The 115,343-nt window shown below is 55.0% G+C and carries 98 protein-coding genes and 2 tRNA genes (2 of these 100 only partly in view); 45 read left to right on the forward strand and 55 right to left on the reverse strand.

From position 1 onward, the window contains the following. From R1T41_RS06410 to R1T41_RS06435, 6 genes are all read right to left on the reverse strand, one after another. On the reverse strand, positions 1–1,188 hold the 5' portion of the coding sequence (locus R1T41_RS06410) for a hypothetical protein (protein ID WP_317340709.1). Its footprint begins 390 nt before the window's first position; only the first 1,188 of its 1,578 coding nucleotides appear in the window; it begins with the start codon at positions 1,186–1,188; the stop codon falls past the left edge of the window. Positions 1,189–1,376: 188 nt separating this feature from the next. Further along, positions 1,377–2,318, reverse strand: a complete 942-nt coding sequence (gene htpX, locus R1T41_RS06415; RefSeq protein WP_062950958.1) for a zinc metalloprotease HtpX — start codon at positions 2,316–2,318, stop codon at positions 1,377–1,379. A 168-nt stretch (positions 2,319–2,486) separates the two neighbouring features. Then, positions 2,487–5,666, reverse strand: coding sequence for a multidrug efflux RND transporter permease subunit (locus tag R1T41_RS06420; RefSeq protein ID WP_317340712.1), 3,180 nt, complete (start codon positions 5,664–5,666; stop codon positions 2,487–2,489). Positions 5,667–5,704: 38 nt separating this feature from the next. Further along, positions 5,705–6,871 carry an efflux RND transporter periplasmic adaptor subunit gene (locus R1T41_RS06425; RefSeq protein ID WP_062950953.1) on the reverse strand — a complete coding sequence of 389 codons (1,167 nt, stop codon included), beginning with the start codon at positions 6,869–6,871 and terminating at the stop codon, positions 5,705–5,707. Positions 6,872–6,994: 123 nt separating this feature from the next. Further along, positions 6,995–7,648 carry a TetR/AcrR family transcriptional regulator gene (locus R1T41_RS06430; RefSeq protein WP_062951351.1) on the reverse strand — a complete coding sequence of 218 codons (654 nt, stop codon included), beginning with the start codon at positions 7,646–7,648 and terminating at the stop codon, positions 6,995–6,997. Between the two features lie 285 nt (positions 7,649–7,933). After that, positions 7,934–12,769 (reverse strand): NAD-glutamate dehydrogenase, encoded by a 4,836-nt coding sequence (locus tag R1T41_RS06435; protein WP_317340714.1) that lies wholly within the window; start codon positions 12,767–12,769, stop codon positions 7,934–7,936. A 371-nt stretch (positions 12,770–13,140) separates the two neighbouring features. Here R1T41_RS06435 and fabI point away from each other — a divergent pair, with 371 nt between their 5' ends. Continuing rightward, positions 13,141–13,899, forward strand: a complete 759-nt coding sequence (gene fabI, locus R1T41_RS06440; RefSeq protein ID WP_317340716.1) for an enoyl-ACP reductase FabI — start codon at positions 13,141–13,143, stop codon at positions 13,897–13,899. Between the two features lie 18 nt (positions 13,900–13,917). Here the strand turns inward: fabI and R1T41_RS06445 are convergent, their stop codons facing one another. From R1T41_RS06445 to R1T41_RS06455, 3 genes are all read right to left on the reverse strand, one after another. After that, positions 13,918–15,075 carry a calcium-binding protein gene (locus tag R1T41_RS06445; RefSeq protein ID WP_317340718.1) on the reverse strand — a complete coding sequence of 386 codons (1,158 nt, stop codon included), beginning with the start codon at positions 15,073–15,075 and terminating at the stop codon, positions 13,918–13,920. A 154-nt stretch (positions 15,076–15,229) separates the two neighbouring features. Continuing rightward, a complete protein-coding gene (locus R1T41_RS06450; RefSeq protein WP_062960544.1) occupies positions 15,230–15,889 on the reverse strand; it encodes a DUF488 family protein in 660 nt (219 codons plus the stop codon). Between the two features lie 102 nt (positions 15,890–15,991). Further along, positions 15,992–16,777, reverse strand: coding sequence for an SDR family NAD(P)-dependent oxidoreductase (locus R1T41_RS06455; RefSeq protein WP_297013599.1), 786 nt, complete (start codon positions 16,775–16,777; stop codon positions 15,992–15,994). Positions 16,778–16,909: 132 nt separating this feature from the next. Here R1T41_RS06455 and R1T41_RS06460 point away from each other — a divergent pair, with 132 nt between their 5' ends. Beyond that, positions 16,910–17,476, forward strand: coding sequence for a TetR/AcrR family transcriptional regulator (locus R1T41_RS06460; RefSeq protein ID WP_317340720.1), 567 nt, complete (start codon positions 16,910–16,912; stop codon positions 17,474–17,476). Between the two features lie 78 nt (positions 17,477–17,554). Here R1T41_RS06460 and R1T41_RS06465 read toward each other — a convergent pair. Both R1T41_RS06465 and R1T41_RS06470 read right to left on the reverse strand, forming a co-directional pair. Then, positions 17,555–17,629: transfer RNA gene (locus R1T41_RS06465), tRNA-Gly, on the reverse strand. A gap of 34 nt (positions 17,630–17,663) precedes the next feature. Then, positions 17,664–17,738, reverse strand: a tRNA-Gly gene (locus tag R1T41_RS06470). Positions 17,739–17,955: 217 nt separating this feature from the next. Here R1T41_RS06470 and R1T41_RS06475 point away from each other — a divergent pair. The 5 genes from R1T41_RS06475 (at position 17,956) to R1T41_RS06495 (ending at position 20,822) form a co-directional block, all read left to right on the forward strand. Beyond that, positions 17,956–18,465, forward strand: coding sequence for a prolyl-tRNA synthetase associated domain-containing protein (locus tag R1T41_RS06475; protein ID WP_297013595.1), 510 nt, complete (start codon positions 17,956–17,958; stop codon positions 18,463–18,465). 134 nt (positions 18,466–18,599) lie between these two features. After that, positions 18,600–19,526, forward strand: a complete 927-nt coding sequence (gene trxA, locus R1T41_RS06480) for a thioredoxin (RefSeq protein WP_082832798.1) — start codon at positions 18,600–18,602, stop codon at positions 19,524–19,526. Further along, the gene (locus R1T41_RS06485; protein ID WP_317340722.1) at positions 19,523–20,209 is read left to right on the forward strand and encodes an LON peptidase substrate-binding domain-containing protein; all 687 of its coding nucleotides are present in this window, start codon (positions 19,523–19,525) and stop codon (positions 20,207–20,209) included. Before trxA (R1T41_RS06480) ends, R1T41_RS06485 begins: the two co-directional genes overlap by 4 nt. Positions 20,210–20,232: 23 nt before the next feature. Then, the gene (locus R1T41_RS06490; protein WP_062950936.1) at positions 20,233–20,421 is read left to right on the forward strand and encodes a Trm112 family protein; all 189 of its coding nucleotides are present in this window, start codon (positions 20,233–20,235) and stop codon (positions 20,419–20,421) included. Between the two features lie 14 nt (positions 20,422–20,435). After that, complete coding sequence (locus R1T41_RS06495; protein ID WP_062950933.1) at positions 20,436–20,822, forward strand: gamma-butyrobetaine hydroxylase-like domain-containing protein; 387 nt, start codon at positions 20,436–20,438, stop codon at positions 20,820–20,822. A 108-nt stretch (positions 20,823–20,930) separates the two neighbouring features. On the opposite strand, the gene R1T41_RS06500 is transcribed toward R1T41_RS06495, so the two are convergent. Further along, positions 20,931–21,596 (reverse strand): OmpW family protein, encoded by a 666-nt coding sequence (locus tag R1T41_RS06500; protein ID WP_317340725.1) that lies wholly within the window; start codon positions 21,594–21,596, stop codon positions 20,931–20,933. A gap of 205 nt (positions 21,597–21,801) precedes the next feature. Next, positions 21,802–23,028 carry a UbiH/UbiF/VisC/COQ6 family ubiquinone biosynthesis hydroxylase gene (locus R1T41_RS06505; protein ID WP_317340726.1) on the reverse strand — a complete coding sequence of 409 codons (1,227 nt, stop codon included), beginning with the start codon at positions 23,026–23,028 and terminating at the stop codon, positions 21,802–21,804. Positions 23,029–23,556: 528 nt separating this feature from the next. On the opposite strand from R1T41_RS06505, the gene R1T41_RS06510 reads away from it, so the two are divergent. From R1T41_RS06510 to R1T41_RS06535, 6 genes are all read left to right on the forward strand, one after another. Next, complete coding sequence (locus R1T41_RS06510) at positions 23,557–23,895, forward strand: P-II family nitrogen regulator (RefSeq protein ID WP_007088725.1); 339 nt, start codon at positions 23,557–23,559, stop codon at positions 23,893–23,895. Between the two features lie 23 nt (positions 23,896–23,918). Continuing rightward, positions 23,919–25,247 (forward strand): ammonium transporter, encoded by a 1,329-nt coding sequence (locus R1T41_RS06515; protein ID WP_062950926.1) that lies wholly within the window; start codon positions 23,919–23,921, stop codon positions 25,245–25,247. Between the two features lie 345 nt (positions 25,248–25,592). Beyond that, complete coding sequence (locus R1T41_RS06520; protein WP_062950484.1) at positions 25,593–26,831, forward strand: ammonium transporter; 1,239 nt, start codon at positions 25,593–25,595, stop codon at positions 26,829–26,831. A gap of 191 nt (positions 26,832–27,022) precedes the next feature. Continuing rightward, positions 27,023–28,231, forward strand: a complete 1,209-nt coding sequence (locus R1T41_RS06525; protein WP_317340731.1) for an aminotransferase class I/II-fold pyridoxal phosphate-dependent enzyme — start codon at positions 27,023–27,025, stop codon at positions 28,229–28,231. 45 nt (positions 28,232–28,276) lie between these two features. Then, a complete protein-coding gene (locus R1T41_RS06530) occupies positions 28,277–30,757 on the forward strand; it encodes a DNA translocase FtsK (protein ID WP_317340733.1) in 2,481 nt (826 codons plus the stop codon). 264 nt (positions 30,758–31,021) lie between these two features. Then, a complete protein-coding gene (locus R1T41_RS06535) occupies positions 31,022–32,707 on the forward strand; it encodes a methyl-accepting chemotaxis protein (RefSeq protein ID WP_317340735.1) in 1,686 nt (561 codons plus the stop codon). An 84-nt stretch (positions 32,708–32,791) separates the two neighbouring features. Here the strand turns inward: R1T41_RS06535 and trxA (R1T41_RS06540) are convergent, their stop codons facing one another. The 6 genes from trxA (R1T41_RS06540) to tsaE form a co-directional block, all read right to left on the reverse strand. Continuing rightward, entirely contained in the window at positions 32,792–33,112 is a 321-nt protein-coding gene (gene trxA, locus R1T41_RS06540; protein WP_007088718.1) for a thioredoxin TrxA, read from the reverse strand. A gap of 105 nt (positions 33,113–33,217) precedes the next feature. Continuing rightward, positions 33,218–36,679 (reverse strand): double-strand break repair helicase AddA, encoded by a 3,462-nt coding sequence (gene addA, locus R1T41_RS06545; protein ID WP_317340738.1) that lies wholly within the window; start codon positions 36,677–36,679, stop codon positions 33,218–33,220. Further along, a complete protein-coding gene (addB, locus tag R1T41_RS06550; RefSeq protein WP_317340740.1) occupies positions 36,676–39,810 on the reverse strand; it encodes a double-strand break repair protein AddB in 3,135 nt (1,044 codons plus the stop codon). Before addB ends, addA begins: the two co-directional genes overlap by 4 nt. Continuing rightward, positions 39,810–40,583, reverse strand: coding sequence for a nucleotidyltransferase family protein (locus R1T41_RS06555; RefSeq protein ID WP_317340742.1), 774 nt, complete (start codon positions 40,581–40,583; stop codon positions 39,810–39,812). Before R1T41_RS06555 ends, addB begins: the two co-directional genes overlap by 1 nt. Beyond that, the gene (locus R1T41_RS06560) at positions 40,583–41,680 is read right to left on the reverse strand and encodes an aminoglycoside phosphotransferase family protein (protein WP_317340744.1); all 1,098 of its coding nucleotides are present in this window, start codon (positions 41,678–41,680) and stop codon (positions 40,583–40,585) included. The genes R1T41_RS06555 and R1T41_RS06560 overlap by 1 nt, the downstream gene beginning before the upstream one ends. Beyond that, positions 41,677–42,153: a tRNA (adenosine(37)-N6)-threonylcarbamoyltransferase complex ATPase subunit type 1 TsaE gene (gene tsaE / locus R1T41_RS06565; RefSeq protein WP_209220619.1), complete on the reverse strand. Its 477-nt coding sequence runs from the start codon at positions 42,151–42,153 to the stop codon at positions 41,677–41,679. The genes R1T41_RS06560 and tsaE overlap by 4 nt, the downstream gene beginning before the upstream one ends. 230 nt (positions 42,154–42,383) lie before the next feature. On the opposite strand from tsaE, the gene R1T41_RS06570 reads away from it, so the two are divergent. Next, entirely contained in the window at positions 42,384–43,406 is a 1,023-nt protein-coding gene (locus R1T41_RS06570; protein WP_181850494.1) for an NAD(P)/FAD-dependent oxidoreductase, read from the forward strand. Positions 43,407–43,433: 27 nt separating this feature from the next. Next, positions 43,434–43,847: a GFA family protein gene (locus R1T41_RS06575; protein ID WP_317340748.1), complete on the forward strand. Its 414-nt coding sequence runs from the start codon at positions 43,434–43,436 to the stop codon at positions 43,845–43,847. Positions 43,848–43,868: 21 nt separating this feature from the next. Here R1T41_RS06575 and R1T41_RS06580 read toward each other — a convergent pair whose 3' ends face one another. Together R1T41_RS06580 and R1T41_RS06585 are read right to left on the reverse strand one after the other, a co-directional pair. After that, positions 43,869–44,663 (reverse strand): SDR family oxidoreductase, encoded by a 795-nt coding sequence (locus tag R1T41_RS06580; RefSeq protein ID WP_317340750.1) that lies wholly within the window; start codon positions 44,661–44,663, stop codon positions 43,869–43,871. A gap of 50 nt (positions 44,664–44,713) precedes the next feature. Further along, entirely contained in the window at positions 44,714–45,031 is a 318-nt protein-coding gene (locus tag R1T41_RS06585) for a nuclear transport factor 2 family protein (protein ID WP_317340752.1), read from the reverse strand. Between the two features lie 103 nt (positions 45,032–45,134). On the opposite strand from R1T41_RS06585, the gene R1T41_RS06590 reads away from it, so the two are divergent. Continuing rightward, positions 45,135–45,491, forward strand: coding sequence for a winged helix-turn-helix transcriptional regulator (locus R1T41_RS06590; protein WP_209220624.1), 357 nt, complete (start codon positions 45,135–45,137; stop codon positions 45,489–45,491). Positions 45,492–45,517: 26 nt separating this feature from the next. On the opposite strand, the gene R1T41_RS06595 is transcribed toward R1T41_RS06590, so the two are convergent. Both R1T41_RS06595 and lepA read right to left on the reverse strand, forming a co-directional pair. Next, entirely contained in the window at positions 45,518–45,976 is a 459-nt protein-coding gene (locus tag R1T41_RS06595) for a heme-degrading domain-containing protein (RefSeq protein WP_317340756.1), read from the reverse strand. A gap of 130 nt (positions 45,977–46,106) precedes the next feature. Continuing rightward, complete coding sequence (lepA, locus tag R1T41_RS06600; RefSeq protein WP_007088706.1) at positions 46,107–47,912, reverse strand: translation elongation factor 4; 1,806 nt, start codon at positions 47,910–47,912, stop codon at positions 46,107–46,109. A 534-nt stretch (positions 47,913–48,446) separates the two neighbouring features. Here lepA and R1T41_RS06605 point away from each other — a divergent pair. Further along, the gene (locus tag R1T41_RS06605; protein ID WP_317340758.1) at positions 48,447–50,489 is read left to right on the forward strand and encodes a sensor histidine kinase; all 2,043 of its coding nucleotides are present in this window, start codon (positions 48,447–48,449) and stop codon (positions 50,487–50,489) included. A 121-nt stretch (positions 50,490–50,610) separates the two neighbouring features. Then, positions 50,611–51,066: a hypothetical protein gene (locus tag R1T41_RS06610; RefSeq protein WP_062960521.1), complete on the forward strand. Its 456-nt coding sequence runs from the start codon at positions 50,611–50,613 to the stop codon at positions 51,064–51,066. A gap of 81 nt (positions 51,067–51,147) precedes the next feature. Here the strand turns inward: R1T41_RS06610 and pheT are convergent, their stop codons facing one another. The 8 genes from pheT to R1T41_RS06650 all read right to left on the reverse strand — a co-directional run bounded on the left by pheT (position 51,148) and on the right by R1T41_RS06650 (position 59,100). Beyond that, complete coding sequence (gene pheT, locus R1T41_RS06615) at positions 51,148–53,556, reverse strand: phenylalanine--tRNA ligase subunit beta (RefSeq protein WP_317340761.1); 2,409 nt, start codon at positions 53,554–53,556, stop codon at positions 51,148–51,150. A 4-nt stretch (positions 53,557–53,560) separates the two neighbouring features. Further along, a complete protein-coding gene (gene pheS, locus R1T41_RS06620; protein ID WP_062950443.1) occupies positions 53,561–54,631 on the reverse strand; it encodes a phenylalanine--tRNA ligase subunit alpha in 1,071 nt (356 codons plus the stop codon). A gap of 117 nt (positions 54,632–54,748) precedes the next feature. Continuing rightward, entirely contained in the window at positions 54,749–55,105 is a 357-nt protein-coding gene (gene rplT / locus R1T41_RS06625) for a 50S ribosomal protein L20 (RefSeq protein WP_062950441.1), read from the reverse strand. Positions 55,106–55,121: 16 nt separating this feature from the next. Then, entirely contained in the window at positions 55,122–55,319 is a 198-nt protein-coding gene (rpmI, locus tag R1T41_RS06630; protein WP_007088699.1) for a 50S ribosomal protein L35, read from the reverse strand. A 329-nt stretch (positions 55,320–55,648) separates the two neighbouring features. After that, positions 55,649–56,053: a response regulator gene (locus tag R1T41_RS06635; protein ID WP_062950438.1), complete on the reverse strand. Its 405-nt coding sequence runs from the start codon at positions 56,051–56,053 to the stop codon at positions 55,649–55,651. A 38-nt stretch (positions 56,054–56,091) separates the two neighbouring features. Next, positions 56,092–56,607 carry a translation initiation factor IF-3 gene (infC, locus tag R1T41_RS06640; RefSeq protein ID WP_062950436.1) on the reverse strand — a complete coding sequence of 172 codons (516 nt, stop codon included), beginning with the start codon at positions 56,605–56,607 and terminating at the stop codon, positions 56,092–56,094. Between the two features lie 247 nt (positions 56,608–56,854). Then, positions 56,855–57,871: a glycosyltransferase family 9 protein gene (locus R1T41_RS06645; protein WP_097051715.1), complete on the reverse strand. Its 1,017-nt coding sequence runs from the start codon at positions 57,869–57,871 to the stop codon at positions 56,855–56,857. Further along, a complete protein-coding gene (locus tag R1T41_RS06650) occupies positions 57,868–59,100 on the reverse strand; it encodes a glycosyltransferase family 4 protein (protein WP_317340766.1) in 1,233 nt (410 codons plus the stop codon). Before R1T41_RS06650 ends, R1T41_RS06645 begins: the two co-directional genes overlap by 4 nt. 174 nt (positions 59,101–59,274) lie before the next feature. Between R1T41_RS06650 and R1T41_RS06655 the strand changes: the two genes are divergently transcribed. Then, positions 59,275–59,937: an alpha/beta hydrolase gene (locus R1T41_RS06655; RefSeq protein ID WP_317340767.1), complete on the forward strand. Its 663-nt coding sequence runs from the start codon at positions 59,275–59,277 to the stop codon at positions 59,935–59,937. 23 nt (positions 59,938–59,960) lie between these two features. Here R1T41_RS06655 and R1T41_RS06660 read toward each other — a convergent pair whose 3' ends face one another. The 5 genes from R1T41_RS06660 to tsaD form a co-directional block, all read right to left on the reverse strand. Continuing rightward, on the reverse strand, positions 59,961–60,311 hold the full coding sequence (locus tag R1T41_RS06660; protein WP_317340769.1) for a Rieske (2Fe-2S) protein: 351 nt from the start codon (positions 60,309–60,311) through the stop codon (positions 59,961–59,963). Next, a complete protein-coding gene (locus R1T41_RS06665; protein ID WP_317340771.1) occupies positions 60,308–60,721 on the reverse strand; it encodes an EVE domain-containing protein in 414 nt (137 codons plus the stop codon). Before R1T41_RS06665 ends, R1T41_RS06660 begins: the two co-directional genes overlap by 4 nt. 3 nt (positions 60,722–60,724) lie before the next feature. Continuing rightward, entirely contained in the window at positions 60,725–61,003 is a 279-nt protein-coding gene (locus R1T41_RS06670) for a YciI family protein (protein ID WP_097051719.1), read from the reverse strand. A gap of 101 nt (positions 61,004–61,104) precedes the next feature. Next, positions 61,105–62,112 carry an NAD(P)H-dependent glycerol-3-phosphate dehydrogenase gene (locus R1T41_RS06675; RefSeq protein WP_317340773.1) on the reverse strand — a complete coding sequence of 336 codons (1,008 nt, stop codon included), beginning with the start codon at positions 62,110–62,112 and terminating at the stop codon, positions 61,105–61,107. A gap of 54 nt (positions 62,113–62,166) precedes the next feature. Then, positions 62,167–63,225: a tRNA (adenosine(37)-N6)-threonylcarbamoyltransferase complex transferase subunit TsaD gene (tsaD, locus tag R1T41_RS06680; protein ID WP_317340775.1), complete on the reverse strand. Its 1,059-nt coding sequence runs from the start codon at positions 63,223–63,225 to the stop codon at positions 62,167–62,169. Between the two features lie 265 nt (positions 63,226–63,490). On the opposite strand from tsaD, the gene hemC reads away from it, so the two are divergent. From hemC to R1T41_RS06700, 4 genes are all read left to right on the forward strand, one after another. Then, positions 63,491–64,444 carry a hydroxymethylbilane synthase gene (hemC, locus tag R1T41_RS06685; RefSeq protein ID WP_062960514.1) on the forward strand — a complete coding sequence of 318 codons (954 nt, stop codon included), beginning with the start codon at positions 63,491–63,493 and terminating at the stop codon, positions 64,442–64,444. Between the two features lie 38 nt (positions 64,445–64,482). Then, entirely contained in the window at positions 64,483–65,205 is a 723-nt protein-coding gene (locus R1T41_RS06690; RefSeq protein WP_317340777.1) for a uroporphyrinogen-III synthase, read from the forward strand. Between the two features lie 323 nt (positions 65,206–65,528). Beyond that, positions 65,529–66,794: a COG4223 family protein gene (locus R1T41_RS06695; RefSeq protein WP_317340779.1), complete on the forward strand. Its 1,266-nt coding sequence runs from the start codon at positions 65,529–65,531 to the stop codon at positions 66,792–66,794. Next, complete coding sequence (locus R1T41_RS06700; protein ID WP_317340781.1) at positions 66,791–68,230, forward strand: heme biosynthesis protein HemY; 1,440 nt, start codon at positions 66,791–66,793, stop codon at positions 68,228–68,230. Before R1T41_RS06695 ends, R1T41_RS06700 begins: the two co-directional genes overlap by 4 nt. 239 nt (positions 68,231–68,469) lie before the next feature. Here R1T41_RS06700 and R1T41_RS06705 read toward each other — a convergent pair whose 3' ends face one another. From R1T41_RS06705 to R1T41_RS06720, 4 genes are all read right to left on the reverse strand, one after another. Then, a complete protein-coding gene (locus tag R1T41_RS06705; RefSeq protein ID WP_317340783.1) occupies positions 68,470–69,009 on the reverse strand; it encodes a hypothetical protein in 540 nt (179 codons plus the stop codon). A 472-nt stretch (positions 69,010–69,481) separates the two neighbouring features. Then, positions 69,482–71,059, reverse strand: a complete 1,578-nt coding sequence (gene purH / locus R1T41_RS06710) for a bifunctional phosphoribosylaminoimidazolecarboxamide formyltransferase/IMP cyclohydrolase (protein ID WP_317340785.1) — start codon at positions 71,057–71,059, stop codon at positions 69,482–69,484. Between the two features lie 288 nt (positions 71,060–71,347). Further along, positions 71,348–73,306 (reverse strand): nucleoside-diphosphate sugar epimerase/dehydratase, encoded by a 1,959-nt coding sequence (locus R1T41_RS06715; protein ID WP_317340787.1) that lies wholly within the window; start codon positions 73,304–73,306, stop codon positions 71,348–71,350. Positions 73,307–73,430: 124 nt separating this feature from the next. Then, complete coding sequence (locus R1T41_RS06720) at positions 73,431–74,444, reverse strand: glycosyltransferase family 4 protein (protein WP_317340789.1); 1,014 nt, start codon at positions 74,442–74,444, stop codon at positions 73,431–73,433. Between the two features lie 188 nt (positions 74,445–74,632). Here R1T41_RS06720 and R1T41_RS06725 point away from each other — a divergent pair, with 188 nt between their 5' ends. The 4 genes from R1T41_RS06725 (at position 74,633) to R1T41_RS06740 (ending at position 79,563) form a co-directional block, all read left to right on the forward strand. After that, a complete protein-coding gene (locus R1T41_RS06725; protein WP_317340791.1) occupies positions 74,633–75,970 on the forward strand; it encodes an RsmB/NOP family class I SAM-dependent RNA methyltransferase in 1,338 nt (445 codons plus the stop codon). A gap of 126 nt (positions 75,971–76,096) precedes the next feature. Continuing rightward, a complete protein-coding gene (rpe, locus tag R1T41_RS06730) occupies positions 76,097–76,765 on the forward strand; it encodes a ribulose-phosphate 3-epimerase (protein WP_317340793.1) in 669 nt (222 codons plus the stop codon). A 177-nt stretch (positions 76,766–76,942) separates the two neighbouring features. After that, positions 76,943–79,255, forward strand: coding sequence for an FdhF/YdeP family oxidoreductase (locus R1T41_RS06735; RefSeq protein ID WP_317340794.1), 2,313 nt, complete (start codon positions 76,943–76,945; stop codon positions 79,253–79,255). Next, entirely contained in the window at positions 79,252–79,563 is a 312-nt protein-coding gene (locus R1T41_RS06740; protein WP_317340796.1) for a hypothetical protein, read from the forward strand. Before R1T41_RS06735 ends, R1T41_RS06740 begins: the two co-directional genes overlap by 4 nt. 8 nt (positions 79,564–79,571) lie before the next feature. On the opposite strand, the gene R1T41_RS06745 is transcribed toward R1T41_RS06740, so the two are convergent. Both R1T41_RS06745 and R1T41_RS06750 read right to left on the reverse strand, forming a co-directional pair. Then, positions 79,572–79,832 carry a DUF1674 domain-containing protein gene (locus tag R1T41_RS06745; RefSeq protein ID WP_062950403.1) on the reverse strand — a complete coding sequence of 87 codons (261 nt, stop codon included), beginning with the start codon at positions 79,830–79,832 and terminating at the stop codon, positions 79,572–79,574. A gap of 77 nt (positions 79,833–79,909) precedes the next feature. Continuing rightward, the gene (locus R1T41_RS06750; RefSeq protein ID WP_317340798.1) at positions 79,910–80,083 is read right to left on the reverse strand and encodes a hypothetical protein; all 174 of its coding nucleotides are present in this window, start codon (positions 80,081–80,083) and stop codon (positions 79,910–79,912) included. Between R1T41_RS06750 and R1T41_RS06755 the strand changes: the two genes are divergently transcribed. From R1T41_RS06755 to R1T41_RS06765, 3 genes are all read left to right on the forward strand, one after another. Continuing rightward, positions 80,082–82,451: a Tex family protein gene (locus R1T41_RS06755; protein ID WP_317340799.1), complete on the forward strand. Its 2,370-nt coding sequence runs from the start codon at positions 80,082–80,084 to the stop codon at positions 82,449–82,451. The genes R1T41_RS06750 and R1T41_RS06755 overlap by 2 nt on opposite strands. A 187-nt stretch (positions 82,452–82,638) precedes the next feature. Further along, a complete protein-coding gene (locus R1T41_RS06760) occupies positions 82,639–82,944 on the forward strand; it encodes a hypothetical protein (RefSeq protein WP_062950398.1) in 306 nt (101 codons plus the stop codon). A 425-nt stretch (positions 82,945–83,369) separates the two neighbouring features. Continuing rightward, positions 83,370–83,975 (forward strand): superoxide dismutase, encoded by a 606-nt coding sequence (locus R1T41_RS06765; protein WP_007088675.1) that lies wholly within the window; start codon positions 83,370–83,372, stop codon positions 83,973–83,975. Between the two features lie 62 nt (positions 83,976–84,037). Here R1T41_RS06765 and R1T41_RS06770 read toward each other — a convergent pair whose 3' ends face one another. The 6 genes from R1T41_RS06770 to R1T41_RS06795 form a co-directional block, all read right to left on the reverse strand. Then, positions 84,038–84,322, reverse strand: a complete 285-nt coding sequence (locus R1T41_RS06770) for a type II toxin-antitoxin system RelE/ParE family toxin (RefSeq protein WP_097051733.1) — start codon at positions 84,320–84,322, stop codon at positions 84,038–84,040. 5 nt (positions 84,323–84,327) lie between these two features. Then, a complete protein-coding gene (locus R1T41_RS06775) occupies positions 84,328–84,576 on the reverse strand; it encodes a CopG family ribbon-helix-helix protein (RefSeq protein WP_114109352.1) in 249 nt (82 codons plus the stop codon). Positions 84,577–84,689: 113 nt separating this feature from the next. Further along, positions 84,690–86,189: an aldehyde dehydrogenase family protein gene (locus R1T41_RS06780; RefSeq protein WP_317340802.1), complete on the reverse strand. Its 1,500-nt coding sequence runs from the start codon at positions 86,187–86,189 to the stop codon at positions 84,690–84,692. A gap of 34 nt (positions 86,190–86,223) precedes the next feature. Continuing rightward, positions 86,224–87,567, reverse strand: a complete 1,344-nt coding sequence (locus R1T41_RS06785) for an aspartate aminotransferase family protein (RefSeq protein WP_317340804.1) — start codon at positions 87,565–87,567, stop codon at positions 86,224–86,226. Positions 87,568–87,629: 62 nt separating this feature from the next. Beyond that, positions 87,630–88,817 (reverse strand): FAD-binding oxidoreductase, encoded by a 1,188-nt coding sequence (locus R1T41_RS06790; protein WP_317340806.1) that lies wholly within the window; start codon positions 88,815–88,817, stop codon positions 87,630–87,632. A 77-nt stretch (positions 88,818–88,894) separates the two neighbouring features. Further along, positions 88,895–89,956 (reverse strand): DUF1338 domain-containing protein, encoded by a 1,062-nt coding sequence (locus tag R1T41_RS06795; RefSeq protein ID WP_062960675.1) that lies wholly within the window; start codon positions 89,954–89,956, stop codon positions 88,895–88,897. A gap of 179 nt (positions 89,957–90,135) precedes the next feature. On the opposite strand from R1T41_RS06795, the gene gcvA reads away from it, so the two are divergent. Further along, positions 90,136–91,053, forward strand: coding sequence for a transcriptional regulator GcvA (gcvA, locus tag R1T41_RS06800; RefSeq protein WP_062960499.1), 918 nt, complete (start codon positions 90,136–90,138; stop codon positions 91,051–91,053). Positions 91,054–91,180: 127 nt separating this feature from the next. Next, the gene (locus tag R1T41_RS06805; RefSeq protein WP_317340809.1) at positions 91,181–92,896 is read left to right on the forward strand and encodes a methyl-accepting chemotaxis protein; all 1,716 of its coding nucleotides are present in this window, start codon (positions 91,181–91,183) and stop codon (positions 92,894–92,896) included. A gap of 80 nt (positions 92,897–92,976) precedes the next feature. On the opposite strand, the gene R1T41_RS06810 is transcribed toward R1T41_RS06805, so the two are convergent. The 3 genes from R1T41_RS06810 to R1T41_RS06820 all read right to left on the reverse strand — a co-directional run bounded on the left by R1T41_RS06810 (position 92,977) and on the right by R1T41_RS06820 (position 95,635). Next, positions 92,977–94,251, reverse strand: a complete 1,275-nt coding sequence (locus R1T41_RS06810) for an MFS transporter (RefSeq protein ID WP_317340810.1) — start codon at positions 94,249–94,251, stop codon at positions 92,977–92,979. Positions 94,252–94,569: 318 nt separating this feature from the next. Further along, the gene (locus R1T41_RS06815) at positions 94,570–95,475 is read right to left on the reverse strand and encodes a PhzF family phenazine biosynthesis protein (protein ID WP_317340812.1); all 906 of its coding nucleotides are present in this window, start codon (positions 95,473–95,475) and stop codon (positions 94,570–94,572) included. Next, positions 95,429–95,635 carry a hypothetical protein gene (locus tag R1T41_RS06820; RefSeq protein WP_297204382.1) on the reverse strand — a complete coding sequence of 69 codons (207 nt, stop codon included), beginning with the start codon at positions 95,633–95,635 and terminating at the stop codon, positions 95,429–95,431. Before R1T41_RS06820 ends, R1T41_RS06815 begins: the two co-directional genes overlap by 47 nt. A gap of 137 nt (positions 95,636–95,772) precedes the next feature. Between R1T41_RS06820 and R1T41_RS06825 the strand changes: the two genes are divergently transcribed. After that, positions 95,773–96,669 (forward strand): LysR substrate-binding domain-containing protein, encoded by an 897-nt coding sequence (locus tag R1T41_RS06825; protein ID WP_317340814.1) that lies wholly within the window; start codon positions 95,773–95,775, stop codon positions 96,667–96,669. A gap of 24 nt (positions 96,670–96,693) precedes the next feature. On the opposite strand, the gene R1T41_RS06830 is transcribed toward R1T41_RS06825, so the two are convergent. Further along, the gene (locus R1T41_RS06830) at positions 96,694–97,326 is read right to left on the reverse strand and encodes a LysE family translocator (protein ID WP_062950376.1); all 633 of its coding nucleotides are present in this window, start codon (positions 97,324–97,326) and stop codon (positions 96,694–96,696) included. Positions 97,327–97,623: 297 nt separating this feature from the next. Between R1T41_RS06830 and R1T41_RS06835 the strand changes: the two genes are divergently transcribed. From R1T41_RS06835 to R1T41_RS06890, 12 genes are all read left to right on the forward strand, one after another. Further along, positions 97,624–97,857, forward strand: a complete 234-nt coding sequence (locus R1T41_RS06835; protein ID WP_062960494.1) for a hypothetical protein — start codon at positions 97,624–97,626, stop codon at positions 97,855–97,857. Between the two features lie 535 nt (positions 97,858–98,392). Beyond that, on the forward strand, positions 98,393–98,689 hold the full coding sequence (locus R1T41_RS06840; protein WP_062950372.1) for an SCP2 sterol-binding domain-containing protein: 297 nt from the start codon (positions 98,393–98,395) through the stop codon (positions 98,687–98,689). A 23-nt stretch (positions 98,690–98,712) separates the two neighbouring features. Beyond that, on the forward strand, positions 98,713–99,384 hold the full coding sequence (locus R1T41_RS06845; protein WP_062950370.1) for a DUF6134 family protein: 672 nt from the start codon (positions 98,713–98,715) through the stop codon (positions 99,382–99,384). A gap of 54 nt (positions 99,385–99,438) precedes the next feature. Beyond that, complete coding sequence (locus tag R1T41_RS06850; RefSeq protein ID WP_097051743.1) at positions 99,439–100,746, forward strand: OmpP1/FadL family transporter; 1,308 nt, start codon at positions 99,439–99,441, stop codon at positions 100,744–100,746. 98 nt (positions 100,747–100,844) lie between these two features. Further along, positions 100,845–102,536, forward strand: coding sequence for a long-chain fatty acid--CoA ligase (locus R1T41_RS06855; RefSeq protein ID WP_317340818.1), 1,692 nt, complete (start codon positions 100,845–100,847; stop codon positions 102,534–102,536). 104 nt (positions 102,537–102,640) lie between these two features. Further along, positions 102,641–103,045: a MerR family DNA-binding transcriptional regulator gene (locus R1T41_RS06860; protein ID WP_317340820.1), complete on the forward strand. Its 405-nt coding sequence runs from the start codon at positions 102,641–102,643 to the stop codon at positions 103,043–103,045. Positions 103,046–103,092: 47 nt separating this feature from the next. Then, a complete protein-coding gene (locus R1T41_RS06865; RefSeq protein ID WP_317340823.1) occupies positions 103,093–104,229 on the forward strand; it encodes a thiolase family protein in 1,137 nt (378 codons plus the stop codon). After that, the gene (locus R1T41_RS06870) at positions 104,229–106,553 is read left to right on the forward strand and encodes a 3-hydroxyacyl-CoA dehydrogenase/enoyl-CoA hydratase family protein (protein WP_317340825.1); all 2,325 of its coding nucleotides are present in this window, start codon (positions 104,229–104,231) and stop codon (positions 106,551–106,553) included. The genes R1T41_RS06865 and R1T41_RS06870 overlap by 1 nt, the downstream gene beginning before the upstream one ends. Before the next feature lie 18 nt (positions 106,554–106,571). After that, the gene (locus R1T41_RS06875) at positions 106,572–108,356 is read left to right on the forward strand and encodes an acyl-CoA dehydrogenase C-terminal domain-containing protein (RefSeq protein ID WP_062950359.1); all 1,785 of its coding nucleotides are present in this window, start codon (positions 106,572–106,574) and stop codon (positions 108,354–108,356) included. A gap of 55 nt (positions 108,357–108,411) precedes the next feature. Continuing rightward, positions 108,412–108,942, forward strand: coding sequence for a thioesterase family protein (locus tag R1T41_RS06880; protein ID WP_085642632.1), 531 nt, complete (start codon positions 108,412–108,414; stop codon positions 108,940–108,942). A 37-nt stretch (positions 108,943–108,979) separates the two neighbouring features. Beyond that, positions 108,980–109,786 carry an enoyl-CoA hydratase gene (locus R1T41_RS06885; protein WP_317340828.1) on the forward strand — a complete coding sequence of 269 codons (807 nt, stop codon included), beginning with the start codon at positions 108,980–108,982 and terminating at the stop codon, positions 109,784–109,786. Between the two features lie 25 nt (positions 109,787–109,811). Beyond that, positions 109,812–110,705 carry an NAD(P)-dependent oxidoreductase gene (locus R1T41_RS06890; RefSeq protein ID WP_317340830.1) on the forward strand — a complete coding sequence of 298 codons (894 nt, stop codon included), beginning with the start codon at positions 109,812–109,814 and terminating at the stop codon, positions 110,703–110,705. Positions 110,706–110,929: 224 nt separating this feature from the next. Here R1T41_RS06890 and R1T41_RS06895 read toward each other — a convergent pair whose 3' ends face one another. From R1T41_RS06895 to R1T41_RS06905, 3 genes are all read right to left on the reverse strand, one after another. Further along, the gene (locus R1T41_RS06895; protein WP_062950347.1) at positions 110,930–111,412 is read right to left on the reverse strand and encodes a hypothetical protein; all 483 of its coding nucleotides are present in this window, start codon (positions 111,410–111,412) and stop codon (positions 110,930–110,932) included. A gap of 139 nt (positions 111,413–111,551) precedes the next feature. Continuing rightward, positions 111,552–113,645: a glucans biosynthesis glucosyltransferase MdoH gene (gene mdoH, locus R1T41_RS06900; protein WP_247741955.1), complete on the reverse strand. Its 2,094-nt coding sequence runs from the start codon at positions 113,643–113,645 to the stop codon at positions 111,552–111,554. A gap of 112 nt (positions 113,646–113,757) precedes the next feature. Next, positions 113,758–115,343, reverse strand: the 3' portion of a protein-coding gene (locus tag R1T41_RS06905; RefSeq protein WP_317340833.1) for a glucan biosynthesis protein. Its footprint extends 157 nt past the window's final position; only the last 1,586 of its 1,743 coding nucleotides appear in the window; its start codon lies off the right edge, out of view; its stop codon occupies positions 113,758–113,760.

Consider the following 115,343-nt stretch of genomic DNA (forward strand, 5'->3'; position numbering starts at 1 on the left):
CGCATATAACACCGTGTGCGCCTTTGCATTTACCAGTCCCAGCGCCCGACGATAATGGCCGCTGGCGGTTTGCGCCATTTCGATATCTTCGGTTTCCTTGGCGTGGATCATCATGGCCTCGCCCAGTTTGCCAATGGCAATTGCGCGGGAAACGGGCGTACCGGCCATCAGTTCAAAGCGACGTTCCAGAAGCTTCCACAGGCCAATCGCCGTCGCACCCGAACGCGCGTTCATGTTGCTGACCATAGACCAGTTCAAAAGCGTGCCATACAGCGCCAGAACTGCTGAACGTTCAGGATTTATCAGGGACAGATCACCGATCCCGCGCAGCATGTCTTCGGTTTTGGCAACGGTTTCGACGGCCTGTTGCTGGGTGACGCGTTCATGCAAAAGACCGGCTGGCTGCTTGGCCTTTTTGACTTCTTTTGGCGGTTCTGCCGCCATGGTCAGGAATTCACGGACGATTGGTTCGATTGCGCGAATGGCGCTGACGCAATAGCTGCGTTCGCCGGTTTCAGCCAGCATGACGGCACCAAAGGCATAGGCGGTTGCCACCCCCTGCCCGACATCATCAAAGCTTTCGCCGTTATTGATCCGTTCCTGAAGGTCTGCGAGGTGGGATGTCAGACGTGCCACCTGCAGGGCGCGCTGATCATGGCCGCGCGCGCGCGCCAGCAATTCACAGGTCAGCAGGATATGCAGGGCAGCAGCCGTATCCTTGTGCTGCGGCTGACGAAAGGAATGAACAAGCGGCAGCAGCAATTCATAAAGCGGGGAGGCCAGCAAATCGTTGCTGAAATGAACATCAAGCCCGCCGGTATCCGGATTGGTCTGCCCCCAGAATACCGCCGTGGCATCCTGACGCCGGGCCAAGTTTAACACACCGGCATGGGCTTCGCGCACGGCCTGAAAGGCATCCGCAATATCGGTATTGATTGCGACATGCCGACCCAGCATCAATGCAGCGGTATCAGGAATATCGGAAAGGGTTCGTTTCAGCCAGTCACCGGCCTGATCGGGCAAAGGCGTTCCGGACGGATCTTCGGGAACAAAATGTGCAATGGCATACAGGCATGGCTCAACACGGTCCCCCGGCATATCGGCCGGAGCAGAACCGTCTTCAACCATTTCCCCGGTTGTAAAGATGGACTTGAAAACAAGCCCCACCATGGACCAGAAGCCCGCCATTTATCCCCTTCTCAAACGTCCTTCGTCATCCGTGGCCGGAGGTTGACTTAGATGATTGTGATATAATCACTTGTGGCGGCGGCGGCGTCAATAATACGCCGCCCCATTTCACACCATACAGAAGGATAAAGAGGCCCGTTACGTATAGGGACCGGTCGGAAAATGACCCCGGATTTTAGTAACTTAGATTAATTCCAGGGACGGCGACGTACCCGGCGTTCCTTTGCCGAGCCGGACCACGGGCCGGATTTTGTCGGCGCTGTCGTTCCCGATTGTGGCGCGCCGGCCATTTCGCGCAATTTGGCGATACGGTTGGACATGCTCGGATGGGTTGAAAACAGGTTGTCCACGCCTTTGCCCGAAAGCGGGTTGGCGATATACATATGCGCGGTCGCAGGATTGCGTTCGGCATCCATATTGGGAATGGTCCGAACACCCTTGTCGAGTTTGTTCAGCGCTGATGCCAGCCACATCGGATGGCGGCAGATTTCCGCCCCGATCTTGTCGGCCTCATATTCGCGGGTACGCGAGATTGCCATTTGCACCAGCATCGCGCCAAGCGGTGCCAGAATGGCAACAAGGATCATCCCCACCCCGCCCAGCGGATTGTTGTTGTCATTGCGACCACCACCGAACATCCCGGCAAACATGGCAAAGTTCGCCAAGGCAGAAATCGCCCCGGCGATGGTGGCGGTGATGGTCATGGTCAGGGTATCGCGGTTTTTGATATGGGCCAGTTCATGGGCCATCACACCGGCAATCTCGTTGCGATCGAGCAACTGCATCAGGCCGCTGGTGGCGGCGACGGCTGCATTTTCGGGATTGCGCCCGGTGGCGAATGCATTGGGCTGGGGATTATCGATCACATAGACCTTGGGCATCGGCAGCCCGGCATTCTGCGCCAGTTCGCGCACCATCGATACCAGTTCGGGTGCCGTGCGGTCATCCACCTGTTTTGCACCACGCATGCGCAAAAGCATGGAATCCGCATTCCAATAGGCAAACACATTCATCGCCGCGGCAAACAGCAATGCGATGATCATGCCCTGCTGTCCACCGATCATCATGCCAACCACACCAAACAGTGCAGTCAAACCGGCCAGCAGCAAACCTGTACGCACATAATTCATGGTCGACACTTCCTTTGACGAATACTCCGGCCAGAAGATAGGGAGAAGTTACGCCAAGGCAAGCACGACCGGAATTTGATGAGATCAACGTCACAGGAAAGAAAAGAAAACAGCCGGACCACGGGGTCGGGGGAACTTTATGGTCCGGCTGTTATGCAACGGTTTTCGTTACTCCGCGGGCTGCTGCGCGTCAGCCCCATCAAGTGAACGAACCTCGTTGCGTCGGCCCATCTTGCGCACCAGCACGTAGAACACCGGTGTCAGGATCAGACCGAAGATGGTCACACCCAGCATCCCCGAGAAGACGGCGATGCCGATGGCCTGGCGCATTTCGGAACCCGCACCGCTTGAAATCACCAGCGGGACAACGCCCATGATGAAAGCAAGCGACGTCATCAGGATCGGTCGCAGGCGCAGGCGGCTGGCTTCGATTGCCGCCTGAACGGTTGTCCGGCCCTGATGTTCAAGTTCGCGGGCAAACTCGACAATCAGGATGGCGTTCTTTGATGCCAGTCCGGCCAGAACGAACAGACTGATCTGGGTGAAGATGTTGTTGTCACCCCCAAACAGATAGACACCAAAGGCAGCCGAAAGCGTACTCATCGGGACGATCAGGATGACCGCCAGCGGCAAGGTCAGGCTTTCGTACTGGGCCGCCAGAACAAGGAAGACCAGCAGAATACAAATCGGGAAGATGAAGATTGCCGTGTTACCCGCCAGAATCTGCTGATAGGTCAGGTCGGTCCATTCATAGGATATTCCCGGTGGCAATGTTTCTTCCAGGATTTTTGTAATCGCGGCCTCGGCCTCGCCACTGGAATAACCCGGTGCGGCGTTGCCGTTCAGATCAGCCGAACGGAAGGCGTTGTAACGCATGGCGGTATCCGGACCGAATGTTTCGGATACGGAAAGAACACTGCCAAGCGGAACCATATCGCCATCCGCATTGCGCGTTTGCAGACGCAGGATGTCTTCCGGACTGGACCGATAGGGTTTGTCCGCCTGTGCGATCACCTGATAGGTACGACCGAACTGGTTGAAGTCGTTGACATACATCGAACCCAGATAGATCTGCATGGTCCGGAAGATTTCATCGACCGGAATGCCGAGCTGCTGAACCTTTGTACGGTCAAGATTGGCCTGCAATTGCGGGACGTTGATATTGTAGCTTGAGAACACACCGGTCAGTTCAGGTGCTGCCCATGCCTTGGCCAGTACCTGTTTCATGGCGTCATCAAGCGCACGATATCCCTGGTCGCTGCGATCCTGCACCTGCAGTTTGAAACCGCCCACCGTGCCAAGACCCTGAACCGGGGGTGGCGGGAAGATGGCAACGAAGGCCTCGTCAAGTGCGGCATATTTCTGTTGCAGCTTTCCGGCAATCGCCAGCCCCGACAGATCATCGGATTTGCGTTCGGCAAAGTCGGTCAAGGTCACGAAGACGATGCCGGCACTTGAGCTATTCACAAAGCCGTTGATCGACAGGCCGGGGAAGGACACGGCACTTTCGACACCGGGTTCCGCCAATGCGATTTCAGACATTTCGCGAATGACTTCTTCGGTACGGTCCAGTGTCGCGCCCTGCGGCAATTGTGCAAAGCTGACCAGATATTGTTTGTCCTGCAACGGAATGAAGCCGGATGGCAAAATCTGGAAACCCTGCCAGGTCAGAACCAGCAATCCGGCATAAACCGCCATCATGATGGTTTTCATCCCCAGCAACCGTTTGACACCCCCGCCATACAGTTCCGTACTGCGGTTGAAGAACCGGTTGAACCAGCGGAAGAACCAGCCAAAGACAAAGTCCATGGCGCGGGTCAGCCAGTCTTTCGGTGCGTCATGCCCTTTCAGCAGAAGTGCCGACAGAGCCGGGCTGAGCGTCAGGGAGTTGATGGTTGAAATGATCGTTGCAATGGCGATCGTCAGGGCGAACTGCTGATAGAACTGCCCGGTCAGGCCGCTGATGAAGGCAATCGGAACGAAGACGCCGGTGATCACAAGCGAGGTCGCAATGATCGGCCCGGTGACTTCGCGCATCGCGGCCACGGTCGCATCGCGCGGCGAAAGACCACGTTCGATATTACGTTCGACGTTTTCGACCACCACGATGGCATCATCGACCACGATCCCGATTGCCAGAATGAGCCCGAACAACGACAGCACGTTGATCGAGAATCCCAGCAACAGCATCAGGGCAAATGTCCCGATAATCGACACCGGCACGGCCAGCAGCGGAATAATCGAGGCACGCCATGTCTGCAGGAAGATTGTCACCACTACAACAACAAGGGCAACAGCTTCGAGCAGGGTTTTGATCACCGACTTGATCGAGCTTCGAACAAAGACGGTCGGATCGTAAACGATGCTGTATTCAAGACCTTCGGGGAAGTTTTCCTTAAGCTCCGCCATGGTTGCGCGAACGTTGCTTGAAATTTCAAGCGCGTTGGACCCCGGCGATGCAAAGATCGGAAGGGCGACGGCCGATTTGTTATCAAGCAGGGAACGCAGGGCGTATTGCTGTGCCTCCAGCTCGACCCGGGCGACATCGCCAAGACGGGTTACAGTGCCGTCTTCGTCACGATTGATGATGATTTCGGCAAATTCCTCGGGCGTTTCGAGGCGCCCGTGAACATTGATCGGCAACTGGAACTGCACACCAGTATCATACGGTGCGCCGCCAATCGTACCCGCCGCGACCTGCACGTTCTGGCTTTGAATGGCTGAAACAACATCGCCCGCGGTCAGGCCGCGTTCGGCAACCTTGTCCGGATTAAGCCAGATGCGCATCGCGTAGTCACCCGACCCGAACAGACCGACCTGCCCGACGCCCTTGATGCGGGCCAGCTGATCCTTGACATTCAGGGTCGCGTAGTTGCGCAGATAAAGCATGTCATAGCGGTCATTTGGCGAGAGCAGATGCACCACCATCGTCAGATCCGGGGACTGCTTTGACACCGTCACGCCAAGCTGACGGACGATATCAGGCAAACGCGGTTCGGCCTGCGATACCCTGTTCTGGACTTTTTGCTGTGCCAGATCGGGATCGGTCCCGATTTCAAAGGTCACGGTCAGGCTGAGACGGCCATCGGTCGTTGCCAGCGAGTTGACATACAGCATCCCCTCGACCCCGTTGATCTGTTCTTCAAGCGGGGAGGCGACGGTTTGCGCAATTTCAGCCGGGTTTGCACCGGGGAATTGCGCTTCGACCACGACGGTCGGCGGCACGACTTCCGGATATTCGGAAATCGGCAAATTCAGCATGGCAATTAAACCTGATAACAATATCAGGACGGATAGAACGCCAGCGAAAATCGGGCGATCCACAAAGAATCTGGATATATTCTGCATAACGGTCAGCCTAGTCTTTGCGCGCAGTCAAGCATCCGTCAGGATGCCGAGGCCTGCAGAATTTCAGGAGCAACAGGCATACCGGGTCGAACTTTCATGATCCCGTTCACAATCACCATGTCACCGGGTTCAAGCCCGGATGTCACGATGCGGCGCCCGTCAACTTCGGAACCCAACGTCACCTGACGATAGGCAACCGTGTTATCCGACTGGACCACGTAAACGAATTTACGGTCCTGATCGGTGCTGATTGCTTCTGGTGAAATCAGGATGACATCCTTTTGGCCCGGTGTACCAAGCTGCAGGCTGGCGAAGCTTCCGGGCAGCAAGGCGCCGTTGCTGTTTTCAAACAGGGCACGGGTGCGGATGGTACCGGTACGGGTATCAATCCGGTTATCAAAGCTGTGAACAAAGCCCGAAATGGTTTCGCCACCGGCGACAGTCATGCGAACCGGGATTTGCTGTGCTGCACCGCCGACCTTGTTGGCATCATAAATGCTGGCGAAATAGGTTTGTTCGTCCAGATCGAAATCGGCATAGATTTTCCCGGTCGAGACAATCGTGGTCAGTACCGGGGCGTTCGGCCCGGCATTCACCTGATTGCCGACGGTCAGTTCGACACGGCTGACGCGGCCATCAATCGGTGCCTTGACAAAGGCATGATCAAATTCGATTTCGGCAAGCTCAAGCTGCGCCAAGGCGCGATTGACCTGGCTTTGAGCGACCTGATGGGTGTTGACGCGTTCGTCAAAGACACGTTTGGAAACGGTGCCATTGGCCACCAGTTTCTCGGCACGTGCCTTTTCCTTGGCAGCAAGCGACAGGGTCTGGCGGGCAGCAGCCAGTTCGGCCTTGGCTTCGTCAACAGCGGCCTTGTAAGTGCGGGGATCGATGACTGCCAGAATATCGCCTTCCTTGACGATCTGGCCGTCTTCGAAGCGGATATCAACAATGGCACCACTGACCTGCGGGCGAAGCTGGACTTCCTCAACCGCGCTCAGACGGCCGGAGAAATTGTTCCACAGCCTTACGGACTGGCTATGGACGCCTTGGACGGTAACAGGGGTGATTTGCGGTTCGGCCTGTGCGACGGCTTCGTCGGCACCGGCGGAACCAATCATGCTAAGCCCGTAACCACCGGCAGCAATCGCAACGATTGCAGCTGTGGCTGGCAGCAACATTCTCAGTTTGGATCGTGATTGCATCTTTCCATTTCCCAATAGCGTTACCCGCGCATTCGCGGACAGAATAACGGGAAGATGCGTACCGATCGGTTTGTTCGCAAGAGCGAAATGAAAAAAAATTGCAGTCGTTCTAAATTTTACGGATTATTCGGCAGCCGACAACGGGGCCTCTTTGGCCTTCATATCCCTGAATTCACAGCGCAAATCAAGGATTCGGCAGATGCCGACACGCAAATCAGACCGAACAGTATCGGCACAGTTAAAAACCTTGCCATATGTCAGCGTGCCATGCACGAACTGGAAAACAAGACGCGCAAGAGTCGTGACGTCGGCATCGCCCGAAAGCATGCCTTCGCCCTTCAGGCCACGAATCATCGAGGCAAGATACTTGATCTGTTCCTCGGCCAGTTCGCGCGAACAGTCCTGAATTTCGATATCTTCGGGGCCGACCTGGCCACCGGCGGTAAAGATGGGGCAGACACAGACCTCTGTATCGCCCGGTACGCCCTGCGTTTTCTGCTTGTTCATGACCAGGTCGATATAGCGATTCAACTGATCAAGCGGGGCGATTTCAGGGGAAAAGATGGATCTGAGTTCATCCTTGCCCTTGTCCCAGTGATGACGGGCAGAGGCGGCAAACAGGGCGGCCTTGCTGTCAAAATGATGATAGAATGCGCCCTTGGTGACCCCTGCATGCTTGCAGACATCACTGACACCAATATCGTGATAACTGCTGGTCCATAGCAATTGTATGGCTGTCTCCAGCAGCTTTGTCCGGGTCTCGGCAGCGTTCCTCATTTTCACACCATTTTTTTCGTCTTCTGTATTCAATATACGTACCGGTTGGTATTTTTCAAGGCTTCCACGGCCTTTATTGTATTTTCATCATATAAAAACGGCAGGAGGATGACAGTAAATTAAATCGATTCAATTACTTCGCGGCCAGCACCCTCTTTAAAAAAGTTGCCAACCAACTGGCATCCGGGTGCTCCTGACATTTCGGGAGATATCCACACTCTGGCGAAGCCAAAAAAAAGAGGGCACCGAAGCGCCCCCTTTTTGCGAAAATCCGTGACGGGCCGATCAGCCGCCGACCATGGCCCTGATCTGACGGTTGGCCACCGTGATCATCGACAGGTCGATCTGCCCTGCGGCACGCAGTTCGTCGATCAATTGGTCACAACGTGCACAGCCGCGCTGATGATCATCAACCCATTTCCGGACCAGATCACCACCAACCGTGCCGTTCTTGCCGGAAGCAAGCACCACACGCGTCAGTTCGCGTTGATGACCAAACAGATCATCAATCGCGGCTGCACGGGCCAGTTTCTGCCAATGGGTTTCGGCTTCGATGGACTCGGCTGCTGCGCGCAGCAGGCCAAGCTGGAAGCGTGCGCCGATGGCAAAATAGGTTGCCCCGACATCGATGACATCACGCCCGGTTGCCTCGGCGATGCGGACGATATCGCAAACGGCGACCATCTGCTGCATCGCTGCCACCCGGCGCGCCAGATCTTCGGGCACACCCCGGTCGATCAGGGATTGCGATTTCTGATCCAGGGTCGTGCGGAAGGCCGCATCGGCAGGAACGATATCGTCAAACGCCTCGATCACCTTGGCAACCGCCGGACGGAACAGCGCAATCTTTGCCCCGACATTCAATTCCTCGCAATTGCGCAGGAACCACAGGGTCACATCTTCGACCATGCGATTGATGTAGGAGAACATCGCGATCTGGACCTTGGCATCGACCTTGTTATCGAGGGCCTCGATACCCGACCACAGTTTGCGCAGACCAAACACCGCACGGGTAATCAGATAACCGCGCGATACATCCACCGCCGAAAGCCCGGTTGCCTCCATCATGTCATGCACGAAGGTCCCGCCAACGCGGTTGACCAGACTGTTGGTCCCCACGGTTGCGATGATTTCGCGTTTCAGACGATGGTTGGAAATCGCCGCGCTGTATTTTTTACGAACTGCCGTCGGGAAATACCGCACCAGTTCCTCGACAAGGATCGGATCATCGGGCAGATCGGATTTAAGCACCTCGTCATACAGCCACAGCTTGGCATAAGGCATCAGAACCGAGATTTCCGGACGGGTAAGACCCTGATGGGCCGCCGTGCGACGTGCCAGTTCCTCGTCATCGGGAAGATATTCGATTTCCCGGTTCAGGCGACCTTCGCGTTCGAGCATCCGGATCAGGCGAACCTGCGCATCAAGCGCATCCCCGCCCCCGGCAAAGGCGTTCGAGATCGCCTGGCTTTGCAGATAGTTGTCACGCAGCACCAGATCGCCGACCTCGTCGGTCATTTCGACCAGCAGTTTGTTACGCTGCTTTTCGGTCATGTCGCCGGCGGCCACCACCTCGCCCACGAGGATCTTGATATTGACCTCGTGATCCGAGCAGTTGACCCCCGCGGCATTATCGATGGCGTCTGTATTCAACCGTCCGCCAGCATGGGCATACTCGATACGACCGCGCTGTGTGCAGCCAAGGTTGGCACCCTCGCCAATGACCTTTGCGCGGATATCCTTGCCATTGATGCGAATGGCATCGTTGGCGCGGTCCCCGGCATCGGCATTCGATTCCGTCGATGATTTGATATAGGTCCCGATCCCGCCGAACCACAGAAGTTCGACATCGGATTTCAGGATGGCTTTCATCATCTCGGCCGGTGTTACCTTGCCGGTGCCAAGATCAAGCAGCTTGCGGACCTCAGGCGAGGGATCAAGCGTCTTGGCCTTGCGGTCAAAGATTTCGCCGCCCTTTGACAGGACTTTGGTATCGTAATCGGCCCAGCTTGAACGCGGCATGTCAAACAGGCGCTGCCGTTCGGCAAAGCTTTTCGCGAGATCCGGGTTGGGATCGACGAAAATATGCATATGGTTGAAGGCGGCAACCAGCTTGATCTGTTCGGACAACAGCATGCCGTTGCCAAACACGTCACCCGACATATCGCCCACACCGGCAACGGTGAAGGGTTCTTTCTGGATGTCCTTGCCGATTTCGCGGAAATGACGTTTGACCGATTCCCACGCACCGCGTGCGGTAATGCCCATTTTCTTGTGGTCATAGCCCTGCGAACCGCCCGATGCGAAGGCATCGTCCAGCCAGAAGCCATAATCACGGGCAACACCATTGGCGATATCCGAGAAGGTTGCGGTACCTTTATCCGCCGCAACAACCAGATAGGGATCATCGTCATCAAGACGGCGCACACGTTCCGGCGGGATGATGTCGCCACCGACAATATTGTCGGTAATATCAAGCATCCCGGACATCAGCGTTTTGTAACAGGCAATGCCTTCTTCAAGGAATGCTTCGCGACCACCATCGACCGGGGGCCGTTTAACGACAAAGCCACCCTTGGAACCGACCGGCACGATGACCGCGTTCTTGACCATCTGGGCCTTGACCAGACCCAGAATTTCAGTGCGGAAATCTTCCTGACGGTCTGACCAGCGGATACCGCCACGGGCCACCGGGCCACCACGCAGATGGACGGCCTCGACCCGCGGCGAGTAGACAAATATTTCGCGCCAAGGACGCGGAAGCGGCAGATCTTCTACCATGCCGGAATTGAATTTTACCGACAGATAGGGTTTCGGATTGCCGTCCTTGCCATACTGGAAATAGTTGGTGCGAAGCGTTGATTGAACGAGGTTGAGGAAGGCGCGCAGAATGCGATCCTCGTCCGGGTTCATCACATCTTCAAGGCGGGTGATGATATCGCCTTCGATGGCTTCGGCTTCGACGGCCAGCCCCGGATCACGATCCGGATCAAAGCGCGCAATGAACAGATCAACAATCGTTGCCGCAAGACCCGCATTATTGGCGAGTGTTTTGGCCATGTAATCCTGCGAGAAGGCCGATCCCATCTGGCGCATGTATCGGGCATAGGTCCGCAGGATGACGACTTCGCGCCAATGCAGCCCGCCCAGCAGAACAAGACGGTTAAAGGCGTCGTTTTCGACTTCGCCATGCCACATGCGAATGAAAAGTTCCTGGAACTTGTCACGCACATCATGCAGGTGGAATTCGCCGTCAACCAGCACCCCGAAATCGTGAATGCGGACATTCACATCGGTATCGCGCGGTTCGACCTTGAAGGGGTTCTCGGTGATGACCTTGAGCCCCATGTTTTCCAGCATCGGCAAGACGTCGGAAAGCGGCACCGGTGCACCGGGGTTGTATATCTTGAAGCGCAGTTCATTCTCGGCCGCTTCGATCGGGCGATACAGGTTCACCCGCAGGTCCGATGATTTGATCACATCCTCGATACGGTCGATATCAAGAGCCGCGGTATCAACACCGAAACGATCACGATAGTCGCCCGTGAAACTTTCGCCGTAACGACGGTAAAGTGCCAGACCGCGTTCTTCGCCCATTTCACGCACCAGCACCTGACGCAGGGTATCGGCCCAGTCACGTGCGGTTTCAACAAGCTGGCGTTCGATATCGGCAACATTGTATTCCGGCAGTTCGCCCGGCGTGGTTTTGACTAGAAGGTGCAACCGCGCAAGGGGGCTATCGCCGATCAGGGTGTAATGTGCCGTGACCTTGCCATCAAAGGCGGCTTCGATCACCGACTGGAACTTCATACGAAGCTTGGTCGAGAACCGATCCCGCGGGCAGAAAACCTGACAGGAAACAAAGCGTTCAAAGGCATCACGACGCACGAACAGTGCGATCCGCTGGCGTTCCTGCAAATGCAGGATGCCCATGCAGATATGATACAGATCATCAAGTTCGATCTGGAACAGTTCATCGCGCGGGAAGGTTTCAAGGATATTGACCAGCGCCTTGGCATCGTGGCTGGCTGGCGGGAAGCCGGCGCGCTTGATGGTTTCGGCAAGCTTCATGCGCAGAAGCGGGATCAGACGCGGGCTGAGGTTATAGGCGACCGAGGTAAACAGACCGACAAACAGATGCTGGCCGATGACCTTGCCATCGTCATCAAACTGTTTGACCACAATGGTATCAAGATGCACCGGACGGTGCACGGTTGACTGTTTATTGGCCTTGGTCACCATCAGAAGGCTTGGCTGTGCCACAAAGGCCTGCACTTCGGACGACAGATTGCCGATCTGGCGCAGTTCGTCAAAGATGTGGGTGCCTTCGCGGCGCAGAATCCCGAGCTGGCTTTGGGGATTAACGTCCACCTTGGCTTTCTTGCCCGTACCGCTGAATTTATATTCGCGATAGCCAAGGAAGGTGAAATGGTCGTTATGAACCCAGCCCAGGAAGTCCTGGGCTTCTTTCTGGTCTTCTGCGGAAATACCGGTTGGTGCGGTTCTGATGCCTTCCAGAACTTCGGCGACTTTTGACAGCATTGCCTGCCAGTCTTCGACCGAAAGACTGACATCGGTCAGAACATCTTCCAGACGGTCACGGATTTTCTGCAGAACGGCTTCGTCGGTCTGTTCGTCAATTTCAAGATGCATCACGGATTCACGCGGTGCATCCGAGCTTTCGACAGCTTCGACCGACTGCAATTCACCACGATCATCACGCGCGATACGCATGATCGGGTGGATTACCAAATGAACCGTCAGGTCGAATTCGTGAAGGGCAGACGTCACGGAATCCACAAGGAACGGCATATCGGTGTTGATCATCTCGATCACGGTGTGATCGGATTTCCAGCCATGCTCTTCAAGATCGGGGTTATAGACCCGGATCTTGGCGGCATTGGCCGATGGGCGCTTTTGCGCGAATTTGTATAAAGTCAGTGCCGCGCCATAGAGCGAGTCGACGGATCGACCTGCCATGTCGTCAGGCGGTACATCCTTGTAAAAAAGGCGAACGAATGCTTCTGCATCCTTCGCCATCTTACCGGTCAAGCGTTGCTGGATCTGTTCGACAACCTTGTCGATGACTTCCCGTTTCGGGTCGTCGCTTCGGGCTTTCATGTCCAATTTCCCTTTTTATCGGTTCTGTTTGCCAGAACCGAAGTGCCGACCTTTGCGGGCGGCACTACACACCTCGGATGTCACATGTATTTGGGAAGACAACCTGAAGTTCCCCACACCCGGAAATGACGGAAAACTGCAGCTTCCTTCCAAGGCTACACATAGCGGATCATCTGCCTAAAAACTATGCTTCTGCACAAAAAAAAATCGTTCGCTCAATAGGTTCCGATCGACGGAACCCTGTATTCCAATTGGGGATTGTCACAGAATTTTACACTTTGCTGCGCTGCAAAATCATCTAAGCTTTATCTGGTGCGCGAATCAGAAGTCCGTTTCGCATCCGCAAAACACAATAAAGCAGGAGATGCCAAGTGCTGGTAGGAAAGAAGGGCCTTATCGTCGGAATTGCCAACGACAAATCGATTGCCTATGGCTGCGCCCGAATTTTCAACCGGGAGGGTGCAGAGCTTGCGATCACGTACCTGAATGACAAGGCCGAAAAGCATGTCCGACCTTTGGCAGAAGGACTCGGTGCCCCGATCATCACCCCGCTTGATGTTCAGAACGAAGATCAGATGGATCGGTTGTTTGACAGGATCGCTGATCAATGGGGGAAACTGGATTTTGTCCTGCATTCCATCGCATTTGCCCCCGGCGATGACCTGCATGGGCGGGTGATCGACTGTTCACGCGACGGCTTTCTGACCGCAATGGATATTTCGTGCCATTCGTTTCAGCGACTGGCAAAGCGTGCCGAACCATTGATGATTGATGGCGGGGCACTGTTGACCGTCACCTATATGGGGTCGGAACGGGTTATTGACCATTATGGGGTCATGGGCCCGGTCAAGGCCGCGCTTGAAAGTGCAACCCGATATATGGCCGCCGAACTTGGCCCGAAAAACATTCAGGTCCATGCGATTTCACCCGGCCCCCTTCTGACACGCGCGGCATCGGGCATTGCCGAGTTTAACACCCTGATGAACACGGCCCAAAGCCGATCACCGGGGCGCAGGCTTGTCACCATTGACGAGATTGGCGAACTGGCGGCGTTTCTTGCCAGCGACCGGTCACGCGGGATTACTGGCGACGTAATCCATGTCGATGGTGGCTATAACATCATGGGCTAGGACCGGAAAACGCCGCTGCTAACCGATGACACTGTCTTCGAAGACGATATTGTCCTCGGTGAAATCAGCAAGATCGGCATTTTCGATCAGCACGCCATAGTCATAGGGACGGCCATCGCTGAAATCGACATACAATCCGGCATCTGTTTCTTCGGCGTGGGCGATGAAGTCGGAAAAATCGTGGATGCCGCTTTTTTCCTGAAACTCGGTTCCAAGCTGAAGCCTGTCACCATCGGGGCCGGTTTCAAAATCGGCAATCCGGTCGCGTTCGGCACCGCCTTCGAACACCCGCCACAAAAACGTGTCGGGGCCATCATCCTGCGGATATCTGTCACTGTTGCCGCGCAGGAAATCGTTGCCATCGCCGCCCTCGATGATGTCATGACCATTTCCACCGTGCAGGACATCATGCCCGTCCCCACCACGCAGAATATCGTCGCCAAAATGCCCCTGCAGGACATTCCGACCAGCATCGCCGATCAACAGGTCATCATGGATTGTGCCGTAAAGATTTTCGATATCATGGACAACATCGCCTTCGGCTTCGCCGCCCTGAAAAACACCGGTTTCAAGGTTGATCGAAACGCCGCTGTCCCCATTGTAGCGCAGTGTGTCGCTTCCAGCGCCGCCGTCGACATAATCAGCATCGGCACCGGGGCTTAGCATATCATCCCCGTCACCCCCCAACAGGGTATCCTCGCCTTCGCGCCCGGTGATGGTATCGTCCCCTCTGCCCCCCAGAAGGGTGTCATTGCCGGGATCATTGCCAAGATAATCACCGTACAGGAAATCGTCCCCGTCACCGCCCAGCAGCAAATCGCTGCCGCCACGCCCCCAAAGCACATTACTTGCATCATCACCGATCAAGGTATCGTCGAATGGACTTCCTTCAACCACTTCGATACCAGCAAGCCGGTCACCTTGCGCCTTGCCGCCATGACCTGTTCCATCCTGAAGGTCAACAATGACGCCTTCTGTTGCGGTATCGGTATCGTAGTTGGCGCTATCGCGTCCGCCGGGGCCACCGTCAAGCAAATCCGCCCCCGGTCCGCCTGTCAGCTCGTCATCCCTGCCAGCACCATAAAGCTGATCATCGCCAGCCAAGCCATAAATCGTGTCATTATCACCTGATCCGACAAGGCTATCATTGCCTTCCGTTCCTGTAACGACCGCCATGGAATCCTCCTGCAGCTGACAACATCAACTGCAGATTTAAATACATATTCCTGCGCGTATCAATATTCGTAAAATAGAATGAAATATAAACTTGAATTATACAAAATGACCATTTTCAAAAAAATCGCCATAACGCGTTTTAATACATGAAATATTAGAAATTATTTTGCCGTTTTCCGGATTTTATTGCGTCATCTGCAAGCGGAGCCGCTTTTACAATTTGCTTCTGAAGCGCCAGAACCAGTTCTGCATCGGGATCCGGTGCGCTGGCAGCAAACAAATCTGCCGTATCGCCGCTATTGATCGCAATCATGCGCTTTTCCGTCTCGGCCTGGGTTTCAACACGCCCGTCGGAAACCAGATGCCGCAAATCGAACCCGGCACGTTTGAGCGCCGGTGCGATCAGCAATGTGCGATGGCAGTCCAGCGGATCCTTTTCCGCGCACATCAGGCAGATGCGGTATTTGCCCGCCCCCGATATCAGACGATCAATCCCGGCTTTGAATTCCGGGCGTGCTGCCATCAGGTCGTAGCTTAGCCGACCATCGGGATACAATGACGGGTCCTGCGGTTTTCCGCCCAGAACATCCCCCATGAAAACGTAAGCAATACCGTTCTCGCGCAGGAACGGGCCAAAGGTATCGGCATCAAACGCCTTCCAGTAATTCGATCCCCGGAAAGTCCGGATATCGGCCACGGCCGTAATGCCCTGCCCCTTTAGAAGGGCAAGCAAACTGTCCCGGTCATGCCCCGCATAACCGACGGTCCAGATAATGTTTCCGGTACTGGATGATGAAATGATCTGTCCGTTCATCGGATCAAGACACGGTAAATCTCAGCAGAACTCAAGCCCAAAAACACCCTGCAAACAAAAAGCCATCCCGAAGGATGGCTTTTACCGGAATGCTTCCGAATATCAGATGCGATAACGTTCCGCAGGTTGCCCATTCATGAATTGCGGCCCCATCGCCTGACGGGTGGCTTCAAGATTTTCCCAGACATCCGCCGCAGGCAGAGACGGAATTGTGATCATCTCTTTTCGATCAAAGCCCACCAAAGCGGCATCGACAAGATCAGCAACTTCCATCACACCGGGTACCTCATCGATATTTTTACCGGCATGGTCCCAGATTTCGGTGCGGGTCGCAGAAGGCAACACCGCCTGCACATAGATGCCGGTGCCCGCATACTGGTTTTGCAATCCCTGCGAGAATGACAAGACATAGGACTTTGTCGCACCATAAATCCCAAGACCAAATTCCGGCACAAGCGCCAGAACCGAAGTGATATTCACGATTGATCCCGCGTTCTGGGCAACGAATCGCCGGGCAGCAGCATGCGCAAGCCGGGTCACCGCGGTGACATTCAGGCGGATCAGCCAATCAACCTGATCCACATCCTGTTCCGCAAAGGCACCAGACAGGGTTGATCCAGCGTTATTGATCAAAAGATCTATTGCAGCGTCTTCTTGCAAGCGGTGCTCAACCCGCGCGAGGTCGGTACTGTTGGTCAGATCAGCAACCATCACGTCAACCGACACACCTGTTTCTGCCCGCAGCCGGGCAGCAAGCTGGTCAAGCCGCTCAGCATTACGGGCAACAAGAACAAGATCATGACCGCGTTTTGCAAGACGGTCAGCATAAACAGCACCAATGCCTGTCGAAGCACCGGTAATCATCGCAGTCGTTACTTTTTGAGCCATAGAAGCCTCCTATCAGGGACTACCGCCCCACACATATCTGATCGTGTAGAAAGGTGTAATCATTATGTTCATCATGAATAATATTTATGATAATGATCATGAATAGGCAAGCATGAAATTTGGGAGACCAAAGTGAAGGTCAGTCGCCAACAAGTCGCAGAAAACCGCAGCCAGATCCTTGATGCTGCTGCACGGATGATTCGGGAAGAAGGGCTGAATGGTATTTCGGTCGCCAAGGTCATGCAGGCCGCAGGCCTGACCCATGGGGGTTTTTATGGCTACTTCGGCTCAAAAGACGACCTTGTCACTGCAACACTGGACCATATCCATGGCGTGAATGGCACCAACAGCAGCGCCGATATTACAAACCTTGCTGATTATGCCACCGAGTACCTGAGCCGCACCCATCGCGACAACCCGGGTCAGGGCTGCGCATTTGCCGCGATTGGATGTGAAGTTGGTCGCAGTTCCGCTGACAGCCGTGCCGTCCTGACCGATGCAACCCGGCGTCAAATTGAAAAGCTGAGCACTATTACCGATAACAAGACCGCAGAACCTGCGGAACGGCGGCGTGAAGCAATAGGCAACTGGTCGGCGATGGTTGGTGCCGTGATGCTGGCCCGTCTGGTCGATGATACCGAACTGTCAGACGAAATCCTGAACGAAACACTTCATTGGATTACGAGCAAACCGAAATAGGGGATCAACCGGACATCCCAAGCCAAGGTTGCCAAAAGCAAAAGGCCGCCCCGAAGGACGGCCTTTGAACTTTCATCATGGAGCGGGCGAAGAGATTCGAACTCTCGACCCTAACCTTGGCAAGGTTATGCTCTACCCCTGAGCTACGCCCGCATCATCATGAAAGCATGATGAGGAAACCACCTGATGGAGCGGGCGAAGAGATTCGAACTCTCGACCCTAACCTTGGCAAGGTTATGCTCTACCCCTGAGCTACGCCCGCATTCATCAGTATTTCCTGCCCCTGTGGAGCGGCGCGGATAATAGCCCAACAAAACGTGATTGCAACCCTTTTTTCCATCAAATCGCCACCACATCCAAAATGGCGGTTTTCCTTGACTTTTTACCCTTAAAACAGGGAAATCACGCCAACATGCTGCAATTTGCGTCCTAATTGCAATCTGACCATCTTCGCGCGACCCAGCCAGAAGGAAAACAGGATGAGTGATCCATCAACCGCACTTTTCGATTATCTCGAAAATCTTGGGATCCAAACCCGCACGCACGAGCATGTGCCGCTGTTTACGGTCGAGGATTCGCAAAAGCTGCGCGGGGATCTGCCGGGCCTTCATTCCAAGAACCTTTTTGTCAAAGACAAGAAGGATGCCCTGTGGCTTGTCGTGGCTGAGGAAAATACCGAAATCCGGATGAACCACCTGCACAAGACACTGGGTTGCGCCCGTCTTTCGTTTGGCAAACCGGAACTGCTGCTTGAGACGCTTGGCGTCATTCCGGGATCGGTCACACCCTTTGCCCTGATCAACGATCATTCGCGAAAGATCAACTTCGCCCTGGATGCGAAGCTGGCCAACGGAGACATTCTTAACTTCCACCCCTTGCGGAATGACAGAACCACGACAATTCAGTCTGATGACCTGCTTCGATTTGTCACCAGTCTTGGCTACGAAATCAGAATTATCGATTTTGATGAAAAAATAGATTCGTTCTGATTCCGCACAAATGCTCATAAAGCCTTTTACCGCGAAACATTAAACTATAAGATTTTCCTAATGTTATGCAGAAGCCTCTTGTCGAACGGCGGTTGAGGCATCATCTAGAATTCAGAATTAGTGAGTAAACGATAATGTCTATCATTCTTGACGCCACCGCCCCGAATGCCGCCCCCACCGCTGGACAGGACAAAGACCTGATCAAGGACAGCGGCATTGAAACCTTTGTCCAGGACGTCATCGAACCCTCGATGGAAGTCCCGGTTGTCGTCGATTTCTGGGCCCCCTGGTGTGGCCCGTGCAAAAGCCTGACGCCAACCATCGAAAAGGTGACACGCGAGGCTGGCGGGCGCGTAAAGCTGGTCAAGGTCAATATCGATGAAAACCAGGAACTGGCGATGCAATTGCGCATCCAATCGGTTCCGACGGTCTATGCCTTCAAAGGCGGCCGCCCGGTTGACGGTTTTCAGGGTGCGCAGCCAGAAAGCGAAGTCCGTGCCTTTTACGAGCGTCTTGCAGGCGGCCCGATCGAAAGCCCGATTGCAGCAATTCTTGATCAGGCGGCTGGAGCACTTGCGGATGACGACCATGAAACAGCACATGGTCTTTATGTTGGCGTTCTTGAACGTGAACCTCAGAATGAAACAGCGATTGGCGGCATGATACGTTGCATGGTCGCAATGGGAGAAGTTGAAGAAACCCGCCATTTTGTCGACAACATGGCCGAAGCAGATCGACTGAAGGCACCGATTGCATCTGCGATCAGCGCGCTTGAACTGGCGGAAACCGGTTACAGCAAGGAAGACCTTGATGTCGCACGCGCCAAAGTCGCCGCCAATCCGGATGACCTGCAGGCGCAGTTTGATTTGGGCATGGCCTGCTTTGCCACCAACAAGCGCGAAGAAGCCGTCAACGCCATGATTGCGATCATTCGCAAAGATCGCAGCTGGAACGACGATGCCGGTCGCACCCAACTGATCAAGTTTTTCGAGGCATGGGGCCCAATGGACCCGGCCAGCGTTGCGGGGCGCCGCGCACTCTCGACGGTTTTATTTTCATGAGCATATGCGGTCCTTTCGATCCCAGTTTTTCGGATCTTCCAGATACATTGCCGGTCTTTCCGCTAAGTGGTGCGCTTCTGCTGCCGCGTGGCCATCTGCCGCTTAATATCTTTGAGCCGCGCTATCTGAGCATGATCACCGATGCCCTGGGGCAGGACCGCATGATCGGCATGGTTCAGCCACGCCCGGACGGGCGCAATACCTACTACATGGACCCGGACAATCCACCGGTCTTCCAGACCGGCTGTGCCGGCCGTATCACGGCGTTCAGCGAAACCGATGATGGTCGTTTCCTGATCACCCTGACGGGCGTCTGCCGGTTTAACATCGTCGAAGAACTTCCGATGCAGGGCGGCGGCTATCGCGCTGTTCGCGGTGATTTCACCCCGTGGAAGGATGATTTGCTGTTGCCATCGGCGGATTTGAAACCGATTGATCGTGACCGTCTCCGGCAGGCACTGGAAAGCTATTTCGCCCAGCATTCATTGCGATCCTGCTGGGATACACTTAGCGATACCGACGATGAAATGCTGGTAACGGCCATTGCAATGGGCTGCCGACTGAGCCCGCTTGAAAAACAGGCTTTGCTCGAATGCGCAAGCCTGTATGATCGCGGCGATATGCTGACAACCCTGCTGGAAATGGCAGCCCATCCACGGGCACCCCAAACCGCCAGCAACTAAACGTAATATGAAGGCCCAGAACAATGACCGCGACTCACAGCCCAGTAGACCCGAAACTGCTTGAAATCCTTGTTTGCCCGGTCACCAAAGAGACACTGGAATATAATCGCGAACAGAACGAGCTGATCAGCGTCAAGGCGGGCCTTGCATACCCCATCCGCGACGGTATTCCGATCATGCTGCCTGATGAAGCCCGTGTCATCGAAGACTGATTGTGACGGTTTTCATGTCGGAAGACAGCTTTACCCCGCGCTTCAGCCCGGTTGAAATCAACTATCTGCGTGACGACCATATTCTGGAAGTCGTCTGGGATGATGGGCTGACATCAAGATTCAGCGCCGAACTGCTGCGGGTCGAAAGCCCGTCTGCCGAGGTTCAGGGGCACCATCCGTCTGAAAAGAAAATCATCCCCGGCCGCCGCCATGTCGGCATCATCGACATCGTTCCGGTCGGGAACTATGCCGTGCGCATCACATTTGATGACCTGCATGATAGCGGCCTTTATAGCTGGCAGTATCTGCGCGACCTTCATGCCAATCAGGACCAGCTCTGGGCGGATTACCTTCGCGCCCTTGAAACACGCGGCCTGTCACGCGATCCCGTGCGTCGTTAAGGCAACAGGCTCCCTCTGATCCGGCCCATAAGCAAAAACGGCCCTGCCATGTGACAGGACCGTTCTTGGGATCAGACAACAAACCGGAAAGTTTGCCGTCGGCAGTGATCAGAAGCGGTAACCGACACCGATACCGAAGACCCACGGATCAAGATCCACATCAACCTTGGCCGGCGATGCCCCACCAAGGTCGGCAGTTACCGTTGTGTTCAGGAAGAGTTTCTTGACGTCAACGTTCAACGACCAAGGGCCAGAGATTGCATAGTCAAAACCAGCTTGGAACGCATAGCCAAAGCCATCGTCATATTTAACCGAGTTCGCAGCGCCAGATTTCTCGTTATAGAACATGGTGTAGTTCAAACCTGCACCAACATACGGGCTGAAACGCTGATCCGAGAGGAAGTGGTATTGCACCGTCAAAGTTGGCGGAAGCAGATTAACCGAGCCGAGATCAACATCGGGATTCTGCCATTTAACATCATGCTTGGTCGTTGCGGCGATCAACTCGAGAGCAATGTTGTCGGTAATGAAGTAAGAAAAATCCACCTCTGGAACATAATCATTGCTGACCTTGCCTTCCCCGGTAGCAATGTCACCGGTCGAGGTATCTTCGTCGGGCACTACACCGATAACACGGCCGCGAATGAGAATATCGCCTGCCTGTTTGGTTTTAAATGCTGCTTCCTGCGCGTGTGCGCCGGTTGCCGCAATCATCATCGTGCCAACAACAGCACAGCAGGCCACAGTGGCCATCAATTTCCGGGTAAGTGTCATGTTTATCCCCTGCATTCAAAAATACGTCACGGGGACACTGCGCCTTCGCAAACGCGAAAAGCTTGACTCAAATCAACATAAGCCGATGAAAAGCGACACAATTTTGAATTGTTTTTAACTGCGCGCAGATAACCAAACCAAAAGGCGATCTTTAATTCCTAAAGATCGCCTTTTGGCATCAATCACTATCTTGGGTGGGGGAAGATTAAAGCGGCTTGCCCTGCATCAAGCGTGGCAGAGTCCCCGCATACCCCATGGCGTGCGACATGAAGGTTTTCTTGAGCGGCGGGATTTTCTGCACAACGGCAAGTCCGATATCGCGCGCCCAGCGCACCGGTGCAACATCATTGGAAAACAGCCGATTGGTCACATCGGTAACCGCCAGCATCACCGTGTTGTCAAACCGGCGCCATTGTTCATATTCAGCCAGAACATCCAAACCACCGATATCACGACCGATACGGCGGGCTTCGACGAGAATTTCGGCAAGCGCGGCAACATCCCGTATGCCCATATTCAACCCCTGCCCGGCAATCGGATGCATGCCATGGGCCGCATCCCCGATCAGGGCGATGCGCGGGTCGGTGTAGCGATAGGCGTGCTGCAGACCAAGCGGGTAACAGAAACGCGGACCGATGACTTCAAGATCGCCAAGATAACCGTCAAACCGTCGATGCAGTTCATCGATAAAGGTCTCCTCGTCAAGATTGACCAGGTAATTGGCAAGATCGGTTGTTTCGGTCCAGACGATCGAACAGCGGTCGTCGGTCATCGGCAAGATCGCGAACGGGCCGGCGGGCAGGAAATGTTCCACGGCAAGGCCGTTATGGGGCACCTTGTGCTTCACGGTACAGACCACGGCACTTTGCTTGTAGCTCCATTGGTAGGTCTTGATACCTGCCCATTTGCGCAACATCGAATTGCGCCCTTCGGCCCCGATGGCCAGTGAGCCACGGATAGACCGGCCATCTGCCAGTGTCACCGTCATGCCACCCTGATCACGTGCGATGGTTTCAACACGTGCCGGTGCGATCATGTCAACCAGATCGGTTTCGGCAATCGCCCGATAAAGTGCGCCCCGCGTAATCAGGTTTTCAACAATGTAGCCCAGCGGCTGGTTTCCGACATCCTTGTGATCGTAATGAAGGAATAGCGGACTGGTGCCATCGGCAATCCTGATATCAAGGATCGGCTCGGCCTCGTCTGCAATGTATTTCCATGCACCAATCACATCAAGCACCGAGCGGGAAGCCGCAGCAATCGCACAAGTGCGCCCGTCATAATTGGCCGTAAGGATGGTTTTCGGATCAGCATAATCGATCACAACCGAACGCAGGCCGCCATGCGCAAGCGCAAGCCCCATCGCAGCACCATTCAGCCCCCCGCCAAGAATGATGACATCGGTCTGAATCTGTTCCTGCTGAGCAACCATTGTGACACCTTTGCTTTCCAAGCCAGCCGGACAAAGTCACCTGACTTCTGACCGGAGAATCCATTTTCGACAGTTTTTACGCAAATCCGCCATCGAAAGATGTATCTGATTTAACCCCTCGCGATCCCGGCCACAAGCCAGAGCGATAAATTGATGCCGGATATCACAACGTCAAAGCAGATCAGCCGGGAAAAGACCGGGGATCGTATCTGTTGAATAGTCCGAGCCTTGGCTATAGCGATCCCGGTATTACATCGCCTTGACGTAAAACAAGTTTTTCGGATCGCTATAGTTGATTAAAATTTATGCACAAATTTTAAACAGCGCCAAAATCTATGCACATTTTATATTCTTCTCCCTATTCCATCCTTGGCGAAAAATCACCTCTTAACCATAATTAATCATTTAATTTCAACTGGTTAAAAGATGATTTTTGAATCTGGCACGATTCTTGGTTTGTAGGTTGCGACTGCGAAATCGTGATTACCACGTCGGTACTCAACGGATATGCCGGGAGGTCGCAATATTATGAAACTCGTTACTGCTGTCATTAAGCCGTTCAAGCTCGATGAAGTTCGTGAAGCGCTTAGCGCGCTTGGCGTTCAGGGCCTGACGGTCACTGAAGTCAAAGGTTTTGGCCGCCAGAAAGGCCAGACTGAAATTTATCGTGGCGCTGAATACATGGTCAGCTTCCTGCCGAAAGTGAAGCTGGAAGTCGCGATCACGGATAATCTGGTTGATCAGGTTGTCGAAGCCATCACCAAAACTGCTCAGACCGGGAAAATCGGGGACGGAAAGATTTTCGTTCTTGATGTGAGCCAGGCGGTACGTATCCGCACGGGTGAAACCGGCGACGACGCCCTGTAAGTCCAGAGACAAGGGGAGACATTATGAACATTCCGATGAAGAAAACCGGCTTTGCCGCTCTTGCCGGGGCCGCTGCGCTGGCAATCACATCACCGGCCTTTGCTCAGGACGCGGGCGTTTCGGCCGAGACCCAATACATCCTCAACACCTTCAGCTTCCTGTTTAGCGGTGCGCTGGTGATGTGGATGGCTGCAGGCTTTGCCATGCTGGAATCCGGCCTGGTTCGCACCAAAAACGTATCGACCATTCTTTTCAAGAATATCGGCCTCTTCGCTGTTGCAGGTATCATGTATTACCTGATCGGCTACAACCTTATGTATATGGACGTTTCCGGCTGGATCGGTTCGCTCAGCCTGTGGAGCGCTGATGACGCTGCTGCACTTGGTGGCGATTTCTCCGGCGGGTATTCGGCGACTTCCGACTGGTTCTTCCAGATGGTGTTCGTTGCAACCGCAGCTTCGATCGTTTCCGGTACCGTTGCCGAACGTATCAAACTGTGGCCGTTCATGATCTTCGTCGTTGTCCTGACCGGTGTTCTGTATCCGATTACCGGTGCATGGACATGGGGCGGTGGCTGGCTGTCGGAAATGGGCTTTGCCGATTTCGCGGGCTCGACCATTGTTCACTCGGTTGGCGGCTGGGCTGCCTTGACCGGTGCAATCATCCTTGGTGCACGTAAAGGCAAATATGGTGCGGACGGCTCAGTTCATCCGATGCCCGGTTCGAACCTGCCGCTTGCGACGCTCGGTACCTTCGTTCTGTGGCTCGGCTGGTTCGGCTTCAACGGTGGTTCACAGCTCGCAATGGGTTCTGCTGCTGACGTCATCGCGATTGCCAACATCTATGGCAACACCTCGATGGCTGCTGCCGGTGGTGTTGTTGCCGCAGCAATCCTGACCCAGATCCTTTACAAAAAGGTCGACCTTACCATGGCACTTAACGGTGCACTGGCTGGTCTGGTCTCGATCACTGCCGGTCCGGACACCCCGACCATCGGTTCCGCCATCATCATCGGCGCCATCGGCGGTATTCTGGTTGTTGTTGCAGTTCCGCTGCTCGACAAACTGAAAATCGACGACGTTGTCGGTGCTGTTTCGGTTCACCTTGTTTGCGGTATCTGGGGCACCATGGCGGTTCCGTTCACCAATGACGGTGCATCGTTTGGTGTTCAGCTGACCGGTGTTGTTGCGATGGGTGCCTTCACCATCATCGCATCGGCAATCGTGTGGCTGATCCTGAAATTCACGGTTGGCATTCGCCTTAGCGAAGAAGACGAAGCACTGGGCAGCGATGCTGTCGAGCTTGGCCTCGAAGCCTATCCGGAATTCGGTAAAGGTTCGCAGCGCTTCTAAGCGATCAGATTTCCTGACGGGTGCCATGCCTGCATGGCACCCTGCCTGTCAGACCGACTGACCCGCCTTGGGATATCCCAGTGGCGGGTCTTTTGTATTCTGCCCATGCTGCCTTTTTAGGCACGATTATGATCACAAGACATGCAAACAGTCCCATCCGGCTGTTACCCCGCCGGATATGAGCGTGATCGATTTTCCCCCGGCAAAGACCCGTTTTCCATTGTCCCGATCAATCAGTTTGCCCTGTTGGCACAGAAATTGATGTTGGGGCCCCTGAACAAGAATCCGGCTGCGCCCCGCAGACCGGACCGTGAGGAAACGCATTTAACAAATGGGGGTTGCCCGATGGAGGCATTCCAGACCGCCTCGGACGTATTTTTCGTCCTGATGGGCGCTATTATGGTGCTCGCCATGCATGCCGGTTTCGCCTTTCTTGAAGTCGGAACCGTACGCAAGAAAAACCAGGTGAACGCACTGGTTAAAATCATCGTCGATTTTGCCGTTTCCACCATTGCCTATTTTTTCATCGGCTATGGCGTTGCCTATGGTGTTGATTTCTTTAGCAATGCCGCGGTTCTTAGCGGATCTGCGATGGTTGACGGACAGCATCTTTTTGCGTCCAGCGGCTATGATCTGGTTAAATTCTTCTTCCTGCTGACCTTTGCGGCCGCAATCCCCGCAATCATTTCCGGTGGCATTGCCGAACGGGCGCGGTTTTATCCGCAGCTGATTGCCACCGCCATTCTGGTTGGCATCTTTTATCCGCTGTTTGAAGGATTGGTCTGGAACAACAATTTCGGCTTCCAGGATATGATTGAGGCCACCTTTGGCGCACCTTTCCACGATTTTGCAGGTTCCATTGTTGTCCACGCGGTTGGTGGCTGGATTGCCCTTGGTGCCGTTGTATCGCTTGGAGTCCGGCGCGGGCGTTACACCAAAACCGGTGGACTGGTTGGTATTCCGCCATCCAACATCCCGTTTCTGGCACTGGGATCATGGGTACTTTGCGTTGGCTGGTTTGGCTTCAACGTCATGTCGGCCCAATCGATTAGCGGCATTACCGGGCTGGTCGCGGTCAATTCGCTGATGGCAATGGTTGGCGGCATTCTGACGGCACTGGTCGCAGGACGTAATGATCCCGGTTTCGTTCACAACGGTGCACTTGCCGGACTGGTTGCCGTTTGCGCCGGGTCGGATGTCATGCACCCGATCGGGGCACTGGTCACTGGCGGTATTGCGGGCGTTCTGTTCGTCTGGGGCTTCAACCAGTGCCAGACCAGATGGAAGATTGACGACGTGCTGGGTGTCTGGCCGTTACATGGCATGTGCGGCCTGATGGGAGGCATTGCATGTGGCATTTTCGGACTCGAAGCCCTTGGCGGCATGGGCGGCGTTTCATTTGGTGCCCAGCTTGCCGGATCATTGATCGGTGCCGTGTTTGCCGCAATCGCGGGATTTGTGGTTTACGGCACGATCAAACGAACTATCGGCCTTCGATTGTCTGAAGAAGACGAGTTCGATGGGGCTGATATATCCATCCATAAAATCGGCGCCTATCCCGAGGATGATCTGCGCGCAAGCTGATCTGCCAATTCTTTGCCCCGATTTCCTGTCAAAAGCCCGGAAAGCGCATCTTTCCGGGCTTTTTAATTATTCGAGCCCCTGCCCTTAAATCTTTCTTTGTATTTTTGGCATAGGGGTAAAGTCAGGGGAGATTGCCCACATTTTACGGACACCCGCATTTTGACGCCTGTTGATATGTGACGGATCCATTCATGACCGGAATACCGAACGCGATGTTTAACCAGCGCCTTGATCAGTTGCCTGCCTATCCGTTCCCACGGCTTGCCGCCCTGCTGGAGGGGATTGAACCCGGCAAGACGCCATTGGTGATGTCGATTGGCGAGCCGCAGCACGAACCGCCAGCGATGATCACCGAGGCGATGGTGAAGTATTCAAGTCTCTGGCACAAATACCCGCCAGGAAACGGCACGCCCGAGCTGCGAAGCGCCATCAAGGGATGGCTTGACCGCCGTTACAGCCTGCCTGCGGACATGATTGATCGGGATGCTCATATCCTGCCGGTCGCGGGAACCCGCGAGGCCCTTTATCTGATCGCAACCTGTGTCATCCCGCAGGATCAGCCCGGCCCGAAGCCCAAGGTTCTTCTGCCCAATCCGTTCTATCAGGTCTATTGCGGTGCCGCGGTACTTAATGACGCGGAAATGGTGCCGCTGGCAGCAGATCCGGAAACGGATTTCTTGCCTGACCTTGATCAGATCGATATCGAAACGCTTAAAGCCTGCAGCCTGTTTTTCCTGTGTTCACCAGCCAATCCGCAAGGGTCTGTTGCATCACGGGACTATCTTGAACGTATCATCGCCATGGCACAGGAACATGATTTCGTTCTGGCGATGGATGAATGCTACGCCGATATCTATGATCGCGAAGCCCCGGTTGGTGCACTTGAAATCTGTGCGGCACAGGGCGGCCGGATGGATAATGTGGTTGTTTTCCACAGCCTGTCGAAACGGTCCAGCGCGCCGGGATTGCGTTCCGGCTTTGTCGCGGGCGACCCGGTGATCATCAAACGTTTCAACGCCTTGCGCAGTTATTGTTCGGCCACCGTTCCAATGCCGATCATGGCCGCATCCGCCGCACTTTGGGCCGATGATGCCCATGCATCGCAAAACCGTGATCTTTACCGCGCCAAGATTGATGTCGCGCAGGAAATCTTTGGCAACCGGTTTGGCTTCTATCGCCCGCCGGGGGGCTTTTTCCTGTGGCTTGATGTCGGTGATGATGAAGCCGCCACCCGCAAAATATGGGCAGAGGAAGGTGTGAAAGTCATTCCGGGCAGCTATCTGTCGATCACGGACGCAGATGGCAATAATCCCGGAAAACGCTTTATCCGCATTGCGCTTGTCCATGACCTTGAAACCACCCGCGAAGGGCTTCGACGTATTGCCGACGCGCTGAGCTGAACCACGATCCTGACCAATAGCGACGAAACGACAACGGATACCCCGATGAGCAGTCAGTCCAACCTTCTCGCACGCAGCACCGCCTTCATGCCGGGCAGTCTTGTCAATCTGCTGAAACGAAGCGGGTTGCAAATCTGCGGGCTTGTCCTGGTTGGTGCGGCAGTTGCCGTTTTCATGATGCTGATCGGCTTCCATCCCGGTGACCCGTCCTTCAACCATGCAGCCGACCGTAATGTGATCTTTAACCCGCTTGGCACATTCGGGGCCTATACGGCGGATTTGCTATTGCGCACGCTTGGTTTGGCATCTGCCCTGCTGACGGTTCTACTCCTTGGCTGGGGCCTGCGATTGATTGCGGTTCGTCCGTTTAACTGGATGTGGGCACGGTTTCTGGTTCTGCCGCTCGCCCTGCTGCTCGTCGCGACGGCTGCTGCGGCCATTCGCCCCGGCATGCATTGGCCGCTTACGGTCGGGTTTGGCGGTTTTGCCGGCGATCTGTTGCTTTCCAAGCTTCAATACGGGTTCGAAATAATTGGTGTGCCGGGTGCACGTCCGCTGATTGCACTGATTTCAATGGTGCTTGGCCTGTTCCTGACCATGTTCTGCATGGCCTATCATATGTCTGAATGGCAAAAGGTTGGATCAATCCTGTCACGTATCGCTGGCGGTATTATTTCCGGAATTGGTCGTGCCATTCCCAGCAATTCAACAGATGAACGCCCGGGCGAACGTACAGCCGCCCGTAATCCGCGCATGCGTCAGGAACCATCACTTGATAAGGGGAAACCCGGCCTCGGTGCTGCGATCAGTACCCGCCTGCAAGCGGCAACATCGTCAAATAACAACAATGACGACGATGATTTTGATGATGATTACAATGAAGCGGACCACGCCCCGCCGGTTCATATCGTCGCCGCACCAGCAGCAAAATTGCAACCAGGCGAAAAGGCATCGGCCCAGCGTCAGGCATCCTTTGATCTTGGATCAGACGATTACCGGTTCCCGCCGCTTAGCCTTCTGCATGAACCCGATCCGGCAGACGCAACCCAGATCGATCAGGAAGCATTGGCGCAAAATGCCCGCCTTCTGGAAACCGTTCTTCAGGACTTCGGCGTTAAGGGCGAGATCGTTCAGGTCCGCCCCGGCCCGGTCGTCACCCTTTATGAACTTGAACCGGCCGCAGGCGTTAAGTCATCACGCGTGATCGGTCTGGCCGATGATATCGCACGTTCCATGAGTGCGATTGCCGCCCGTGTGGCGGTTGTACCGGGACGCAATGTGATCGGTATCGAATTGCCGAATTCGCGCCGTGAGACGGTGCATCTGCATGAAATTCTGGCATCCAGCGATTTTGAAAAGAATACCGGCAAGCTTAATATGAGCCTTGGCAAGGATATTGGCGGCACACCGGTGATTGCCGATCTGGCGAAAATGCCGCACCTGCTGATTGCCGGTACGACGGGTTCGGGTAAGTCGGTTGGTGTGAATGCGATGATCCTGTCGCTGCTTTATCGCCTGAAACCGGAAGAATGCCGCTTCATCATGATCGATCCGAAAATGCTGGAACTGTCGATTTACGATGGTATCCCGCATCTTCTGACGCCGGTTGTGACAGACCCGCACAAGGCGGTTGTCGCCCTTAAATGGGCGGTGCGCGAAATGGAAGACCGTTATCGCGCCATGAGCCAGGTCGGGGTGCGTAACATCGCGGGCTATAACAAACGCATCAAGGAAGCGGCCGCCAAGGGCGAACAGCTTACCCGCCGCGTTCAGACGGGCTTTGATCCGGAAACGGGCAAACCGATCTTTGAAGATCAGGAACTGCCGATGGAGCCGCTGCCGTTTATCGTGGTTATCGTCGACGAAATGGCCGACCTGATGCTGGTGGCGGGCAAGGATGTCGAGGCATCGATCCAGCGTCTGGCACAGATGGCGCGTGCGGCGGGCCTGCACCTGATCATGGCAACCCAGCGTCCGTCGGTCGACGTGATCACCGGTACGATCAAGGCGAACTTCCCGACGCGTATTTCCTATTCCGTAACGTCCAAGATCGATTCCCGGACCATTCTTGGTGAAATGGGCGCCGAGCAGCTTCTGGGTCAGGGGGATATGCTTTATATGGGCCAAGGGGGCCGATTGCAGCGCGTCCATGGTCCGTTTGTATCGGACGAGGAAGTCGAAAGCATCGTTGCCCATCTGCGTGATCAGGGTGATCCGGCCTATCTTGAAACCGTTACCGAAGAACCGGAGGAAGATCCGGTCGCGGCCTATATGGCCGGTGGCGGCGGTTCAGATGGCGGCGGGAACGGATCGGATGATGACCTGTATAATCAGGCGGTCGGCATTGTCCTGCGCGAGAAAAAGGCATCCACCAGTTTCATCCAGCGCAAACTGTCGATCGGCTATAACCGCGCCGCCCGCATCATCGAACAGATGGAAGAAAACGGGATTGTTTCATCCGCCAACCATGTTGGCAGACGCGAAGTCCTGATGGAAAACATGGACGGATCACCTTACGAATACTGATCCGCCTGCAACCAAAAATATCATCGACAAATGAAAGAGGGATGCCATGTGCATCCCTCTTTCGTTTGCAGATTTCGTCGCAGGACTCATTTCACTGAGGATTCTTCATTTTACCACGGGTTTTTTGATTTCGATCAGGAACAAATGGCAAAGCTCTTTTTATAAAACCGCACATCTGCACAACCCTATGTTGCAGTTATGCTGGTCTGACAGCTTTTGCTGAATGCAGTTTCCCGCCGTTAACGTCCAAACACGGAGAACCCGATGAAACTCTCCAATTTCTCGCTTTCCGCCAAATTGCGGATGGTACTGGTAATGACGGCTTTTGCGCTGGGTGGTCTGGCGATCTTTGATCTTGTGACACTGCGATCTGCGCTGGTCGAAGAGAAGAAAGCCAATGTCCGGCAAATCGTCGATATGACCCGTTCGACCTTTAGCCATTATGATCAGCTCGTCAAATCCGGCGAGATCTCCCTTGAAGAAGCACAAACCCGCGCGACAGAGTTCATTCAGAATGCCCGTTACGCCGGCAATAACTATGTGTTTGTTCTGGGCCTTGATACCAAGGTCATCCTGCATCCGATCCAGCCAAAACTGAACGGTCAGAACGGCAAACAGGTGATTGACGTCAATGGTGTTCCGATCCTTGATGAAATGGTCAAGGCGGCCCGCAATCCCGAAGGCGGTTTCCTGACCTATGAGTGGAACAAACCGGGGCATGACGGGGTATTTCCCAAACTGGCCTATGCCGAAACATTCAAGCCATGGGGCTGGGTGGTAACAACCGGCGTTTATATCGACGATGTTGACGGGATTTTCTGGCAGACCGCCATCAATGACATCGCGGTCGCGATTGCCATGCTGATCGTTATCGGCATGGCCGGACTTGCGATTGACAGATCGACAACCCGACCCTTGCGGACGATCACCGAGGCGCTGAACAAACTGGCACAGGGTGATACCAGCGTCACCACAGACGAAACAGATCGGCGTGATGAAATCGGTGCACTGGCCCGGTCACTTGACGTTTTCAGATCAAACCGCGAACAGGCCGAAAAGCTTGAACGGGAACAGAAAGATACGCACAAGACCCAGATTGCCCGTGCGGAAAAGGTCGAAAAGCTGATTAAAAGCTTTGAGGCCGAGGTTGAAGGGAACCTGTCGACGGTTCACAGCGCGCTGGAGCAATTACGCGCCACCGCGACAGGCATGGCCAGCCAGTCCGACGCAACCACCGGGCGGGCAGCCAATGTTGCGGCAGCAACCGAACAGGCAGCGGCCAATGTGGATACCGTTGCCGCCGCCGCAGAACAGCTTGCCGCGTCCATCGACGAAATCACATCGCAGGTTTCGCGGAGTTCGGACATCGCCCAATCAGGTGCAACCGAAGCCGACGAAGCCAGCACGATTTTTGCCGAACTGGGGACAGCATCCGACAAGATCGGCGAGGTGGTTGAACTTATTCAGTCAATTGCCGAACAGACAAACCTTCTGGCACTTAACGCCACCATCGAGGCCGCACGTGCCGGTGATGCCGGCAAGGGCTTTGCGGTTGTGGCCGCCGAGGTCAAAAACCTTGCCAACCAGACCACACGCGCAACCGAAGATATCGCAGGTCAAATCAGTGGCATTCAGGAATCGACGCAGAATGCACTTGGCGCAATCAAGCATCTTTCCGGTCGGATGAAGGAATTGAACGAGGTCGCGGCCAGCATTTCCGCAGCCGTCCGCGAACAGGACGCCGCCACCGCCGAAATTGCCCGTAATGTCGCCGAGGCGGCAACCGGCACCAAGGACGTTGCGCAAAATGTTATCGGCCTGCGCGAGGCGGCCGAGGAAGAACGCGAGGCATCCGGTCAGGTTCTGGCGGCATCAGGCAGCCTGAACAACAAGTCACAGAATCTGATGACGCAGATAAAGCAGTTCCTGAACGATATCAGGGCAGCGTGATTGTTAATGCCAATCTGACAAAAAAGGCGGGCTGCATGACACAGCCCGCCTTTTGATGTTTTAAGATCGTCACCGATCAGATGATCAGATCGACTGATTGATCCAGTCAACCAGAGCGCTTTTCGGCAGCGCGCCAACTTTCATCGCTGCAACTTCGCCACCCTTGAAGATCATCAGGGTCGGGATACCGCGCACACCGTATTTCGCCGGGGTGTTCGGGTTTTCGTCGATGTTTACCTTGGCAATCTTGAGCTTGCCGCCCAGTTCGCCAGCAATTTCGTCCAGATACGGCGCGATCTGTTTACACGGGCCACACCATTCCGCCCAGAAATCGACGAGAACCGGGTCGTTGGAACCCAGAACGTCGGAATCGAACGAAGTATCGGATACTTTAATCGTGGTCATACTATCAGTTCCTGGTTGTTACGAGGCCAAGTGGGGTAAACCCGCTAACCTCGATCCGCTGTATGGAGGCAAAGGTAGGCAGCACTGACGCAAACGTCAAGCGCGTTACAGTCTCATGATGTGTTCGGGCAGCTCTACCATCCATGGTCCGTTGGTCCAAAGGATGAAACAGCGAATGCGTTTGTCCGGATACATCTGGCTTAATGCGGCCCGGTAAATCGACATCTGCCGACGATAGGCACGTGGTGTCCCCTCGACATCGCGCGGGGGCGGACGATTTGTTTTAAAATCAACGATCATGACCTCGTTTTCACGCACAACCAGACGGTCAATCTGTGCGGAAACGACGTCCCCGCCGACGATCCCGACCAGCGGCACCTCGGCCTTTGATCCGGCATCAAAAACAGGTGCGAATTCGGGATTCTCAAAAATCGCGATTGTTTCATTGGTGATTTCGCGCTGCTGGTCTGCATCAAGCGCATGAACCGGCTGGGCAAGGAACCGTTCGGCAGCTGCCCGCCTTTTGGCTTCAGGCAGGTCAGGCAACAATTCAAGCAGTTTGTGGATCAGAAGGCCGCGTTTGAAGCTTTGGCCCTGATCCCCGCCCAATGGCGATTGCACAGACGGTTCTTCTTCCAGCGGGCGGCTTGGTGCCAGTGGCTTGGGCGGAAAGGCCTCGATCGGGGCGATATCGCGAATCAGGGTCCGTTTGGGCAAATCTGTCGCACCGATTGCGGTTTCGACCTTGTCGGCCCGGAGTGCTTCGCGCTGATCGGTTTCCCATACCCAGCCATCACCGGCCCAGCCGGACCCGGAAAAATCGGAAAAATCAAACGGCTCGGACCGGGCATAGCCCTCCATGGCCTGCTGGCACAGATTGTACCAGCAATGATCGGGTGCCTTGCGCTTGCCCTGCCAACCGCAGATATAAAGCCGGTCTTCGGCACGCGTCAGGGCGACATAAAGCAGGCGGTTATATTCCTGATCGCGCTTGATCGCGATACCGTCACGCAACCGCGCAACCACATCGGTTTCCAGTGCCACACGCGGCAGCCAATACATCAGATCGCGATCTTCCTGCCAGAACAGGTTGGGGGCCTGTGTGGGTACCTGCATGGTATCGGGCAGGAATACGATGGGCGCCTGCAGGCCCTTAGCCCCATGCACCGTCATAATCCGGACCTCGTCACGGCCGCTTTGTTCAAGGTCACGCTTGATTTCGGCGTCCCCTGCCATCAGCCAGTGCAGGAACCCCTGCAAGGTCGGCGCATGATCGGCTTCGTATCCCATGGCAAGGTTGAGGAATTCGTCAATCGGGTCATTTGCCTCGATCCCGAGCCGCCCGACCAGACGGGCGCGCACCCCGCGCGCATCGTCGCCACGCCCGCCCAGAAGCTCGGCAAACAGTTCAAACGGGCGTTCGTAATCAACCCGCCCCAGCCATTTGAACAGGAATTCATAGGCCGAAAGGAAGGCCGGATCGGCATCATCACTGCCGGCCTTTTCGCGCAAGGCAAGCCAAAGGGTGCGGGGACGGTTATGGGCAATTGCAAACAACTGATCATCGTCAAACCCGATCAGCGGGCTTTTTAGGACCTCGGCCAATGTCAGGTCGTCTTCGGGCATCAAAAGAAACCGGCCAAAGGCGATCAGGTCCATCACGGCAAGCTGATCGGTGATCTGCATACGGTCAACACCGGCAACCGGAACGTTGCGTTCCTTCAGCGCCTTGACGACCTCGTCGACAAAGGCCGTCCGACGCCGCACCAGGATCATGAAATCACCTGCCCGCACCGGACGCCCGCGCGATGTCAGTTCCTCCCGGGTGTCGATTGCATGGCGGATACGCCCGGCGATGACCCGCGCAAGGCGGATTTCCGGGTCCTCAAGGCGCACGATACGGGTTGGCGGGGTCCACGGGTCCTCGGCGGCTCTTTCCTGCGGCTCCACCGCCGGCCACAATTCGATCCGACCGGCCTGCCCGACACGGAACGGACTGTGGCTGACATCGGCACCATCATCGCCCACCCCCTGTTTCGCGATCATCCCGGCAAAAACCCGGTCCACCGTGCCCAGCACGGCATCGGTCGAACGAAACGATATATTCATCGGGACTTCGCGCCATTCGGCTTCGATTTCGCGTGCCCGTTCGCGGAAATAAGCCCGCATCTGGGTGAATTTTTCGGGATCGGCGCGCTGGAAGCTGTAAATCGATTGTTTCGCATCCCCAACGGCAAAGATTGTCCGTGGTTTTTCATCATGTTGCCCCGCACCGGCAAAGAATTCCTCGGCCAGAATGCGCACCACTTCCCATTGTTCGGGGTTGGTGTCCTGTGCCTCGTCAATCAGGATATGGTCAAGACCTTCGTCGAGTTTGAACAAAACCCACCCTGCAATCCCGGCCTGCTGTTGCAACAACCACAAGCTGGTCAGGATCAGATCATCATAATCAAGGCGGGCATGCAGGGCCTTTTTGGCGGCATAACGATCCAGCATCGCATTTCCGATGCTGATCAGGGCCGCCGTCGCCCCGGCCAAAGCAGCGGCCTTGCGCAAACGGTCGACTTCGATCAGGCGCGCACATTCGGCTTCCAGCGCATCGGCCCCCATCGGGTGATTTTCGGCGGCCTTTTTCGTGATCAGCTTGGCGCGCGGTTCGCCTGCGGCGGTAAAGAAGACACCACGATAATCTGAAAACACCGTCAGCCGATCCTCGATACCGGTTTTTTCAAGGAATTGCGCCAGTGCCGGGACGCGGTCCTGATCTGTTTTGGTCCCGGCCTCCAACGCGGCCAACCCGCGCATCAGGCCGTCGCGGTCAAACGCATCATCAGACAGAGCCCTGCGCAATACAGCATCCTCGTCCTGTCCGACCGGAACACCAAGGGCGGCATAAACCGCATCACGCATCCGGTTGGCACCACCATGATGGGCCAGCATGCGTTTCAAACGGCCACGTTCACGCGCCAGTTCACCCATGACTTCGCCAAAGGCACCTTCGCGGACCTGTCCGGTCACGACCGACAGAGCATCCGCCAGATCGTCGTCCCGGCCATTCCGGGCAAAGGCCAGCACTTCTTCCTGTACATCGGCCATGGTTTCGGCCGCAGTCCGGTCGTCCATGATTTCAAAATGCGGTGCCAGACCGGCCTCAAGCGGGAAACGGCGCAGCAATGACTGGCAAAAAGCATGGATCGTCTGGATTTTCATCCCGCCCGGCGCATCAAGGACCGAGGCAAACAGGCGGCGCGCGCGACGCGTTTCATCAACGCTTGGCGCGGTTCCAGCCAGATTGAAAAGATCGTCATGAAGTTCACGATCTTCCATGGTGGCCCAATGACCCAGCCGTTCATTGACACGGTTGGCCATTTCCGCCGCGGCGGCCTTGGTAAAGGTCAGACACAGGATGCGATGGGGTTCAGTCCCCGACAACATCAGGCGCAACACCCGGTCCGACAGAACCTTTGTCTTGCCCGCACCGGCCGATGCCGACACCCAGACCGATGCCATCGGGTCAGACGCATTGCGTTGCAGGATATTGGGATCGGTGCCGCGAATTTCGGTCATGCGTCACCATCCCTGTTCTCGTTGCCGTCCGCCGCCTCGACATCCTCGCTGCCCATCCATTCGCGCAGGCGCGCCAGATGGACGTAATCGGAATATTTTGGCGCATGATCCGGGTGCGGTACACTGAGATAAGGCGTTTTTTCATCTGCGAAGGCCTTGGCCAACACATTCACCCCGGCCACTGCATCACGCGCCAGTTCCGCCGGCGTGGTTTTCATGCGTTTGGTATCGATCTCGCGGATTTCGCCGGCCGGATCACCGCCGGAAAGTTTCCAGAACGCCATGGAAGCCGGTGGACCGGCCGGGACATCCTTAAATCCGCCATCCTGCGCAATGGCGGCTTCAAGCGGCAATTGCGGTGCGAAACCACTGGCAACATCGGTTTGGCTGGGCGGCATCCCGGTTTTGTAGTCAATGATCACGATCCCGCCATCGCGCAGCACGTCAATCCGGTCTGCCCGGGCATAGACTTCGAACCCGGTCGCGGTTTCAAGCGTCCCGGATTGTTCGGTATAGGATTTGCGCACGTCATCACGGCGCGCGGCCTCCGTCTGGATGAACCAGCGGGCGATCCGTTCGAACCGTGGCCACCAGAACGCCCAGAGCCCCGGACGGGCAGCAAGCGGCTTGAACACCTCGCGCCCGATCATGATCAATTGATGTTCGCCGTCAGGCGGCAGGTGATCGGGATATTTCGAAATAAACTGATCAAGGGCATCATGGATCAGATTGCCGTAATCCGCCGCACCGGGATCTTCGTCCACCCCGTCAAGTTTGCGCAAACCAAGGATATGCCGGGCATAGATCGCATACGGATCACGCATCCATGTTTCAATCTGGGTAACCGACAAGCGTTGCGGCCGGGCCGAAACCGGTGGTGTCGGGGCCGGACGGCCAATTTTGCGGCGCATGTCATCGCGCGGCTCATCAAGCATATCCGCCATCGCACGCCACGCATGGGCGTCGGGCTTTTCCATTGAAACGCCCGACTTCCGAAGAATGTTTTCAATCCGTAACAACCAGCGGGACGGCACGGTTGGCGTGCCTTCAACGCGCAGGGCCCGGGTCATCACAACGTCTGGCGCGCAAAATAGCTGCTGAAAATCATGGGCCGACTGACCAACGCGATGTTCTGGCGCTGGCAAGCCAAAATTGCGCCGCATCGGACGGCTCATCCATGGATCGGCACCGGCTTCGGGGGGCCAGACACCTTCGTTCAATCCACCCAGAATGGTCAGATCGGCCTGCTGCATCTGGGCTTCGACCGTTCCCCAGATAAACAGGCGCGGATGTTTGCCAAACTTCGGACGAACGGCACGCTCTGCCATCAAGGCATCCAGAAAGGCCGCATACCGGATACCCGGCATGGGGACGAAATCGGTTAATGCCTGAAGCAGTTCATGGACAAAATCGGCAAGGGCCTCGCCCGCTTCGCCGCGCCATAGGCGCTCCGCCCCGTCCTGCACATCGCTTGCCGCCAGGGCCTCGGCAGTCTGAATATGACAGCGCAAGGCACCAACCGGCGAGATCGATTTTTCATCCATCAGATCAAGCAACGGTGCCAAACAGGTTTCAAACCGCGCGATCAGGTCGGAAAGCCGTGCATGGTCATCACGGATGCGTTCAGTCCGCGGGGCCGCATTATCCGCACCAGACGCGGTGATACGATCAATCGTCTCGTCACGCCAGCCATCCAGTGCCACCTGCAAACCGTCCAGACCCGGACCGGGGCGTGCGCCACGCAAAACATACTGTTCCATCTGACGGGTCAGGACACGGAACTGTTCGGGCGGCAATCCTGCCGCGCTGAGCGGATGTTTCAGAAGCTCCAGCAACGGCACCGGGGCAAACTGTTCCTGCACGGCGCGCACGACAAGGCGCAGATAAATGGCTGGTGCGGTGTCGTGCAAGGGGATACCGGCCGAATCATCAACCTCGACCTCCCAGCGGCGAAGTTCGGTTGCCACGCGCCTCGCCAATCCCCGGTCTGGTGTTACCAGTGCGCATGTCTTGCCCGGCACTTCAAGCGCGTCACGCATCAGAAGGGCAATGGTGGCGGCCTCCTCGCGGGCACCGGAACAATCGATACGCAGCACGCCATCAAGCGCATCGGATGCAAAATTGCCAACATGGCGCCATTGATCGGTGGTTTGCGCCGGACGCAGGGCTTCGCGGGCCAAACGCCGACGTTCTTCCTGCCCAAGGTTCGCCGCAGGCACCGAGGGCCAAAGCAGAACCGTTGCCGGATCACGCCCGATATGACGCAATGTCGTGCCCAAAAGATGTTGCGGGTGGGTGGCGTCCTCGCCAATCGCCTGCCAGTCGTTACGCCCCAACCCCGTCATCAGACCCGGCAGGACCACACGACCATGCGGCATGTTCAAAACCGCACTCATCAGATCGCGCAATGCCGGAAACGGGCCGGTCGATCCGGCGACAATGATTGGTGTCGCGGGCGGGTTTTCGCGCCAAAGCGTGATCTGGGCGGCAATCAGGGCATTGCGGCGCATGGCCCGGTCACTGACCTGATAGGTTTCGAGAATGGCCGGCCAGTGCAAGGTGAGGATTTGCAGGAATTCCAGCGTCAATTGCCAATGTTCGGCAAATTCGGCAGGCACCAGCCCCTTAAGATCATCAAATTTGCAGTTTTCTGTCTGCACCTGATCGAGGAACCGCGCCAGTTCGCCGGCAAGACGGGCGGCCTGATCCGCAGTTGGTTTATCGCCCTTGTGATCGGGCCGGTTCATGATCAGGCGGGTTAACAGCAATTTCCGTTGCAGATCCGGAATGGATGGCGGTAGATCAAGGGCTGACTGTTCCCCACCGGCACCATAGATTGCCAGTTCGTCCTCGTCCGCCTCGCCCAGCGCGCGGATGGTCGGCAGCATCGTCACCGCCCCATTCGACTGACGAAGGAACGCATCGCGCATCACCTTGGCCGAACGGCGATTGGGTACCATCAGGACATAGTCGGACAAGGCAACGGGCTGGCTGGCCGTTTCGGCAATCAGCTGTTTTGCAATCAGATCGGCAAAGGCGGCCCCCGGCGGGATATAAAACAGGTTTTCCGGCTGTGCCGCCGGTGCGGCAAAGTGATCGGCGGCGTCCATATAATCGAACAGATCCGCCATCAGCCACCCCCAGATTTGGCTGCTTTTGCCATTCTGGCGGCACTTTCGTGCGCCAATGCATCTGCAATGACGATTTCGGCATCGGCCAATGCTTCTGGCGTGCCGATATGGAAATAATCCCCGTCATGAACCAGACCAAAGCAGCGCCCCGATGCCAATGCCTTGTCGTAAACCAGATTTGATGAAAACGCGCCATCAGGGGTATTTTCAAACAATCGCGGCGACAGGATCTGAACACCGGTAAAGAAATACGGGGCAGACACGGCATCGCCGCGACGCTTCAACCGACCATCGACCTGCCAGAAGAAATCACCCGCACCGTCATAACCAAACGCCCCTTCGACCGGATAGATCGCAAGCAACGCGTCCATATGGTCCGGATCGAAGGCCTCTGTCAGGCGGTCAAAAAGCGGCTCCGCCCCTTCGGTCCAGAAGACATCCGCATTGGCAACCAGCACGGCCTGATCATCCAACATTGGCAGGGCCTTTTTCACCCCGCCGCCTGTTTCAAGCAGGTCTTCCTCGGGCGAACAAAGCACCCGCGGCAGGGTCCGGGTCGCGACGTGGTCTACAATCATCTGCCCCAGATAATGGCTGTTGACCACCGCCTGATCAAAGCCCGCCAAAGCCAGCTTATCCAGTACGTGATCAAGCATCGGCTTGCCCGCAACCGGCACCAGCGGCTTTGGCATATGATCGGTGATCGGACGCATGCGTTTGCCAAGCCCGGCAGCCAGAACCATTGCTTGCGCCTTTGCGTTCTTGTCCCTCATCAGGATGCCCCCTGTTCGGACGATTGCTGTCGGCTTAAAAGTGACGGAGCCATTCGTGCCTCGACCGGGATATGATGTGCAATCCATGCGGCCAGTTCCGGCAGATTGCGGTCTGCATCGCGCACGATCAATTCCCAGCAACGCGGGATGAAATCAAAATAGCGTCGTTTGCCTGCCTTGATCGCGAGCCAGCCGAACCGACCCAATATCCTGAAATTCCTTACCATATTGCAGGCCGCATAAGACATTTCGAAATCGGAACGATCAAGATTTTCAAAGGCGGCGCAATATCGGTCCTTCAGGCTGTTTTCAAGTTCGACCCCAATATCATGACGTACATCGCGCAAAAGCGACACCAGATCATAGGGCCGCGGGGCAATTGCCGCGTCCTGAAAATCAATGATGCCGCAATCCTCGCCGCCCTCGTCATTTTCAACCAGCATCAGATTATCAACGTGATAATCGCGGTGAATGATCACCTCGCCGGATTTCCAGCAGTTCGGCAACACGGCCTCAAGCATCGCATCAAATTCGCTGATGGCACGGCTGCGCTTTGCGACATCCGTCACGATCAGCGGCAGATAATCGTCCTTGAAGCTTTGCAGCATGCGCTTGAAATTGTCTGGTGCGTATCGGACCAGCCCGGAATCCGCACTTTCAAACCGGGTATCACAATATTGGTGCAGGGTGATGAGCTGATCCACCGCACGCAGATAAAGTGCCGGTTTGGAGGCCCCGCTCAGATCAAGCGCGCGGGTAAAGGTCAGATCGCCAAAATCCTCGATCAGGACAAGGCCAAGCGCAACATCGCTTGCATATATCGCGGGGATACGCCAACCGGCTTGCGACAGCAGTGATGTCGTTGCAATAACCGGCGTGACCGAAGCCGGACGTTCCGGGTTTTCATGAATACCGTGCGGGTCGACACTGATCGCGTCAGGCGGAAAATCCATCAGAAGGGCCGTCTGTCGCCCATTATCCAGACGATAATATTTTCGCGCCGATGCATCATCAACCAATGCGACGGGTTCAATATCAGCCCAGCCATTTTCGCGCAGAAATCTGTCGATGACATCCTGACGTCCCATCACGGTCATGATGCGACCCCGGGCAGATTTGTTATCCGTTTTTCCCAATCCTCGCCATACGGGACCAGTTGAAAAACGCGCGCATCTGGGTTTGATCCGGGTTCGATATGAATATCAAGCCGGTCTTGCGGCGTCAGATATTCCAACCGGTCAGGCCATTCAATCAAACTGACACCATCGGCAAAGGCGTCCTCGATATCAAGTTCGTGGACTTCTTCGGGATCGGAAAGCCGGTAAAGATCGAAATGCCAGACCGGGACCGGATCAAGTTCGTAAACCTGAACCAGTGTAAAGGTCGGGCTTGGGACTTCTTCATGCGGATTACCGGCAAGCGCGCGGATATAGGCGCGGCAAAACGCGCTTTTCCCCATCCCCAACGTCCCGTGCATCAGGATCACGTCACCGGCTTTTGCCAGGGCGGCAAGCTGTCCGGCAAGGGTTTCGGTACCTTTCTGATCACTGACAGTGACTGTCTTGCTCATGATATCCGTCGAATAATTGTGTTGTGATCCTAGTTGTAGGGTGATGGACCCACCCTTCGCAATGATTTTACATGCATCGGATAATGCAGGCAGCAGTTTGCCGGACAACCTGCAAGAAAGGGCGGTTTACGTTGCGATAAAGGGTCCCAAATGCTATCTCGCACATGTATAGATTGGATAAAGAATTACCGTCGCTTTTATCGACCTGATGTTATTTGGATGGAATGAACATGTCAGACGCGTCGCACAGCACCGATATTGCCATCATTGGCGCCGGCCCTGTCGGTCTTTTCGCCGTTTTCGAAGCCGGAATGCTTGGGCTTAAAACTCATGTCATCGACGCGCTTGATATGGTTGGCGGACAATGCAGCGCGCTTTATCCGGAAAAGCCGATTTTCGATATTCCGGCACATCCCCAGATCGCCGGTCAGGACCTGATTGATCAGCTTGCCAAACAGGCCGCCCCGTTCGAGCCGACCTATCATCTCGGTCAGCAGGTCACAAAGCTTGAAAAACGTGACGATGGCCGTTTCACGCTGGAAACATCCGTCGGCACCATCATTGACGCGGGTGCGGTTGTGATTGCGGCCGGTTGCGGTGCCTTTGGCCCGAACAAGCCCCCGATGGAAGGCCTTGAAGATTACGAAGGCAGCGGCGGCGTTCAGTATTACGTCAAACGCCGTGCCGATTTCGCGGGCAAAAAGGTTGTCATTGCCGGTGGTGGTGATTCGGCTGTGGATTGGGCGCTTTCCCTTCATGACATTGCCGAAAAGGTCATGGTTGTTCATCGTCGCCCGAAATTCCGTGCCGCTCCGGACAGCAGTGCGAAATTGCAGGCCTTGGCCGAAGCCGGAAAGATCGAGATGGTCATTCCCTATCAGCTCAAGAGCCTGAAGGGTGACAATGGCAAGCTTTCCCATGTTGTCGTTGCGACGCTCAAGGGCGAGGAACTTGCACTGGAAGCAGATCACCTGTTGCCGTTCTTTGGCCTTGCCATGGAACTTGGCCCGATTGCCGATTGGGGCCTTAACCTTGATCGCAACCATATTGGTGTCACGCAGGCCACCATGGCAACTTCGGTTCCGGGCATCTTCGCGATTGGCGATATCGCGACCTATGACCACAAACTGAAACTGATCCTGTCGGGCTTTGCCGAAGGTGCCAGTGCGATCCATTCCGCGCGCAGCTACCTGTTCCCGGACAAGGAATTCCATTTCGAATATTCCACCACGACGGGCGTTCCGGCGGAATAAGCCCTGATCAAAAAGGAAAAGCGCACCATGCCCACCACCACAACCACCGATCTTCATACCGGCGGCTGTCTGTGCGGCGCGGTGCGCTTTTCTGTTTCAGGCGAGCCGACGGGTGGCAATCACTGCCATTGCGGCATGTGCCGCAAGGATAGTGGCTCAGGCGTCTCAACCTTTGTTACCTTTCCGACGGTAAACCTGAAATGGGATGCCAAACCGGCCGAGTTTGAAAGTTCACCCAACCGGTTTCGCGGCTTTTGCCCGAAATGCGGGTCAAGCGTTACCTGGCGGCACGGCGATTATCCCGACTTCCTCGATTTCAGGCTTGGCAGCTTCGACGACCCGACGCCTTTCAAAGCCAAAAAGCATCTATGGATGAGCACAGCCCTGCCCAGTTTTGCCGGAATTGATCCCGGTATCGAACATGTCGATCAGTCCAGCTGACCGGGCAGCGTTGTACTTTTCCTAGACGGTCGGGACCGTGCCGCCATCGATGGTATATTCCGCACCATGAATCGACGACGCCCGGCTTGATGCCAGAAAGGCAATCAATTCTGCCACTTCCTCGGGTTTTGCGGGTCGTCCCAATGGAATGCCTCCCAATGCATCAAGGATGCTTTGGCGCGCGGCTTCCTCGCCGATACCGCCGCCTTCGGCAATCCGTTCGACCATCGCCTTTGATGCATCGGTATAAATCCACCCCGGCGCAACAGCATTAACCCGCACGCCCTTGGGACCAACTTCCTTCGAAAGAACCTTGCTGTAAGTCGTAAGTGCTGCCTTTGCCGCCGCATAGGCCGTTGTTGCGTCAAATAGCGGCAAACGCCGCTGAATTGACGATGTATGCACAACAATACCGCTGCCACGCGCGATCATTTCGGGCACCAGACAGCGATCAAGTCGCACAGCCGACATCAGGTTAAGGTTCAGTTCCTTTTCCCAACCGGCATCGTCGATCACGGCAAAGCCACCGGACGGGTTTGACGACCCACCCAGAACGTGGATCAGGATATCAACCCCTCCCATGCGTTCGCGTGCGGCTGCGGCCAGTTTTTCGACGCCGGCCGTGGTCGAAAGGTCCGCCTGCACATAGCAATCGCTGGCGATATCATCGGGCTTCTCGCCGCGGGCTGCCGTGATCAAGGTTCCCCCACCGGCTAGCATGCGTTCAAAAACGGCCTTTCCTGTACCTTTGGTGCCGCCGGTCACAACTATGCGTTTCTGCGCAAATTCCTGCGCAGGATCTGGAAGCTGAAACATTTTATGGTCGCTCATTTTACTGGGAAAGTTGTGCAAAAAGTCGCGGTCGCCTAACCGATCAGAAGCTTTTCGATCCTGCCATTCGCGAGTTCGAACCGGTAATCAAGCTCAATCGGACTGTTGGGAAAGTCACCGCTGACCTTGGCTTTCACGGCAAATTTTTCATCTGCATGAACAACGTCAATCGGCTCGGCCACAAAGTTGTATTTTGCTTTGGCATCCGCCATCCACTTCCCGATTTCGGGTCGTCCCTGATGGCGTTGGTTTTCGTCTTCGACAATTGCAGTGTCATTGAAAGCCGCCGCCTTCTGCTCAACGCTATTGGCGGGATCAAAATATGCGATGATCGGTTCGGGGAGTTTGATCATTTCGTTTGTTCCTGTCTGCTTGCTTGTCAGACAGGCATTTTTCAAACAAACTCACATTTTGGGAAGTACGTACTTTAAAGTAAGTAACTAACAGGTTCCAAGCATGGCAAAAACCTACACCCCGGTCACTGCAGCATCAGATGTCGAAACGATCTTTAAAATGCTCGAGGGTCGATGGAAGCTGATTATTCTTTTCCATCTGTTCGGTGGTAAAGTCCAACGCTATTCAGATCTGGAAAAGCTGATCCCCGGCATTTCGCAGAAGATGCTTGCCCAGCAGCTTCGCCAGCTTGAAGCCGATGGTATAATCGAACGCAAGGTTTATCCGGTGGTTCCGCCCAAGGTGGAGTATCGCATGAGTGAGTGGGGGCAATCACTTTGCCCGGCACTTGATGCATTGCTCAAATGGGCCGAGGCACGCCCCAAGGATTCCGCGTTACCAGACACCAACAATCAATAACGACAATATGCCTCGGACAAATCTGATCAGACAGAAACCCCAAGAAAATCTTCCAGAACGCCAACGATCATGCCGTGATCCTCGTGCGAGGCAAGGCCGGATACGGTGATTGCCGCGATCACACCAACGCCTTTGACGCGAACCGGAAAACTGCCGCCGTGGTCGGCATAATCGGCAAAATCAATCCCGTGATCGGCAAGTGTCTTGCCCTTGGCTTTCAACGCCATGCCAAACTGCATTGATGATTGATGTTCGCGAAGTGTCAGATTGCTTTTGCGCCGTGCCCAAGAATCGTTGGCAGGCTTCGCCCCCAGAAGGGCCGCGTGGAACAGGGTGCGATCCGAAGTCCGGATGTCGACGACAACTGGGGCATTCTGTGCCCGTGCAACCGCCACAAGGGCCGATCCGATTTCCCACGCTGTTTCCTCGTCAAAGCGATCAAAGACAAGGATGGCTTCCTGGCGTTGAAGAATTTCAAGATCCATGGCGGGCTCCTGCAACAAAACGGTATGAGAACCTATCCATAGCGCATGGCACGAATTGCCGAAAGCCCTCAAAGAAAAAGGCTGCATCCACAATGGGATGCAGCCTTTGTTTCGATACCGTAATTTCGCTCTATTTATCGTCGCTCATCTTAAGAGCGTTGATAAAGGCCGACTGCGGAATTTCCACCTTGCCGAACTGGCGCATCTTTTTCTTACCGGCCTTCTGCTTATCGAGAAGTTTGCGTTTACGCGAAACGTCACCGCCATAACATTTGGCCGTCACGTCCTTGCGCATCGCAGAAACCGTTTCACGCGCGATCACCTTGCCGCCGATGGCGGCCTGAATGGCAACCTTGAACATCTGGCGCGGGATAAGGTCCTTAAGACGTTTGCAAATCTCGCGGCCACGATGTTCGGCAGCCGAACGGTGAACCATCAATGCAAGCGCATCGACCGGCTCTTCGTTGACGAGAATGGATACCTTGACCAGATCGCTTTCATCGTAACCAGCCAGTTCGTAATCAAAGCTGGCATAGCCACGCGAAATCGATTTCAGACGGTCATAGAAATCAAACACCACCTCGTTCAGCGGCAGTTTGTAAACCGCCATCGCCCGGTTCCCGACATAGGTCAGGTCCTGCTGAATACCGCGGCGTTCGGTGCAGAGTGTCAGGATACCGCCCAGATACTCATCCGGCACCATGATGGATGCCTTGATCCAGGGTTCTTCAATCGCCTTGATCTTGGTGACATCAGGGAAATCCGCCGGGTTATGCAGCAGGATATCTTCACCCTTGGTCATCGAGATTTTATAGGAAACCGACGGTGCCGTGGTGATCAGATCAAGTTCGAACTCGCGTTCAAGACGTTCCTGAATGATTTCAAGATGCAAAAGCCCAAGGAAGCCACAGCGGAAACCAAGTCCAAGTGCGGTCGAGTTTTCCGGTTCGAACTGGAAGGATGCATCGTTAAGGTGCAGCTTTTCAAGCGCATCCCGCAAAACATCATATTCGCTGGTATCAACCGGGAAAATGCCACAGAACACCACCGGGATGGACGGCTTGAAACCGGCAAGCGGTTTTGCGCAGGGGCGTTTTTCTTCGGTAATCGTGTCACCGACTTCGCATTCCGCAACGGTTTTCATACCGCAGTTGATAAAGCCGACTTCACCCGGCCCCATTTCATCAAGCGCAAGCGGCTTGGGCGTAAACACACCGACGCGATCAACCGTATGGGTGACCTTGGCGTTCATGAAGCGGATTTTCTGGCCTTTTTTCAACGTGCCTTCTTTGACACGCACCAGAATCATGACACCCAGATAGGAATCGTACCAGCTATCGACCAGAAGAACTTCAAGCGGTGCCGCCGGATCGCCCGTAGGTGCCGGAAGACGATGCACCAATGCTTCGAGCACATCGGGAACACCAAGGCCGGTTTTGGCTGAAATCATCAGCGCGTCACTGGCGTCAATGCCAATCACTTCTTCGATCTGTTCCTTGACGCGATCCGGTTCTGCGGCAGGCAGATCAACCTTGTTCAGGACCGGCACGATTTCGTGGTTGTTATCAATCGCCTGATAAACGTTGGCCAGCGTCTGCGCCTCGACACCTTGGGCGGCATCAACCACCAGAAGCGATCCCTCGCACGCGGCAAGCGAACGCGACACTTCATAGGCGAAGTCCACATGGCCCGGCGTATCCATCAGGTTCAGGGTATATTCCTGACCGTCCTTGGCCGTGTATTTCAGACGCACCGCCTGCGACTTGATGGTGATCCCGCGTTCGCGTTCGATATCCATCGAGTCGAGGACCTGCTCGGACATCTCGCGATCGGTGAGACCGCCGGTAAGCTGGATCAGACGGTCGGCCAGGGTCGATTTACCGTGGTCGATATGCGCGATAATCGAAAAGTTTCGAATGTTCTTAAGATCGGTCATATGGCTGCTTCTGGCACTGGGCGATGGTTATGTCAAAAATTCGGTTCGGTTATTGCCAAAACACGATCGCGTTCAACATCGATCATTTATCACAAAGCCGGTGTCACGCCGTTTGCATCCTCCCGGTCAGCCCACCCGATCAGGGCAGCGACATCTGGGAGAGGCGCAGCAGCAAAAGCTGTTCTGCCGCGATACAAGCGGGCGATACCGGCAATTTCGGATCGTCTTGGCCGTCCTGGCGATAAAAACCAATCGCCAACAGCGGGTTTATAGGGGTTTTTAACTACAATTAGAAGCACTGTGTTTGAATTCGGTTCTGCGAATTCGCCTTCACCCTGCCCCGGATTTGCATGATCGTCCCTTCCTTATGACCGCAACAGGCCCCGAGCAAGGGCAAGTTGCTGTCATCGCGCGTTTTTTTATATGAGAACAGACGCATTATTACCGGTTGAATGCTTTTCAACCGAACAAAAAAAACATAGGCTTTGATGACGGGGCAGTTGGGCAGGATCAGGCAAGGGTGCAACAAAGAAAATGTTTCTGACATCCATTGAGCCGTCATTGTCCCGACGCGGATTAAGCAAACTGCGAAAGCGTCTGGCTGCCCTTACGATTACCGGCATGGTGATCCTGCTGTTTTCCTTCTTCTTCATCCAGAAAACGCTTTACGACAGCGCAATTGATCAGGCGCGCGCGCAAATGATGGCGGTCACCTATCATCTGAGTGCCGTTCTTGCGCAAAACAGCACAATCGACCTGCAACGCGTCATTGATGAAAATCCCGATCTTTCCGTTGGCGTTCTGGATAATGACCGCAATCAGATCAATGGCACCATCCCGCCTCATTTAGTTGATGATCTTTTTGATGAAATAGACAAACAAAAAGCCTCTCGCGGCAGTTTGTTATGCATGCATGGCAATACCGTAATGCTGCTGGCATATAGTATTCTTCCACAGCTTGACCGCATCGTTGTCACCTACATTCCCCGGCACATTTTATTGGGCAACTGGCGCGAAGCGATCATGCTTCACGCATCGTTGTTTCTGATCGTTCTGCTGATTATGGCGGGACTTTCTGTCTGGCTTTGGCAGCGTCTGAAACGACAGCATTTGCGCGCTGCCGATCTGGCCGAACATTTCAACGATTCAGAAAACACCCTGTCTGATTGTGGCTGTGCAATTTTAAGCTGGTCGACAAAGGATCCGGCGGGAACTCTTACGTCCCGGCTTAACTGGCCGGAAATACTCGGACTTGCCTTTGCCGACATCAAGCCAACAGCCGAGGCATTCCTTTCGCAGCTTAGCGACGCATCAAGGGCACAATTGCGCGCACCCCTGATCGAAAACCGGTGGCAGGACAAACGTATCGGCACCATGGTGGATTTACGCACATCTGCCGACCAGATGCAGCGTTTCTATCTGATGGCCCAACACCGGACCGAAGAAGACGCTGAAACCGTCACTGTCCTGTTGTTGGAAACCGCACCACAGCAGGAACTTTGCCATCCGTTCGAAACCTACCTGCATCATACGCCGGAACCTTCTATTGCCCTGGATACGAATGGTATTCTGCGCGGCCTGAGCCCGGCACTGGCCGAACTCGCTGGCAAGCAGGTTTATGATTTGATTGGAAAACCATTCGAAGCCCTTTTTCTTCCTGAAGACAGGGAAATGGTTCGCGCAAGTTTCATGGATCAGGCATCTGGCGAGTTTCAGGAAAGCGAACTGGTTTTTCGTATCCTCGATCAGCGTGGAGAAAATCGCTGGCTTGCCTGGCACGGTATCGGACCGTTTGAAGGCATGACCTTCAGCAGTGCACGGGATGTAACCCAGTTTGTCGAAAATGCGAACAAGCTGCGCGATACCCTCGATCAGCTCAAACGCACCAATGAAGATCTTGAACAGTTCGCCTATGTCGCATCCCATGACTTGCAACAGCCATTACGCATGGTTGCAAGCTATACCCAGCTTCTGAAACGTCGTTATGGCGGGTCACTCGACCAGGAGGCCGACGAATATATCGACTATGCAGTCGATGGCGCAAAACGCATGCATAAACTGATCAGTCATTTGCTGGAATATGCCAAGACTGGTAGCAGCGACGATGAAATGACCCAAATCGACTGCAATCAGGTGCTGAATGAAGCCCAGGCCGATCTCAAAGCCATTATTGTTCAGGAACAGGCCACCATCACCCATAATGACCTGCCTGTAATCAATGGTGATCGCATCAGTCTGTCACGTCTGTTTCAGAACCTGCTGTCGAATGCCATCAAATACCGTCGTCCCGGTGTGCCGCCTCATATTGATATCCGCGTCATACCCGATCCGGAGACCCCGGGATTTTGGCGTTTTTCGGTTCGCGACAATGGAATTGGCATTCATCCGGAACATGCCCAACGTATTTTCCGCCTGTTTCAGCGCCTGCATAAAGATGAATTCAGCGGTACCGGTCTTGGCCTTTCTTTATGCCGCAAAATTGCCGAACAGCATGGCGGCAGGATATGGCTTGATACCTCCCGCCCCATAACCGATCCCGGGGCAACGTTCATCTTCACGTTGCGGGGAACGCCTTAGAACTACCGAACGCCTGCCGCAAAATTACCGATGGCAAGCATCTTGCTTGGAAAATCCGCAGAAGGACGGGGCCGGTAAAAGCTGCCCGCTTGAATGCCCATCGACCGTTACGGAGCATCATATGACCGATATTAATTTCCGGATCGCCTTCGCACTAAGCGGAGCCCTTTTGCTGGCTGCCTGCGGTTCCGACATGAGAACCATGCCCGACAATCACATGCAGAAACTGGCCTATATGTTCGCCGAGCGGGATGTTGATGCGCCTTTGCCGCGGGGATGGCGTCAACTCAATGGCACGGAAATCAATTATCGTTTCGCTAACGAAACTTATGCCGTTTATTCCGTTGACGAGGACGAAGAACTTCTGGTGATGCATCTTTCTGATAACGGAACCGGTCGACTTGACGCCGATGATGACCGCGAAAGCTGCACGTGGAACAACCTGGTCGATCAGCTCAACATCGAATGCGATGATACCGATATGGAATGGCGCATATACACCAATGGTCCGGACATGATTGCCATCGACCTTGATGAAGATGAATTTGCCATCCTGCGCAAACGTCCCGGCGGATAAGAACCACTTTTCGCACCCTTGCCACAAAAAACGGGCCATCCAATGGACAGCCCGTTTTTCATATAATCTTTCAACTGCACATCAGGCGCGCAGGGAACCGCCTGTTGCCTTTTCAACAGCGGCAACAACCTTCTTGCAAACCCCGTCGATTTCCTCTTCGGTCAGGGTTGCCTTGGTCGGCTGCAGGGTGATCGAGAAAGCAACCGATTTCTTGCCATCCTCGATACCTTTGCCTGCATAAAGGTCAAAGATCGTAACATCCGAAATCAGGTTCCGGTCGACACTGCGGGCTGCCTTGACGATGGCCTCGGACTGAACATCTTCATCCAGAAGGAAGGCAAAGTCGCGTTCAACCGACTGGAAGCTTGATGCATTCAGCAAAGGCCGTCCCGTTCCCTTTTTCTTGGGCATCGGTACATTTTCAACAAACAGTTCAAAGGCAACAACGCGCCCCTTAACACCCAGTGCTTTCAACACTTTCGGGTGCAGTTCGCCAAAATAGCCAAGGACATTTTTCGGGCCCAGCTGCAATGCCGCCGAACGACCAGGATGATACCATGATGGTGCCCCTTCGGCATTGACCTGCACGTTGGCCGATGCCGTACCAAGCGCTTCAAGCAGCGCTTCTGCGTCTGCCTTAACATCAAACAGATCGACATCACGGCGCGAACCGGTCCAGCTGCGCGGGGTGGTTGCCCCTGATCGCAAACCGGCAGCTACCAGACGCTGATCACCCGGCTGATCGCCAAAGAATTCCGGCCCGGCCTCAAACAACGCCAGATCGGCGAAACCGCGCGACTGGTTACGACCAACTGCCGCGATCAGATTGATAAGCACGTTCGGACGCATCACATCCAGATCCGAGCTGATCGGATTGGCAAGGAACAGGCCCGGCTTCAGATCGGTAAACAGTTTTGCCCATCGCGAGTCGGTGAACGACCAGGTAACGGTCTCGAACATCCCGCGCGAAGCCAGTATCCGACGGGTCAAGCCAACCCGTTTCTGGAACGGGCTAAGGGCCGGAACCGGCAGGCTGGTTTCACGTTCCAGCGGCACCGTCGGAATTTTGTCATATCCGACAATGCGCAAAACTTCCTCGACCAGATCGGCTTCGCCGATGACATCCGGACGCCAGGTTGGTGCAACCGCCGTGATAACAGGCGCGGCCCCGCTGACCTCAAAGCCAAGCGATTTCAAAATCGCAATCGCCTGATCGGCGTCAACCGAAACACCGCCCAGCTCCCGAATGCGATCAATACGAAGATCGAAGCTGTTGCGCGGATTAGGGACCTCGCCCGCCTTCACGACATGGGAAACTTCACCACCGCAAATCTCGGTAATCAGACGTGTCGCAACCTCTATACCCCAGGAAATCGACTGCGGGTCGACACCGCGCTCGAACCGGTAACGGGCATCGGAATTGATCTGCAGTTTGCGGCCGGTCTTTGCAACACTGATCGGATCGAACAGGGCGCATTCAACAAAGACATTGACCGTTTCATCGACACAACCGGTTTCTTCGCCACCGATGATACCGCCAAGGCCAAGTGCCTTTGCCTGATCGGCGATCACGACCATGCTGTCGGAAAGCGTGTATTCCTTGTTATCAAGTGCCGCAATCTTCTCGCCATTGGTGGCATAGCGGACATTGATGTCACCCGACAGCTTGTCAGCATCAAACACGTGCAACGGACGCGCAAGATCGTGCGTTACAAGGTTTGTAATATCAACAAGTGCCGAAATCGGACGCAGCCCGATGGCTTCGAGACGGGCCTTCAGCCAGTCCGGGCTTTCGCCGTTTTTAACACCGCGGATATAACGACCATAGAATGCCGGAACCGCCGCATTCTGCGCAAGATCGGCCGAAATCGAAACACCGACGGGGCTGTCAAACGTGCCCGCAACCACCTGCTGCCGCGGGTCATCCTTTAGCGTGCCAATACCGGCCGCCGCCAGATCGCGCGCAATCCCGCGAACACCGGTGCAATCCGGCCGGTTCGGGGTCAGACCGATTTCAATGATCGGATCATCCGCTCCCAGCACTGACGCCACCTGGGCACCAATCGGGGCATCTTCGGGCAGTTCAATAATGCCGTCATGATCCTCGCCAAGGCAAAGTTCACGGGTCGAGCACATCATGCCCTGGCTTTCGACGCCACGGATTTTGCCCGGTTTCAGTTTCGAGCCGTCAATCGGAATAATCGCGCCCGGTTGTGCCAGGGCAACCTTGATGCCGGTTCGGGCATTGGGGGCACCACAGACAACCTGAATGATCTTTTCACCGGTATTGACCCGGCACAGTTTCAGGCGATCCGCATCCGGATGCTGGCCCGCTTCTTCGATATAGGCGACCCGGATATCCCTAAGCGCCGCCGCACGATCCGTGACACCTTCGATCTCCAGTCCGACATCGGTGAGCGTTTCGGCAATCACGTCGATCGAAGCATCGGTTTCAAGATGCTGTTTCAGCCAGTCGAGTGTGAATTTCATGGTCTTAGCCTCTCACCATATTCGGTACATCCAGCGGCACGAAACCATAGTGTTTCAGCCAGCGCAGATCGGTATCGAAGAAGGTGCGAAGATCGGGAATGCCGTATTTCAGCATCGCGATACGCTCGATCCCCATGCCAAAGGCAAAGCCCTGATATTCATTCGGATCAAGTCCACAAGCCGCCAGAACGCGCGGGTGAACCATACCGCAGCCCAGAATCTCCAGCCAGTCGTCGCCTTCACCAATCTTGAGCTCCCCACCCTTGCGCGAACAGCCAATATCCATTTCGGCACTCGGCTCGGTAAAGGGGAAGAAGCTCGGACGGTAGCGAACCGGAACTTCGTCCAGTTCGAAATAGGTTTTAACAAACTCTAGCAGACACCCTTTCAGGTGCCCCATATGGGTTTTCTTGTCGATCACCAGTCCCTCGACCTGATGGAACATCGGCGTATGGGTCATATCGCTATCGGAACGATAGGTACGACCCGGCGCGATGATGCGGATCGGCGGGGTTTTCGACTGCATGGTTCTGATCTGCACCGGCGAGGTATGGGTCCGCAGCACAAGGCGCGAACCATCTTCCTGCTCAGGCAGATAGAAAGTGTCCTGCATTTCACGCGCCGGATGTTCCGGCGGAATGTTCAGGGCGGTAAAGTTATGGAAATCGTCTTCGACATCCGGACCTTCGGCAAGAGCAAAGCCCATCTCGCCAAAGATCGAAATGATTTCATCCATCGTCTGGCTGATCGGATGAATACGACCAGCAGTTTCGTCCATGCGCGCGGGCAGGGTCACATCGATCCGCTCGCCAATCAGACGCGCATTCAATGCTGCATCTTCAAGGCCGGATTTGCGGGTGTCGATCGCCTCGGCAACCTGATCTTTGACAGCGTTCAGCGTCTGACCGAATTCACGGCGCTGATCCGGGTCCATCTGACCAAGGTTTTTCATCAGGCCGGTAATACGGCCCTTTTTGCCAAGAGCGCTGATACGAACATCTTCAAGAGCCTGTAAATCGGCTGCTTTTTCGACTTCGGCCAGAACCTCTTCGCGCAATGCTTCGATGTTTTCCATAACTTCCGACGCTTTGCTTAAAGTGAATTGGGATAAACAAAAGAAAGGGGACGGCCAATATGGCCGCCCCCGATCAAATCAGGCAAGTGCCGATTAAACCTTTTTACAAAAGGTTTATTAGCCGAGTGCAGCCTGCGCCTGGGTAACCAGAGCTTTGAAAGCTTCCGGTTCGCGCACAGCGATGTCGGCAAGCACTTTGCGGTCCAGTTCAACGCCAGCCTTCTTGAGGCCGTTCATGAACTGCGAGTAGCTCAGACCGTTTTCACGAGCACCGGCGTTGATACGCTGAATCCACAGGCTGCGGAACTGGCGTTTCTTAACGCGACGATCGCGATATGCATACTGCAGACCTTTTTCAACGGCCTGCACTGCAGTGCGGTAAGCATTCTTGCGGCGACCGCGGTAACCTTTGGCAGCCTTGATAACCTTGCGGTGACGGGCGTGAGAAGACACGCCCCCTTTTACACGAGCCATTTAACTCTCCTTAGCCTTAACCGTACGGCAGGAATTTTTTGACGATGCGGGCATCTGCGTCACAGAGAATCTCCGTGCCACGTGCCTGGCGCTTCATCTTGGTGGGTTTCGCAGTCAACAGGTGACGCTTGTTAGCGACATTGCGACGAACTTTACCCTTTGCGGTCAGGCTAAAGCGTTTTTTAGCGCTCGCTTTGGTCTTCATCTTGGGCATTTTTCTATCCTTGCATAAGCAATGAAACACGAAATTCCCCACGGCGGCTGGGCATGCCCTGAAAGATCAAATGATCTTTCCAGCCTCACCACCTGTTTTGGGGACGGGTGGTTATAGACTCCACCCCTTCCTTTTTCAAGGACCTTTTCGCGACGGTTCTCTTGGATTTTTAGGCTTCTCGCCGATCATCACGAAACATCGGTCAGGAGCATGCCAAAACCGGCCCAACACCTTCTGGTCCGCCAAGACTGCCAGAAGGTGGCGTCATCGACCATTATATCACGAGGACAACTAGAAAACCGGGCCATCCGTGACCCGCGGTCAAAATCTTAAATCGCTGTTTTGATGGTATGAACCCGGCCGATCCACTTTTCGATTCGGCTTAGCAGCTTTTCACGATTGATCGGTTTGAGGACAAAGTCATTGCCACCGGCGGCAACACCGCCCCGCAGGTCTTCTTCCCCCTGACGGGCCGTCACATAGATGATGGCACAGGCAAGATCGGGGAAACGGGTCCGAACCCGGATTGAGGCCTCAAAACCATTCATACCCGGCATCATGATATCCATCAGGATAATCCGGGGCTTTCTTGTTTTCAGAGTTTCAAGAAGTTCCTTGCCAGAGGAAACGCCAACAAAACTGTAACCGCCGCTTTCGACGATCCGCTTTAGAAGCACGAGACTTTTGGGGTCGTCATCGACTCCAACGATCAGAAGATCATTCCCGGCTGCCATGGCATTCCCTCTTGCTTGGAAAGGCAAAACGCCGCGGATTAACGCGGCGCCAGCACCATAATCATTATGCGACCTTCCATCTTCGGCATCTGTTCGGTTTTGGCAAGATCTTCAAGATCCCCCGAAAAACGCTGCAGCATGCCAAGACCAAGGTCCTGGTGAGCCATTTCACGTCCGCGGAAACGCAACGTGACTTTCACCTTGTCTCCACCGCCAAGAAACTTCTGTGCCGCACGGAGCTTCACATTGTAATCATGGGTATCGATGTTCGGCCGGAGCTTGATTTCCTTGACCTCGATAACCTTCTGCTTCTTTTTGGCTTCGTTCTGTTTCTTGCTTTGTTCGTACTTGAACTTGCCGTAGTCGATCAGCTTACAGACGGGAGGCTCGGCATTCGGAGCGACTTCGACAAGGTCGAGTCCAGCTTCCATCGCCATTTCAATGCCTTCACGAACCGTCATCGGATCAGACATGTTGCCTTCAGCGTCGACAACACAGATGGCACGAGCTTTGATATCCTCATTGACGCGCGGACCGTCCTTGGTCGGCTGCATCGGTTTACGTGGTCGTGCTATGGATAATCTCCTTTGGTAATCAAACAAAAAGCACAGAAACAAGTCACGGGTAACACAGAAAGTCACCGGGCCGCACGTCCCGTCATGCATACTGTGAAACGGACCTTTGCCTAGCATATCGGGCCGCAGTCAGAAAGCAATGATTTTAGCCTTCTGCAACAGTATTCAAAGCCTTGCAGCCTGCTGAACACAATGACAGACGAACGAGATGGCAGAAACCGCGATATTAATCGACAAGATCAAGGCGATGACGCACCTCGTCCATCACGCGGTTAACTGTCAGTTCCCGCAAATCATTTTCACGTACGATACTGACAGCATTGTCAGTTGTTCCACGTGGCGCACTCTTTTTCGGATCTGAGTCGCGTGAAAACAGGACAATAGAAGGTGCCCCGGCGGCGGCGGCAATATGCATCGGTCCGGTGTCATTTCCGATCGCCAGAACGGATCGCGCCGCAAGCCCTGCAATATCGAGAAACCCGGTGCGCCCCATCAGGTTTCGTGCCTTGGGACACATGCTGTCAATTTTGCTCAGAACGTCGGCTTCCTTGTCCGTACCGATCAGGACAGGCGTCAGCCGATAATCTGCAATCTTTTTTGCCAGCAAACCGAACCGCTCGGCAGGCCACCGCTTGTCAGGACGGTGCGGGGCACCGCCAGGACAGATAAGAACAAACGGGCTTCGAACGCCAAATCGTTCCAGATCGATATCCGATCCGGCAATAAACGGCGGCGGCACGTTTTCAATCCCGGAACGGTGCAGCTGATCTGCCAGCCGATCAATGGTATGCAGGCTGTCACGATCCGGGTTATCGTGCGGATGCGAACATCCCCGTGCAATCCCCGACCATTCGGGCGCCTTACCCGGCCAGAACAGACGATAATAGAATCCGCTACGATCCGATGTTTGCAGATCATAGACCCGGTCAAAATTCCCGTTTCGCAAGAATCGGCGCAGTGCGAGAACCTCACGCACCTGATAAAGCTTTGGACGCCGATCAATCGCAATCGCATCAAAATAGCCTGTCGATTTTATCAGATCGACATAAAGCCGGGTCGTCAGCACCGTTATATGCGCGCGTGGATGCGCCGCCCGGATCGCGGCGAAGGCCCCCATGGCAAGAATGATATCTCCCAGGGCAGAAAGCTTGATGACGAGGATGCGTTCCTGCTTGGCATCGGGCATCACACCCGCAACAATTTCAGCATCTTGCGGCATGTCCGAAGTGATCGTTTCTGTCATGCAGCGTTCCTGATCGCGCCTTTCAACGCCTTTTCATAAACCGCCAGCGTTTTCTCTGCCATCTGGGTCAGCGAGTAGTTTTCTATAACGTGTCTGCGACCTTTTTGCGCCAAAGCGGCACGCTTTTCTGGCGTCAGCCGCAATACCTGCGTCAATGCCACAGACAATTGATCAACTTCATGTGGCGTAACCAGCCATCCGGTTTCACCGGGCAAAACGGTCTCCATCGCGCCACCATGGGCCGTCGAGACAACCGGGCGACCCATTGCCTGGGCCTCGGACGGAATTCGTCCAAAGGCTTCAGGATCGGTGGACGGACATGCCACGACATCCGCCAGCATGTATGCCGCCGGCATATCGGCACAATGATCAACAATATGCACAATATCTTCGAGGCCAAGCTTCTTGGTCAAAGCCAGCACTTCATCACGGTAAGCCGTGCGACCCTGATCGGAACCAACCATCAGGCAGCGCACGTTCCGGTGGCCAAGTGCTTCAAACACTGCGGGCAAAGCCTTTATCAGGAAACAATGCCCTTTCCAGCGCGTAATGCGTCCCGGCAGCATGATGACATATTCTTCACCGGTCAAACGCCACTGATTTGACAGTGCAATCAGGCGTTCCTGACTGACATTTTCCGGGTTGAACAAGTCTGTATTGGTTCCGCGCGGCACAATATTCAGGCGCGCAGAATCCATTTTATAAAATTTGCGAATATGGTCTGCGATATGATTGGAAATGGCGATGACCTGATCGCCCATCGTCATGATCGCATTATAGCGCTTCTTGAACAGGTTGTTGTAACCGGAATAAGTGCCGTGGAATGTCGTGACGAACGGAATGCCGGCCTTGCGCGCGGCGAAATAGGCACTCCAAGCCGGCGCACGCGAACGCGCATGAATAATATCAACGCCCTCGGCACGAATAAGATCAACCAGCGCATCAATATTACGGCGCATGGTAAACAGGTTTTTTGACTTCAGTGGCAGGGTGATATGACGGGCACCAAACCGGTCAAGCTCGCGCTCAAGCCGCCCGCCCTGCGAGGCGACCAGCGCAACACCACCCCCATCGACAATGGCGCGCGCGATATCAACCGTACCGCGCTCCACACCACCGGTATCAAGTTCCGGCAGAACTTGCAGAATCACCGCCGGGCGATAATCCGCACCTTGCGCCTGCTGTTCCGGACGATAAACTGACTGGGTCTTGATTTCTGACGCGCTCATGCAATTCCAACCACTAACACCCAAGGATACCCTTCCCGGATGACAAATGACATGCCGACGTCTCAGTATCTCGAGCGGCCTGACGGATTAAAAATCGCATACCATGCGACTCCCGGCAAGCTGACAGAAGTACAAGGCCAACAAAAGCCTGGCGTTCTGTTTCTGGGGGGCTTCATGTCCGATATGACCGGCACAAAGGCCACCCATCTTGAGGCCCATTGCGTACAGCAGGGGCTGGCTTATACCCGCTTTGACTATTCGGGTCACGGACAATCGGCAGGCATGTTCAAAGACGGAACCATTGGACAGTGGGCACGCGATGCCATTGCCATTATTGACGAAATCACCACGGGTCCGCTTATTCTGGTCGGGTCGTCAATGGGTGGCTGGATCATGCTGTTGGCGGCACTGGCGCGGAAAGAACGCATCGCCGGACTTGTTGGCATTGCGGCAGCCCCCGACTTCACCGAAGACCTAATGTGGGCGCAATTCACCGATGCCCAGAAATCCGACATCGTCGAAAACGGCGCACTGATAGAGCCGACCGAGTATGGTGACGATCCATATACGATCACGCATGCCCTGATCGAAGACGGCAGAAATCAGCTCCTTTTGCGAAACCCGATCAAACTTGAATGCCCGGTGCGGCTGATCCAAGGCATACAGGACCAGGATGTCCCATGGCAGACTTCAATTCGTCTGACAGAGGCACTGGTTTCCAAAGATGTCCGCATAGATTTGATCAAAACCGGTGATCACCGCCTGTCCGAACCTGATCAGCTTGATGTCATCACCAAACATCTTGATGAGATTATCGAAAAGGTGACGGTCGGCTAGGACCGTCACCATGACGCAGAATTTCAGGCCAGAACGACTTTCTCGTTCTCAATCTTTACGGCAACGGGTTCCAGCATATCCCCCTCGCAGGGGCCGGCGACACAAAGGCCGTCTTCAAGATTGAAACGCGCACCATGTGTCGAGCAGATGATTTCATTGTGAAGATCACTGATGAACTCGTCGGGCTCAAGTTCAAGCGGCACACCAATATGGGGGCAACTGTTGACGTAGCCGAAAACCCCTGCGCCGTCGCGCACGACAAAAATCCCGGCACGGCCTGCATTTCCGTCAAGTGATATGCCCTTGGCCCCGGTCGCATCCAGATCAGAAAGCGTGCATAACACTGTCCCGGGTGGCGGCAACGCGACCGTCATGCCGAAACACCACCCATTTCGCAAATCGCTTTCCAGGATGCATCATCTATCGGCATGACCGACAAACGGGATTGTCTGAGCAAGGGCAATTCGGCAAATCGCGGATCAGCTTTGATATCGGCAAGCGTCACCGGATTTGGTACCGGTTTGACGGTCTTGAAATCAACCTGAACAAATTTGCCCGTGGCGTCAGTTGGATCGGGATAGGCTTCGCGGACCACTTCGACAATGCCGACAATCCGTTTTTCATTCACCGAGTGATAGAAAAACGCCAGATCACCTATCTGCATTGTCTTAAGGTTCTTTGCCGCCTGATGGTTCCGAACCCCGTCCCATCCTTCGACACCCTTCTTGACCTGATCGTCCCACGACCAGCTTCCCGGCTCGGTTTTGATCAGCCAGTATGCCATGGATCAGAATACCTTTTTAAACGGACGAATAATCACTGATTCAAACAGACCTGCCTTGCCGTATGGATCGTTGGCGGCAAATTCTTCGGCCTCGGCCTGTGTATCAAACTCGATAATGAAGACGGAGCCATTCATGCCCTCAAGATCGGGATCAAGCGTCGGACCGGCTGCAACGATCCTGTCGGCGAAACCGTCCTTGATATAGGCAATATGAGCGTCCCGGTTCGCTTTGCGAACGGCAAGATGACCCGGTTTGTCGACACAACGAATGTAAAAATGCATGGCAGCGTTCCCTGTCAAAATTGGTTTTGATACCGGTAAATTGACAGAACCTGCTCAAAGGCTCAAGCCGAACAAAAGCTGATAGCGTGGATGTGACCGGACTATTTTCCGGTTTCAAGCTCATCACGAAACGGTCGCTGCAATAATGCGTTGATCGTGCTGCGCAGGTCCGCATCATGGTTGGCAACCTGATCCACGGCACTGCAGATCGGCATTTCAATACCGTATTTCGACGCAACGGCCGTAATTGATGCGGCAGTATGCACACCTTCGGTCACGGAACGGCGTTCGGCCAGAATATCCTCGGCCTTGCTGCCCTGACCAAGAGCAAACCCGAAGGTGTAATTGCGCGACAACGTGCCGGTACAGGTCAGCGTCAAATCGCCAAGTCCTGCCAGCCCCATCATGGTTTCAATCCGCCCCCCCATCGCCACCGCCAATCGTGACATTTCGGCAAGGCCACGGGTAATCAGGGCTGCGCGCGCATTGTCACCAAGCTCAAGCCCGGCGACGACGCCGCTTGCAATCGCCAGAACGTTTTTGATAGCCCCTGCAACTTCAACGCCGACAACATCGGTACTGAAATAGGGCCGAAACGCTGACGTACCGATCAATTCCACCAGATCCTTGCCCAAATTCCTGTCTGAACAGGCAAGTGTAATCGCCGCGGGCAGACCTTTCGCAACTTCCTGGGCAAATGTCGGCCCAGACAGAACCGCGAGCGGAACATCGCCAAGTGTTTCGTTCACAACCTGCGCCATAAGCGCACCGGTCTTTTTTTCGATCCCCTTGGCGCAAATAATGGCAGGAAGCGTTTCGGGCCAATGGGGTGCCAGCTTTGATAAAGTGCTTCGAAGATGCTGTGCCGGTGTAACCAGAAGAACCGCGCTTGACTCTCGCAATCCATCAATTGCAACTGTTGCCCTTAATGCCTCGGGAAGCTTTATGCCGGGCAGGTAGACGTCATTTTCACCCGATGTATCGATCCGTTCGGCCAACGCACGGTCACGCAAAACAAGCTCAACATCAGCCCCAGTCCGCACAGCCTGAATGGCCAGCGCAGTACCCCACGCACCCCCGCCGACTACCGTTATGCGCTTATCCGACATAGTTCTTTTCGACCCCGATGATAAATATTCGAACAGTTTGGCGTTGGGAAAAAATCAGGCCTTCACGCCCGCACCCGGACGTTTTGGTGCCTCCGGATCAAGCGGCCAACGCGGACGCGGTTTGAAATCAAGATCATCATGCTGCCCCAAACGAAAACGTTCCAGCGCGGCCCATGCAATCATCGCGGCATTGTCGGTGCATAATTCCAAAGGAGGGGCCACCAATGTCATGCCTGCCTGATCGGTCAGTTCCGTCAAACGGGTCCGCAGATACTTGTTCGCGGCAACCCCGCCGGCAAGCACCAGAGTTTTACCTGTCGGATAATCACGCATGAAGTCGAAAATCGCATTTCGTGTGCGGTCAATAAGCGTATCACCGACTGCCCGCTGGAACGATGCCGCCAAATCAGCTTTGACTTCAGCAGTCTGCTGTTCGACAGGAAACCCGTCCAGATAGGTGCGGACAGCCGTCTTCAAACCCGAAAACGAAAAATCACAGCCCGGACGACCGCGCAACGGACGCGGCAGACCGAAACGATCCGGATTTCCGGCTTCCGCCGTTTTCTCAAGCGCAGGTCCGCCTGGATAACCAAGTCCCATCATTTTTGCGGTTTTGTCGAATGCCTCGCCCACCGCGTCATCAATGGTGGTGCCAATTCGTTTGTATTGGCCAACACCTTCAACGATCAGGACCTGACAATGGCCGCCTGAAACCAGTAACAGCAAGTATGGAAATGCAACATCATCCGTAAGGCGTACTGTAAGTGCGTGACCTTCGAGATGATTGACGGCCAGAAATGGTTTCTGCGCAGCAAAGGCAATCGCCTTGGCAGTCATGGCGCCCACCATCACGCCACCAATCAGACCGGGGCCGCCCGTACAGGCCACCGCATCAAGATCAGCAAAATCAATCCCGGCATCATCCATGGCTTCGGCCACAAGACGATCAAGATGTTCAAGATGCGCCCGTGCCGCAATTTCCGGAACAACACCACCATACGGACGATGATCGTCAAGTTGCGAAAGAACCCTGTTGGACAGAATTTCGCGCCTGTCATTCACGACAGCCGCAGCCGTTTCATCACAGCTTGTTTCGATACCCAGTACGATCATGTCATGCAGATCCGGCAATGTGTCGCGTCCCGACTGACGCATCCTGATTGGCAACAATTGTGACAGTCATGTAGCCCAAACAGCGGTCGCTTTCCACCCCAAGGCAATGCAATGGGCCCATGCAAGAAAGACGCTAGAACGAAAACACTACCACATAAGTCAAAGAAACAGGGTTATTCGCCGTGATAATCCGGTGCTGGTCGTGGATCGTCACACATGCCACGACCCTTGTTTTCAACCGATTTTATCACTACAACTCGGCCTCATGACAAACATATCTGACACTGCAAAACTTCGCATCGGTACTCGTGGCTCTCCGCTGGCAATAGCGCAGGCGCATGAAGTCCGGGACAAACTTGCGAAGGCACATCCCGAGCTCGCAGCCGAAGGCGCGATTGCCATTACCGTTATCACCACAACGGGCGACAAAATTCTTGATCGCGCCTTGTCGGAAATCGGCGGCAAGGGATTGTTCACCAAGGAAATTGATGATGCCCTGATGGGCGGCGAGATTGATCTTGCTGTCCACAGCATGAAAGATGTCCCGACTGTGCTGCCCGATGGCATGATCTTGCCAACGATCCTGGCGCGCGAAGACGTACGCGATGCCTTTATCTCGCTGAAATACAAAAGCTTTGCTGAAATGCCCGCCGGATCGGTGATCGGATCGGCATCTCTGCGCCGTCAGGCCATGATCCTGAACAAATATCCCGACCTCAAGGTCGTGACGTTCCGCGGCAATGTCCAGACCCGTCTTCGCAAACTTGAAGAAGGACAGGTGGATGCCACGCTGCTCGCGATGGCTGGGTTGAACCGGCTTGGCCGGCCGGAGGTCGCAACCGCCCCGATTTCGGAAGACGAGATGCTGCCTGCGGTTGCCCAGGGTGCGATCGGCATTACCATACGGGAAAATGATAATCAGACGCTTGACTGGCTTTCGGCACTGAACTGCCCGGCTTCTGCCATCCGCGTCGCGGCCGAACGTGCTGCGTTGCGTGCGCTGGACGGATCATGTCGTACGCCTATTGCGGCCCTTGCCGAATATCTGCCGGATGGCAAGATGCGTTTGCGGGTTAGCATTGTTCGACCAGACGGCAGCGAACGGCTTGATACCGAACGGCTGATTGATGACCCGGACATCGCAAGCGCCGCAGACGCCGGAACAGATGCGGGTAACGAGCTCAAAGAACGTGGCGGGCCGGACTTTATTTCAGTCTAGTTGCGGCCCACGCTTTCAGGACCATAGACGGGGATGACATGGGGCCATTGATCCTGAATACCCGACCGGAAACCGACTCGCAGGAACTTGAAGCCGCGTTACTGGCGCGCGGCTATCGCCTGCTTTCAGCCCCCATGTTGCGTATTGAGTTTCCACCGCATACAGACTGTCTGGATCTTGCCGGCGTGCAAGCCTTGATCTTTACCTCGGCCAACGGGGTACGTGCCTTTGCAAAACAATGCAACGCACGACATTATCCGGTGCTGTGTGTTGGCGATGCCACCGCACGTATGGCGCGCCAGGCCGGTTTTGGCGACATCCACAGCGCAGATGGTGATATCGAAGATCTGGCGCGATTGATTGGTGATCAAATTGACCCGACAAAAGGGGATCTTTTCCATCCGGCGGCCCGCAAGGTTGCAGGTGATCTTGGTTCACTTTTGCAAGACCGTGGCTTCAATATTCGCCGCCAAACCGTCTATGATGCCGTTCCATCCGATCACCTGCCCGACGATGTGATAACCGCGATCTCTGCCCATCATGTTGATGCGGTTTTATTTTTCTCTCCCCGCACGGCAATAAGCTTTGTTAAGCTGATCGAAAGATACAAGCTGGAAAAAGATCTGGTCGGTACAAGTGCAATTTGTCTTAGCGAAGCGGTGAAAGATCGCCTTGGCGTCCTTACATGGCATAAGACAGAAGTGGCAAAACACCCGACACAGGAATACCTTCTTTCGGCACTAGAGAACGCATTCGCCTGATTTTCCGCGCCCTGTGGTGTCTCGGAACAACCGCAAACTGCAATGGTCCGACCGTGAAAAAACCAGAAACGCCAAAAACCGACGCTTCCGCAAAACCGGCCGAGACAAAAGCCGACTCGTCCGGAACCATTTCGATCGACAGTAAAGGCAATGCAAACCTTGCCAAAAATTCTGACGATCAGAAATCGGAAACGAGCCCCAATGCAACAGAGAATGCGAAGCCTGCCTCTGCTTCGAATACTGATGCAAGCGGCACCACGAAAACCGACAAAACAAAATCAGACGCCCCCCCCTCAGGCACAAAGCCTGAGATCAAGCCGGGTATGAGCCAAAAGTCAGCTTCTGATAAAAATGTTTCGGACAAAGCCAGACCGGTTGCGAAAAAGCGGGGCGGCAGCGCCATTCTTTTGTTTGTGCTGATTATTGCCGGTGCGCTGGTAATCGGGTGGCTCACACGCGCCCTTTGGTGGCGTGATGCGGAACCCGTATTGAACCAGTATGTTCCGACCGAAATTCTTTCCCAAATCACTCCGGAAGGCATGGCGGAACCCGCACCTGCTGGAACCACAAACGAACCGGCAGCCGATAGCACGTCTCCATCCACGTCGGTTGATAACGGTACGGATACTTCAGCTATATCATCGCCCGGCGCTCCGGAGCGGGACGATGCGATGATTGGCAAAGAAGACAGTCTGACGCAGCAGGCCGAAAACGTGTCTTTGGCCGATACCGGCAACTCGTCAGATACGAACGAAGGAACGGTTGTTGTTGATTCTGATTTGACCGAACGACTTTCGCGTCTTGAGGGCACGATCAATGCGCTGCGCGAACGGCTTAACAATGAGCGGGGCGATACGCTGAACAATACGGTCGCACGCCGTATGGCAGAAATTGAAACCCGCACCGCCCCGATTGAGGAACTGGCACGGGTTGAATCCGAACTTTCCGGCGTTGCCGCCGAAATGCGTGACCTTTCAGCCCGCCTGTCCACCATGGAAGAAGAAGTTCGTGCAACCGCCGGGCTGCGTGTTGAAAGCCGCGGGCAGGCTATTGCCATGGCCGTCACGCTCCTTCGCGATGCATTGCAACGCGGTGGGCCGTTCATGGTTGCTCTTAACCAGCTGGAACGCAGCGGATCCGATGATCCGGTTATTGCGGAACAGATTGCTGCATTAAAACCACTTGCAGACCATGGCGCACCGACAATTGAAAAACTGCGCCAATCCTTCCCTGCAATGGCACAACAAGCGGTACAAGCCGCAAGCGATGACCATTCCGGCAGTATTCTTGCCGCAACCTGGGCAAATATCAAAAAACTGATCCCGGTTCGACGTGTTGATGTCGCTGGCGAAGCTTCACTTGATGGACGTCTGGTGTCTGCCGAGACGGCCCTTGAAAACGACGATCTTGATGCGGCTATTGCCGCTCTGGATGGTGTCGAAGGCGAAAACGCAAAAGCTGCTATTGCTGAATGGTTGGAAGACGCCAAAAGCCGTCAGCTTCTGAACAGCGCAATTGCCACACTAAGTGCTCATGCGATCAATCTTCTGACAGGCGATGAGTCCCTAAGCGCGGGGGATAGCCAATGATACGTCTTGGCCTGTTTATTCTGATCACCATCATTCTCGTTACCTGTACCGTCTGGTTTGCCAATAACCCCGGCACCATGACGATTGTATGGTTGGGCTACCGGTTTGATGGATCTATCGGCATGGTTGCTCTTGGCCTGCTGGCGCTGACAGGGCTTTTGGTCATTCTCTGGCGCTGCTGGTCCGCAATTGCAAATTCACCAAACTGGCTGGGCCGCATTCTGGGCAGCCGACGCCGGAAGAAGGGTCAGCAGGCCCTGACCATGGGGTTGCTCGAACTGGCATCGGGCGACGTGCGACAGGCGCTAAAACATACCCGCGCAGTTGACAGGTATCTTGAAGATGACACCCTGACCCGCCTTCTGACGGCACAGGCAGCAGAACTGGACGGTAACAATGATGCCGCCAAGCGTCAGTTTGAAGCCATGCTGGAAAAGCCGGATTCTGCCTTCTTCGGATTGCGGGGATTGCTCCAACTGTCACTTAAGTCCGGTAATCGGTCGGCTGCACTTGATTACGCGGAACGCGCTCACCGCCTGCGCCCGCGCAATCCGTCCGTTCTGATAACATTATTTGATCTTTTGCTTGGGGCCAAACGCTGGGATCGGGCATTGACGCTTCTGGTTGATGCTCAAAAGGCGGGTATCTTCAACGAAGATGAACTCACCCGTCGCCGTGCACTTCTGATTACCGCCAAGGCCGAAGACGCAATAGCCAGCGGTGAAAATGCGGAAGCTGTCAAACTTCTTCGCAAGGCGTTGAATGCCCGTCCTGACTTTACCGGTGCGGCGGTTCTGCTGGCACAGCTTTATGCTGATATTGATCAGGTTGCAAAGGCTCGCGAGATTGCCTTGCAAAGCTGGCGCACATCACCATCAGCCGCACTTGGCAAAATTTATCTGACCAACCTTTCCGGAGATGCCCTGACCAAGGTCAAAGGCGTCGAAAAGCTGATTGCGACCAATCCTGACCATTTGGAAAGCCAGCTTTTGATTGCCGAGGCCGCCCTTGATGCCGATTTGTGGGGTATGGCACGCAACAATCTGGAAAAGGCCATCGCCCAAAAGGCACAGGCACGTCATTATCGTATGTTGGCCGATCTGGAATTCCGCGAAAAGAAAGATGCCACCAAGGCCCGTGAATTGCTGGTAAAGGCAAGCCATGCCAATCCTGATCCGGGTTGGCGGTGTGGTGCATGCGGTGCGGAAACAGACAAATGGGCCGTTACCTGCCCGTCCTGTCATTCATTTGGCAGTGTCGAATGGCGGGCGCCGCTGCGCGTCTATCAGGACAAAGCCGCTAAAGCCAAACCTGATGCCCAAGCACCGGCAGCGATTGAACAGGACGGAACTATCATCGAAAACAGCAATGATGACGATGGTAACCAACCCAACAAGGACAGCTTATTAGCGGAGGGAAGCCGCCAAGCTATCTAGTCAGTAGCCTGAAAACACAAAACCTTGCAAGCTGGTGTTTCCGGGGGGTCTTCTGTCTTAAATTCAAAACTAGCAGGCCTTAGCTAAACCTGTACCAAAGCAACGCACTTACGATGTCATAGGTCGTTGCTTTCTTGGGATTCGTATATGAGATGCGATTCCCGTTTACCAAACTGACAAAGCGACCTTAGCCTACAATGTAGATCAATTAGGTATTAGGTTTCCATTCTGCATTTTCATTATAAGTCTGATTGCTGGAACTTCTCGTAAGATTTGCGAAGTCTCTTTCTAGACCTTTCCACTCTGAAGACGTCAACGCAGGAGGCTTGTCTACCATCTACGTAGACCTTCCTCACGACCCTATCAAGGGAGTCACCAAGTTTACTACCATTCGTGAGAATTGCGTCTCGAGCTTCTTCTTCCAGTTTCGCGTGAGCGCTCCAATCCGGCAGGCGACTGAGGTCACGAAATGCGGAGTCTAGGCCCCACAAAGAGTACCGCACGTTGAGCCGTTTCTCCTTAAGTCGTGATGCGGCTTCCCGTGCCTTTTCACTTCGTTCTTTGTAAGCGTCATCTGATTTCGCCTTAAATTGCGTAACACTCAAGGCGATTGTTTCGTGAATTAGTCGCCCTACTTCATTTAGATCGGATGCAACGGCCTGTCTTACTACCGCACGCGCCTCCTCACCTCTTTTTACAACAGCCGAAATAATCAGGTTCAAGATTGCAACCGATGCTGCAATTATCGAGGCATAGAGCGTTACGTCAGAGGCATTCATCTCTCACTCCTGAGCTAGACCAACCACACCTAATTGAACCTATATAAAAAATAAAAACTACCAAAAGATGCGATCTCGTTTCTCTCGGTTTTGCCAAACGAGAACTTATTGCATTTTGAGATCTCCTTCGTGGTTAAGCTTACTAGCGAAGATGACGAAAGGACTCACCTCGACTTTAAGCTATATCAAGCACATTCCGCGCAGTTACTATGGTCGAAGTAGTTATTTTTCGGAATCCGTAACCACTATGGAATCCTCCTTTGCCGGACTAAAGAAACAGTTCCATCCAAGAACAACCGCATTCAGTCAATTGGCTTATTTTTGTATCCGGTTTTATTCTAATATTACAGGCAACTGGTCTGTTTCGACACGATAACGCGAGTAGCCGCCATGCCGATCATAGTGGTATCAAATAGGCAACGAAAAACCCCGGGGAAAGCCCCGGGGTTTTTCAGTTTGGCATCATCCACGCTTAGTGACGGAAATGACGCATGCCGGTAAAGACCATGGCAATGTCATGCTCATCGGCTGCGGCAATGACTTCTTCGTCACGCATCGAACCACCCGGCTGGATCACGGCAGTTGCCCCGGCCTTGACCGCCGCCAGAAGGCCATCGGCAAACGGGAAGAACGCATCAGACGAAACCACCGAGCCCATGGTGCGCAGTTCGCCTTCACCAGCATTCTTGCCAGCTTCTTCTGCTTTCCATGCCGCAATACGCGAGCTGTCAACGCGGCTCATTTGCCCGGCACCAACACCAACGGTCTTGCCGTCTTTGACATAGACAATGGCGTTTGATTTGACGTGCTTGCCAACTCGGAAAGCAAACAGAAGATCATCAAGCTCTGCTTCGGTCGGCTTGCGCTTGGTGACGACTTTAAGCTCGTCACGCTTTACACGACCGGCATCACGGTTCTGAAGCAGATAACCACCGGCCAGCGAACGAAGCGTCATGTCTTCGCCTTCCGGGTCGGCCATGCCGCCGGTCACCAGAAGACGCAGGTTTTTCTTGGTTGCCAGAACTTCCTTCGCCGCGTCATCGGCATCCGGGCAAATCACGACTTCGGCAAACAGTTTGGCGATTTCTTCGGCAGTGGCCTTATCAAGGGTACGGTTAACCGCGATGATGCCACCAAAGGCCGAAACCGGGTCACAGGACAGCGCCTTGTTATAGGCTTCAATCAGGGTTGCCCCCTCGGCAACACCGCACGGATTGGCGTGCTTGATGATGGCAACAGCCGGTTTTTCATCAAACTCGGACACCAGCTCGAACGCCGCATCCGTATCATTCAGGTTATTGAATGACAGTTCCTTACCCTGAAGCTGGGTTGCGGTGGCAACGCCCGGGCGGTTCTTGCCGTTGGTGTAGAACGCAGCCTGCTGATGGGGGTTTTCACCGTAACGCAGGGTCTGTTTCAGTTCGGCAGAAACATTCAGGCGCTGCGGGAAGGTTTCACCAAGCTCACCGGCAAACCAGCTTGAAATGGCCGAATCATAGGCCCCCGTGCGGGCAAAAGCCTTGGCGGCCAGAACGCGGCGGGTTTCAGCCGTCGTGGCACCTGCATTGTCTTTCATTTCGGCAACAATGCGGTCGTAGTCAGAAGGATCGACAACAACCGTAACCGATTCATGGTTCTTTGCTGCCGAACGGATCATGCTCGGTCCGCCGATATCGATGTTTTCGATGCAGGTGTCGAAATCCGCACCTTTGGCAACGGTTTCTTCGAACGGATAAAGGTTCACACACACCAGATCGATCGGCGAAATGTCGTTATCCTGCATCGCCCGCATATGGCTGGAAAGAGAACGGCGGCCCAGAAGGCCGCCGTGAATCTTCGGATGAAGAGTCTTGACGCGACCGTCCATGATTTCGGGAAAACCGGTGTGATCGGCAACTTCCTTTACAGGAATACCAGCAGCTTCGATGGCCTTGGCAGAACCACCAGTAGACAGGATTTCAACACCCTGTTCATGAAGGGATTTGGCAAATTCGACCAAACCGGTCTTGTCGGAAACGGAGATCAGCGCGCGCGCAATACGAGCAGTCATCGGGTTCGCTTTCAATACATCGTCAATGATGAAGGCCCCGGACCCATTGATGATATATCGGCCTACTCCGTATTGCTACTGGTGCATACGGGGTAATGACGTTTGCGGGCAATCGGCTTTATGATGAGTGAAAACCGCTGATTTTCATTCGGGCCGACACATGATCAATGAGTCCGAACCATGTTTCGCGCGGAGCTTTATCACGCACGCGCCAAAATGTGGACCCCGAAATGTTGCATGGCCGCAGGCCGGACTGCGCAGATGTCAGCGCCAGGAGCCATTATCAGATCATTGACCGCTTGCTGCTTTATCCAGCTTTTCGGGTTCACTCTTGGCAAAGAAGGATTTAACACCAATCTCAGGCGGTTGAAATTCCGGAACAAGACGGCTCATCAATTCCAGGGTCTTGTGCGTATCACGGCTTGCAGCACTCTCGCCGAGCTCATCGAACACCTGCTTAATCAGGGCATAATCAACAACACGCGGTGCGGCCAGCATAACCCCATCGGTTTCAGTCGGTTCCGGCGGTTCACCATCATGGAACAGTTCTTCATAAAGCTTCTCGCCCGGGCGCAGGCCTGTGACCTTGATATCAATGTCCTTGCCTGGCCGCAGCCCCGACAGCAGGATCATTTGACGCGCCAGATCGATGATCTTTACCGGTCGTCCCATATCGAGAACGAAAATCTTGCCACCCTCTGTAACACCATGTTTGCCAAGCTCGGCAGCCTGCAAAACAAGTTCGACCGCTTCGGCAATCGTCATGAAGTATCGCGTGATGCCCTCATGCGTCACGGTCAGCGGCCCACCAGCCTCTAGCTGACGACGGAACAAGGGCACCACCGATCCTGTCGACCCCAGAACATTGCCAAACCGTACGGTGACAAAGCGTGTCCCCCCCCGCTGATCCGACGGAAGAGTTTCAAGCGCCTGACAATAACATTCTGCCAAACGTTTTGACGCCCCCATGACGTTGGCAGGGTTTACGGCCTTATCTGTTGAAATCAGAACCATGGTTTCAACACCAGCAGCACGACACGCCTCGGCAACGTTACGGGTCCCAAGCGTGTTGGTCAGAATGCCTTCATTCGGGTTATGCTCAACCAACGGCACATGTTTGTAGGCTGCTGCGTGGAAAACGATTTCCGGCTGTTGGGCCGCAAAAACCTGATCAATCCTGAGGCGATCACGCACATCACCGAGAATACTTTCGCGGGGAAGATCAGGATATTTTTCCGCCATCTCCATATCAATGGCATAGAGATTATATTCACCCGCATCCAGCAAGGTAATACTTGCAGGGCCATAGGCCGCAATCTGTCGCACGAGTTCCGACCCGATTGAGCCACCAGCGCCTGTCACCAGAACCCGCCGTCCGACAATCATCTGACGAACCTTGTCACGATCAAGCCGGGCCTGCGGCCGTCCCAGCAAATCCTCAATCGCAACCGGGCGAATCTGCAGCGGATCGGCAAGCCCTTCACGTAAATCACTCAGCTCAGGCAAGCGCGTCAAGGTCATCCCGTGCAGATCAGCAATTTCGACCCATTTGGTGATGTCGTCATGACGCAATGCATCCCCGGTTAAAACTAGACGGCGTGGCAAACCACGTTTGCTTTTCTCAAGCTTGCCCAAAGCGTCTTCGAGCTTGTCTGCGGTTGCCAGCACATCAATGCCATGCATATTCCGCCCGACACGACTATCGGTCAGAGAAACAATACCGATAACGTCAAACGGGGTGTTCGCAGATCGAAACGTTTCACGGATAAAGGCCTCGGCCTCGTCTCCGGCTCCGATCAAAAGAACCGGCACACGATGGGTGCCCTGTCGCACCATGGCACGGGCGGTCGTCTTGTCTTTGGCAACCCGGTAAATCAGCCTTGACCCGCCAAGCATCGCCATCAACAGGAACCATTGAATAATCGGCGTTGATCGCGGCAACCATTCAAGCTTTGCGGTGAGAAACAACACCGAGAACAATACCCCGATCGCAACCGTTACCGCCTTGGCAATCCGCATGAGATCGTTCAGTGATGCATAGCGCCAGATGCCACGGTAAAGTCCGAAAACCCAGAATGTCATTGCGGCGATGACGGTAAAAACTGATACCGAAAACAGGATGTTTTGCGGATTGTAAAAAACCACACCATCGCCGACCCGCAGATATAATGCTGCGGGTAGCGAAATCGCCGCCATCATCACGTCATGGACAAAGGCAATATGGCTACGCTGAAATAAACGCGACATGCGGTCCCTTACCGGAATTCTTGTGTGGTTCATAATACCCGCAACCCTTTGGTACGAGCACGGATTTTCTTTTCGCGTCCGGCCTGTGACAAGTCAAGCTATCCGATCGAGCACAACTTTCACACTATTTCGGCTCCGTACCCCTGACAGGCAAAAACACCAATTCCGTGATCAGTAACGCCAATATCATCGCAACAGGAATCAAACGCAGCCATACCGCGATATCCATCGGGACAAAAATAACAATGATAAGCGCCATATTTGCCAGTGCAATCAGGGCTGAAACCCGTGCATGGCTCATACCGCGCTGGGTGGCCTGCTGATAGAAATGTTCACGATGTGCCTGCCAGACCTTCTCGCCACGAAGCCCCCGCCTGATAAGGGTGAAAGTTGCGTCCAGCAGATAGTATGACGGCAGGATCAATGCTGGCATCCACGCCCCGCGTGCAGCAAGTTCCAGCAATAGCCAGCCCAGAACGAACCCCAGCGGTACGGACCCGACATCCCCCAGGAACAGCTTCGCAGGATGCCAGTTCCAGATCAGGAAACCGGCCATAATCGACAGAACGCCAAGCCCGATATAACCAAGGTCAACAAATTCGGGTAATGGAGCCAAAAGTGCGAGAATAAAGATACCCAACCCGATAGAACCTGCTTCGACCCCGGTAATGCCGTCAATCCCGTCCATGAAATTGAACAGATTAAGGAACCAGACCCAAGCCAGAACGACCAGAATACGATCCAGCCACATTGGCACCAGCCCTTGCAGGACAGGACTGTCAATCGCGAACACACCGACGATCACGGCAACGAACTGACAGGCAAAACGAATGGCTGGCGACAGATTATGTCGATCATCAAGCCAGCTTAGCGTACCAAGCCCTACGGCTGCGATCAGCATCAACCATTCCTGTAAGCCCGCATTCCCGGACCATAAAAAGACGGCCCCGACCATGACGATCAAAAGGGGCGTCACCGCCAATCCACCACCGCGCGGGGTCGGCACCGCATGACTGGAACGATGATTGGGCATATCGAGAATCGCCTTGCGCCGCAGGTAAAGCAACACCGCCCAGGTCAGCAACATAGAGCCGATCAGAAAGCAGCCGGAAAAAATCGCAAGTGCGGCAAAAGACATCTGTGTCGCCCGTTTCTTTCTAATGATCCGTCTGGATTACCGGGCACCCGTCTCCATCGCAAGGTTTTTCAATGTCTTTGGAAAACATCAGGCAGGCCAGCCATGCTGGAAATCCTGCGGTTAAGTGCTTTACAGCCCTATCAAGGGCGCTTACTTACAAGCCATAACCCGAAACTGGAGATACCCTTTTGACAGAACGCCGCTCTCGCACGGATAACCGCCATACTCAACCGGCCGATCTTCCCGATCCGCGAATGCTGGCGCTCAAAACCCTGCAGGAACTGCGTGGGGGGGAAGTAACACTGGACGAGCTTCTGTCAAAACATGGTTATGGCCTGCCGTCACTGGACCGCAATTTTTTGCGCCAATTGCTGGGTACGACATTGCGCCATCTCGGTGAAATTGATGCCATGCTCGCCCCACGCTATCACCCGCCACAAGATCGCACCGCCGCACGACTGACCAATATCCTGCGTCTGGGTATCGCCCAGCTATTTTTCATGGATACAGCCGATCACGGTGCAGTTGACAGCACGGTTAATCTGGCGCGCGATGCCGGGCTTCATCGGTACACCAAACTGATCAATGCCGTCTTGCGCGGTTTGCAGCGCGACGGCTTTGAATGGCCTGAAAATGTCGAAGACTGGCAATTGAACGTTCCGGCATGGCTGCGCGGATCATGGAAAAAGGCCTATGGCGCGGACGTGGCCCAGGGCATTGCACAGGCAAGCCTTGGCTATGCCATGCTTGACCTTTCGATCAAAGACCCGACTGAGGCCGCCGAATGGGCGGAAAAAATGGACGGTATCGTCCTTCCGACCGGCACGGTCCGGCTTGAAGGCGGGCGTCGCATCCGCAACCTGCCGGGCTATAAAGACGGAAAATGGTGGGTGCAGGACGCGGCGGCATCCATCCCGGCCAAGCTGTTTTCGGCTCACAAGGGCAAAACCATTTATGATCTCTGCGCTGCACCGGGCGGAAAAACCATGCAGCTGGCGGCTCTTGGCGCACAGGCCATTGCGGTTGATAAATCCGAAGGCCGCCTGAAACGCGTCTATGAAAACCTTGAACGGGTTGAACTCGGTGCCGCCGTTGTTATCGGGGATGCCACCGATCTCGCACCCGATACGCCGCGTGCCGATGCGGTTTTGCTTGATGCCCCCTGTTCGGCAACCGGCACCATTCGTCGCCATCCGGACATTCTGCTGCGTCAGAACGACAAACTGATGCGATCGCTTCTGCCGATTCAGACCAAGCTGCTCAATCAGGCTGACAAGCTTCTGAATGTTGGCGGCGAACTGATCTATTGCACCTGTTCGCTGCAACCCGAAGAGGGCGAGCATCAGGTCAAATCGTTCTTGGCCGACCACCCGAATTACGAACGCAAACCGATTACGGCCGATGAACTCGGTGGCTGGAGTGAGGCGATCAACGATGCCGGAGAGCTTCGCATCCTGCCGCTCCATATGCAGGAATATGGCGGGATTGATGGCTTCTTCTGTGCACGGCTGGTCAAGAAATCCTGATCCGGCCCTGCCCCGGAACATGACAGGGCTGCCATTCGCGCCGGTTGGATGACAGGACCGCGTTTTTGGGGTATGAGAACCGCGAAATTCCCATATCCCAACCCGCTTCAGGACCTTTGCCGCGCCATGACCGCATCAAACGCCATTAAAATCGCACCTTCGATCCTTTCCGCCGATTTCGCCCAGTTGGGCGTTGATGTCCGCGCGGTTGATGCCGCCGGGGCGGATTACATCCATATCGATGTCATGGACGGCCATTACGTGCCCAACATCACCATCGGTCCGGATGTGGTCAAGGCACTGCGCCCCCATAGCGACAAGGTGTTTGACGTTCATCTGATGATCGCACCGGTCGATCCCTATATCGAAGCTTTCGCGAATGCCGGTTCCGACATCATCACCATCCATGCCGAAGCAGGCCCGCATCTGCATCGTTCGCTTCAGCTGATCAAGTCGCTTGGCAAGAAAGCCGGTGTGTCGCTGAACCCGTCGACGCCGGAAAGCGTGATCGAATATGTCATGGACATGGTTGATCTGGTGCTGGTCATGACCGTGAACCCCGGCTTTGGCGGCCAGAAATTCATTCCAAGCCAGCTTGAAAAAATCAAACGCATCCGCAAGATGATCGATGCGACCCGTCGTGATATCGACCTTGAAGTCGATGGTGGTGTGAACCCGGAAATCGCCCCACAGGTGATCGCGGCAGGTGCCAATGTTCTGGTCGCCGGATCGGCAACCTTCAAAGGCGGCCCGTCGGAATATGCCAACAATATCAAGGCAATCCGCGGCGCATAATCTGCCTTTACAGCATTGCTAAAAACGGCTCGGGGTCGGAACCATCAATTGGTTCCGGCCCCGATTGCGTTTTGAACACATTCAAATCATCGCCGGATCTGTTTGATAAATTTTTTCTATCACCCCATTAGGTCTGCATACTTGACCTAATTTCCGATCTGGCAAATAGATGCCGGCATGAACGAAATATTTATTGGAAAAAAATCATCGGCCGCTGGTGGCTGGGGTGCGCTGAAAAGTTGCGGTAAGCAATTATTGCAAAGCGGCAGTCCCCTGACCGGTGCACGCACGATGCTTAAGGCCAATCAGCCTGACGGTTTTGATTGCCCGGGTTGTGCTTGGGGCGATCCCGAGCACGGGTCATCCTTTGAATTTTGTGAAAACGGCGTCAAAGCCGTTTCCTGGGAAGCGACAGAAAAGCGGGCGACACCGGCATTCTTTGCCAAACATACCGTAACCGAACTCCGCAAACTGAGCGATTACGAGCTGGAACTGAACGGCCGCATCACCCATCCGATGCGCTATGACCGTCAAAGCGATACCTATCAGCCGGTCGCATGGGAAGATGCCTTTGCCGAGATTGGTGACATCCTCAAAGGATTGGACAACCCCGATCAGGCCGAGTTTTACACATCAGGCCGTGCCAGCAACGAGGCCGCTTATCTCTATCAGCTCTTTGTGCGCATCTTTGGCACCAATAATTTCCCCGATTGTTCAAACATGTGCCACGAAGCAAGCGGCGTTGGTTTGCGTCAGGCAATCGGTGTGGGCAAAGGCACGGTCCTTCTTGAGGATTTCGAAAAGGCCGATGCCATTTTCGTCCTTGGGCAGAATCCGGGTACCAATCATCCGCGCATGCTGGGCGATTTGCGCCGGGCGGCAATGCGTGGTGCAAAGATCGTGGTTTTTAACCCGATCAGGGAACGCGGGCTTGAACGGTTTTCCGACCCGCAGGACAAACTTGAAATGCTGCATGGCGGTTCGACCGAAATCGCCAGCCACTATTTCCAACCCTGCCTGGGCGGGGATATGGCCGCCGTCCGGGGTATGAGCAAAGCGATCTTTGCCGCTGATGACGAAGCCACCGCCAAGGGCGCGCCATCTGTGCTTGATCACGCGTTCCTCAATGAACATTGCGACGGACTGCGCGAATACCGGGCCGCGGTCAATGCCACCAGCTGGTCGGAAATCGAAGACCAGTCGGGCCTGAGCCGACAGGAGATCGAGCAGGCGGCCGCTGTCTATCTGTCTTCTGAACGTGTCATTTGCACCTGGGCGATGGGTATTACCCAGCACCTTCATTCCGTGCCAACCATTCGTGAAATTGCCAATTTCATGTTCCTGCGCGGCAATATCGGCAAGCCGGGTGCCGGTTTGTGTCCGGTGCGCGGACATTCAAATGTGCAGGGCGACCGCACGGTGGGCATCAATGAAAAACCGTCCGACGCCTTCCTTGATGCTTTGGAAAAGGAATTCGGTTTCACGGTTCCGCGCAATCACGGTCACAATGTTCTGGCCGCCATCGGTGCAATGCTTGATGGCAGTGCCAAGGCCTTTATCGGGTTGGGCGGGAACTTTGCCCGTGCGACCCCTGATAGCGCCCTTGTCGAAAAGGCGATGAAAAGCCTTCGTCTCACCGTCAATATCGCGACCAAACCCAATCATTCGCACCTAATGCCCGGCGAAACGGCCTTTATCCTTCCCTGTCTGGGCCGGACCGAGATTGACCTTAATTCCCAGGGTCAGTCACAGGTGGTCAGTGTCGAAGATTCAATGAGCATGGTGCACGGATCGGCGGGTATTAACCGCCCGGCATCGCCTCATCTTCTGTCCGAGGTTGCGATTGTCGCTGGCATTGCCGAGGCAACGGTTGGCAGCAGCGTGGTATCCTGGGCCAGCCTTGCCGATGATTACGAACGCATCCGCAGCCATATCGAAGCAACCATTCCGGGCTTTGCCGATTACAACACGCGCCTTCGCAAGCCACGTGGTTTCCATCTGCGCAATGATGCCGCCCATCGGGAATGGAACACCCCAAGCGGCAAGGCAACATTTGCCAGTACCGCCCTGCCCCGTCAGACGGTCCACCAACAGGCCCGTCAGAACCAGAAGGCCGATGGCGGCAGATCGCAATTTGCCTTGCAGACATTCCGGTCACACGACCAGTACAATACGACCGTTTACGGCCTTGATGATCGCTATCGCGGGGTTTACGGCGAACGCAAGGTCATCTTTATCCATCCCGATGATCTGGCCATGCTGAATGCCCGGTCCGGCGACCGTGTTGACGTAATTTGCGAATATGATGACGGGATCGAACGGATCGCCAATAATTTCCGGTTTGTGTCCTATGACATTCCGCGCGGCAGTGTGGCGGGCTATTACCCGGAACTGAACGTTCTGGTGCCGCTTGGCAGTGCCGGTGATCAAAGTGACACACCGACATCCAAATCGATCATGGTGTCATTTCGCACGGAAAAATCCGCGTGAGCGCCCCGCTCCAAAATCATGGGGAAAAAGATAACGCACCAGATGCAGCACATTTTCTGCATCTGGTCGAACGCGCTTTGGCCAGTAACCCGGAACTCAGTCCGGTTCAGGGGGCAATTCTGGTCGCCGCCCGACAGGATATCGCCCGTGACAGCAAAACATTCGCCCGATTGTTCGGGATGGCCCACGCAATCGTTCTGCGTGAACTAAATGCACTTATCCAGACAACCGGGCTTGTGACCCAGACAAAACGCGACACCCGCACATTGCGCACGCATTATCAGCCGACATCCTTATCCGACGCATAAGGCCGATCTTAAAAATCGATGCAGCGGCCCTTGTTTTCCCAATCGCCAAAACGGGTCGGTTCCGGGCCTTTGGGCCCCCCGATTTCGCGCGCCTTGGCAGCAGCTTCCTTGGCGGCCTTGGCTTCGGCCAGTGCATTGATCGCATCCTGTGACAGAACAGGTGCCATATCTGCACCGGCAATGGCTTCGTTCTTTTCTTCCGAGGTTTTAGGTTCGGCCTTTTCTTTTGGCACCTCGTGAATGACGGTCTCGCGGAACTTTCCGGCCATCCTTATTCTCCGGTTGTCGGGGGCTGCCCGATTGAACTGTTATCCCAGAAATAGCCCGCCTGCACCATCCGGGCAAGTTATAGGGCAGCAATATCTGGCAGGATTTCCAAAATCCATTCGATTTCAGCAGCTTGCGATTTCAACGAGAAAATCCGCCAAATATGCAGACAGCCATTTATCCGAAACTGGCTCTTTCCCCCCTGCTCGAAAGCCGCTATTTCAGGCAGACGAGCAAACCAAGGAGAAACCATGCGTCCAATTCCCCAGCGTATCGCCGAAGAACTTTCGGTTCGTCCCGAACAGGTCATTGCCACCATCGAAATGCTCAACGAAGGGTCAACCGTTCCATTCATCGCCCGTTACCGCAAAGAAAAAACCGGCGGCCTTGATGATACCCAACTTCGTACGCTGGAAGAACGCCTGCGCTATCTGACCGAACTTGAAGAACGCCGTTCAAGCGTGCTTGAAAGCATCCGCGAACAGGAAAAACTGACGCCGGAACTTGAAAAGGCCATCAACGAGGCAGATACCAAAACCCGCCTTGAAGATTTGTACCTGCCCTATAAGAAAAAGCGCCGCACCAAGGCCCAGATTGCCCGCGAAGCCGGGCTGGAGCCACTGGCAGATGATCTGTATGGCAATCCGAACCTTAATCCGGAAACCGAAGCCGCAAAATACGTCGATGCCGAAAAAGGCGTCGAAGATACCAAGGCCGCCCTTGATGGTGCCCGTCAGATCCTGATGGAACGCTTTGCCGAGGATGCCGACCTGGTTGCCAAACTGCGTGATCTTTTGTGGAATGACGGCGAAATCAGCGCCAGCGTGATTGATGGCAAACAGGCCGAAGGTGCTAAGTTTTCCGACTATTTCGAACATTCCGAAAAAATCAAAACCTGCCCGTCGCATCGCGCCCTGGCCCTGTTCAGGGGGCGCAACGAAAACATCCTGCAACTTAAACTGACACTCGGTGCCGCCGACGAAGACCGCCCCCGCACCGAGCAGGGCCGGGCCGAGATCATGATTTCCGCCCATGTCGGGATTGCGGATCGTGGCCGTGCCGCGGATAAATGGCTGGTGGATACGGTTCGCTGGACCTGGCGGGTCAAACTGTCGCTATCCATCGAACTTGACCTGTTTGGCACCCTTCGTGACCGCGCCGAGGAAGACGCGATCAAGGTCTTTGCCGATAACCTTAAGGACCTGCTGCTTGCCGCACCTGCCGGGCAGAAGGCCACCATGGGTCTTGATCCGGGGGTTCGTACCGGCGTCAAGGTTGCCGTGATCGACGCCACCGGTAAAATGGTTGATACCGCAACCGTTTACCCGTTCCAGCCGCGCAATGACGTCGAAGGCGCGCTTAATACGCTGGCGGCCCTTGCGGCGCGCCACAAGATCGAACTCATCGCCATTGGCAATGGCACCTATTCGCGTGAAACCGACGAGCTTGCCGGTCAGTTACTCAAACGCTTCCCGGCCCTTAAGGCGACCAAGGTCATTGTCAACGAATCCGGTGCATCGATTTATTCCGCGTCGCAATTTGCTGCCGAAGAATTCCCCGATCTGGATGTGTCGCTGCGTGGCGCGGTATCCATCGCCCGCCGCCTGCAGGACCCGCTGGCAGAACTGGTGAAGATCGAACCAAAATCCATTGGTGTCGGGCAGTATCAGCACGACGTATCGGAAACCAAACTGGCCAAATCGCTCGATGCCGTGGTCGAGGATTGCGTGAACGGTGTGGGTGTTGATCTTAATACCGCCTCCATCCCGCTTCTGACCCGTGTTGCCGGACTTTCGGAAACGCTGGCGCGCAATATTGTCGGTTATCGCGATATCAACGGTGCCTTCCGGTCACGTGCCGATTTGCGCAAGGTCGAACGCCTTGGCCCCAAAGCGTTCGAACAATGTGCCGGCTTCCTGCGCATCCGCGGCGGTGAAAACCCGCTGGATGCATCGGCGGTTCACCCGGAAGCCTATAAACTGGTGGAACGCATCAGCACGCGTTCCAACAAGCCACTGGCAGACCTGATTGGCGACTCGCCATTTATCAAAACGCTGCGCCCGGATGATTATGCCGATGATGTGTTCGGCGTCCCGACCATCCGCGACATTCTGGCCGAACTTGATAAACCCGGCCGCGATCCGCGCCCGGAATTCAAGACCGCGAAATTTACCGATGGCGTGAACGAGATCAAGGACCTCAAGACAGGTATGAAACTTGAAGGTACCGTCACCAACGTCACCAATTTCGGGGCATTCGTCGACATCGGCGTTCATCAGGACGGGCTGGTGCATATTTCGCAACTGGCGGACAAATTCGTTTCCGACCCGCGTGAAGTCGTCAAGGCGGGGCAGATCGTGTCGGTTACCGTCATGGAAGTCGATGCACCGCGCAAACGTATCGGTCTGTCGATGAAATCGGCTCCGGATTACGAAGGCACCCGTGAAAAACGTACCGAGTCCCGTGGCAATCAAAGCAATCCCGGCCATCAGGCACGCACAAACACCGGGCGGCACAACCCGCAACGCGGCGGAAATCATCAAGGCGGTCAGGGCAATACCGGAAATGACGGTGGTGCCATGGCTGCAGCTCTCAAGGCCGCAATGGAACGCCGGAAATAGCGATTTCATAAAAATTTCGCATCTCAACTGATTGTAGAAAGCCCCCTAACCTTTTGTTCAGGGGGCTTTTTACGTGTGACGGTTGGAAAATTGAAACATTCGGCACGGAAATGCCGCATTTGCGCCCCCATTTTCCCGTCTTCACCGCGCATCTTTGCTTCACCAAAAAGAAGCGCGAGGAAACATCATGTTTAGATCTTTGCGCAGCAAGCCGGTTGTAATCGCCCTCGTCGGAGTTTTGACAGTGACGACAGCCGCACTGGCTGCAATCCGTGTCGCACCGAAAGCGACCACCGACAGTGTCACCATCCATGCTGATCAGGCAAAAGGCGAAGTCATCCTGTCCTTTCAGGACGGATCGATTGCGCTGAACAAAGATTGCGGCTCTTTCCCGTGCCGTATCGATATTTCCCGCCTGCAAAAGGGGGAATATGACGTCATGATCCGCAATGGTACCGACATTCAAAACATGGTCAGCCTGTACAAGGAATAACGGACTGGCCGGTTTGACGGCTCGGGGTACAACGCGCCCGATAACACGATGCTATCGGAACCATGGGGATTTTTACAAAGCCACTGGTCGGGGGATCATTCACCGATTTCAGAAAATTTCCCTATTCATGGAACGATGCGCTGGCTCGCTTGTTTAAGGGATATGCAGCGTAACTCAATTCGCAAAGCCCGTCTGGCCATTGCGTGCTGCTGCCTTTGACCTAGATAAAGGCCGAGGATTAGGACCACGAGGTTTTCCATCATGCCCGTTTCCGAACCCGCCAAAAGGCAATGATCATCCAGAGCAACAAGTTTTCCAACAGGTTGCACGGGATTTTCACTTTTACGGCAGGCGGTAATGGGGATATGTTGCATCAGCCCTGTGCTGACCGCACAAACCAATAACGAAAGTCGAGGATCTGTATCATGGCTCTTGAACTCCCTGCTCTCCCCTATGCCTATGACGCGCTTGCACCGGTCATGTCGGCTGAAACCCTTGAGTTTCACCATGACAAACACCACAACGCCTATGTTGTGAACGGCAACAAGCTGCTCGAAGGTTCCGGCCTTGAAGGCAAGTCGCTCGAAGAAATCGTTGTTGCATCCTATGGCGATGCATCCAAAGCCGGCCTGTTCAACAACGCTGCCCAGCACTGGAACCATATCGAGTTCTGGCAGATGATGAAGAAAAATGGCGGCGGCAACATTCCGGGCGAACTGGAAAAGAAAATCGTTGAAGATTTCGGCTCCGTCGATGCCTTCAAGGAAGCCTTCATTCAGGCTGGCGTGACCCAGTTCGGTTCGGGCTGGTGCTGGCTGGCACTTGATAAATCCGGCAAACTGGTCGTGACCAAAACCCCGAACGCGGAAAACCCGCTGGTCCACGGTCAGACCCCGCTGCTCGGTTGCGATGTGTGGGAACACTCCTACTACATCGATTACCGCAACGCGCGCCCGGACTATGTCAAAGCGTTCATCAACGACCTGGTGAACTGGGAATATGTTGCAGAACGTTTCTCCAAAGCTGGCTAATCAAGCCTGGCTTTGACCATGAATTAAAGAAAGCGGCTCCTTCGGGGGCCGCTTTTTTTTGTTCAGAACTCATCGGGCCATCGCCGCGCAGCATGCAAGACAGCGATTATCGTGACCGTATTATCATCCAGACCATAAGCAACAAGGTAAGGCGTTCCATTGACGATCATTTCGCGTGTTTGCTCCACACGTCCGACGCGACCTATGAACGGATGGGTAACGAGTTGCGACACTGACCCTGATATCAATTGATAGGTTTTGCGGGCCGCCGTCGGATTACGTTCGTCAATGTAATCAAGAATGTCACGCAGATCATCGACAGCCCGACTATCCCATTGAATACGCATCCGGATTATTTTTCCGCGAAGCGTTGTTCAAATCCGGCAAGCACATCGTCATGCCCGATCAGTTTCGCACGGCCTTCGGCAATACTGCGTGCACGATCTGCAATCAGGTTGATCTGCCATTCCTGATGATCGGCATATTGCCGAAGGGCATCGTTGATGATGCTTGAACGCGTCTGGCCGAACGCATTGGCAAGCTGATCAAGCCGTGTGCGCAAATCGGCATCAACACGCACTGCCATTGTATCTTTGCTCATGATCGGCCTTTCGATTACGACGTATTACAACGTATTATATCGCATTCAGGGGTAAATAAAAACCCCGCCGGCGAACCGACGGGGTTTGCTATCAAAGCCGATCAGGTGCCCGATCAGATATCGAACTTAATCCCCTGCGCCAGCGGCAGCTCGCGGGAATAGTTGATCGTGTTGGTCGCGCGGCGCATATAGCCTTTCCATGCATCCGAACCCGATTCACGTCCACCACCGGTTTCTTTTTCACCGCCAAACGCACCGCCAATTTCCGCACCCGACGGGCCGATATTGACGTTGGCGATCCCGCAATCCGAACCAACCGCCGACAGGAACAGTTCGGTTTCGCGCAGATCGGTCGAGAAGATGCAGGATGACAGGCCCTGCGGCACGCCGTTCTGAAGCGCAATGGCTTCTTCAAGCGTTTCATAGGTCATGACATACAGGATCGGCGCAAAGGTCTCGTTGCGCACGGTTTCGGTCTGGGACGGCATTTCAACAACCGCCGGGGTGACGTAGTAGGCGTTCGGATACTGATCGGCCAGTGTACGTTCACCACCATGCACTTTCCCGCCATCCTTTTTCGCATTGGCAAGGGCAGTTTGCATGTTGTTGAAGCTGTCCTCGTCAATCAGCGGGCCGACCAGCGTACCATCGGCAAGCGGATCGCCAATCTTTACCGATTTATAGGCGGCAACGATTTTCGGCAGCAATTCGTCTTTGACGTCCTTGTGGACAATCACGCGACGCAGGGACGTGCAACGCTGGCCACAGGTCCCAACCGCCGAGAAGACAACCGCACGCACGGTCATATCAAGGTCGGCAGACGGGGTCACGATCATCGCGTTGTTGCCACCCAGTTCCAGGATGGTCCGGCCAAAACGTTCCGCCACACGCGGGGCAACTTCGCGGCCCATGCGGGTTGAACCGGTTGCCGAAACAAGTGCCACATCGTGGCTGTCGGTAAGGGCCTCGCCAATGCGACGATCCCCGATCACGACATGATGCAGGCCTTCCGGGGCATCACCAAATTTCGCCAATGCCTTTTCAAAGATTTTCTGGCAGGCAAGGGCGGTAAGCGGGGTTTTTTCCGACGGTTTCCAGATCACCGCGTTGCCGCAAACCAGTGCAAGCGCAGTGTTCCATGACCAGACGGCAACCGGGAAGTTGAACGCGGAAATGACGCCAACAACGCCCAGCGGATGCCAGTTTTCCATCATTTTATGGCCCGGGCGTTCGGACGCGATGGTCAGACCGTAAAGCTGGCGCGACAGGCCGACGGCGAAATCGCAGATATCGATCATTTCCTGAACTTCACCAAGACCTTCCTGATAGATCTTGCCGCATTCAAGCGACACCAGACGTCCCAGCGGTTCCTTGGCCGCGCGCAGTTCCTCGCCCAGAAGACGGGCCAGTTCACCACGGCGCGGGCCGGGCACCTGACGCCACTGGGCAAATGCCTTTTTCGAACGCGCAATGATGTCGTTCATTTCCGACGGGTCGGTCTCGGCAACAGCCGCAATTTCAGAACCGTCAACCGGGGTCTGAACCTTAAGCGTACCATTGGAAATCTCGGCCTCGGACAGGCCCAGTTCGGTCAGAATGTTTTTGAAACTCACGGTTAAGCTCCCTTCTTTTTGAATTTTACGGCGATCACGACCGGTCATCCGCATCCGACACCGCTGCCAGTTTTGGCAACACCTTGCCGATGATCGCAAAGGCTTCATCGACCTGTTCGAACGGAATGGTCAGCGGGGCCAGAAGGCGCACCACATTGGCGTGTTCACCACTTGGCATCAACAATAGCCCGCTTGCACGGGCCAGTTGCAATAATGTTTGCAGTCGTTTTGGCGACGGGGTGCCGTCATCTGCAACCAGTTCAAAGGCGCGCATCGCACCAATACCGCGCATCGCACCGATCACATGCCCACCGGGCAAATCGCGCAGCCAGGCAATATGGGTGGCATATTTTTCGCCAAGCTGCCTGGAACGATGCAAAATATCGTCTTTTTCCAGTACTTCAAACACACCGGTCGCCGCAGCACAGGCCACCGGATTGCCGGAATAAGTCCCACCCAGACCACCGGGCATCAGGGCATTCATCACATCCTCCGCCCCCGTGATCGCAGCCAGCGGGAAACCACCGCCAATACCCTTGCCCATCACGACGATGTCGGGGCAGACATTGGCATGCTCGATGGCAAACATCTTACCCGTCCGGCCAAAGCCCGACTGGATTTCATCAGCGATCAGAACCATGCCATTGGCATCGCAAAGACGGCGCAGTTCGGCAAGGAACGCCGCGTCGCACGCCCGAAAACCGCCCTCGCCCTGTACAGGTTCGATCACCACGGCACCGATACTGCCCGGATCGACCGATACGGCAAACAATCTGGCGATGGCATCCATTGCATCGGCCACCGATACACCGGTTTCACGGCAAGGGTATGGCAAATGGTAAACCGGCCCCGGAAGCGGCCCCAATCCGGTCTTGTAGGGCTTGGTTTTGCCCGTCAGCGCGAGGGTCGCAAGGGTCCGGCCATGAAACGCCCCTTCAAAGGCCAGAACACCCGTCCGGCCGGTAAAGGCACGGGCAAGTTTGAGGGCATTTTCCATCGCCTCGGCACCGGAATTGGTCAGCATCGATTTTGCCGGACCTTCAATCGGGCAATTTTCCGCCAGCCAATCCGTCACCGCAACATAAGGTTCATGCGGCAACGCGTTAAAGCACGAATGGGTAAAACGTTCGCATTGCGCCGCCACACGCGCCATGACGACAGGATTGCGGTGCCCGGTATTCAGCACCCCGATCCCGCCGATGAAATCGATATAGCGATTGCCGTCAATATCCCAGATTTCGGCATTCAGCGCCCGATCCATATAGACCGGATGCACATTGCGAATACCGTTTGAAACGCTGTGTTTCTGGCGTGCCGTGATGGCGGCGGCGTCCATCGCGGCATCTTGTGTCTGGTTGGTCATGTCATCACGGGGCATGTGGGGTTGCTCCGGCTTTCATCGTTAAGTTATTGATTTCGAACATTCGTTACGAAATCGATTTAAATTACGTTCAGTTCCAGAACCGGGGCATTGTCGCGGATGCGCTCATAGCCGAACACGGACATATCAAGTGTCTGGTAATGGCCTGCGACGATCAGTTCCGAAAGACCCCGACCAACTGCCGGGCTTTGCTGTAAGCCATGGCCCGAGAACCCGTTGGCAAAGAAGAAATTCTTTACCTCGGGATGCGGACCGATGATCGCGTTCTGATCCAGCAGGTTATAGGAATAATGACCGGCCCAGGCATTGACCATCTTGATCGCCTCGAACCGTTCGCAACGCTCGTAAAGTCCCGGCCAGATGATATCGTCAAACAGGCTGTAATCGACTTCGAAGTCCCAGCATTCCGGATCACGATCCGCGGGCGGCGCAATCCCGCTAATGAAAAGATCGCCTTCGGGACGGACATAAAGGCCACTTGGATCAATCAGCATCGGGCAGGACGCGTTGATGTCGGCCGCATCACGGCAATCAAACACAAAGATACAGCGTTTGCGCGGCTCCACCGGGATCTCAAGCCCCGCCATTCGGGCAACTTTTGATCCACCGGTTCCCGCAGCATTGACAAGCGCCCCGCAACCAAACCGCCGTCCGTCTTTCAGGACCACACCCGTGACCTGATCGCCATCACGCAGAACTTCGACGACTTCGCCGTCGATATAATCGGCCCCCTGACGGCGGGCCTGTTTGCGGAAGGATTGCATCAGGGAATAGGCATCAAACCATCCCTCGCCGGTACGGCCCCAGCAGGCCGCCGCCAGATCGGATGTGTTCATCCACGGATATTTGGCCGCCAGTTCGTCGGGTTCCATCCAGACGATGTCGGCCCCCAGCTTGGTCTGGGTTGCGTGATTTTGCCGCAGGATATCGCGGCCGGACTCGGTCGCCAGAACCAGATAGCCCTTTTCATGGAAGGAAATATCGACGTCGGGATCAAGATCACGTTTCAGGTTGCGCAGGAATTCAATGCCAAAACCCGACATTTCAATATTGATCGGGGTCGAAAACTGCTGACGGATCGAGGCCGCCGACAGGGTTGTCGAACAGAATTCATAATTCGGGTCTTTTTCAATGACCAGAACCCGGCCCTTGAAATCATCCCGGCCGGTCAAAAACCACGCGGCGGAGCTTCCGATAACAGCCCCGCCAACAATGATGACATCATAATTTTCGTCCACTGATCCCATGATCGCCTGTCACCCGATAGAATGTTTTGAAACCGGAACGGTATAATCCGTTCCGGCATTCCGGTCTTTTTGCTTCCTTATGCCGCCTTGCTTCCGGCGGTCATTTTAAAGATGCCCTGCGCATTGCTGCTGTCAAATCGAAGATCAAGTTTTTGTTCGCCGGTCGTCTCGTCACGCACGTGATCACGGCTGATGAATTCATAGAAGGAACCGGGCACATCGCGGGTCACCAGATCGCCATTGGCATCGCGCATCTGACGCAGGACACGGGTTGCCTTGAATGCCGTCTGACGCACCGATCCGGTGCTGGAAATCTCGACCTTTTCCTTCATCGGGCGGCCTTTGGCGCGCTGTTCGCTCGCAACGGCCTCGATATCGTCAACCCGATCCGTTGCATGGTTGAACGCATTGCCTTCGGTCGAAATCCACGCCATTTCGGCCGACTCTGCCAAAAGGACCTCATAATCGGCCTCGGCTACCGGGCCGTGCTGCGCACCAAAACATTTGACCAGAACCGGCAGAAGCTTGGTGGCATCGGCAAAACCGATATTGCCGTTATCGGCCAACTGATCCAGCAGGACCTTGGCACCGGGTGACAGCGGATCAACCGATTTGCCAACCGTATTGGCAACCGCCTGCTGGAAGGCCGGGCTGAATTCTTCGACGTGAAGCTCGGACACAAAGAACTGCGCAATCAGTTCCGGTTCATCTGCATGGCAAAACGCCCGACCCGTCATTTTCAGACGCGACAACGGATAAACACCGGCAACATCGAACCCAAGCGGGGCAAGGATGCGTGCCATGGCAACATGACCGCGCGGCAATGCGCCGGTCACCGGGCCATCGACGGTACGAATGGCACCATGATCGAAAATGATCGGCTCGCCCGCGGCCAGTTTATCCTCGGAATAGGCTTTGCCTTCTGGAACGGCTTCCAGAAGACCATCAAACAGGATCATGTTAAGCGCCTGCGCCATCGTCAGGCGGCTGACTTTTCCGGCATCATTCGCAGGATCGGCCAGAAGCCGATCATGAACATCAATCATGCGAAACAGATAATCGGCCTTCTCCGCACCAAGAACAGCTTTAAGAACAGCGCCAAGCTGGCTGTCTAGCGGGAATTTAACTGGCTGGGGCATTTCTGCCTCTCCTTCCGTAATATTATCAATTACCCGATCAATTTTACTGTCCGGAAGGATCATGTGGTGGCACGAGGGGTTCCGAACCATTGAAATGCTAAGACTTGGCAGGAATTCTCACAAACGATATATTCGCACCATATCATTCCATTTGGTAATGAACTTGGGGATCAAAACACATGCGTCGCGTCCTGCCGTCCCTCACAGCCCTGCAATTTTTCGAAAGCTCTGCCCGGCATCTCAGCTTTACCCGTGCGGCCGAGGAACTGAACGTGACGCAAAGCGCGATCAGCCGCCAGATCCGCGCACTTGAGGAATATCTGGGCCGGGATCTTTTTCGTCGGGTGAAGAAACGCCTGAAACTGACGGCGGCGGGCGAAGCCTATGCCGCGCAGGTGCGCGACCTTCTCGATCGCGCAGAGGCCGCAACCCTGCAGGTCATGGCCTATTCCGATGCAGGCGGGATGCTGAATGTCGGAACATTGCCGACCTTTGGCGCGCGCTGGCTGGTGCCGCGACTGGGGGATTTCAAAACCACATGGCCTGATATCCAGCTTAACCTGATCACCCAGACCCGCGAATTCAATTTCACCCGCGAAGGCATCGACATCGCCATCCATTTTGGCGAAGACAACATGCCCGGCTGCGTGTTTCATCGTCTGATGGGTGAAACCCTGATTGCGGTTTGCGCACCCAAAATCCTTAAGGAAAATGACGATCTGCCGATTGCGCGTGAACGGGTCCGCAATTGCACCCTGTTGCAACATTCCACCCGTCCCCGCGCCTGGCAGGACTGGCTGGCCGCAACCGGTGTTGCGGTTGTCGATGAACTTGCCGGTCCCAGGTTCGAACATTTCCACATGGTGATCCAGGCCGCCGTCGCCGGACTGGGGCTGGCCCTTCTGCCGGAATTTCTGGTGCGCGAAGAACTTGATAACGGGCGGCTTGTCGCCCCGTTTGACGTCTCGATCCCCAACCGGCATGCCTATTACGTTGTTTATCCCGAAGAAAAGGAAAACAATTTTGCGGTTCGGGCCTTCCGTGACTGGATCATTGCAACCTGTCGGGCTGAAACAGCCCAATCAAACGCCGCATGACATCTTACAACGGATATATCCCGACAACGAATTTCATTGCCGATTGAATTCACCAACCCTAAAGTTCCCACCCATATGTATAAGAACCGCCATCCGCGCGGTCAGATCGGGGTAAGGGGAATTGGTTGTGTCGCAACTGGAAAATCGTCTGGATCTTTATAATGTGCTGCCCGGAACGTTTGGCACCTTGCGCAAGGCATCCGGACTGATCCACGATCAATCGGCCAAACGCGCCGAAGGCTTTTACAAAACCATTAGCCAAAGTGACGACCTGAAAGCCACCCCGCTTTCGGAGGCAACCATCGCATCCCTTACGAAAGCATTGCAAAATCACTGGAAAAACCTGTTTGACGGCAAAATTGACGAGGCTTTCGTCATCCAGGCCAGCCAGATCGGCCAGGCCCACGAAACCCACGGCATTACCCCCAAACTGTACATCTCGACCTATAATGCGATCACCGATGCCCTGATCGAGGCGATCATTACCCGCCATCGATGGAATGCCGGTCAGGCGGCAAGCATTGTCACCTCGCTGACATCGGTCATGCTGCTTGATATCGAACTGACCCTGACCGCCTATTGCGATGCCAGTGCCGTCAAACGCCATAACGCATCGGAAAACGCCTTTGCCGATCAGCAGCTTGATCGCACGATGGATCTGTCCGTTGCGATCAACCAAAGTGCGGTATCCAATGCCCGCATGATGAATGTCATCGAGGATGTCGACCGCAAGGCACAATCGATTTCGGCCGCCATTGATCAAATGGTTTCAGGCATCAGCCACATTGCCGAAAATGGCCGCGCTGCTGCCGATAACGCGACCGATGCCATCACCGCCACCCGCAATGGCCAGCAAACCGTCAAGGACGCCGTTGGTAGCATGGATGACATTGCACATGCGGTGTCGGACGCATCTGGCCGGGTCGATGCCCTGGCCGAGGCATCAGAAAAAATCGGCGAGATTGTCGCATCCATCGAAGCAATTGCCGCCGAAACCAACCTTCTGGCGCTCAACGCCACAATCGAGGCCGCCCGCGCGGGCGAAGCCGGCAAGGGATTTGCCGTCGTCGCAGGCGAGGTCAAGGCCCTTAGCCAGCAGACCGCGCGCGCGACCGAGGAAATCCGCAGCCGCATCGTCAATCTGCAGGGCGAAACACAGGGCATCGTCGACGCCATGGCGCGCGGCAATGATGCCGTTTCACGCGGTCAGAATGTGATGAATGATGTTGCCCGCGAAATGGGTGACATCGGCACCAAGATGGAAGACACGACACGTCGTATCGCCGATATTTCAACCATCCTTGATGAACAGAACAAGGCAACCGATGCCGTCCGCGATGGCATTACCGGCATCGCCGGACAAACCGGCGGGCAGGTTGCGGCAATCCGTTCGGCCATCGGGGTTATCGGACAGGTCGAAGGCCTGATCGAAACGCAGGTTTCCGAACTGGTTCAGTATGAAATTCCAAACCGCACCATACGAAGTGCCCGCGCCGAACATGCCGTCTTCTTCAAATCCGTTGCCGAACTTCTGGCCGGGCTGGGCAGCAGTGCCGATATCCACATGGGTGATGCCAAAGCCTGCCGATTTGGCAAATGGTATGACAGCCCGGCATCAAAGCCGTTCCGCCACCTGCCGTCTTTTGACGCGATCCGGGCACCGCATCTGGCACAACACGAAGCCGGTCAGGCGGCAATCACGGCTTTCAAAAACCGTGATATTGTCGCCACGGAAAAGGCCTTCGCCCGCATGGAAACCGCAACCCACGAAGTCCTTCAGAAACTCGATCAACTGGCAAACGAAGCGCGCAATATCACCCCGCTTGCCGAAGCCGCCGAATAACCTCATCCCCCCGCGCAAAAGAAAGCCCGGACGGTTTAATGTCCGGGCGATCAACTCTGATGAAGGCGATACGTGAAACGTTATCCGCCGATCTTTTCGGCCGATCCCGCACGAAGCGCTGCAATCATCTGGATACACACAATCGCAAACAGGAAGGACAAGGCCGCCTCCCAATTGCCAAGCAGATCATGCAGGGCACCAAACAGAACCGGGCCGATAGCCGCCAGCAAATAACCGACCGACTGGCACATACCCGACAACCGTGCCGAGGTCTGCGGGTCCGCACCGCGAATACCCACCAGCGTCAAAGCAATACTGATCATCGCACCCTGCCCAAGCCCCATGCAGAACGCCCAAAGATAGGGAAGCTCGGTCGTGGCAAAAACAAAGCCGGGAATACCAATCATCAGCGGAACATGCAAAATGACCATCGCCAGTTTCTTGTTGGCGATTTTTGAATAGATCAGGGGGGCGGCAAACGCGGCCGGAATGCCAAACACGTTAAAGATCGTCAGAAGGGTTGCGGCCTCACCCTCTGAAATGCCGCTATCGATGAAGACCTTCGCGACCCAGGCCGTGCCGGTATAAAACATAAGCGACTGGCACCCGAAAAACAGCGCAAGCCACCATGCTTCGGCATTTTTCCAAAGCGAAACCTGTGTGACAGAAACGGGTGCCGGCCCCTTGTGGCGATAGCGCAACATTGGCAACCACAACAGGAAGGCAAGGGCGGCAAAAACCGCCCAGATCCCCAATGAATACCGCCAGTCACCATCCGCCGCATTTCGTATCGGAATTGCAACGAATGCCGCAACGGTCGCACCGGTCGACATGGTAAAGGTGTAAAGCGCTGTAATCAGCGCGACCCGGGTCGGGAAGCTTCGCCGCACCAGCGACGGCGTCAGCACATTCAAAACGGCAATCGCCGATCCAAGAATGATCGTGCCAACAATCATGATGCCATAACTACCGGTCGCGCGCAGGCCCTGCCCCACCGCAATAAACAGCAGCATGGTCAGAAGCGTTGCCTCCAACCCGAACCGCTGCCCAAGGCGCGGCGCAAAGATCGATAGCACGCCAAAACTAAGAACCGGGATGGTCGTCAGCAGGCCAAGCTGCACGCCCGAAAGCTGCAAATCAACGCCGACAATCTCGGCAAGCGGCCCCATGGCAACGATGCTGCCACGCATGTTGGCTGCCAAAAGCAAAAGCGCCAGCAAAAAGCCGATATGCGGACCAAGGTGACGAAATCCTCGCGCTGCAGGATCGGCGGATCGCGTGTCTTCATTCTGCTGCGTTGGGGACACAGCAGACAAGGTTTCAGACGGTGCAACACCGTCCTGATTTTGGGTCATCGGAATACTCCGGCAAGGGTGGTGGCGGGGAAAGCCTGAGTATCACGGGCCCGAAAGCCCGAAATTGCGGAAACGAGCTGCAAAACTATGGAAGCAGTACGAGAGCCTGTCTGATTTTGTCCGCGACATGGGGACATAATATATGTGTCACCCGTGGCACTTTTGGCAGATTTTCGAACGTTTCCAGAATTTTGCTGTGTTTGGCCGCATGCTAGCCGCAGAAACCGGGTCGCTCAACGCAAATCCGACAATTCGGGATTACCGGCAAGGCAAAGCAAGCCCTCCCCGCCGGTCACCCTTGTAAAAACGAAGCCGCCCTTACACAAATAATTCCCCGGATGCCGCAAGCACGCCACCACCAGACAATCTGATGAAATCACCATCCAGATCGATGCGAATCACACTGGGCCGGTCCATTTCAACGCCCTGTATGATTCTGACCGGTGCGTTCGCATCCGCATAACCGTACTTCGCCAGTTGCCAGGCCAGCGGCCCCGCGGCACTGCCCGTTGCCGGGTCCTCGACAATACCGGCAGTCGGATTGAAGAAACGCGCATGCGCGGTCATGCTTCTGTCTTTGGGGTCAAGCGAGAACAGATAAATCCCCTCCGCCCCAACCGTTGCCAGAATATCGCGCAGACGGCGCACATCGGGCTCCACATTCGCAATGACAGATCGGCTACGCATCGGGACCAGAAGATGTGCCGTGCCGGTGTAAACGGTTTGCACCGGTACATTGCCAATACCAATATCGTCACGCGAAACACCAAGCCCCAAGGCAAGCGCATCCAGATCAGAAAGAACCGCCCGGCCTTCTGCTGGCGCCTGATCCATGGTCACGGTAATCCCGTCTTTTCCTTTCAGGACTTCAACAGGCAGATCACGGCCACCGATTTCCTGGGTAAATTCCCTCTGACCGGCCGGTAGCAAACCAAGATGACCAAGCAGCCACCATGCCCCCAAAGCATTGTGACCGGTTCCACCAACCTCGACCCCGGCCCCGGTAAAGGATCGAAGTTTCCAATCCGCACCACCGGCAGTTTCCGGACGCATCAGGAAGGTCGTTTCAGACAAATTGAACTCGCGCGATATCGCCTGCATCACGGTGGTCGATAAATCATCCGCATCCATCACCACCGCAAGCGGATTGCCGCCAAGCACCGATGACGCAAAAACATCAACGATATGATACGGATGGGTTTTCGTCGTTTTCGCGATGCTCATTGTGTTCTCCTGTATTTTGAAAATGGCGGTAGCCCGTAAAAACACCGCACGGGCGCAATGGCAGATCGTCAAGCATCCGGGGCGTGAAACCTGCCAAGGGATCGGGCTCGGCCGGTGGCGCAAAGAACATCTGAAAAAGACCGCACAGGAAATCCTTCATTTCACCTTCCGCCTTTAGATGAACTAAATCTTCTGCTCTGCCGATCCGGGATCGACGGGCATTGCGTGATTGACATTCCAACAGATCGTGTGAATGGTTCAATTCATGGATTTTGAAACGATTTTAGATTTTCTAAAATGAAACGAACGCCACTTCCCCCGTTAAACAGCCTTCGCGCCGCCGAGGCGATTGGCCGAAACGGCACACTTCTGCGCACGGCCGACGAACTCAACGTCACGCCAGGTGCAGTTAGCCAGCAGCTTAAAACGCTTGAACAATTTCTGGGGCTGGAGCTTTTTGCCCGAACCGACAAGGGCATGATCCCGACCGAAGCGGGTCAACGATTACTGCCGGGATTAAGCGATGCATTTACCCGCATCCGCGACAGCATTGCCGCAGCAACGCGGCAGGACGAAAACGTCCTGACCGTGACAACCGGGGTGATTTTTGCCGGAAAATGGCTGGTGCCGCGTCTTGGCCGGTTCCGTGACCGCCATCCGGAAATTGATATCCGGATTTCAACCGACAATCGGCTGACATCGTTTGATCGTGACGATGTTGACATCGGGGTACGGTTCGGCCGCGGTGGCTGGGAAGGATTGCGGGTGCACAAGCTTCTTGAACAGCAGATGCTGCCGGTTTGCGCCCCGTCACTCAAGGACCGCTTTCGCGAGCCGGCCGACATCGCGCGCGGGCCCCGCATTGTCGACCGCCTCAGTTTTTTCGCCTGGCAGGACTGGCTCAATGCGGCCGGAACGGATGAACCGCTTTCGGGGCAGGAAATCACGTTTTCCGACGGATATCTCGCACTTGAGGCCGCAATGGCCGGACATGGTGCCATGCTTGGCTGGCCCGTCATCATTCAGGACGCATTGCGCAATGGCGATCTGATTGAACCGTTCAAAATCTGCGCCCCGACGCCCTATGCCTACTGGCTCGTGTCATCGGAATCCCGCTGGAACCGCCCGACGGTGCAGGCGTTCCGGAACTGGATCATCGAAGAAGTAAAAAGCTTTGCGTCGCAGACGGGCTAACCGGGTGATCAAAAACGCGTTTGGTCAAACCGGCAAAATGCCAATGATGACCCGCATCGCAATCACGACAAACAATATCGCGATGATGCGTTCGATCCACATCGAATGTGCGCGCAGCCATGGCAAAACCGCGCCATGCGACAAGCCAACCGCAACAAGGCAGTACCAGGCCGCATCAATACCCGCTGCCGTGAAAGCCAGCAGGAATTTACCCCCCCATTCGAATTCCGGGGACACGAACTGACTGAACAGGGCAAGGAAGAACAACGCAATCTTCGGGTTCAGAAACGCAATCATGAAACCGTCACGCGCCGCCTGCGTCATTGTTTCGGCGACCTGCCCGCCCTGCTCGGACTCGAACCGCGCACCCGATCCTGCCGCACGCCATGCCCTGATCGCCAGATAGATCAGATAAAGCGCGCCAAGAACGCTGACGATATTGCGAAATGCCGGAACCGTCTGGAAAAGTATGCCAAGGCCGGTCATGGTGATGACGGCATAAAAACCGACGCCCAATCCATGAGCCACCGCACAGGCAAATCCTGCCTGACGGGATTGTCCGACGGAATAACGTAAAACAACCGCAAGGCTGGGACCGGGTGTCATCGCACCCAGAATGCAGATTGTCGCAACGGACAACCACGCGGCAAATGTCATGACGTTTCCCTTGGTATCTTGGCGGTTTTGTTATCGCGCTCGTGATCGCGCCATCAAGCTATCGGGATGTTTGAACCGTTTCAACGCAAATGATGTTTCAAAATCGCATCAATCACCTGCGGAAACGCGTTCTGAATCAAGGCATTCCCGGATGCCTTTTTGTTACCTTATCTGCCGCACTCTCTCCTTAAAGCGGCCCAATGCCTTCCTTATTGCCCGATCAGACTGCTTTCATCGGTGGTTTATCCATTTCCCGGAATACCGCCGCGATAAAACAAAATGGGAAGGACACGAAAGATGCGACGCATAGCCATTACACTGGCCGTTACAAGCGCATTGGGATTATCGGCCTGCAGCGGTTTGGGTGACAGGGATCAGAAAATGCTGAGCGGTGCCGCCATCGGTGCGGGTGTTGGCGTTGTTGGTACAGCCGTCACGGGCGGATGTATTTCCTGCGGTGCCGTAATCGGCGGGCTGGTCGGTACGGGTGCCGGTTACATCCTTCACGAAAACGAGGAACGCCGGAAATGATTGGCGACGCCATCCTGGTTCTGCTGGACGGGCACTCCGTGGGGCAGCCTTGATCAGGCCGACATTGCGCACGGGATATACGCTACAGCAAATTCCCGGCTGGCAGACAGCATGCTGGATCAACCCGGAGTCGCAACGCCAGATCGACATGACACCAACCCGAACCTGGCAAAATACGGCTGGCCGCTATTGCCCGGAATATACACCGGCAACTGTCATCGGCGGAAGGCAGCAGCAAGTCTATGACACGGCCTGCATACTGCCTGATGGAAGCTGGCAGATCGCTTCCTGATACCGCCCGTCCGAAACACGACCTATACGCGTACCGGCATCTTGATGCCTTTGCAAAGGACCCGAAAGTTTCGGGTCCTTTTTGCTGTCTGGAACCACAATCCTGCAGTTGATTATTTATCCAAATCAGTGACTTAATAGGAGCCTAAATATCCCTATCGTAATTTGTTTTACGTTAACGTCACTTTACGTTACAGTGCTGACATAATCAGAAAAACAACATCAGCTTCAGAGGGAGGCGTTCGTGGAGGATATCCTCGAATCCGTAAAACAGAAACTTCCGCAATTGCGCGGCCTTAATGCCGTGGTGGCCTTTGATTGCGGCGAAGACGGACATATCGTCATTGATGCTACCGGTCCGGAACCGGAAATCAGCGACGATGATATCAGCGACGCGGACTGCATCCTGAAAATCAAGAAAGCCAATCTGGAAAAGATGATTGCCGGCAAACTTGATCCGATGCTCGCCTTTACGATGGGCAAGCTCAAGATCAAGGGCTCCATGGGAGTCGCGGCAAAACTTTCATCCATGCTGGATTGATTTCTATCGTCAGGGGAACAGGGATGCGGCACAGCTTTATCAAAAGCACCGTTCTTTGCACTTTGGCCGCCGGCCTGATCGGAAGCCTTGGTGCAATCTCATCGGCACATGCCGACGAAACGCTGAATTACCAGGTCTTGAAAGATGGCGAACCCATCGGCTTTGAAACGGTCGAAATCACCGACACGCCCGATGGTTATACTGCCGCCATCACCACGCGCACCGATGTGAAAGTCCTTTTCCTTCAATTCCAATATGGCCATTCACGCCTTGAAAAATGGCGGAACGATCAACTTGTGTCCGTTGATACCGATACAAATGATGACGGCTCCCCATATACCTACAAGGCTGAATACGAAGGTGACTGTTTCGAGGTCGCCGGCAAGGGTGTTGCGAAACGCGATGCCTGTGACGGCGCATGGCCCCTTACGCTCTGGCGCGAGGACGTCACCACGAAAACAAGCCTTTACAGCGTAATCAATGCCGAACCTTACGCTGTGACAACCCGGAAAACCGGGACAGAAACACTTGCCATCAATAACCGGGAAATACCCGCCACACACTATGTCATGACCGGGGATGTCCAACGCGATCTCTGGTATGGCGACGACGGCAGGCTTCTGAAAACAAGTTTCAAAAGAAAGGGTTACGACATCGACTTTATCCGGGTCGATGCCAAAGACCTTCAAAAATAAAAGCGGGCGCAAAAAGCGCAAATTCCAAAACCGTTATGATCCAGGGAGAAACCCATGACGTCCAAATTCAAGAAAGGCTGCCTGTGGGGGGCAGCTTCCGGAACAGCACTTATCTGCGCACTTGCCGCAAGCGGCAGCGCCCATGCTTCAGGCTTCCAGGTACGCGAAACCAGCGGCACATTACAGGGCTCCAGCTTTGCTGGCATGTCGACGCTCTCAACCGATGCATCGACCATGTTCTACAATCCCGGTACCGTCGGGCAATATAAGGAAACGAGCTACAGTGTTGGTGGCTCACTGATCATGCCCGTCGCGAAAGCAAAGAACATTGTGGCCTCTGGCGGAGCTGTAACGAATACTCAAACCTTCAATAACGGCAGCTATAAAGATATGGCACAGGACGCGTTTGTACCTAACGCCCATGCCGTCTGGAAACTAAATGACCAGTTAAATCTGGGTGTTTCAATTACGTCACCATGGGGACTGGTCACTGACTATGAACCTGATTTTGCAGGGCGCTTCTATGGTACAACCTCCAAAATCAAGACTATCAATATCAAGCCTGTTCTTGCCTACAGATTTGATAACGGGTTGTCGATCGGTGCTGGACCTCAAATTCAGCAGATGGATGCGTCGCTCGCTAGGTCGGTTCCAAACCTCGCTGGTGCCGGTGAAGGAAACAGTGAAGTAAGTGGTGATTCAGTGGATGCCGGCTGGGCCGCTGGTATCAATTGGGAAGTGATTGATGGTACGAAAATCGGTCTTTCCTACAACTCTGAAATCAAGCACGAACTTGACGGTAAAATTGACTTTGATTCGGCTGCCAACGCACTTGGTTACACCGACCGGAATGCGACGGCAAAGGTTGCCACGCCAGAATCAATCACCTTTGGCGTCTCCCAGGAACTGAGCAGTCAGTGGACCGTTATGGCAGACGCCCAGTGGACCAACTGGAACTCCATCGACACGCTCACCTTCAACTATGATGGCGACATTAGTCCACAAGCCGGAACGCAAAGCTCAACCTCTGACGAATACAAGTGGGGTAGCGCCTGGTTTGCATCACTTGGCGCAAGATACCAGTATGACGATAACTGGTCCTTTACGGGTGGCGTCGCCTTTGATGAATCGCCAATAAAAACCAAATATCGGAATGTTCGGCTGCCTGACTCTGACCGTTATTGGGTCTCGCTTGGTGCCGCATACAAGGTTGCAGACTGGGCGGCCGTAAGCCTTGGATATACCCACGTTTTCGCAAACTCGGCACGGGTTGACGAAACGGATACATTCCTTGGCAGCTATGCAGCCGACTACGATGCGCACGTCGACATCATCGCTCTACAGGCGAATTTCAAGTTCTGATCGGTTATACTGTTCGATGCGGGATGGCGGTTTGCCATTCCGCACCGGGCGGTTTTTTTTGCCCGCAAAGTGACGTTAACGTAATGGAGTTAACGCGTATGAACCAAATAAACGTCCAAGACGCGCCTGTCCTGCAAAACGGTGTCGATATCAGCTCGCCGGTGCGTATGCGCCCGGTTCACGAGATTTTTGATGATGCGGCAAAGCGTTTTGCCAAGCGCCCCTGTCTTGATTTCCTGGGTCGTATTTACGACTACGAAGACATTGCCAGACAAATCGATCGCGTCGCCGAAGGCTTTCATCAGCTCGGCGTGCGTAAAGGCGACAAGGTCGGGCTGTGCCTGCCCAACACGCCTTATTACGTGATCTGCTACTATGCCGTGCTGAAATGCGGCGGTGTCGTTGTCAATTTCAACCCGCTTTATGCCAAGCGCGAGATCGCCTATCAGATCGAGGATTCCGGTTGCCGCCTGATGGTAACGCTTAATCTGAAGCAGATTTATTCCAAGGTTGCCGATTGCCTGGATGTAACCTGCCTGAAGCGGATCGTCGTCTGCGAGATGAGCGACATCCTGCCCCCGGTCAAAAGCGTTCTTTTCAGCCTGTTCAAGCGCAGCGAACTTGCCGAAATCCCCAGGGATCTGCGTCATATCCCCTTCTCGCGGCTGGCTGACTGCAAACCCATAAATTTCGTGACCGACGTAACGGTCAACGATCTGGCCGTGCTGCAATATACCGGTGGTACAACCGGTCGCCCCAAGGGGGCAATGCTGACCCACGGGAATCTCAGCGCCAATGTCGATCAATTGACACGCTGGATGCCCGATGCCAATCCCGGCCATGAAGTCACGCTGTGTGTACTGCCATTCTTCCATGTCTTTGCCATGACCGTGGCACTGAACACATCGATCAATCTTGGGGCGGAACTTGTTCTGCAGCCGCGCTTCGAACTTGATGCGTTGTTAAAGGCACTCGACAAGAAAAACGTCACGATCTTCCCCGGTGTGCCGACGATCTACACGGCGATTAATAACTCGCCGGAAACGCTCAAACATGATCTGTCTTCGGTCCGTTGCTGCATTTCGGGCGGCGCGCCGCTTCCTGTTGAAGTCAAACACCGGTTCGAAGAAATCACCGGTGCCAAACTGGTCGAAGGCTATGGCCTGACCGAAGCCAGCCCGGTCTGCACATGCAATCCGGTCAAAGGTGTCAATAAGGAAGGATCAATCGGCATTCCCTTGCCCGGCGCCGATATCCAGATCAGGTCGCTTGATCGGCCCGATCAGGTCATGCCTGCCGGGGAAAAGGGCGAGGTTTGCGTTCGCGGTCCGCAGGTGATGCCGGGATACTGGCAGAACGATGCCGCAACCGAGGCCACCTTCGTCGATGGCTGGCTGAAAACCGGTGATGTCGGTTATGCCGATCAGGACGGATATATATTTCTGGTTGATCGACTTAAAGACGTTATTTTATGCAGCGGTTACAATGTCTATCCGCGTGCCATCGAAGAAGCGCTTTATCTGCATGAACAGATCGCCGAGGTCACGGTTATCGGCGTTCCCGATCAGTATCGCGGTCAGGCACCCAAGGCCTTTGTGCGGCTGAAGGACAATGTCACGGACGTAACCGCCGAAGATTTGCGAACATTCCTTGATGACAAGATTTCGAGAATCGAAATGCCACGTGAAATCGAGATCCGGGAAGAACTTCCAAAAACCATGGTCGGCAAATTGTCGAAGAAGGAACTGGTCGAGGAAGAGCGTCTGAAACGCGAGGGAAAAGCACAATAATTCAATACGTTAACGTCATGTCACACAGAATGGAAAAAATCCAAGTGACGTTAACGTAAACTAATTGACGTAAAGATAAAAATATATACCATAGGGGCGATCAAATGACGAAAATTGACGACCGGTTTTATACCGTTCCCGAACTGGCCGAAAATCTGGGGGTTACGCCACGCACCATCCGGTTTTACGAACAAAAAGGTCTCGTAGCACCACAACGTGCCGGCACGACAAGGATCTACACCCGGCAGGACAGAGCCAGAATGCTGATCATCCTGCGGGGCAAACGATTGGGTTTCACGCTGAAAGAGATTGCAGATTATCTGGATCTTTATGGCGCAGACCCCACCCAGGCCGAGCAGATCAGGATGTTGCTGACCCGGGTTCGGGACCGAATAGAAGCCCTGGAAGATCAACGCCAGGCACTGGACGTCACTTTGGACGAATTGCGTGACATCGAACAACAATCGATTGATGCGCTTAAAGAAAAAGGACTCGATCCGGTAGCGTAACAATTGCTTTCCGGAATCGCTGACAGCTCAGGAAGGAATACTTCGCCATGACCAATGCCGTTATTGCCGGATATGTCCGGTCACCTTTCACCCCGGCACGCAAAGGTGCCCTTGCCAAGGTCCGTCCTGACGATCTTGCGGCACAGGTCGTCAAAGGTCTAGTGGATAAAACCGGTATCGATCCCAACACGATCGAGGATCTGGTTCTGGGTTGTGCCTTCCCGGAAGGCGAACAGGGTCTTAACGTCGCCCGCCTGATCACTTTCCTGGCCGGTCTGCCACGATCGGTCGGCGGTGTCACGGTCAACCGTTTCTGCGGATCGTCCATGCAGTCGATCCATCAGGCCGCTGGTGCCATCGCGATTGGTGCCGGTGATGCCTTCATCTGCGCCGGTATCGAAAGCATGTCGCGCGTGCCGATGATGGGCTTCAACCCGATGCCAAACCCGGCCCTGTATAAGGAAATGCCCGAGGCATATATGGGCATGGGCGACACCGCAGAAAACGTCGCAACCAAATACAGCCTGTCGCGCGCCGATCAGGAAGCCTTTGCCATAGAAAGCCATAAAAAGGCCGCCGCAGCACAGGCAGCAGGCAAATTTGTCGATGAAATCATCCCGATTGAAGGCCCGGACGGCACAATCGCCGAAGATGGCTGCATTCGCGGCGACACCACAGCCGAAGGCCTTGCCGATCTGAAACCGGCTTTCAAGGCGGATGGTGTTGTCACTGCAGGCACATCCTCGCCGCTGACCGATGGCGCATCTGCCGTTCTGGTCTGCTCCGAGGAATATGCCAAGAAACACGGCCTCACACCACTCGCACGGATCAAATCTGTTGCTGTTGATGGTTGCCTGCCGGAAATCATGGGTATCGGCCCGGTTGGTGCCTCGAAAAAGGCACTGACACGCGCTGGTATCAAGGCTTCCGACCTTAATGTCGTTGAACTGAACGAAGCTTTCTCGTCGCAGGCAATGGCCAGCATTTCCGACCTTGGTCTGGATATCAAAACCGTCAATATCGATGGCGGCGCACTGGCCATCGGGCATCCGCTGGGTGCAACGGGTGCGCGTATTGTCGGCAAGGCCGCCGCCCTTCTGAAACGTGAAGGCGGCAAATACGCACTTGCCTCGCAATGTATTGGCGGGGGTCAGGGGATCGCGACCATTCTGGAGGCGATGTAATGACCAGCATCAAACAGGTCGCCGTTATCGGCGCCGGTGTTATGGGGGCCGGAATTGCCGCCCATATCGCCAACTCGGGCACGCCCGTTCTGTTGCTTGATATCGTTCCCGAAGGATCAAAAAACCGCAACGCGGTGGCCGAAGGTGCGGTTGCCAAAATGCTGAAGACCGATCCGGCCCCGTTCATGTCCAAACGTGTGGCAAAGCTGATCACGTGCGGCAATATCGAGGACGATCTTGATAAACTCGCCAAATGTGACTGGATCGTCGAGGCCGTCATCGAACGCCTTGATATCAAGCAGGATCTGTATCGCAAAATTGATGCCGTTCGCGCCAAGGGATCGGTTGTCTCGTCAAACACCTCGACCATTCCGCTGGCCACACTGATCGATGGCATGGGCGACGGGTTTGCGCAGGATTTCATCATCACGCATTTCTTCAACCCGCCGCGCTATATGCGTCTGCTGGAACTGGTCGGATCAAACGTCACCCGAAGCGGCGTTATCGACATGGTCGCCGAATTTGCCGATCACAAACTGGGCAAGACCTGTGTCATTTGTCATGACAAGCCGGGCTTTATCGCAAACCGCCTTGGTGTCTACTGGATTCAGGCCGCCATGGTCGAAGCCATGGACCGGGGATTGACTGTCGAAGAAGCCGACAGCGTCATTGGTCGCCCGTTCGGCATTCCCAAAACCGGTGTCTTTGGCCTGATGGATCTGGTGGGTCTGGATCTGATGCCGCATGTGCAATCCAGCATGGCAGGTAGCCTTGATAAATCCGATCCGTTCCACGCGATTTACCGCGAAAGTGATCTGGTCGGAAAACTGATCGCGGATGGCTATACCGGCCGCAAGGGCAAAGGCGGTTTTTACCGTCTGAACCGCGAAGGTGGCGAAAAGGTCAAGGAATCCGTCAATCTTCAGACCGGTGAATTCGCCAGATCGGAAAAAGCCCGCCTTGAAAGCGTCCGTTCTGCCGGTAAAGACCCGCGCAAAATGATGGAAGCAAATGACAAGGAGGGCCTTTATGGCCGTGCCGTGATGGCCAAAACCCTTGCCTATGCCGCCTTCATCGCCGAAGAAGCCGCCAATTCGATTGTCGATGTCGATGACGCGATGAAACTTGGCTATGCGTGGAAAACCGGCCCGTTCGAACTAATTGATGCCATCGGGGTCGATACCCTGATTGCCATGCTTGAAGCGGATGGTATCGAGGTCCCGGCATTACTCAAAAAGGCCGCCGGGAAATCGTTTTACAAGGTCGAAGACGGCACGCTGTTCTTCCTTGGTTTTGATGGCACATACACCAAAGTCACTCGCCCGGACGGTGTTCTTCTGCTTGAAGACATCAAACGCAAATCCGAACCGGTTGTCGGCAACCGCGCCGCATCGCTTTGGGATATCGGTGACGGCGTCGCCTGCCTTGAATTCCATACCAAAATGAATGCGCTTGATGCCGATGTTCTTGGCATGATCAAGACATCCATCCGGACTGTCAAAAAGCAGTTCAAGGCGATGGTGATCTATAACGAAGGCAGCAATTTCTCTGCCGGGGCCAATCTTGGTCTGGCGCTGTTTGCCGCCAATATCGCCGCGTGGCCGGAAATCGAAAACCTCGTTGAAACCGGTCAGGAAACCTACAAGGCCCTTAAATATTCACCCTTCCCGGTTGTTGGCGCGCCCAGCGGCATGGCATTGGGCGGTGGCTGCGAGGTCCTTTTGCATTGTGATGCCGTACAGGCCCACGGGGAAACCTATATCGGTCTGGTCGAACCCGGCGTTGGCCTGATCCCGGCCTGGGGCGGGTGCAAGGAAATGATCCGTCGCTGGTCCGAAAACCCGAAATTCCCCAAGGGACCGATGGCCCCAAGTGCCAAGGCGTTTGAAATCATTTCGGTGGCAACCGTTGCCAAATCGGCAATGGAAGCCAAGGAAAACCTGTTCTTCCGCGAGGGTGATGGCATCACCATGAACCGCAACCGTCTGCTGGCCGATGCCAAGGCACGCGCATTGGCAATGGTCGAGGGTTACGAAGCCCCCGAAGAATTCACCTACCGCCTTCCGGGCGAAAGCGCACGGGTTGCCTTCGAGATGGCGGTTGATGGTTTCTATCGTCTGGGCAAGGCCACCGATTACGACCGTGTCGTCGCAGGTGAACTTGCCAGGGTTCTGGCCGGTGGTGACACCGATGTCACCGAAGAACTTTCCGAAGACGACATTCTGGAACTGGAGCGCGAAGGCTTCATGCGTCTGGTCCGCAACGAAGGCACCATGGCCCGGGTCGAGCATATGCTGCTGACCGGCAAGCCGTTGCGAAACTAGGACGAGGAGAACAGAAAAATGGCCCAATACAAAGCACCGCTGCGCGACATGCGCTTCGTCCTGACCGAACTGTTTGACTATAACGACATCAACCAGATGCCCGGATGCGAGGATTTCACCCCGGACGTCGTCGATGCCGTTCTCGAAGAAGCCGCCAAGGTCTGCGAGGAACTCCTGTTCCCGATCAACCGCACAGGTGACGAGGAAGGCTGTCATTGGGATGATGGTGTCGTCACCACGCCCAAGGGCTTCAAGGAAGCCTATCAGACCTTTGCCGAAGGCGGATGGACGGGTATTGCCTGCGATCCCGTCTATGGCGGTCAGGGCGCACCGAAAACAATCAATGCCCTGGTCGAAGAAATGATCTGTTCGACCAACCTGTCATTCGGGATGTATCCGGGCCTGTCCTTTGGGGCCTATGCCGCCCTTCACAGCCACGCCTCGGACGAACTGAAAGATAAATATCTTCCGAAAATGGTCGATGGCACGTGGGCTGGCACCATGTGCCTGACCGAACCGCATTGCGGTACCGATCTTGGCATCATCAAGACCAAGGCCGAACCACGTGAAGACGGGTCTTATGCCATTTCCGGCACCAAGATTTTCATCTCGGCCGGGGAACATGATCTGACGGAAAACATCATCCATCTGGTTCTGGCCAAACTGCCCGATGCGCCCAAGGGGACCAAGGGCATTTCCCTGTTCCTTGTGCCGAAATTCATGGTTGGCGACGACGGATCGCTTGGCGATCGCAACGCGGTTAAATGCGGGTCGATCGAACACAAGATGGGGATCAAGGCATCCGCCACCTGTGTCATGAACTTTGACGGCGCAATCGGCTATCTGGTCGGTGAACCCCATCAGGGCATGCCCGCCATGTTCACCATGATGAACCAGGAACGGCTTTCGGTCGGTATTCAGGGTCTTGGCCTTGGCGAAGCCGCCTATCAGGGGGCTGCGGCCTATGCCCGTGACCGCCTGCAGGGCCGGGCATTGACCGGCCCCAAAAGCCCCGACAAACCCGCCGACTCCCTGCTGGTTCATCCCGATGTACGCCGGATGCTTCTGACCGCACGCGCGACCAACGAAGGCTGCCGGGCAATGGGCATATGGGTAGCGCGCGCGCTTGATACCGCCAAACACCATGCCGATCCGGTCAAACGCGAAGAAGCCGACGAATTCGTCCAGCTCATGACGCCAATCGTCAAGGCCCTGTTCACCGACTGGGGTTTTGATAACACCAATCTCGGCGTTCAGGTCTTTGGCGGTCACGGTTACATCCGGGAATGGGGCATGGAACAATATGTTCGTGATGCCCGCATCGCCCAGATTTACGAAGGCACCAACGGCATTCAGGCCCTTGACCTTGTCGGGCGTAAAATGCCGGCAAAGGCCGGTCGTTACCTTCGGCGTTTCTTCCACCCGGTGCAGGAATATATCGAAGCCAATGTATCGAAGGACGGGCTTGGCGATTTCATCCAGCCGCTGGCAAAAGCCTTCATGCGTTTGCAGCAGGCAACCGGTGAACTGGCCCAACGCGGCATGAAAAACCCGAACGAAGCCGGGGCCGCGGCCACCGAATTCCTGCGCCTGTTTGGTCTGGTCGCGGTTGGCTATATGTGGGCCCGCATGGCGGAAATCGCGTTGGCGAAACAGGACGACGATCCGGACGGTTTCTATAAGGCGAAACTGATCACCGCCAAATTCTATATGGAACGCATCCTGCCGCAGTCCGGCGCACTGTTCAGCGCGATGATGGCAGGCTCCGGCACCATGATGGAACTGGACGAGGATCTGTTCTGATCATGCAAACGGGCCGCATCCCTCACCCGGCATATATCGGCACAAGGAGCCTGTCGTGAATCTGATTTTCCGACTGATCCGTGTGCTGGTCTTGTCCTGGTTGCGGCCCGGTCTGCATCCGCTTGATCCGTCTGTCTTGTCATTCCGTGCATGGCCACTGGATCTGGATATCAATGTCCATATGACCAATTCGCGCTACTTCGCCCTGATGGATCTGGGACGCACCGAACTGATCCTGCGCAACGGCATTGCCAGACAGATGCTTAAACGCAAATGGCAGCCCGTCGTGTCCGGTTCCACCATGCGGTTCAAGCGCGCGATCAAACCGTTTCAGCGCTTCAAGCTCGAAACGCAGGCCCTTTATTGGGACGAGAAGGGTTTCTATCTGGAACAGCGCTTTACCGCGAAGGGCAAAACTCTGGCACTTGGCGTTGTGAAAGCCGTGTTTGTCGGCCCTGATGGCATCGTCCCGCCCGAACAGATTTGCAGACTGGTTGGGGCGGACGAAACATCGCCGGTCATGCCCGACTGGCTTTCAGGCTGGCCGGACATGGAAACCGCCATCGAAGCACGGCTTGCCGCCTGACAAAAGAACCGGGCACAAGCCCGCGGGAGGAATTCTTATGACTTCAACTGATGCCGTCTTGCTGTCGATCACCGATCAGATCGCAACGATCACCCTGAACCGGCCCGACCGGATGAATGCGCTTGATCAATCCATGATCGAAGGGCTTGGCACCGCGCTTGACCGGATCGAGGCGGACATTGCCAATATCGGCGCGGTCATTATCGAAGGATCAGGCGGCACTTTCATGGCCGGTGGCGATGTGAAGTTCTTTTATGAGATATCAAAAAACCCGGCCGAAGAATCCCGCCCCCTGATCGAAACCATGATTAACCGGGTGCATGACATCATCATCCGCCTAACCGCCCTGCCCCGTCCGGTTATTGCAAAGCTCGAAGGGGCGGTTGCCGGGTTTGGCATCAGCCTGATGAATGCCTGCGATCTTGCGGTTGCCGCCGAAGAAACCGTTTTCACACTGGCCTATATCCATATCGGCACATCACCCGACGGCGGATCAACCCATTCGCTGCCCCGCCTTGTCGGCATGAAGAAAGCCAAGGAAATCGCCTTTCTTGGGGATCGGTTCACCGCGACCGACGCCCACGAATGCGGCCTGATCAACAAGGTCGTCCCCGCCGATCAACTGGCATCGGCGACAGCCAAATATGCGACACGCCTTGCCGCCGGTCCGCGCGATGCCCTTGCCCGAACCAAGGCGTTGCTCAACACCGCGCCCGAAACCGATCTGGCAAAACAATTGGCCCGCGAAGCCACCGCCTTCGCCGATTGCGCCGGAAGCCACGACTTCCGCGAAGGTGTCCGCGCCTTTGTCGAAAAACGCAGCCCGCAATTTGGCAAATCATAAATAAGAAAATTCAGGGAAGAAAATCATGGCAAGTTTAGCTGGCAAAACACTGTTCATCACCGGCGCATCGCGCGGGATCGGCAAGGCAATCGCGCTGCGTGCGGCACGCGACGGGGCAAATGTCGCGATCATCGCCAAAACCGATGAACCCCACCCCAAACTGCCCGGCACCATTCACAGTGCCGCCGCCGAGATCGAGGAAGCCGGTGGCAGAGCACTCGCCCTTAGAACCGACATTCGCGAAGAAGACCAGATCGCCGATGCCGTCGCCAGAACCGTTGAAACCTTTGGCGGGATCGACATCCTGATCAACAATGCCAGCGCGATCAATCTGACCCCGACCCTGCAAACACCGATGAAGCGGTTCGATCTGATGTATCAGGTCAACACCCGGGCCAGTTTCGCCTGTGCGCAGGCCTGCCTGCCGCATCTGATGAAATCGGACAACCCGCATATCCTGACCATGTCGCCACCGCCTAACCTGTCGGCACAATGGTTTGCCAATCACACGGCCTATACGATTTCAAAATACGGTATGAGCCTCGTGACGCTGGGCCTTGCTGCGGAATTCGAAGACGAAGGTGTTGCCGTTAACTCGCTTTGGCCCGTCACCGTGATCGAAACCGCCGCCCTTAACATGATCCCCGGCCTTGAACAGGGTCGCGCGCGTAGCCCCGAAATCCTTGCCGATGCCGCGCACGCCATCCTGACATCCCCCGCACGCGACGTTACGGGTGGTTTCTTCACCGATGAAAGCGTGCTCGAAGCCATCGGGATCACCGATTTCGAACCCTACAACCTGACACCGGGCAAGGCTCCTTACCCGGACTTCTTCCTTGAACTGGACCGGAACGGCAAAAACGATCCGGCCGTCGCCCGGCTTCTTGAAAAACTGTCCGCGGCCCGCAAGGCCGCCTGAACCCTTTTTCGTCGGCGTTGGGGAGTGTGTGCCCTGACGTCATCGGGATCTGATTTCAATCGGGATCAGGTCCCACTCGCCCGCTGAACTCGACCCGCCCTTTTGGGCGGGTTCTTTTTTGGCCATATGCACAAACAACAAAGCACCGCCTTTATGGCAGTGCTTCGTTGGTAATGCGCAAGTGACGTTGAGGGTAAGACAAGTCAGCGCAAATCTTTAAATTCTTAGGACGCGGCGCGACGATCCAGCGACTGGCGCGGCATCACACAGCTTTTAACCGCCGGAGTCGGGCACATCATCTGTACCGACAGGGCAAGGGCCAGGTCATTGTTGCTGTGTTCACGATCCAGAAAACGCTCGGACCATGCCTTGTCGCAGTTGGCCGACAGGAAAGCACAGCGCATCATGGCAAAGCCGGAAGAACCAAAACAGTTGTTCTGGCCGCTCAGATCGGCAAACCAGCTTGCGATGGCATCGTGGGCCGCCTGATCAAGGATGTCCTGCATGCTTTCTTTTTCGGTCGTCGCAACGGAGTCCTGCTGCAACGCGGTACGCAGCTCGTTCACCAGACGCTGATGGGCCTGCGGATTATCAACGCTAAACGAGCGCAACCATGCACGCGCGGTCTCGTCGATCAGACGGGTCACTGCGGCAGATTCAAAAGCAGCGTAGGCGTAACCTTTGGATGCGATGGTCAGGTCAGTCATGTTTGCGGCCCCTTCGGGCTAAATGGCGACAATCGGCGATTAACTCTTTGGTAAGGATTATGATCACCGAAAAACCGCGGCATATTTTGATCAAATCGGGGCGTTTTTGTGGCGCGACCCATGCAAGAAAATCAATGCACTATGACGAATTAGCAGGCAGCTTTGCATTTTCGTCCTTTTTCCCCGCCATGATCTGGTCAAGCGGCTTGACCGGCCACGACAGGATCTTGAGCTTCTCGTCCCGTGTCAGGCTTTCGACCCCCAACCGGGCCAGCTTTTCATAGATGATCCCGATCTCGATCTGGGTCCGACGGTCGGGTTTGCGCGCGGGCAAAAGGGCCGAATGCAATGCGTTGGCAAACGGGTCCTCGATCAGGCGCAGCAACCCGTCCTTGACATCCTCATCGGGTGCTTCCGCCGTCAGGCGCGCCAATGTCGCAAGTTCTTCGGGAGATTCGGTTTCTTCCGGTGTGACAAAAAGATTCATCCGGCGCGCCGCACGCCCGATGGCAAGGCTGCTTGACCAATGCGTCAGCCACGGTGCCAGAACAAGCCCCGCCAGAATTGGCGACAGCCACCAGAAGAACGCCGTATCCACAAATAGCGCCACCGCCCCCCAGATAAGGCCGATCACGATGATCGTCCGATGGGTTTTAAGTGCGGCCTTAAACGGCACACCGGTATCATCACGTTCCTGCGCGTCCCAACCCACCTGATTGCCGGTCAGAACCGAAAACACGAACTGCGCGTGCAGCATCATCATGATCGGTGCCTGAAGGGCGGAATAAAGCGTTTCAAGAATACCGCTCGCCAGCACCATGACCCCACCGTATTTCTTCCGGTCACGGCCAAGGCAAACCATCAGGATCGAGATGATTTTGGGCACCACCAGCATACCGATGGTAAAGACCAGCAGCACCAGCATCTCGAACGACCGGTCAACCGGCCATTGCGGGAACATCGTGAACTGGCTGGGGAAGAAGCTATAGGTCAGTTGCGTGTTTTGCAGCGTCGCAATCGTCGAAGACAGCAACAGCAACAGCCACAGCGGCGAGGAGCCAAAGCTCATGACCCCCATGAAGAAATGCAAACGGCTAAGCGGCCGGAATCCCGGCGCAAACAGAAGCCGCGCATGCTGCATATTGCCCTGGCACCAGCGGCGATCACGGATCGCATAATCAATCAGGTTCGGCGGCAATTCTTCCCAGCTACCTTCAAGCTGCGGGATCAGCCAGCAACGCCAGCCTGCCTTGCGCATAAAGGCGGCCTCGACGAAATCGTGGCTCAGGATATGCCCGCCCATCGGCGGCTTGCCCGACAGAACCGGCAACCCGCAGCAATCAATGAACGCCTGCACACGAATGATCGCGTTATGGCCCCAATAGTTCGAACTGCCCATGCACCAGAACGACAGACCCGCCGACATGGTCGGGCCATGAACGCGCGAAATGAATTGCAGGATACGGGCAAACAGGGTCTGACGGCCGGTCGGCTGCGGCGGGCTCTGGATGATCCCGGCATCGGGATTGTTTTCCATCAGATAGGCCATATTCACCATGGCCTCGCCCGACATCACACTATCGGCGTCAAAAACGATCATGTGATCGTAATGCGTCGCATAGGTCTCGCAGAATTCCTTGAGGTTCCCGGATTTGCGTTCGGTATTTTCCGCACGACGGCGGAAGAATATCTTGCCGCGCGCTTTCAGATCCGCACAGGCCTTGGCCCATGCAACTTCCTCGGCGATCCAGATATCCGGGTCGCGGGTGTCGGACAGAACAAAGAAATCAAACGCATCAATTTCGCCCGTCGCGGCAAGGCTTTCATAACTCGCACGCAGTCCGGCAAACACCCGGTCCGGGTCTTCGTTATAGACCGGGATGACAATCACGTTCTTGGATTTCAGCGACCCTTTGCGCGTAATCGGCTTCAACCGTTTCAGCGTAATGGCATCCAACCCGAACCCACGCAGGAATATCCCGACAATCCCTGTAAAGAAAGACAGCGAAATCCATGCAAAGTTGATCGTGAAGAACGCAATAACCACCATTTCCATGACGGTAAGCTGATCCGCACCCAATACATCCGCCATCAGCCACGCGGCATAGGCGGTTGCAAAAATCGACGCCCCAAACAGGAAAATGCGCCGCGACCCGACACCGGGACCGCGCAGCTTTACTGTCGGATCAAGGTTATCATCATCAACGCCATTTTTGGCCGCACTATCGGACATGGGATCGGAAATCCGGTTCATAAGGTTCTAGTTTTCCCTGAATGCAACTTGCGATATTCCAAGCGAAACGCAATACGCGGCCAAATGTGCCCAACCGGAATTGCCGCAGGCATCAAAATACCCACGGCATGGTCCATGTCTCGCTCAGCACCCTGTCATCATATTGCAGGAAGGCGCGCAGATTTGAACTTTGGGCTTCGCCAGTTCCAATCAGGTCGAACATCACGCGAACACCACCGTTTTCCGGGTCCTTCATAAGGCGGATATTACGGATTTCAGCATTCGATGCACTGATATTGGCCTGCAGGTTATCAAGATCGGACAGATAATATTCAAGCTCTTCACCCGCAAAATTCAGAATGAAACGGGTTGCCGCCTGCGCATCATCACCACCGGACGGAATATGCATGATACGCGTGTCTGTTGCCTGTGAAAGCTTGTGCAGATCGCTGCCATCCTGTGTTGCCGCAATCTGATATTCAACGGTCAACTCGCTTCCGGCTTCCGGCTTGTTCTGCGGCACCCAGAACGCAACGATATTGTCGTTGCTTTCGCTCGGGCTTGGAATTTCGACCAGTTCGACATGGCCTTTGCCCCAATCGCCTTTTGGCGTCACCCAATAACCGGGCTGCTGGTCAAAACGGGTATCAAGGTCCTGATAATGATCGAAGTTCCGGTCACGTTGCAGAAGCCCGAAACCACGCGGATTTTCATCCAGGAACGAACTGATCTGCAAGTTGGCCGGGTTATCAAGCGGCCGCCAAAGCCATTCGCCCTTGCCATTATTGATCAGAAGCCCGTCGCTGGAATGAACTTCTCCGCGATAATCTTCGAACCGGCGCCGTTTCTGTTCACCGTAAAGGAACATGCTGTTGAGGGGGGCCAGACCGATTTTTTCAACACGGTCGCGGAAAAACAGCGTGCTGCTGACATCGACCTTGCTGTTGTTACCGGGGCGAATGTCAAACCGATAGGCACCGGTCAACCGCACGCTATCAAGCAGCGCAAAGACGGTGATTTTGCGTTCGCCCTCTTTCGGGGCAACGATCCAGAATTCACGAAATACCGGAATTTCTTCGCCCGACGGCCCCGCAAGATCAACGGTCAGTCCGCGTGCCATCTGTCCGGCAACCTGATCACGTCCCTGAATACGGAAATAAGATGCACCAAGGAAGGTCGCCAATTCATCACTACCCGCAACATTCCCCAACGGATAACGCAGGCGGAAACCGGCATATCCCTGTGTCGAAAAATCATTGCCCGACAGGCCGGTTTCACCAAAATCAAACAATCCCGCAGAATACGGCACAGCCTGCACCTGGCCGTCACGCACAAGGTTTATCGCAACCGGCACATCATACATGTTGCCCGGATGATAAAGGTCCAGCGCAAAGCCCGAATTTGCCTGACTGAAAAATGCCCGCTGGGATTTGAAGCGGATTTTCGCATAACTTTCCGGGCTCAGATTGGCCAATGCTTCGGGCAAATCACGATGCGGATTTTCAAACGGCTGCGTTGCAAGATTGCGCGCCCGTTCGATCACCTGTGCCGGATCAAAGGCCACCGGCACGGAAACCGCCGGTTTTTCAGCCGTTTCGGGTGAAGCAGCCGCATCACCTTCAACGGGTTGTACAGGATTATCAGCAGCGGTTTCGCCATTACCGGCCGCGACCGGTTCAACTGGCGCGGTCTGTTCCG

This window comes from Thalassospira lucentensis (assembly GCF_032921865.1).
GTDB classification, from domain to species: Bacteria; Pseudomonadota; Alphaproteobacteria; order Rhodospirillales; family Thalassospiraceae; genus Thalassospira; species Thalassospira lucentensis_A.

Coding starts and splice junctions, on each gene's coding strand:
- R1T41_RS06425 (WP_062950953.1), bottom strand. CDS start 6,871: ATGCAATCACGATCCAAACTGAGAATGTTGCTGCCAGCCACAGCTGCA.
- R1T41_RS06705 (WP_317340783.1), bottom strand. CDS start 69,009: ATGAATGCCTCTGACGTAACGCTCTATGCCTCGATAATTGCAGCATCG.
- R1T41_RS06645 (WP_097051715.1), bottom strand. CDS start 57,871: ATGACAGAAACGATCACTTCGGACATGCCGCAAGATGCTGAAATTGTT.
- R1T41_RS06635 (WP_062950438.1), bottom strand. CDS start 56,053: ATGGCAGCCGGGAATGATCTTCTGATCGTTGGAGTCGATGACGACCCC.
- R1T41_RS06655 (WP_317340767.1), top strand. CDS start 59,275: ATGTCCGATATGACCGGCACAAAGGCCACCCATCTTGAGGCCCATTGC.
- R1T41_RS06790 (WP_317340806.1), bottom strand. CDS start 88,817: ATGGGATCAGTGGACGAAAATTATGATGTCATCATTGTTGGCGGGGCT.
- R1T41_RS06455 (WP_297013599.1), bottom strand. CDS start 16,777: ATGGCTCAAAAAGTAACGACTGCGATGATTACCGGTGCTTCGACAGGC.
- R1T41_RS06865 (WP_317340823.1), top strand. CDS start 103,093: ATGACCAATGCCGTTATTGCCGGATATGTCCGGTCACCTTTCACCCCG.
- rpmI (WP_007088699.1), bottom strand. CDS start 55,319: ATGCCCAAGATGAAGACCAAAGCGAGCGCTAAAAAACGCTTTAGCCTG.
- pheS (WP_062950443.1), bottom strand. CDS start 54,631: ATGGAAAACATCGAAGCATTGCGCGAAGAGGTTCTGGCCGAAGTCGAA.
- R1T41_RS06720 (WP_317340789.1), bottom strand. CDS start 74,444: ATGTCTTTTGCCGCACTTGCGATTTTTTCCGGCTGCTTTCTGATCGGC.
- R1T41_RS06590 (WP_209220624.1), top strand. CDS start 45,135: ATGGCAAAAACCTACACCCCGGTCACTGCAGCATCAGATGTCGAAACG.
- R1T41_RS06515 (WP_062950926.1), top strand. CDS start 23,919: ATGAACATTCCGATGAAGAAAACCGGCTTTGCCGCTCTTGCCGGGGCC.
- R1T41_RS06510 (WP_007088725.1), top strand. CDS start 23,557: ATGAAACTCGTTACTGCTGTCATTAAGCCGTTCAAGCTCGATGAAGTT.
- R1T41_RS06875 (WP_062950359.1), top strand. CDS start 106,572: ATGGCCCAATACAAAGCACCGCTGCGCGACATGCGCTTCGTCCTGACC.
- R1T41_RS06750 (WP_317340798.1), bottom strand. CDS start 80,083: ATGGTTTCTCCTTGGTTTGCTCGTCTGCCTGAAATAGCGGCTTTCGAG.
- R1T41_RS06675 (WP_317340773.1), bottom strand. CDS start 62,112: ATGTCGGATAAGCGCATAACGGTAGTCGGCGGGGGTGCGTGGGGTACT.
- tsaE (WP_209220619.1), bottom strand. CDS start 42,153: ATGAGCAAGACAGTCACTGTCAGTGATCAGAAAGGTACCGAAACCCTT.
- R1T41_RS06735 (WP_317340794.1), top strand. CDS start 76,943: ATGAACGAAATATTTATTGGAAAAAAATCATCGGCCGCTGGTGGCTGG.
- R1T41_RS06650 (WP_317340766.1), bottom strand. CDS start 59,100: ATGAGCGCGTCAGAAATCAAGACCCAGTCAGTTTATCGTCCGGAACAG.
- R1T41_RS06490 (WP_062950936.1), top strand. CDS start 20,233: ATGACCGCGACTCACAGCCCAGTAGACCCGAAACTGCTTGAAATCCTT.
- R1T41_RS06580 (WP_317340750.1), bottom strand. CDS start 44,663: ATGTTTCAGCTTCCAGATCCTGCGCAGGAATTTGCGCAGAAACGCATA.
- R1T41_RS06670 (WP_097051719.1), bottom strand. CDS start 61,003: ATGCATTTTTACATTCGTTGTGTCGACAAACCGGGTCATCTTGCCGTT.
- R1T41_RS06495 (WP_062950933.1), top strand. CDS start 20,436: ATGTCGGAAGACAGCTTTACCCCGCGCTTCAGCCCGGTTGAAATCAAC.
- R1T41_RS06535 (WP_317340735.1), top strand. CDS start 31,022: ATGAAACTCTCCAATTTCTCGCTTTCCGCCAAATTGCGGATGGTACTG.
- R1T41_RS06890 (WP_317340830.1), top strand. CDS start 109,812: ATGGCAAGTTTAGCTGGCAAAACACTGTTCATCACCGGCGCATCGCGC.
- R1T41_RS06430 (WP_062951351.1), bottom strand. CDS start 7,648: ATGAGGAACGCTGCCGAGACCCGGACAAAGCTGCTGGAGACAGCCATA.
- lepA (WP_007088706.1), bottom strand. CDS start 47,912: ATGACCGATCTTAAGAACATTCGAAACTTTTCGATTATCGCGCATATC.
- R1T41_RS06850 (WP_097051743.1), top strand. CDS start 99,439: ATGACGTCCAAATTCAAGAAAGGCTGCCTGTGGGGGGCAGCTTCCGGA.
- R1T41_RS06815 (WP_317340812.1), bottom strand. CDS start 95,475: ATGAGCATCGCGAAAACGACGAAAACCCATCCGTATCATATCGTTGAT.
- R1T41_RS06575 (WP_317340748.1), top strand. CDS start 43,434: ATGCCCACCACCACAACCACCGATCTTCATACCGGCGGCTGTCTGTGC.
- purH (WP_317340785.1), bottom strand. CDS start 71,059: ATGACTGCTCGTATTGCGCGCGCGCTGATCTCCGTTTCCGACAAGACC.
- R1T41_RS06695 (WP_317340779.1), top strand. CDS start 65,529: ATGAGCCAAAAGTCAGCTTCTGATAAAAATGTTTCGGACAAAGCCAGA.
- htpX (WP_062950958.1), bottom strand. CDS start 2,318: ATGAATTATGTGCGTACAGGTTTGCTGCTGGCCGGTTTGACTGCACTG.
- R1T41_RS06845 (WP_062950370.1), top strand. CDS start 98,713: ATGCGGCACAGCTTTATCAAAAGCACCGTTCTTTGCACTTTGGCCGCC.
- R1T41_RS06825 (WP_317340814.1), top strand. CDS start 95,773: ATGAAACGAACGCCACTTCCCCCGTTAAACAGCCTTCGCGCCGCCGAG.
- R1T41_RS06500 (WP_317340725.1), bottom strand. CDS start 21,596: ATGACACTTACCCGGAAATTGATGGCCACTGTGGCCTGCTGTGCTGTT.
- R1T41_RS06785 (WP_317340804.1), bottom strand. CDS start 87,567: ATGCCCCGTGATGACATGACCAACCAGACACAAGATGCCGCGATGGAC.
- R1T41_RS06585 (WP_317340752.1), bottom strand. CDS start 45,031: ATGATCAAACTCCCCGAACCGATCATCGCATATTTTGATCCCGCCAAT.
- R1T41_RS06870 (WP_317340825.1), top strand. CDS start 104,229: ATGACCAGCATCAAACAGGTCGCCGTTATCGGCGCCGGTGTTATGGGG.
- R1T41_RS06525 (WP_317340731.1), top strand. CDS start 27,023: ATGACCGGAATACCGAACGCGATGTTTAACCAGCGCCTTGATCAGTTG.
- R1T41_RS06435 (WP_317340714.1), bottom strand. CDS start 12,769: ATGAAAGCCCGAAGCGACGACCCGAAACGGGAAGTCATCGACAAGGTT.
- R1T41_RS06700 (WP_317340781.1), top strand. CDS start 66,791: ATGATACGTCTTGGCCTGTTTATTCTGATCACCATCATTCTCGTTACC.
- R1T41_RS06450 (WP_062960544.1), bottom strand. CDS start 15,889: ATGAACGGACAGATCATTTCATCATCCAGTACCGGAAACATTATCTGG.
- trxA (WP_007088718.1), bottom strand. CDS start 33,112: ATGACCACGATTAAAGTATCCGATACTTCGTTCGATTCCGACGTTCTG.
- addA (WP_317340738.1), bottom strand. CDS start 36,679: ATGACCGAAATTCGCGGCACCGATCCCAATATCCTGCAACGCAATGCG.
- R1T41_RS06520 (WP_062950484.1), top strand. CDS start 25,593: ATGGAGGCATTCCAGACCGCCTCGGACGTATTTTTCGTCCTGATGGGC.
- R1T41_RS06895 (WP_062950347.1), bottom strand. CDS start 111,412: ATGACTGACCTGACCATCGCATCCAAAGGTTACGCCTACGCTGCTTTT.
- R1T41_RS06830 (WP_062950376.1), bottom strand. CDS start 97,326: ATGACATTTGCCGCGTGGTTGTCCGTTGCGACAATCTGCATTCTGGGT.
- R1T41_RS06570 (WP_181850494.1), top strand. CDS start 42,384: ATGTCAGACGCGTCGCACAGCACCGATATTGCCATCATTGGCGCCGGC.
- R1T41_RS06770 (WP_097051733.1), bottom strand. CDS start 84,322: ATGCGTATTCAATGGGATAGTCGGGCTGTCGATGATCTGCGTGACATT.
- R1T41_RS06610 (WP_062960521.1), top strand. CDS start 50,611: ATGACCGATATTAATTTCCGGATCGCCTTCGCACTAAGCGGAGCCCTT.
- R1T41_RS06835 (WP_062960494.1), top strand. CDS start 97,624: ATGCGACGCATAGCCATTACACTGGCCGTTACAAGCGCATTGGGATTA.
- R1T41_RS06595 (WP_317340756.1), bottom strand. CDS start 45,976: ATGGATCTTGAAATTCTTCAACGCCAGGAAGCCATCCTTGTCTTTGAT.
- R1T41_RS06715 (WP_317340787.1), bottom strand. CDS start 73,306: ATGTCGCGTTTATTTCAGCGTAGCCATATTGCCTTTGTCCATGACGTG.
- addB (WP_317340740.1), bottom strand. CDS start 39,810: ATGGCGGATCTGTTCGATTATATGGACGCCGCCGATCACTTTGCCGCA.
- R1T41_RS06530 (WP_317340733.1), top strand. CDS start 28,277: ATGAGCAGTCAGTCCAACCTTCTCGCACGCAGCACCGCCTTCATGCCG.
- R1T41_RS06755 (WP_317340799.1), top strand. CDS start 80,082: ATGCGTCCAATTCCCCAGCGTATCGCCGAAGAACTTTCGGTTCGTCCC.
- R1T41_RS06555 (WP_317340742.1), bottom strand. CDS start 40,583: ATGAGGGACAAGAACGCAAAGGCGCAAGCAATGGTTCTGGCTGCCGGG.
- R1T41_RS06505 (WP_317340726.1), bottom strand. CDS start 23,028: ATGGTTGCTCAGCAGGAACAGATTCAGACCGATGTCATCATTCTTGGC.
- R1T41_RS06760 (WP_062950398.1), top strand. CDS start 82,639: ATGTTTAGATCTTTGCGCAGCAAGCCGGTTGTAATCGCCCTCGTCGGA.
- R1T41_RS06665 (WP_317340771.1), bottom strand. CDS start 60,721: ATGGCATACTGGCTGATCAAAACCGAGCCGGGAAGCTGGTCGTGGGAC.
- tsaD (WP_317340775.1), bottom strand. CDS start 63,225: ATGATCGTACTGGGTATCGAAACAAGCTGTGATGAAACGGCTGCGGCT.
- rpe (WP_317340793.1), top strand. CDS start 76,097: ATGACCGCATCAAACGCCATTAAAATCGCACCTTCGATCCTTTCCGCC.
- R1T41_RS06795 (WP_062960675.1), bottom strand. CDS start 89,956: ATGCCCCAGCCAGTTAAATTCCCGCTAGACAGCCAGCTTGGCGCTGTT.
- R1T41_RS06485 (WP_317340722.1), top strand. CDS start 19,523: ATGAGCATATGCGGTCCTTTCGATCCCAGTTTTTCGGATCTTCCAGAT.
- R1T41_RS06860 (WP_317340820.1), top strand. CDS start 102,641: ATGACGAAAATTGACGACCGGTTTTATACCGTTCCCGAACTGGCCGAA.
- trxA (WP_082832798.1), top strand. CDS start 18,600: ATGTCTATCATTCTTGACGCCACCGCCCCGAATGCCGCCCCCACCGCT.
- mdoH (WP_247741955.1), bottom strand. CDS start 113,645: ATGTCCGATAGTGCGGCCAAAAATGGCGTTGATGATGATAACCTTGAT.
- R1T41_RS06420 (WP_317340712.1), bottom strand. CDS start 5,666: ATGCAGAATATATCCAGATTCTTTGTGGATCGCCCGATTTTCGCTGGC.
- R1T41_RS06855 (WP_317340818.1), top strand. CDS start 100,845: ATGAACCAAATAAACGTCCAAGACGCGCCTGTCCTGCAAAACGGTGTC.
- pheT (WP_317340761.1), bottom strand. CDS start 53,556: ATGAAATTCACACTCGACTGGCTGAAACAGCATCTTGAAACCGATGCT.
- R1T41_RS06560 (WP_317340744.1), bottom strand. CDS start 41,680: ATGACCGTGATGGGACGTCAGGATGTCATCGACAGATTTCTGCGCGAA.
- R1T41_RS06660 (WP_317340769.1), bottom strand. CDS start 60,311: ATGACGGTCGCGTTGCCGCCACCCGGGACAGTGTTATGCACGCTTTCT.
- R1T41_RS06605 (WP_317340758.1), top strand. CDS start 48,447: ATGTTTCTGACATCCATTGAGCCGTCATTGTCCCGACGCGGATTAAGC.
- R1T41_RS06820 (WP_297204382.1), bottom strand. CDS start 95,635: ATGAAGGATTTCCTGTGCGGTCTTTTTCAGATGTTCTTTGCGCCACCG.
- R1T41_RS06885 (WP_317340828.1), top strand. CDS start 108,980: ATGACTTCAACTGATGCCGTCTTGCTGTCGATCACCGATCAGATCGCA.
- gcvA (WP_062960499.1), top strand. CDS start 90,136: ATGCGTCGCGTCCTGCCGTCCCTCACAGCCCTGCAATTTTTCGAAAGC.
- R1T41_RS06690 (WP_317340777.1), top strand. CDS start 64,483: ATGGGGCCATTGATCCTGAATACCCGACCGGAAACCGACTCGCAGGAA.
- R1T41_RS06745 (WP_062950403.1), bottom strand. CDS start 79,832: ATGGCCGGAAAGTTCCGCGAGACCGTCATTCACGAGGTGCCAAAAGAA.
- hemC (WP_062960514.1), top strand. CDS start 63,491: ATGACAAACATATCTGACACTGCAAAACTTCGCATCGGTACTCGTGGC.
- R1T41_RS06445 (WP_317340718.1), bottom strand. CDS start 15,075: ATGGCGGTCGTTACAGGAACGGAAGGCAATGATAGCCTTGTCGGATCA.
- R1T41_RS06775 (WP_114109352.1), bottom strand. CDS start 84,576: ATGAGCAAAGATACAATGGCAGTGCGTGTTGATGCCGATTTGCGCACA.
- infC (WP_062950436.1), bottom strand. CDS start 56,607: ATGCAGCCGACCAAGGACGGTCCGCGCGTCAATGAGGATATCAAAGCT.
- R1T41_RS06810 (WP_317340810.1), bottom strand. CDS start 94,251: ATGACCCAAAATCAGGACGGTGTTGCACCGTCTGAAACCTTGTCTGCT.
- R1T41_RS06475 (WP_297013595.1), top strand. CDS start 17,956: ATGAGTGATCCATCAACCGCACTTTTCGATTATCTCGAAAATCTTGGG.
- R1T41_RS06765 (WP_007088675.1), top strand. CDS start 83,370: ATGGCTCTTGAACTCCCTGCTCTCCCCTATGCCTATGACGCGCTTGCA.
- rplT (WP_062950441.1), bottom strand. CDS start 55,105: ATGGCTCGTGTAAAAGGGGGCGTGTCTTCTCACGCCCGTCACCGCAAG.